General features: G+C 69.4%; 109 protein-coding genes and 2 pseudogenes (1 of these 111 running past the window's edge). 50 read left to right on the forward strand and 61 right to left on the reverse strand.

The window, feature by feature from the left end; genetic code table 11:
* Window positions 1-77: 77 nt before the first annotated feature.
* Window positions 78-947, reverse strand: coding sequence for a flagellar motor stator protein MotA (gene motA / locus ACQ66R_RS15455; protein ID WP_430423445.1), 870 nt, complete (start codon window positions 945-947; stop codon window positions 78-80).
* A 107-nt stretch (window positions 948-1054) separates the two neighbouring features.
* Here motA and ACQ66R_RS15460 point away from each other — a divergent pair, with 107 nt between their 5' ends.
* Window positions 1055-2356 carry an MFS transporter gene (locus tag ACQ66R_RS15460; protein WP_430423447.1) on the forward strand — a complete coding sequence of 434 codons (1302 nt, stop codon included), beginning with the start codon at window positions 1055-1057 and terminating at the stop codon, window positions 2354-2356.
* Between the two features lie 13 nt (window positions 2357-2369).
* On the opposite strand, the gene ACQ66R_RS15465 is transcribed toward ACQ66R_RS15460, so the two are convergent.
* Entirely contained in the window at window positions 2370-3665 is a 1296-nt protein-coding gene (locus ACQ66R_RS15465; RefSeq protein WP_430423449.1) for a lytic murein transglycosylase, read from the reverse strand.
* A gap of 183 nt (window positions 3666-3848) precedes the next feature.
* On the opposite strand from ACQ66R_RS15465, the gene ykgO reads away from it, so the two are divergent.
* From ykgO to ACQ66R_RS15500, 7 genes are all read left to right on the forward strand, one after another.
* On the forward strand, window positions 3849-3974 hold the full coding sequence (gene ykgO, locus ACQ66R_RS15470; protein WP_111513452.1) for a type B 50S ribosomal protein L36: 126 nt from the start codon (window positions 3849-3851) through the stop codon (window positions 3972-3974).
* Window positions 3975-3990: 16 nt separating this feature from the next.
* Entirely contained in the window at window positions 3991-4593 is a 603-nt protein-coding gene (locus tag ACQ66R_RS15475) for an HAD family hydrolase (protein ID WP_430423451.1), read from the forward strand.
* A gap of 174 nt (window positions 4594-4767) precedes the next feature.
* Window positions 4768-5424 carry a PEPxxWA-CTERM sorting domain-containing protein gene (locus ACQ66R_RS15480; protein ID WP_430423453.1) on the forward strand — a complete coding sequence of 219 codons (657 nt, stop codon included), beginning with the start codon at window positions 4768-4770 and terminating at the stop codon, window positions 5422-5424.
* Window positions 5425-5600: 176 nt separating this feature from the next.
* Window positions 5601-5870, forward strand: coding sequence for a DUF2312 domain-containing protein (locus ACQ66R_RS15485; protein ID WP_430423454.1), 270 nt, complete (start codon window positions 5601-5603; stop codon window positions 5868-5870).
* On the forward strand, window positions 5867-6187 hold the full coding sequence (locus tag ACQ66R_RS15490) for a hypothetical protein (RefSeq protein WP_430423456.1): 321 nt from the start codon (window positions 5867-5869) through the stop codon (window positions 6185-6187). The genes ACQ66R_RS15485 and ACQ66R_RS15490 overlap by 4 nt, the downstream gene beginning before the upstream one ends.
* Window positions 6188-6253: 66 nt before the next feature.
* A complete protein-coding gene (locus tag ACQ66R_RS15495) occupies window positions 6254-7063 on the forward strand; it encodes a hypothetical protein (RefSeq protein WP_430423458.1) in 810 nt (269 codons plus the stop codon).
* A 57-nt stretch (window positions 7064-7120) separates the two neighbouring features.
* Window positions 7121-8809: an amidohydrolase gene (locus tag ACQ66R_RS15500; protein ID WP_430423460.1), complete on the forward strand. Its 1689-nt coding sequence runs from the start codon at window positions 7121-7123 to the stop codon at window positions 8807-8809.
* Here ACQ66R_RS15500 and ACQ66R_RS15505 read toward each other — a convergent pair.
* Both ACQ66R_RS15505 and ACQ66R_RS15510 read right to left on the reverse strand, forming a co-directional pair.
* Window positions 8806-10293, reverse strand: a complete 1488-nt coding sequence (locus ACQ66R_RS15505) for a sigma-54-dependent transcriptional regulator (protein ID WP_430423461.1) — start codon at window positions 10291-10293, stop codon at window positions 8806-8808. The two genes, ACQ66R_RS15500 and ACQ66R_RS15505, sit on opposite strands and share 4 nt — an antisense overlap.
* Before the next feature lie 105 nt (window positions 10294-10398).
* Entirely contained in the window at window positions 10399-10953 is a 555-nt protein-coding gene (locus ACQ66R_RS15510) for a YczE/YyaS/YitT family protein (protein WP_430423463.1), read from the reverse strand.
* A 119-nt stretch (window positions 10954-11072) separates the two neighbouring features.
* Here ACQ66R_RS15510 and ACQ66R_RS15515 point away from each other — a divergent pair, with 119 nt between their 5' ends.
* A complete protein-coding gene (locus tag ACQ66R_RS15515) occupies window positions 11073-12515 on the forward strand; it encodes a PLP-dependent aminotransferase family protein (RefSeq protein ID WP_430423465.1) in 1443 nt (480 codons plus the stop codon).
* Between the two features lie 124 nt (window positions 12516-12639).
* Window positions 12640-14748: a PQQ-dependent dehydrogenase, methanol/ethanol family gene (locus tag ACQ66R_RS15520; RefSeq protein WP_430423467.1), complete on the forward strand. Its 2109-nt coding sequence runs from the start codon at window positions 12640-12642 to the stop codon at window positions 14746-14748.
* Between the two features lie 15 nt (window positions 14749-14763).
* On the opposite strand, the gene rocD is transcribed toward ACQ66R_RS15520, so the two are convergent.
* Window positions 14764-15984: an ornithine--oxo-acid transaminase gene (rocD, locus tag ACQ66R_RS15525; protein WP_430423469.1), complete on the reverse strand. Its 1221-nt coding sequence runs from the start codon at window positions 15982-15984 to the stop codon at window positions 14764-14766.
* Window positions 15985-15995: 11 nt separating this feature from the next.
* Window positions 15996-16865, reverse strand: coding sequence for a dimethylarginine dimethylaminohydrolase family protein (locus ACQ66R_RS15530; protein WP_430423471.1), 870 nt, complete (start codon window positions 16863-16865; stop codon window positions 15996-15998).
* 114 nt (window positions 16866-16979) lie between these two features.
* Between ACQ66R_RS15530 and ACQ66R_RS15535 the strand changes: the two genes are divergently transcribed.
* Both ACQ66R_RS15535 and ACQ66R_RS15540 read left to right on the forward strand, forming a co-directional pair.
* Entirely contained in the window at window positions 16980-17402 is a 423-nt protein-coding gene (locus ACQ66R_RS15535) for an Lrp/AsnC family transcriptional regulator (RefSeq protein ID WP_430423473.1), read from the forward strand.
* 193 nt (window positions 17403-17595) lie between these two features.
* A complete protein-coding gene (locus tag ACQ66R_RS15540; protein WP_430423475.1) occupies window positions 17596-19386 on the forward strand; it encodes a M3 family oligoendopeptidase in 1791 nt (596 codons plus the stop codon).
* 30 nt (window positions 19387-19416) lie between these two features.
* Here ACQ66R_RS15540 and ACQ66R_RS15545 read toward each other — a convergent pair whose 3' ends face one another.
* From ACQ66R_RS15545 to ACQ66R_RS15570, 6 genes are all read right to left on the reverse strand, one after another.
* Window positions 19417-21003 (reverse strand): sensor domain-containing phosphodiesterase, encoded by a 1587-nt coding sequence (locus ACQ66R_RS15545; RefSeq protein WP_430423477.1) that lies wholly within the window; start codon window positions 21001-21003, stop codon window positions 19417-19419.
* Window positions 21004-21221: 218 nt separating this feature from the next.
* Window positions 21222-21701, reverse strand: coding sequence for a GFA family protein (locus tag ACQ66R_RS15550; protein ID WP_430423479.1), 480 nt, complete (start codon window positions 21699-21701; stop codon window positions 21222-21224).
* Window positions 21701-22774 (reverse strand): hypothetical protein, encoded by a 1074-nt coding sequence (locus ACQ66R_RS15555; protein WP_430423481.1) that lies wholly within the window; start codon window positions 22772-22774, stop codon window positions 21701-21703. The genes ACQ66R_RS15550 and ACQ66R_RS15555 overlap by 1 nt, the downstream gene beginning before the upstream one ends.
* 4 nt (window positions 22775-22778) lie before the next feature.
* On the reverse strand, window positions 22779-23213 hold the full coding sequence (locus tag ACQ66R_RS15560; protein ID WP_430423483.1) for an ion channel: 435 nt from the start codon (window positions 23211-23213) through the stop codon (window positions 22779-22781).
* Between the two features lie 47 nt (window positions 23214-23260).
* Window positions 23261-23989 (reverse strand): HpcH/HpaI aldolase family protein, encoded by a 729-nt coding sequence (locus ACQ66R_RS15565; RefSeq protein WP_430423485.1) that lies wholly within the window; start codon window positions 23987-23989, stop codon window positions 23261-23263.
* A gap of 49 nt (window positions 23990-24038) precedes the next feature.
* A complete protein-coding gene (locus tag ACQ66R_RS15570; protein WP_430423487.1) occupies window positions 24039-24740 on the reverse strand; it encodes a winged helix-turn-helix transcriptional regulator in 702 nt (233 codons plus the stop codon).
* 108 nt (window positions 24741-24848) lie between these two features.
* Between ACQ66R_RS15570 and ACQ66R_RS15575 the strand changes: the two genes are divergently transcribed.
* The 6 genes from ACQ66R_RS15575 to ACQ66R_RS15600 all read left to right on the forward strand — a co-directional run bounded on the left by ACQ66R_RS15575 (window position 24849) and on the right by ACQ66R_RS15600 (window position 30489).
* Window positions 24849-25976 (forward strand): acyl-CoA dehydrogenase family protein, encoded by a 1128-nt coding sequence (locus tag ACQ66R_RS15575; protein ID WP_430423489.1) that lies wholly within the window; start codon window positions 24849-24851, stop codon window positions 25974-25976.
* A gap of 71 nt (window positions 25977-26047) precedes the next feature.
* Window positions 26048-27100, forward strand: a complete 1053-nt coding sequence (locus tag ACQ66R_RS15580; protein ID WP_430423490.1) for an alpha/beta fold hydrolase — start codon at window positions 26048-26050, stop codon at window positions 27098-27100.
* Window positions 27101-27164: 64 nt separating this feature from the next.
* The gene (locus tag ACQ66R_RS15585; protein WP_430423492.1) at window positions 27165-27401 is read left to right on the forward strand and encodes an aa3-type cytochrome c oxidase subunit IV; all 237 of its coding nucleotides are present in this window, start codon (window positions 27165-27167) and stop codon (window positions 27399-27401) included.
* Between the two features lie 197 nt (window positions 27402-27598).
* A complete protein-coding gene (locus tag ACQ66R_RS15590; protein ID WP_430423494.1) occupies window positions 27599-28732 on the forward strand; it encodes a Re/Si-specific NAD(P)(+) transhydrogenase subunit alpha in 1134 nt (377 codons plus the stop codon).
* A 7-nt stretch (window positions 28733-28739) separates the two neighbouring features.
* Window positions 28740-29054 carry a proton-translocating transhydrogenase family protein gene (locus tag ACQ66R_RS15595; protein ID WP_421936607.1) on the forward strand — a complete coding sequence of 105 codons (315 nt, stop codon included), beginning with the start codon at window positions 28740-28742 and terminating at the stop codon, window positions 29052-29054.
* A 25-nt stretch (window positions 29055-29079) separates the two neighbouring features.
* Window positions 29080-30489 (forward strand): NAD(P)(+) transhydrogenase (Re/Si-specific) subunit beta, encoded by a 1410-nt coding sequence (locus ACQ66R_RS15600; RefSeq protein WP_430423496.1) that lies wholly within the window; start codon window positions 29080-29082, stop codon window positions 30487-30489.
* Window positions 30490-30670: 181 nt separating this feature from the next.
* Here the strand turns inward: ACQ66R_RS15600 and ACQ66R_RS15605 are convergent, their stop codons facing one another.
* Both ACQ66R_RS15605 and ACQ66R_RS15610 read right to left on the reverse strand, forming a co-directional pair.
* Window positions 30671-31963: a hypothetical protein gene (locus ACQ66R_RS15605; protein WP_430423498.1), complete on the reverse strand. Its 1293-nt coding sequence runs from the start codon at window positions 31961-31963 to the stop codon at window positions 30671-30673.
* A gap of 34 nt (window positions 31964-31997) precedes the next feature.
* Window positions 31998-32333, reverse strand: coding sequence for a helix-turn-helix domain-containing protein (locus ACQ66R_RS15610; protein WP_430423500.1), 336 nt, complete (start codon window positions 32331-32333; stop codon window positions 31998-32000).
* Window positions 32334-32466: 133 nt separating this feature from the next.
* Between ACQ66R_RS15610 and ACQ66R_RS15615 the strand changes: the two genes are divergently transcribed.
* The 3 genes from ACQ66R_RS15615 to ACQ66R_RS15625 all read left to right on the forward strand — a co-directional run bounded on the left by ACQ66R_RS15615 (window position 32467) and on the right by ACQ66R_RS15625 (window position 37471).
* Window positions 32467-35451 carry an autotransporter domain-containing protein gene (locus ACQ66R_RS15615; protein ID WP_430423502.1) on the forward strand — a complete coding sequence of 995 codons (2985 nt, stop codon included), beginning with the start codon at window positions 32467-32469 and terminating at the stop codon, window positions 35449-35451.
* Between the two features lie 264 nt (window positions 35452-35715).
* A complete protein-coding gene (locus tag ACQ66R_RS15620; protein WP_430423504.1) occupies window positions 35716-36606 on the forward strand; it encodes a M23 family metallopeptidase in 891 nt (296 codons plus the stop codon).
* A gap of 1 nt (window position 36607) precedes the next feature.
* The gene (locus ACQ66R_RS15625; protein WP_430423506.1) at window positions 36608-37471 is read left to right on the forward strand and encodes an alpha/beta fold hydrolase; all 864 of its coding nucleotides are present in this window, start codon (window positions 36608-36610) and stop codon (window positions 37469-37471) included.
* On the opposite strand, the gene tilS is transcribed toward ACQ66R_RS15625, so the two are convergent.
* The 10 genes from tilS to ruvA all read right to left on the reverse strand — a co-directional run bounded on the left by tilS (window position 37453) and on the right by ruvA (window position 45852).
* Window positions 37453-38700 (reverse strand): tRNA lysidine(34) synthetase TilS, encoded by a 1248-nt coding sequence (gene tilS / locus ACQ66R_RS15630; protein WP_430423508.1) that lies wholly within the window; start codon window positions 38698-38700, stop codon window positions 37453-37455. The genes ACQ66R_RS15625 and tilS overlap by 19 nt on opposite strands.
* The gene (gene ybgF / locus ACQ66R_RS15635; RefSeq protein ID WP_430423510.1) at window positions 38688-39542 is read right to left on the reverse strand and encodes a tol-pal system protein YbgF; all 855 of its coding nucleotides are present in this window, start codon (window positions 39540-39542) and stop codon (window positions 38688-38690) included. Before ybgF ends, tilS begins: the two co-directional genes overlap by 13 nt.
* A 9-nt stretch (window positions 39543-39551) precedes the next feature.
* Window positions 39552-40118, reverse strand: a complete 567-nt coding sequence (pal, locus tag ACQ66R_RS15640; RefSeq protein WP_430423512.1) for a peptidoglycan-associated lipoprotein Pal — start codon at window positions 40116-40118, stop codon at window positions 39552-39554.
* 69 nt (window positions 40119-40187) lie between these two features.
* Window positions 40188-41507 carry a Tol-Pal system beta propeller repeat protein TolB gene (gene tolB / locus ACQ66R_RS15645; protein WP_430423514.1) on the reverse strand — a complete coding sequence of 440 codons (1320 nt, stop codon included), beginning with the start codon at window positions 41505-41507 and terminating at the stop codon, window positions 40188-40190.
* On the reverse strand, window positions 41507-42343 hold the full coding sequence (locus tag ACQ66R_RS15650; RefSeq protein ID WP_430423516.1) for an energy transducer TonB: 837 nt from the start codon (window positions 42341-42343) through the stop codon (window positions 41507-41509). The genes tolB and ACQ66R_RS15650 overlap by 1 nt, the downstream gene beginning before the upstream one ends.
* A complete protein-coding gene (locus ACQ66R_RS15655) occupies window positions 42340-42843 on the reverse strand; it encodes an ExbD/TolR family protein (protein WP_430423518.1) in 504 nt (167 codons plus the stop codon). The genes ACQ66R_RS15650 and ACQ66R_RS15655 overlap by 4 nt, the downstream gene beginning before the upstream one ends.
* Window positions 42844-42846: 3 nt before the next feature.
* The gene (gene tolQ, locus ACQ66R_RS15660) at window positions 42847-43548 is read right to left on the reverse strand and encodes a protein TolQ (protein ID WP_430423520.1); all 702 of its coding nucleotides are present in this window, start codon (window positions 43546-43548) and stop codon (window positions 42847-42849) included.
* 54 nt (window positions 43549-43602) lie between these two features.
* Window positions 43603-44046, reverse strand: coding sequence for a YbgC/FadM family acyl-CoA thioesterase (locus ACQ66R_RS15665; protein ID WP_293362280.1), 444 nt, complete (start codon window positions 44044-44046; stop codon window positions 43603-43605).
* A complete protein-coding gene (ruvB, locus tag ACQ66R_RS15670; protein WP_430423522.1) occupies window positions 44043-45074 on the reverse strand; it encodes a Holliday junction branch migration DNA helicase RuvB in 1032 nt (343 codons plus the stop codon). Before ruvB ends, ACQ66R_RS15665 begins: the two co-directional genes overlap by 4 nt.
* A 163-nt stretch (window positions 45075-45237) precedes the next feature.
* Entirely contained in the window at window positions 45238-45852 is a 615-nt protein-coding gene (gene ruvA, locus ACQ66R_RS15675) for a Holliday junction branch migration protein RuvA (RefSeq protein WP_430423524.1), read from the reverse strand.
* A gap of 99 nt (window positions 45853-45951) precedes the next feature.
* On the opposite strand from ruvA, the gene ACQ66R_RS15680 reads away from it, so the two are divergent.
* From ACQ66R_RS15680 to ACQ66R_RS15690, 3 genes are all read left to right on the forward strand, one after another.
* Window positions 45952-46869, forward strand: a complete 918-nt coding sequence (locus ACQ66R_RS15680; RefSeq protein ID WP_430423526.1) for a sulfurtransferase — start codon at window positions 45952-45954, stop codon at window positions 46867-46869.
* Between the two features lie 120 nt (window positions 46870-46989).
* Entirely contained in the window at window positions 46990-48465 is a 1476-nt protein-coding gene (locus ACQ66R_RS15685) for a sensor histidine kinase (protein ID WP_430423528.1), read from the forward strand.
* Window positions 48462-49157 (forward strand): response regulator, encoded by a 696-nt coding sequence (locus tag ACQ66R_RS15690; RefSeq protein WP_430423530.1) that lies wholly within the window; start codon window positions 48462-48464, stop codon window positions 49155-49157. The genes ACQ66R_RS15685 and ACQ66R_RS15690 overlap by 4 nt, the downstream gene beginning before the upstream one ends.
* Here the strand turns inward: ACQ66R_RS15690 and ACQ66R_RS15695 are convergent.
* Together ACQ66R_RS15695 and ACQ66R_RS15700 are read right to left on the reverse strand one after the other, a co-directional pair.
* Window positions 49154-50212: a 2OG-Fe(II) oxygenase gene (locus ACQ66R_RS15695; RefSeq protein ID WP_430423532.1), complete on the reverse strand. Its 1059-nt coding sequence runs from the start codon at window positions 50210-50212 to the stop codon at window positions 49154-49156. The two genes, ACQ66R_RS15690 and ACQ66R_RS15695, sit on opposite strands and share 4 nt — an antisense overlap.
* 8 nt (window positions 50213-50220) lie before the next feature.
* Complete coding sequence (locus tag ACQ66R_RS15700; RefSeq protein ID WP_430423534.1) at window positions 50221-51033, reverse strand: hypothetical protein; 813 nt, start codon at window positions 51031-51033, stop codon at window positions 50221-50223.
* 263 nt (window positions 51034-51296) lie between these two features.
* Between ACQ66R_RS15700 and ACQ66R_RS15705 the strand changes: the two genes are divergently transcribed.
* The 3 genes from ACQ66R_RS15705 to xth all read left to right on the forward strand — a co-directional run bounded on the left by ACQ66R_RS15705 (window position 51297) and on the right by xth (window position 53647).
* Window positions 51297-52427: a helix-turn-helix domain-containing protein gene (locus ACQ66R_RS15705; protein WP_430423536.1), complete on the forward strand. Its 1131-nt coding sequence runs from the start codon at window positions 51297-51299 to the stop codon at window positions 52425-52427.
* A 70-nt stretch (window positions 52428-52497) separates the two neighbouring features.
* On the forward strand, window positions 52498-52797 hold the full coding sequence (locus ACQ66R_RS15710; RefSeq protein ID WP_430423538.1) for a hypothetical protein: 300 nt from the start codon (window positions 52498-52500) through the stop codon (window positions 52795-52797).
* A 46-nt stretch (window positions 52798-52843) separates the two neighbouring features.
* Window positions 52844-53647: an exodeoxyribonuclease III gene (gene xth / locus ACQ66R_RS15715; protein WP_430423540.1), complete on the forward strand. Its 804-nt coding sequence runs from the start codon at window positions 52844-52846 to the stop codon at window positions 53645-53647.
* A gap of 37 nt (window positions 53648-53684) precedes the next feature.
* Here xth and ACQ66R_RS15720 read toward each other — a convergent pair whose 3' ends face one another.
* Both ACQ66R_RS15720 and ACQ66R_RS15725 read right to left on the reverse strand, forming a co-directional pair.
* Window positions 53685-56519 (reverse strand): filamentous hemagglutinin N-terminal domain-containing protein, encoded by a 2835-nt coding sequence (locus ACQ66R_RS15720; RefSeq protein WP_430423542.1) that lies wholly within the window; start codon window positions 56517-56519, stop codon window positions 53685-53687.
* Between the two features lie 97 nt (window positions 56520-56616).
* Window positions 56617-57975, reverse strand: coding sequence for a M24 family metallopeptidase (locus tag ACQ66R_RS15725; RefSeq protein WP_430423544.1), 1359 nt, complete (start codon window positions 57973-57975; stop codon window positions 56617-56619).
* 212 nt (window positions 57976-58187) lie between these two features.
* Between ACQ66R_RS15725 and ACQ66R_RS15730 the strand changes: the two genes are divergently transcribed.
* Window positions 58188-58346 (forward strand): rhodanese-like domain-containing protein, encoded by a 159-nt coding sequence (locus ACQ66R_RS15730; protein WP_430423546.1) that lies wholly within the window; start codon window positions 58188-58190, stop codon window positions 58344-58346.
* A 17-nt stretch (window positions 58347-58363) separates the two neighbouring features.
* Here ACQ66R_RS15730 and ACQ66R_RS15735 read toward each other — a convergent pair whose 3' ends face one another.
* The 4 genes from ACQ66R_RS15735 to ACQ66R_RS15750 form a co-directional block, all read right to left on the reverse strand.
* On the reverse strand, window positions 58364-59545 hold the full coding sequence (locus tag ACQ66R_RS15735) for a hypothetical protein (protein WP_430423548.1): 1182 nt from the start codon (window positions 59543-59545) through the stop codon (window positions 58364-58366).
* Window positions 59546-59611: 66 nt separating this feature from the next.
* A complete protein-coding gene (gene ruvC / locus ACQ66R_RS15740; protein WP_430423550.1) occupies window positions 59612-60115 on the reverse strand; it encodes a crossover junction endodeoxyribonuclease RuvC in 504 nt (167 codons plus the stop codon).
* Window positions 60116-60194: 79 nt separating this feature from the next.
* The gene (locus ACQ66R_RS15745) at window positions 60195-60884 is read right to left on the reverse strand and encodes an SHOCT domain-containing protein (RefSeq protein ID WP_430423552.1); all 690 of its coding nucleotides are present in this window, start codon (window positions 60882-60884) and stop codon (window positions 60195-60197) included.
* Window positions 60885-60920: 36 nt separating this feature from the next.
* Window positions 60921-61691, reverse strand: a complete 771-nt coding sequence (locus tag ACQ66R_RS15750) for a site-2 protease family protein (protein ID WP_430423554.1) — start codon at window positions 61689-61691, stop codon at window positions 60921-60923.
* Window positions 61692-61759: 68 nt separating this feature from the next.
* Here ACQ66R_RS15750 and ACQ66R_RS15755 point away from each other — a divergent pair, with 68 nt between their 5' ends.
* On the forward strand, window positions 61760-62383 hold the full coding sequence (locus ACQ66R_RS15755) for an adenylate/guanylate cyclase domain-containing protein (protein WP_430423556.1): 624 nt from the start codon (window positions 61760-61762) through the stop codon (window positions 62381-62383).
* A gap of 159 nt (window positions 62384-62542) precedes the next feature.
* Here ACQ66R_RS15755 and ACQ66R_RS15760 read toward each other — a convergent pair whose 3' ends face one another.
* The 4 genes from ACQ66R_RS15760 to ACQ66R_RS15775 all read right to left on the reverse strand — a co-directional run bounded on the left by ACQ66R_RS15760 (window position 62543) and on the right by ACQ66R_RS15775 (window position 65039).
* Window positions 62543-63202 carry a hypothetical protein gene (locus ACQ66R_RS15760; RefSeq protein WP_430423558.1) on the reverse strand — a complete coding sequence of 220 codons (660 nt, stop codon included), beginning with the start codon at window positions 63200-63202 and terminating at the stop codon, window positions 62543-62545.
* Between the two features lie 337 nt (window positions 63203-63539).
* On the reverse strand, window positions 63540-64016 hold the full coding sequence (locus ACQ66R_RS15765; protein WP_430423560.1) for a cupin domain-containing protein: 477 nt from the start codon (window positions 64014-64016) through the stop codon (window positions 63540-63542).
* 10 nt (window positions 64017-64026) lie between these two features.
* The gene (locus tag ACQ66R_RS15770) at window positions 64027-64623 is read right to left on the reverse strand and encodes a TetR/AcrR family transcriptional regulator (RefSeq protein ID WP_430423561.1); all 597 of its coding nucleotides are present in this window, start codon (window positions 64621-64623) and stop codon (window positions 64027-64029) included.
* Window positions 64620-65039: an ester cyclase gene (locus ACQ66R_RS15775; RefSeq protein WP_430423563.1), complete on the reverse strand. Its 420-nt coding sequence runs from the start codon at window positions 65037-65039 to the stop codon at window positions 64620-64622. The genes ACQ66R_RS15770 and ACQ66R_RS15775 overlap by 4 nt, the downstream gene beginning before the upstream one ends.
* Window positions 65040-65229: 190 nt before the next feature.
* On the opposite strand from ACQ66R_RS15775, the gene ACQ66R_RS15780 reads away from it, so the two are divergent.
* On the forward strand, window positions 65230-65925 hold the full coding sequence (locus ACQ66R_RS15780; protein WP_430423565.1) for a PEPxxWA-CTERM sorting domain-containing protein: 696 nt from the start codon (window positions 65230-65232) through the stop codon (window positions 65923-65925).
* Window positions 65926-65975: 50 nt separating this feature from the next.
* Here the strand turns inward: ACQ66R_RS15780 and ACQ66R_RS15785 are convergent, their stop codons facing one another.
* From ACQ66R_RS15785 to ACQ66R_RS15805, 5 genes are read right to left on the reverse strand one after another with little or no spacing between them, the layout of a single operon-like run.
* Window positions 65976-66683, reverse strand: coding sequence for a peptidylprolyl isomerase (locus ACQ66R_RS15785; RefSeq protein WP_430423567.1), 708 nt, complete (start codon window positions 66681-66683; stop codon window positions 65976-65978).
* 9 nt (window positions 66684-66692) lie between these two features.
* Window positions 66693-67289 carry a hypothetical protein gene (locus tag ACQ66R_RS15790; RefSeq protein ID WP_430423568.1) on the reverse strand — a complete coding sequence of 199 codons (597 nt, stop codon included), beginning with the start codon at window positions 67287-67289 and terminating at the stop codon, window positions 66693-66695.
* Complete coding sequence (locus ACQ66R_RS15795; RefSeq protein WP_430423570.1) at window positions 67277-67747, reverse strand: nuclear transport factor 2 family protein; 471 nt, start codon at window positions 67745-67747, stop codon at window positions 67277-67279. Before ACQ66R_RS15795 ends, ACQ66R_RS15790 begins: the two co-directional genes overlap by 13 nt.
* The gene (locus ACQ66R_RS15800; RefSeq protein ID WP_430423572.1) at window positions 67747-68475 is read right to left on the reverse strand and encodes an EcsC family protein; all 729 of its coding nucleotides are present in this window, start codon (window positions 68473-68475) and stop codon (window positions 67747-67749) included. The genes ACQ66R_RS15795 and ACQ66R_RS15800 overlap by 1 nt, the downstream gene beginning before the upstream one ends.
* Window positions 68476-68498: 23 nt before the next feature.
* Window positions 68499-68648, reverse strand: a complete 150-nt coding sequence (locus ACQ66R_RS15805) for a hypothetical protein (RefSeq protein WP_430423574.1) — start codon at window positions 68646-68648, stop codon at window positions 68499-68501.
* A gap of 114 nt (window positions 68649-68762) precedes the next feature.
* On the opposite strand from ACQ66R_RS15805, the gene ACQ66R_RS15810 reads away from it, so the two are divergent.
* Complete coding sequence (locus tag ACQ66R_RS15810; RefSeq protein ID WP_430423576.1) at window positions 68763-68972, forward strand: hypothetical protein; 210 nt, start codon at window positions 68763-68765, stop codon at window positions 68970-68972.
* 52 nt (window positions 68973-69024) lie between these two features.
* Here the strand turns inward: ACQ66R_RS15810 and ACQ66R_RS15815 are convergent, their stop codons facing one another.
* The 8 genes from ACQ66R_RS15815 to ACQ66R_RS15850 all read right to left on the reverse strand — a co-directional run bounded on the left by ACQ66R_RS15815 (window position 69025) and on the right by ACQ66R_RS15850 (window position 75544).
* On the reverse strand, window positions 69025-69507 hold the full coding sequence (locus ACQ66R_RS15815) for an SRPBCC family protein (protein WP_430423578.1): 483 nt from the start codon (window positions 69505-69507) through the stop codon (window positions 69025-69027).
* A gap of 82 nt (window positions 69508-69589) precedes the next feature.
* Window positions 69590-69814: a hypothetical protein gene (locus ACQ66R_RS15820; RefSeq protein WP_430423580.1), complete on the reverse strand. Its 225-nt coding sequence runs from the start codon at window positions 69812-69814 to the stop codon at window positions 69590-69592.
* Window positions 69814-70560 carry a YebC/PmpR family DNA-binding transcriptional regulator gene (locus tag ACQ66R_RS15825; protein ID WP_430423582.1) on the reverse strand — a complete coding sequence of 249 codons (747 nt, stop codon included), beginning with the start codon at window positions 70558-70560 and terminating at the stop codon, window positions 69814-69816. Before ACQ66R_RS15825 ends, ACQ66R_RS15820 begins: the two co-directional genes overlap by 1 nt.
* A gap of 81 nt (window positions 70561-70641) precedes the next feature.
* The gene (locus tag ACQ66R_RS15830; protein WP_430423584.1) at window positions 70642-71784 is read right to left on the reverse strand and encodes a collagen-binding domain-containing protein; all 1143 of its coding nucleotides are present in this window, start codon (window positions 71782-71784) and stop codon (window positions 70642-70644) included.
* A gap of 140 nt (window positions 71785-71924) precedes the next feature.
* The gene (locus ACQ66R_RS15835) at window positions 71925-72515 is read right to left on the reverse strand and encodes a histidine phosphatase family protein (RefSeq protein WP_430423585.1); all 591 of its coding nucleotides are present in this window, start codon (window positions 72513-72515) and stop codon (window positions 71925-71927) included.
* A gap of 10 nt (window positions 72516-72525) precedes the next feature.
* The gene (locus tag ACQ66R_RS15840; RefSeq protein WP_430423587.1) at window positions 72526-73311 is read right to left on the reverse strand and encodes an SDR family NAD(P)-dependent oxidoreductase; all 786 of its coding nucleotides are present in this window, start codon (window positions 73309-73311) and stop codon (window positions 72526-72528) included.
* Between the two features lie 173 nt (window positions 73312-73484).
* The gene (locus ACQ66R_RS15845) at window positions 73485-74324 is read right to left on the reverse strand and encodes an alpha/beta fold hydrolase (RefSeq protein WP_430423589.1); all 840 of its coding nucleotides are present in this window, start codon (window positions 74322-74324) and stop codon (window positions 73485-73487) included.
* Between the two features lie 254 nt (window positions 74325-74578).
* A complete protein-coding gene (locus ACQ66R_RS15850; RefSeq protein WP_430423591.1) occupies window positions 74579-75544 on the reverse strand; it encodes a quinone oxidoreductase family protein in 966 nt (321 codons plus the stop codon).
* Between the two features lie 41 nt (window positions 75545-75585).
* On the opposite strand from ACQ66R_RS15850, the gene ACQ66R_RS15855 reads away from it, so the two are divergent.
* From ACQ66R_RS15855 to ACQ66R_RS15865, 3 genes are all read left to right on the forward strand, one after another.
* Window positions 75586-76296 (forward strand): VOC family protein, encoded by a 711-nt coding sequence (locus ACQ66R_RS15855; protein WP_430423593.1) that lies wholly within the window; start codon window positions 75586-75588, stop codon window positions 76294-76296.
* A 128-nt stretch (window positions 76297-76424) separates the two neighbouring features.
* Window positions 76425-78044: an alpha/beta fold hydrolase gene (locus ACQ66R_RS15860; RefSeq protein WP_430423595.1), complete on the forward strand. Its 1620-nt coding sequence runs from the start codon at window positions 76425-76427 to the stop codon at window positions 78042-78044.
* A gap of 93 nt (window positions 78045-78137) precedes the next feature.
* On the forward strand, window positions 78138-78866 hold the full coding sequence (locus tag ACQ66R_RS15865; protein ID WP_430423597.1) for a PEPxxWA-CTERM sorting domain-containing protein: 729 nt from the start codon (window positions 78138-78140) through the stop codon (window positions 78864-78866).
* On the opposite strand, the gene ACQ66R_RS15870 is transcribed toward ACQ66R_RS15865, so the two are convergent.
* From ACQ66R_RS15870 to ACQ66R_RS15880, 3 genes are all read right to left on the reverse strand, one after another.
* Window positions 78863-80023, reverse strand: a complete 1161-nt coding sequence (locus tag ACQ66R_RS15870) for a DegT/DnrJ/EryC1/StrS family aminotransferase (RefSeq protein WP_430423599.1) — start codon at window positions 80021-80023, stop codon at window positions 78863-78865. The genes ACQ66R_RS15865 and ACQ66R_RS15870 overlap by 4 nt on opposite strands.
* A 310-nt stretch (window positions 80024-80333) precedes the next feature.
* A complete protein-coding gene (locus ACQ66R_RS15875) occupies window positions 80334-81623 on the reverse strand; it encodes an amidohydrolase family protein (protein WP_430423601.1) in 1290 nt (429 codons plus the stop codon).
* A gap of 127 nt (window positions 81624-81750) precedes the next feature.
* Window positions 81751-83334, reverse strand: coding sequence for an AMP-binding protein (locus ACQ66R_RS15880; protein ID WP_430423603.1), 1584 nt, complete (start codon window positions 83332-83334; stop codon window positions 81751-81753).
* Window positions 83335-83476: 142 nt separating this feature from the next.
* On the opposite strand from ACQ66R_RS15880, the gene ACQ66R_RS15885 reads away from it, so the two are divergent.
* A complete protein-coding gene (locus tag ACQ66R_RS15885; RefSeq protein WP_430423605.1) occupies window positions 83477-84301 on the forward strand; it encodes an FkbM family methyltransferase in 825 nt (274 codons plus the stop codon).
* Here ACQ66R_RS15885 and ACQ66R_RS15890 read toward each other — a convergent pair.
* From ACQ66R_RS15890 to ACQ66R_RS15900, 3 genes are read right to left on the reverse strand one after another with little or no spacing between them, the layout of a single operon-like run.
* Window positions 84289-84699: a DUF2177 family protein gene (locus ACQ66R_RS15890; RefSeq protein WP_430423607.1), complete on the reverse strand. Its 411-nt coding sequence runs from the start codon at window positions 84697-84699 to the stop codon at window positions 84289-84291. The genes ACQ66R_RS15885 and ACQ66R_RS15890 overlap by 13 nt on opposite strands.
* A 20-nt stretch (window positions 84700-84719) precedes the next feature.
* Window positions 84720-85745: an SAM-dependent methyltransferase gene (locus ACQ66R_RS15895; RefSeq protein ID WP_430423609.1), complete on the reverse strand. Its 1026-nt coding sequence runs from the start codon at window positions 85743-85745 to the stop codon at window positions 84720-84722.
* Window positions 85746-85751: 6 nt separating this feature from the next.
* Complete coding sequence (locus tag ACQ66R_RS15900) at window positions 85752-86546, reverse strand: DUF1295 domain-containing protein (protein WP_430423610.1); 795 nt, start codon at window positions 86544-86546, stop codon at window positions 85752-85754.
* A 139-nt stretch (window positions 86547-86685) separates the two neighbouring features.
* On the opposite strand from ACQ66R_RS15900, the gene ACQ66R_RS15905 reads away from it, so the two are divergent.
* Together ACQ66R_RS15905 and ACQ66R_RS15910 are read left to right on the forward strand one after the other, a co-directional pair.
* Entirely contained in the window at window positions 86686-88020 is a 1335-nt protein-coding gene (locus tag ACQ66R_RS15905) for an NAD(P)/FAD-dependent oxidoreductase (RefSeq protein ID WP_430423612.1), read from the forward strand.
* 1 nt (window position 88021) lies between these two features.
* Window positions 88022-88801 carry a DUF1365 domain-containing protein gene (locus ACQ66R_RS15910; RefSeq protein ID WP_430423614.1) on the forward strand — a complete coding sequence of 260 codons (780 nt, stop codon included), beginning with the start codon at window positions 88022-88024 and terminating at the stop codon, window positions 88799-88801.
* On the opposite strand, the gene ACQ66R_RS15915 is transcribed toward ACQ66R_RS15910, so the two are convergent.
* Both ACQ66R_RS15915 and ACQ66R_RS15920 read right to left on the reverse strand, forming a co-directional pair.
* Window positions 88716-89570 (reverse strand): hypothetical protein, encoded by an 855-nt coding sequence (locus tag ACQ66R_RS15915; RefSeq protein WP_430423616.1) that lies wholly within the window; start codon window positions 89568-89570, stop codon window positions 88716-88718. The two genes, ACQ66R_RS15910 and ACQ66R_RS15915, sit on opposite strands and share 86 nt — an antisense overlap.
* Before the next feature lie 52 nt (window positions 89571-89622).
* On the reverse strand, window positions 89623-90384 hold the full coding sequence (locus ACQ66R_RS15920) for a class I SAM-dependent methyltransferase (RefSeq protein ID WP_430423618.1): 762 nt from the start codon (window positions 90382-90384) through the stop codon (window positions 89623-89625).
* Between the two features lie 86 nt (window positions 90385-90470).
* On the opposite strand from ACQ66R_RS15920, the pseudogene ACQ66R_RS15925 reads away from it, so the two are divergent.
* The 12 genes and pseudogenes from ACQ66R_RS15925 to ACQ66R_RS15980 form a co-directional block, all read left to right on the forward strand.
* A pseudogene (locus ACQ66R_RS15925) lies at window positions 90471-91091 on the forward strand (LemA family protein); the annotation flags it as partial.
* Between the two features lie 96 nt (window positions 91092-91187).
* On the forward strand, window positions 91188-92096 hold the full coding sequence (locus tag ACQ66R_RS15930; RefSeq protein ID WP_430426323.1) for a TPM domain-containing protein: 909 nt from the start codon (window positions 91188-91190) through the stop codon (window positions 92094-92096).
* A complete protein-coding gene (locus ACQ66R_RS15935; protein ID WP_430423620.1) occupies window positions 92096-92809 on the forward strand; it encodes a TPM domain-containing protein in 714 nt (237 codons plus the stop codon). The genes ACQ66R_RS15930 and ACQ66R_RS15935 overlap by 1 nt, the downstream gene beginning before the upstream one ends.
* Window positions 92810-92928: 119 nt before the next feature.
* Window positions 92929-93924, forward strand: a complete 996-nt coding sequence (locus ACQ66R_RS15940; protein ID WP_430423622.1) for a sensor histidine kinase — start codon at window positions 92929-92931, stop codon at window positions 93922-93924.
* A gap of 107 nt (window positions 93925-94031) precedes the next feature.
* Window positions 94032-94496, forward strand: coding sequence for a (2Fe-2S)-binding protein (locus tag ACQ66R_RS15945; RefSeq protein ID WP_430423624.1), 465 nt, complete (start codon window positions 94032-94034; stop codon window positions 94494-94496).
* A gap of 5 nt (window positions 94497-94501) precedes the next feature.
* Window positions 94502-96706, forward strand: coding sequence for a molybdopterin cofactor-binding domain-containing protein (locus ACQ66R_RS15950; protein WP_430423626.1), 2205 nt, complete (start codon window positions 94502-94504; stop codon window positions 96704-96706).
* A gap of 201 nt (window positions 96707-96907) precedes the next feature.
* Window positions 96908-98143: pseudogene (locus ACQ66R_RS15955) on the forward strand (biotin carboxylase N-terminal domain-containing protein); the annotation flags it as partial.
* Between the two features lie 271 nt (window positions 98144-98414).
* Window positions 98415-100142: a carboxyl transferase domain-containing protein gene (locus tag ACQ66R_RS15960; protein WP_430423628.1), complete on the forward strand. Its 1728-nt coding sequence runs from the start codon at window positions 98415-98417 to the stop codon at window positions 100140-100142.
* Between the two features lie 16 nt (window positions 100143-100158).
* The gene (locus ACQ66R_RS15965; protein ID WP_430423631.1) at window positions 100159-101175 is read left to right on the forward strand and encodes an NADP-dependent oxidoreductase; all 1017 of its coding nucleotides are present in this window, start codon (window positions 100159-100161) and stop codon (window positions 101173-101175) included.
* A gap of 94 nt (window positions 101176-101269) precedes the next feature.
* Window positions 101270-102745 (forward strand): MFS transporter, encoded by a 1476-nt coding sequence (locus tag ACQ66R_RS15970; RefSeq protein WP_430423633.1) that lies wholly within the window; start codon window positions 101270-101272, stop codon window positions 102743-102745.
* Window positions 102746-102757: 12 nt separating this feature from the next.
* A complete protein-coding gene (locus ACQ66R_RS15975) occupies window positions 102758-104248 on the forward strand; it encodes an MFS transporter (RefSeq protein ID WP_430423635.1) in 1491 nt (496 codons plus the stop codon).
* A 186-nt stretch (window positions 104249-104434) separates the two neighbouring features.
* Complete coding sequence (locus ACQ66R_RS15980) at window positions 104435-104962, forward strand: FxDxF family PEP-CTERM protein (RefSeq protein ID WP_430423637.1); 528 nt, start codon at window positions 104435-104437, stop codon at window positions 104960-104962.
* A 45-nt stretch (window positions 104963-105007) separates the two neighbouring features.
* Here the strand turns inward: ACQ66R_RS15980 and ACQ66R_RS15985 are convergent, their stop codons facing one another.
* The gene (locus tag ACQ66R_RS15985) at window positions 105008-106363 is read right to left on the reverse strand and encodes a vWA domain-containing protein (RefSeq protein ID WP_430423639.1); all 1356 of its coding nucleotides are present in this window, start codon (window positions 106361-106363) and stop codon (window positions 105008-105010) included.
* 4 nt (window positions 106364-106367) lie between these two features.
* Window positions 106368-107321: an AAA family ATPase gene (locus ACQ66R_RS15990; protein ID WP_430423640.1), complete on the reverse strand. Its 954-nt coding sequence runs from the start codon at window positions 107319-107321 to the stop codon at window positions 106368-106370.
* Window positions 107322-107567: 246 nt separating this feature from the next.
* Here ACQ66R_RS15990 and ACQ66R_RS15995 point away from each other — a divergent pair, with 246 nt between their 5' ends.
* Window positions 107568-109901 carry a putative bifunctional diguanylate cyclase/phosphodiesterase gene (locus ACQ66R_RS15995; RefSeq protein ID WP_430423642.1) on the forward strand — a complete coding sequence of 778 codons (2334 nt, stop codon included), beginning with the start codon at window positions 107568-107570 and terminating at the stop codon, window positions 109899-109901.
* A gap of 32 nt (window positions 109902-109933) precedes the next feature.
* On the opposite strand, the gene ACQ66R_RS16000 is transcribed toward ACQ66R_RS15995, so the two are convergent.
* On the reverse strand, window positions 109934-110296 hold the full coding sequence (locus ACQ66R_RS16000; protein ID WP_430423643.1) for a metallopeptidase family protein: 363 nt from the start codon (window positions 110294-110296) through the stop codon (window positions 109934-109936).
* A 52-nt stretch (window positions 110297-110348) separates the two neighbouring features.
* A protein-coding gene (locus ACQ66R_RS16005; protein ID WP_430423645.1) for a hypothetical protein crosses the window boundary here: on the reverse strand, window positions 110349-110379 show its end. It continues 545 nt past the right edge of the window; the window shows 31 of its 576 coding nt (coding positions 546-576); its start codon lies beyond the right edge, outside the window; it ends in the stop codon at window positions 110349-110351.

Genomic DNA, 110379 nt, shown 5'->3' on the forward strand with positions numbered 1-110379 from the left:
CTGGGGGTGCGCAAGTGCGGCGCCCGCGGCGTGCAGGTCGAAGGGCGGTTCTGTGCAGACGCGGCTCAGGCCTGTGCTTACGCTTCGGCCGGAATGTTAGACAGCGCCTCTTCCAGCTCCAGGAAGCTGGGCTGGGCGCCGGAGGGGACGTTGCCACGGCCGATCTCCACCGAAATCTGGGCGGCGTTGCCGTGCAGGTGGGCAACGAGAACGGCCTGGATAATCTTGTAGAAGGCGCTCTCTTCGTCGACGACCTCCTTCATGCGGGCCGCCATCGGACCCACCATGCCGTAGGCCAGGAACACGCCCAGGAACGTGCCGACGAGCGCGCCGCCGATCATGCCGCCGAGAACTTCCGGCGGTTCGGTGATGGCGCCCATGGTCTTGATGACCCCCAGCACGGCGGCGACGATGCCCAGGGCGGGCAGGGCGTCGGCCATGTTCTGCATGGCGTGGCTGGGCGCCAGAGCCTCGTGGTGGTGCTTCTCGAGCTGCTTCTCCATCGCGTCCTCGACCTGGTGGGGATCCTCCAGGTTCATGGTCATCATCCGAAGGGTGTCGCAGATGAAGTCGATGGCGAAGTGGTCCTTCGTGATCTTCGGGAAACGCGTGAAGATTGAAGATTCGCCGGGGTTCTCGATGTGGCTTTCGAGCGCGATCACGCCCTTGGACTTCATGGTCTTGGTCAGCAGGAACAGGAGCGACAGCAGATCGCGGTAGTCCGCCGCCTTCCACTTCGGTCCGCCGAACACCTTGCCGAAGCCAGGGCCAACCCCCTTGATCGTGGGCAGCGAGTTGGAGATCAGGAAGGCCGCCACGGCCGAGCCGCCGATGGCCATCATCTCGTGCGGGAGCGCGTGCAGGATCACGCCCATGTTGCCGCCAGCCATGATGTAGCTGCCGAACACCATGCCGAAGAGCAGCACGAGACCGATGATCTGGAACATGGAAACCCCCGGAGAGTCTCGGGAACATGCCGGTTAATGCTTAATGCCCAGTGATCGGGAGCCTTTGGGGTAGGCGACGCGCCCTCGAACGCTTAAGCGAGGGGCCGATGTCCAGTGTGGCGCCCGCCCTTCCTCGCCGGTCGTTCGCGATCATCTTCGCCGTCTCGGCCGCGACGGCCATGGGCAATACCGGGCTGATCTCGGTGCTGCCGGCGATCGGCCGCTCCATCGGCATCGCCGACTGGATGGTCTCGGGCATCTTCTCGCTGTCGGCGCTCCTCTGGGCGGGGTCGTCACCCTATTGGGCGCGCTCATCCGACCGGCATGGCCGCAAGCCGCTGATGATGCTGGGGCTGTCGGGCTTCATGGTCTCGATGGCGCTCTGCGGCGGGGTGGTGAGCGCGGGCCTGCACCATCTGGCGCCGCCGCTCGTCATCTTCGGGCTGTTTCTGCTGGCGCGGGCGCTGTTCGGCCTGTTCGGCGCCGCGTCGAACCCGGCCACCCAGGCGTATGTGGCCGAGCGGACGCCGCCCGAGGGGCGCACCCAGGCGATGGCCAGCCTGGCCGGCGCGTTCGGCCTGGGCACCGTGATCGGGCCCTTCCTGGCGCCGCTGTTCGTCTTTCCCGTGGTCGGGCTGGCGGGACCGCTGTTCAGTTTCTCGCTGATCGCGCTGGTCATGCTGTTCATCGTCTGGCGCTACCTGCCCGACCAGAAAGTCCCGCTCGAGGCGCAACGCCCGCGCCGGCCTGTCGTGGGCGGGCCCAAGGCGCGCGGCATGTGGCGCGATCCGCGCATCCAGCCCTTCCTGATCTACGGCTTCATCGTCGCCACCTGCCAGACGGCTCAGGCCCAGACGCTGGGCTTCCTGATCATCGACAAGCTGCACATGTCGCCGGCCCAGGCGCAGTATTTCATCGCCATCGCCATGATGTTCGGCGCGGTGGCGGGGCTGCTGGCCCAGTGGGGTCTGATCCGGATGTTCGAGATGACGCCGCGCCAGCTGTTGCGCTGGGGCGTGGGCATCGCCGCACTTGGCAACCTGATCGTGGCGCTTTCGCCCGGCTACTATGGCGCGGTGGCGGGCTACGCGATCTCCAGCCTGGGCTTCGGCTTCGCCCGGCCGGGCTTCACCGCGGGATCGTCGATCGCCGTCGACATGGACGAGCAGGCTCGCGTCGCGGGTCTGATCGCTGCGGTGAACGGCATCAATGTGATCTTCGCGCCGGCGTTCGTGTTCGCCTACCAGCACTATGGTCCGGCGCCCTTCATCCTCAACACGGCGCTGATGGCGGCGATGCTGGTCTACGCCTTCCGCAATACAGCCCTCAAGAACGCCGATCCCCAGCCCGCGACCCGGGACGCGGCCTCGGTGGCGACGATCGAGAAGGCCGACGAGGGCGCCGTCTGACCGGGCCGAACGATCAGCCAGCCGGGGCGGCGGTCGCGGCAGAGCCTTCTTCGCGCAGGCGCCGGACCATGTCGGCCGAGAGATAGCCGTCGGCGGTCAGGCCCCGGGCCTTCTGCCATTCGCGCAGAGCCTTGCGGGTGCCCATGCCGACCACGCCGTCGGGCTGGCCGGCGTCGAAGCCGAGCGCCGTCAGCGCGCGCTGGGCGGTCATCCGGTCGACGAGGCTCAGCGGGGTTTCCTGCGGCCACGGGCGGATCGGCGGTCCCTCACCCGCAAACCGATCGGCCAGAAGGCCCACCCCAAGCGCATAGCTCAGGCTGTTGTTGTACTGGCGCAGGGCGAAGTGGTTGGGGAACAGCAGGAACAGCGGCCCGCTCGCCCCGGCCGGCGCCACCAGCTGGGCCTTGGCCTCGGCGTCGCCTGGGGACCAGGGCAGGCCGTCGGCCCGCTTCACGCCCTTGTCGGCCCACCAGGCCGGCGTCTCTCGCGGGCCCTCGGTCAGGCTGAAGTCGAAGCCCGGAGGGACCGAAACCTCCCGCGCCCAGCTTTGCCCGCGCACCCAGCCGGCCTTGGCCAGCAGGTTGGCGGCCGAGGCCAGCGCATCGGCGCGGCTGGCCCAGATGTCGCGGCGGCCGTCCCCGTCCTGGTCGACGGCTGTGGCCAGGAACGTCGACGGGATGAACTGGGTCTGGCCCATGGCGCCGGCCCAGCTCCCGCGCAGGCGCGCGCGCGGGTGCTCTCCAGACTGGATGATCTTCAGCGTGGCGATGATCTCGCCCTCGGCCCAGCCTCGACGGCGGCCCTGGGCGGCCAGGGTGGCGAGCGCGCGCAGGGTGTCGTTGTCGCCCTGGATCGACCCGAAGCCGCTTTCCAGAGCCCAGACGCCCAGCAGCACGTCGCGCGGCACGCCGTACTTCGCCTCGATGGCGGGGAACTCGGTCACGTCGGCATGGCGGCGCTGGCCGATGGCCACGCGGTCGGCGGTGACGACGCCTCGCAGGTAGTCGCCGATGGGCTTGGAGAACTCGGGCTGGCGGGAATCCAGCGCGCCGACCCGCGGGTCGGGGGTCAGCCCGGCCATTTCCCGCCGGAACACGGCCGGCTCGATCCCGGCCGCGATGGCGCGCGCCTCGAACTCGGACGCCCACTGGTCGAACACCAGGTCGCCCGAGGCCACAGGCGGGGCGATGGTGGCCTGGGCGTGCTGGGCCGCGGCCCCGGCGTGGGCCGCCATGGGCGTCGAGGCGGGGGGCGCGGCGGGCGAAGCGCAGCCGGCGAGCAGAAGGAAGAAGGAGAGACGTCGACGCATCCCCCGAATCTAGGGTGTGTTGGCCAGCGACCCAATCAAATCGGCGTCAGGCGGGGCAAATCGGGCTCGGCGGAATGGCGACGGGTCGCAGGCGCTCAGGTTGACTCGGCTACAGGCGACCCGTATATGCGCGCGCTCTTGTTCGCCAACCGGCCCCTCGGGGCCCGATTGAAGATTAGGTCCATGAAGGTCAGAAGCTCGCTCAAGTCGCTGAAGACGCGTCACCGCGACTGCAAGCTCGTGCGCCGCAAGGGCCGGGTCTACATCATCAACAAGACCGACCCGCGCTTCAAAGCCAAGCAAGGCTGAGCCGAAAGGCCCGCGTGTGCCGAAGGCTCTCCTCTGGGACTTCGGCAATGTCATCGTGCGCTGGAACCCGCGCACGCTCTACGAAAAGGTCATTCCTGATCCGGTCGCCCGCGACCGGTTCCTGAACGACGTGTGCACCCTGGCGTGGCATGCGCCGACCGACTGCGGCGTCACCTTCGCCGAGAACTGCGCGGCCCTGGCCGCCAAACATCCCGAGCACGAAGCCGAGATCTGGGCCTGGCATCATCGCTGGGACGAGATGTTCTCGGGCGCGATTCCCGAGACCGAGGCCGCGATCGAGGCTCTCCACGCCCGCGGCGTGCCGCAGTTCGGCCTTTCCAACATCAGTCATGAGACGCTGGAGAGCACCCTGGCCATGAGCCCGGCGTTCGGGCGGCTGTCGGGCGTGGTGGCCTCGGGGCTGGAGGGCGTGATGAAGCCCGACCCGGCGATCTTCCGGCTTTGCTGCGAGCGTTTCGAACTGGCGCCGTCCGACTTCCTGTTCGTGGACGACAGCGCCAGGAACATCGCGGCCGCCCACGCCCTGGGCTTTGACACCCATCACTTCACGGACTCGGCGGACCTTCAGCCCGCCCTGGAGCGCCGCGGACTGATCTGACGCGCCGCCGCCTCGCGAGGCCGGGTATTGCGTCTTTCTTTAGAGCTTCGCCGTACGGTCGGGGACAGCTGTGGCACGTCCTCTGCAGGACTGTGCCGCAAGTAGAAGCGTTTTGTTTCAAACCGGCACGGCATCCGATCAGGGGGCCGTCACCCAGATCACGGACGACCCCCGATGCGTATCCGCACCCTCCTGATGGCCGCCGCTGCGGCCGCCGCCTTCGCCGCCCCCGCCTCGGCCGCGATCACCATTTCGCTCACCTCGCAGAATGCGCCGCTGGCGCTGCAGCCGGGCGAGCAACTGGTCGCCGACTTCAACAACGCCGCGACGCCCGAAGCCGTGCTGCTCCCGGGCTTCGATCTCGACCTCGTCGGCGCCACGGTCGGCGTCTGCGAAGGCTGCAGCGGCTATTCCGGCACGCTGCCGGGCAACAACACCCACTACCTGACGATCCCGGGCAATGCCTCGGCCAAGCTGACCTCGCTGGCGGGGCTGAAGACCTTCAGCTTCTACATGGGCTCGGCCGACACCTACAATTCGATCCGCTTCAAGGGCGCGAACGGCTTCGACGTGACCCTGAACGGCGGCCAATTCACGCAAGGCTACGTGGGCCAGAGCTGGTCCTGGGGCAAGCGCGTCAACTTCGACTTCGGCAACGACCGCGTCACCGAGGTCATCCTGAGCTCGTCGGGCAACTCGTTCGAAGTCGACTCCTTCGCGGTGACCGCCGTGCCGGAGCCGGCCACCTGGGCGATGATGATCATGGGCTTCGGCGTCGCCGGCGCCCTGCTGCGCCGCCGCCAGTCGGCCCTGGCCATGGCCCGCATCTAGAGTTTGCCGCGAGCGCCCAGCTCTCTCCCTGGGCCTCGCTCGTAAGAACCCCCCGCCACAGCCCGGCGGGGGGTTTTCTTTTTGGGGATGGGTCACCGCCGCGGGTGACACGGCGGGGTCCGATGAGTAGGTTCCGCGCCTTTCCGACCCCTCGCATCTAGCTTAAAGGCTTGGCCATGGCCGACGACGCTTCCGCCCACTCCGACGTCCTCAACGCGACCGCGCAGGGCCAGCTCAAGAGCATCATCGAGCGTATCGAGCGCCTCGAGCAGGAGAAGTCCGAGATCGCCGAGCAGATCAAGGAAGTGAAGGCCGAGGCCAAGGGCAATGGCTTCGACGTCAAGATCATCAATAAGGTGATCCGCATCCGGAAGCAGGACCGCGCCAAGCGCCAGGAAGAGGAAGCCATCCTCGACCTCTATCTCTCGGCGATCGGAGAGATTTGAGGACCAAGCCTCCAGCCTCGCCCCTGGAGGCCCGAAAGGCGGCGACCAAGCGCGCCGCCCTCAACGCCTTGAAGCGCGCCCGCCGCGCCGCCGACAAGGCGGGCGTCCAGCTCTCCGACTGGGAGGGCGAGTTCCTCACCGAGGTGGGCGAGCGGGTGAAGACCTACGGCCGCGCCTTCGGCGATCCCGAGAAGGGCGCCATGGGCGAGGCGCTCTCGGTCCTGCAGACGGTGAAGCTCAAGGAGATCACCGCCAAGGCCAAGGGCGAGAAGAAGGACCTCAAGCGCCGGCCGTTCCGCCGCAAGACGCGGGGGTAGCCGGCAAGGGTCCGTTCACCTTGCCTCTTCACCGGCTCTTCGCCGCCCGCTGGCAAGCTCAGCGGCATGTCTCGCATCGGGCGATCCCTGGCCAAGGCCGCGCTGCTCGCCGCGGCGCTGGGCGCGCTGGCGTCTCCCGCGGCAGGGCAGGAGATGACGCAGGCTCGCTTCGGCGCCGTCATGGACCGGGTCTTCGGTCCCGGGACATGGCGAATGACCGGGGGCTATCGCACGCCCGAGCGAGAGAACCAGCTGCGGGCGCAGGGCGCCATGACCGTTCGCCCCGGCGGGATCTCCCGACACTCCTTGGGTCATCCCGGCGCGCCGGGCGCGTTCGACCTGGTGGTCAACGGCATGAGCCCTTTCGCCGCCGCCCAGCGCCTGCGCGAGGCCGGGGCGCCCTTCGCCCGCTATCAGCCCAAGGGCGCGCATGGGACGCAGGGCCCGCACCTGCATCTCGAACCGTTCGGCTTCGGACCGGTGGGCCAGCCGCGCTTCCAGGTGGCATCGGTCGCCAAGCCCGAGGTGACCGAGGGCCGGACCCGCTCGGTCACCCTGATCATGCCGCAGCCCAGCGCCGGCAGCGCCTCGGCGTTGCGCCAGGAACTGGCACGTCTGCAGGCCGACGCCCGCGAACAGGACCCTGAAGCCCAGCTTGAGCTGGGGCGCATCTACACCCTGGGCTATCTGGCGCCGCGCGACTTCGAGGCTGCTCGCAAATGGCTGGAGGCCGCGGCGCGCAATCCGCTGGCCGACGACGACACCAGGGCCTCTGCCGCGGCCGGCGTGGCGGAAGTCACCAGCCTCATCGAGGCCGAGCGGGCCCAGCGGCCGATGCAAGCGGCCTACCTGCGGACGGGCGCCGCCGACCGCTAGGGGTGACACGCCGCCTCAAGGGTCTAGTCTTTCCCATCTGATGGGGGAGGCAAGGGCATGGGGCAGGCGAGCCGGCGGGCATTCCTGGGGACAGTCGGCGCGGCTTGGTCGGGCGCGGCCTGGGCCGCCATGGCCCCGGATGAGCCGGACCTCGTGGTCCTGAACGCCAACGTCATCACCGTCGATCCCGGCCGCCCCAAGGCCCAGGCCTTCGCTGTGAAGAGCGGGCGGTTCGTGGCCGTGGGCGCCAGCGACGATATCCGCAGCCTGATCGGCAAGCGGACCCAGGTCTTCGACGCCAAGGGGATGACGATCACGCCAGGCTTCATCGACACCCACAACCATCCCGTGGGCGACGTGCTGCTCTACGAGGTGCTGGTCGGCAATCCGTTCGAGGTGGAGTTCGTCACGATCGACTCGATCATCGACAAGCTCGCCGCCAAGGCCCGCACCCTGCCGCCCGACACTTGGGTCGCGGGCCACTTCCACGACGACACCAAGCTGAAGGACAAGCGCCAGCTGACGATGGCCGACCTCGACAGGGTGTCGAAGGAGCATCCTGTGGTGGTGAACCACCGCGGCGGCCACACAGCCTTCTACAACGCTCGCGCCTTCGCTCTCGCCGGCGTGACCAAGGCCACGCCCAACCCGCCGGGCGGCACCTTCGACCGCGACGCCTCCGGCGAGCTGACCGGGCGGGTCACCGACACCGCGATGGACGTGTTCGACAACGTCGGGAAACGGCCCGCGTTCTCGCCGGAAGAGACCGCGCGGCGCGCCCGCGACGGCCTAGCCCATATCTCGAAACAGTTCGCGCGCTACGGCCTCACCACCGTCCACCACCAGGGCGGCGACCTGGGCGCCCTGCAGGACGTGCGCGCCCGCGGCGACCTCAAGCACCGGGTCAGCTACGAGCCCATCGGCCCTGTGCTGGAGGCGATGATCAAGGCGGGGCTCAAGACCGGCTTCGGGGACGACTGGATCCGGCTGGGCGCCACCTTCGAGCACCTGGTCGACGGCTCGTTCTCGGAGCGGACCCTGGCCTGGAGCAAGCCGTTCCCGGGCCGCTCACCGCCCTACTACGGCAACCTGGTGGAGGATCAGCCGACCCTGGACGCGTGGGTCGAGCGGGTGCACCGGGCCGGGATCGACGTGAACTGCCACGCCAACGGCGACCGGGCCATCGCCAGCGTGATGACCGCCTATGAGCGAGCCCAGAAGCTGTTCCCCCGGCCCGAGGCGCGCTTCAAGATCACCCACTGCACGTTGGTGAACCCGGACCTGGTGCGACGCATCAAGGCGCTGGACGTGACGCCCGCCTGCTTCACCACCTACGCCTACTACAACACCGACAAGTTCGGCTTCTACGGCAAGGACTTCATGGAGAACGCCATGGCCTTCCGCAGTTTCCTGGACGCCGGCGTGAACGTGGCGGCGGGGTCGGACTTCTATCCCGGACCGTTCGCGGCGCTGATGGGCATCCAGGGCATGGTCACCCGCACCGGATGGAACGGCGAGACCTGGGGCGCGAACCAGCGGATCACCCCGGCCGAGGCCCTGCGCATCAACACCTACAACGGCGCCTACGCCGCCCGCGAAGAGCGCCTCAAGGGCTCGATCACGCCCGGCAAACTGGCCGACTTTGTCGTGATGGCCGACGACCTGACGACCATCGCGCCCGAGAAGATCAAGGACATCCAGATCGTCCGCACCGTGACCGGCGGAGAGGTGATGTACCAGGCCTAGGCGGCCGCGACGTCCGCGTCCGCATCGGCTTCGCCGCCCTTGACCAGGCCTTCGAGACCCTGCTCGCGGACCTTGCGGTAGAGGGTCGAGCGGCCGATGCCGAGGCGGCGGGCCACCTCGCTCATATGGCCGGCATAGATCTCGATCGCGAGCTGGATCAGGTCGCGCTCGATCTCTTCCAGCGTCCGCAGATGCCCGCGGGCGTCGAGAATGCGAACCGGCTGATCCACCGGGGGCGCGTCCGATCCCGCAGGACCGACCGCGCTGGGCGCCGGGGCGGGCTGGGGGACGTACTCCGGCGGCGGGGCGGCTACGCCCGATATGGCCGGGAAGTCGTGCGGCTGCAGGTAGGGCGCGTCGGCGAGCACGATGGCGCGGTAGACGGCGTTCTCCAGTTGGCGAACGTTGCCCGGCCAGTCGAAGGCCGTCAGGCAGGCCAGGGTCTCGGCGCTGGCGCCGACCACCGACTTGCCCTCTTCCACATTGAAGCGGCGCACGAAGCAGTCGACCAGCGCGGGCACGTCCTCCTTGCGCTCACGCAGCGCCGGGGCCTCCACCGGGAAGACGTTCAGGCGGTAGAACAGGTCCTCGCGGAACCGGCCCTCCTTCACGGCCTGGGAGAGGTCGCGGTTGGTGGCCGAAACGATGCGGACGTCCACCTTGATCGAGCGCTTGGCGCCGATCGGGTCGATCTCGCTCTCCTGCAGCGCGCGCAGCAGCTTGACCTGGATGTCGAGGGGCAGTTCGCCCACCTCGTCCAGGAACAGGGTGCCGCCGTTGGCCTCCTGGAACTTGCCGAGGTGCTTGTCGCTGGCGCCGGTGAAGCTGCCCTTCTCGTGGCCGAACAGGATCGACTCCACGAGATTCTCGGGTATGGCGCCGCAGTTCACCGCGATGAACGGCTTGCCGGCGCGGTCGGACGAGCCGTGCACCGCGCGCGCGATCACTTCCTTGCCGACCCCGCTCTCGCCGGTGATGAGGATGGGAATCGACGACTTGGCCGCCCGTTCTCCCAGCCGCTTGACCATCAGCATGGCGGGGGACGTCCCGATCAGGTCGTCGAAAGTCGTGCGCCCGGAGGCGTGCTTCTTGAGGCGGGCCACCTCGCTCTTGAGGGACCCCATCGAAAGGGCGTTGCGGATCGAGACGGTGATCCGCTCGGGGCTGGCCGGCTTCACGAAGAAGTCGCAGGCGCCCGCCTGCATAGCCGAGACCACGGTGTCGATCCCGCCGGTGGCGGTCAGCACGATCACCGGCTGGTTGAAGCCGCGCGCGCGCATTTCGACCAGAGTGTCCTGGCCCGAGATGCCGGGCATGATCAGGTCCAGCAGGACCACGTCCACGCCGGCGCCGGAGTTCAGGTGCTGGATGGCCTCATCGCCATTTTGCGCATGCGAAACGGCAAACCCGTCGCGTTCCAGGACGGCCTGGATCAGACGGCGCTGAGTTGGATCGTCGTCTACGACAAGGACCGTTTTGGCCATGCGAAAACACCCACCAGATCGACGCTCCTCCCTTCTGGAAGAGGTCTTGTTCTTGTCCCCTTCTGATACAGGCCAAGGGTAAAGGGGGCGTTTCGCAACCCTGAGTCAGGCGTTAACGGGCGCGCTTTTCCGCGGCGACCTGTCGCGGATTGTGAAGATGGGCAGGAAGGCCTGCACGATTGGGCCGATGGCGACAGCATAGACGACAGTGCCTACGCCCACCGTGCCGCCCAGCAGCCAGCCCACGGCCAGGACCGTGAACTCGATGCCCGTGCGCACCACGCGGATCGACCAGCCGGTCCGTTTGCACAGCCCGGTCATGAGGCCGTCGCGGGGGCCGGGGCCCAGGCCGGCGCCGATATACATGGCGCCGGCTACGCCGTTCAGGACCACGCCGGCGATCAGGGCCGCGATGCGCAGCGGCAGGCCCTCGATCTCGGGCAGGACCATCAGCGTCAGGTCCACCGCCGTGCCGATCGTGAAGACGTTGGCGATGGTGCCGATCCCCGGCTTCTGGCGCAGCGGGATCCACAGCAGCAGCACCACGGCCCCCACCACATTGACCAGCATGCCGAACGACAGGCCGACGTGGGTCGACAGGCCCTGGTGGAACACGTCCCAGGGATCGAGCCCCAGAACGGCGCGCAGCATCAGGGCCATGGACGCCCATAGAGGGTCAGGCCGGCGAACAGTTGGATCAGGCGACGTGGCATCATAGTCGGGCCAAGTGGCCGCAACTGGACCTTGAAAACAGGTCCAGTTCTGAGAGTGTGGCGTCCATGACCCATCGCCGCATCGGTCCGGCCTCGCTCGTGCGCCTGCTCGGCGCCTGGCGGGGCGAGAAGACGGGCCCCGCCTATCGCCAGCTGGCCGACGCGCTCCGGCTGCTCATCCTCGACGGCCGGCTGCCGCTGGACGTGGTGTTGCCGGGCGAGCGCGAGCTGGCCCAGGCGCTGGAAGTGTCGCGCACGACCGTGACCGCAGCGCTGGCGCGATTGCGCGACGACGGCTTCCTGGACCGCCGCCAGGGCGCTGGCGCCAAGACCCGGCTGCCGGCCGGGCCGGGCGACCGGGGCTCGACGCCGCTGATGCTGGGCCCGATGTCCGAGGGGATCCTCGACATGGCCGCCGCGGCGCCGCCGGCCTCGGATGTGGTGCATCAGGCCTTTGCCGCGGCGCTGTCCGCGCTGCCGGCGCACCTGCCCAATCACGGTTACCTGCCCGTGGGCCTGCCGGTGCTGCGCGAGGTGATCGCCCAGCGGTACACGCGCCGCGGGCTGCCGACGTCGCCGGAGCAGATCCTGGTGACCAACGGCGCCCAGCACGCGCTGGCGCTGATGCTGCGGGTGGCCTGCGGCCCGGGCGATCGGGTGGTGATCGACCATCCGACCTATCCGCACGCCATCGACGCCATCCAGCGCGCATCGTGTCGTCCCGCCCCGGTCGGCCTGCCGGGCGAGGGCTGGGACGTCGAGGGCGTGGCCGCTGCGCTGCGCCAGAGCGCGCCGCGGCTGGCCTACTTCATCGGCGACTTCCACAACCCCACGGGCCGCTTCATGAGCCTGGAGGCGCGCGCGACGATCGTGGCGGCCGCTCAGGCGGCGCGGACCACCGTGATCTTCGACGAGACGATGATGGACCTGTCGCTGGACGGGCCCGTCACGCACTACGGCTTCGACGAGCCCGACGAGGGGCTCGTGCGGCTGGGGTCGATGGGCAAGAGCTTCTGGGGCGGCCTGCGTCTGGGCTGGATTCGCGCCGACGTGGCCACCATCCAGGCGATCGCGGTGCGCCGCGTCTCGCTCGACCTGGGCACGCCGGTGCTGGAGCAACTGGCCTGCGCCCACCTGCTGGCCGACGACGAACCGGCGCTGGCCGCCCGCCGCGTGCTGCTGCGCGAACGCCGCGACGTGCTCTACGGCCTCGTGCGCGAGAAGCTGCCCGACTGGAAGGTCAGTCTGCCGCCGGGCGGCCTGTCCCTCTGGGCCGAGCTGCCGGCGCCCGTCTCGAACACCCTGGCGGCGACCTCTGAGCGGTTCGGCGTGCGCCTCGCCGCCGGTCCTCGCTTCGGCGTGGACGGCGCATTCGAACGCTTCATGCGCCTGCCGTTCACGATGGCGCCGGACGATCTCGCCGAGGTCGTTGACCGGCTGGCGATGGCCTACGCGCGGCTGCGGCCGGGGGCTGTTTCCTCACGCGGCGCGCTGGGGGCGATGGTCTGACTTCCCTCCCATGATGGGGAGGGAGTATTCCCCAGCGGCACGCTTGCCCGGCGCGCGGTCCGGGGCATAGTGCGCTCACTGAACGCCGATCACGCTGCAAAGAATCGGCTGCTGGGAGGGCGCTATGAAGATCACCCGTCTGGGCTTGGCCCTGGCATTCGCGGCTGCCCTGGTGGCCTGCCAGAAGTCGCCGGGCAATGTCGATCAGAAGCGCCTGGAGGCCGCCGCGACCAACGGCGAGTGGCTGTCGTACGGCAAGGACTACAACGAGCAGCGCTTCAGTCCGCTGGACAGGGTCAACGCCGGCAACGTCGGCACGCTGGGCCTGGCCTGGTACGCCGAGTTCGACACCGACCGTGGCCAGGAGGCGACGCCCCTGATGATCGACGGGGTGCTCTACACCTCGACGGCCTGGTCCAAGGTGTTCGCCTTCGACGCCAAGACCGGCAAGCAGCTCTGGAAGTATGACCCCAAGGTCGAGGGCGCGAAGGGCTTCGACGCCTGCTGCGACGTCGTGAACCGCGGCGTCGCCGTCTGGAAGGGCAAGGTCTTCGTCGGCACCATCGACGGCCGCCTGGTGGCGCTGGACGCCAAGACGGGCGCGGTGAAGTGGGAAGTCCAGACTACCGACAAGTCCAAGCCCTACACCATCACCGGCGCCCCGCGGGTGGTGAAGGACAAGGTGATGATCGGCAACGGCGGCGCCGAGTACGGCGTGCGCGGCTACATCACCGCCTATGACACCGAGACCGGCAAGCAGGTCTGGCGCTTCTACACCACGCCCAATCCCACCGGCGCGCCCGACAACGCGGCCTCCGACAAGGTGATGGCCGAGAAGGGCAACGCCACCTGGAGCGACGGCGAGTGGAAACAGACGGGCGGCGGCGGCACGGCCTGGGATTCGATGGCCTACGACCCGCAGCTCGACATCATGTACTTCGGCATCGGCAACGGCACGCCCTGGAACCACCAGAAGCGCTCGGGCGGCAAGGGCGACAACCTGTTCCTGAGCTCGATCCTGGCGCTGAAGCCCGATACCGGCGAGTACGTCTGGCACTACCAGACCACGCCGGCCGAGAGCTGGGACTACACCGCCACGCAGCACATTATGCTGGCCGACCTGAACATCGGCGGAAAGCCCACCAAGGTGCTGATGCAGGCGCCGAAGAACGGCTTCTTCTACGTGATCGACCGGGCGACGGGTAAGCTGATCTCGGCCAAGCCCTACACCAACATCACCTGGGCCACGGGCGTCGACATGGCCACCGGCCGGCCGATCGAGACCGCTGGCTCGCGCTACCAGACCTCGATGGTCATGCAGGTGCCGGGCCCCCTGGGCGCGCACAACTGGCAGCCGATGGCGTTCAATCCGAAGCAGGGGCTGGTCTACATCCCGCTGAACGTCACGCCGTTCGCCTACGCCGACGACAAGGGCGGGTCGTACAAGGCCGGCGCCTGGAACGTGGGCGTCGACTTCGTGATCAACTCGCTGCCCACAGACGCGGCGCAGCTGAAGGCGCTGACCTCGATGATCAAGGGCCAGCTGGTGGCCTGGGATCCGGTCCAGCAGAAAGCGGTCTGGACCGTCGATCACCCCTACTTCTGGAACGCCGGCGTGCTGTCGACGGCGGGCGGCCTGGTCTTCCAGGGCGCGGCGCACGGCCAGTTCTCGGCCTACGACGCCGCCAACGGCAAGAAGCTGTGGTCCACCGAGGTCGGCAACGGCGTGATCGCCGCGCCGATGAGCTACGAGCTGGACGGCGAGCAGTATGTGGCGGTGATGGTGGGCGTGGGCGGCGGCGGCCAGATTTCGGCGCCGGGTTCGATGCCCACCCGGCCGCGACTGCCGGGGCGGCTGATGGTCTACAAGCTGGGCGGCAAGGCGACGGCCCCCGCCTTCCCGCAGCCGGCCGCGGCCAAGATCGACCTGACCAGCGTGGCCTCGACAGGCAACGTCCAGCACGGCTTCGAGCTGTTCCACAAGAACTGCCAGGTCTGCCACGGGCCCAACGCATCGGGCGCCTGGCTGCCGGACCTCAAGGCCTCGCCGATGCTGACCACTGCCGAGAACTGGAAGGGCGTTGTGATCGACGGGGCTTCGGCCAGCCGCGGCATGGCCAGCTTCTCCCGCTTCCTCAGCCCGCAGGACGCCGAGGACATCCGCGCCTACGTCATCACCGAGGCGAAGAAGCCGCCGACGGCTGCCGCTCCGACGCCGGCAGGGATGAACTAGCCATTTCCCTCCCCATCAAGGGAGGGAAGCGGCGAACTGGTCGACGATCCAATCGGCCTGGGGGTCGGTGAGGATCAGCGGCGGGGCGATGCGGATCGTATGGTCGTGGGTCTCCTTGGCCAGGAGCCCGCGCGCCTGCAACGCCTCGCAGACCCGGCGCGCGCCGCCGGCGTCGGCGTGGAGTTCGACGGCGATCATCAGGCCGCGACCGCGGACCTCCTTCACGCGGGGCGTGGCGACCGCGGCGAGTCCGGCCTTGAGGCGCTCACCCACCCGGGCGGCGTTCTCGATCATGCCTTCTTCGGTGAGCACCTTCAACGCCGCGCGGGCGACCGCGCAGGCCAGCGGGTTGCCGCCGAACGTCGAGCCATGCTCTCCCGGGTGCAGCACGCTCATGACCTCGGAGTTCGAGAGCACGGCCGAGACCGGATAGAAGCCGCCCGAGAGCGCCTTGCCGATCAGGGTGAGGTCGGCCTCGACGCCCTCATGCTCTTCGGCCAGCAGCTTGCCGGTGCGGCCCAGGCCCGTCTGGATTTCGTCCAGGATCAGGATGACGTTGTGCTTCGTGCACAGCTCGCGGGCGCGCTTGAGGTAGCCGGCCGGCGGGATGATCACGCCCGCCTCGCCCTGGATCGGCTCGACCAGGAAGGCCACCGTGTTCGCCCCGATGGCGGCCTCCAGCGCGTCGGCGTCGCCGAACGGGACCATCTTGAAGCCCGGCGCGAAGGGGCCGAAGCCGCCGCGCGATTGCGGGTCGCTCGAGAAGCCCACGATGGCCACCGTGCGACCGTGGAAATTGTCGGCGGCCACGATGATCTCGGCCTGGCCTTCGGGCACGCCCTTGACTTCGTAGCCCCACTTGCGGGCCACCTTCAGCGCCGTCTCGACCGCCTCGGCGCCCGAGTTCATCGGCAGCACCTTGTGGCTGTTGGTCAGCGCGCAGAGCTCTTCGTAGAAGGGAGCCAGCTGATCGTTGCGGAACGCGCGCGAGGTCAGCGTCAGCTTGCCCGCCTGCTCCATCATCGCGGCCAGGATCTTCGGATGGCAGTGACCCTGGTTCACGGCGGAATAGGCCGAGAGGCAGTCGAGGTAGCGGTTGCCGTCCACGTCCCAGACGTAGGCGCCCTCGCCACGGGTCAGGACAACGTCGAGCGGCTTGTAGTTCTTGGCGCCGTACCGGGCCTCGGTCTCGATGAACTGGGCGGTCAGGCTGCGCTGGAAGGCGATGTCGTTCATCAGGGGCGCTCCTATTCGGCGGCGTGCAGTTGGGCGGCGGGGAGGGACGTGCGGTCGAGGCGCAGGGTCATGCAGTACGAGGCGCCGCCCGAGCGGATGAACGGCGACAGGTCCACCTCGGTCAGGCTGTAGCCGCGGCTCTTCAGGGTGCGGCGCAGGCTTTCCGGCGCCTTGGCCATGACGATACGGGCGTCGAGGTTCACCGCGTTGACGCAGAAGGCGGCGGCCTCCTCGTCGCTGGCCTCGATGCGCTGGCTCTCGGGGATATGCGCCCGTATCGTCGCCAGCGCCTCGGGCGTGAAGGCTGGCGGGTAGTAGAGCACCTTGCCGCCGGCCAGCGGGCAGAAGCACGTGTCGAGGTGGTAGAACCGATCGGTGGCCAGTTCGAGGGCCACGGTCTCGTGCCCGAACGTCTTGCGGATCACCGGGATGGCCGAACGGCTCGATCGCGGGCCATAGCCGCACCAGAACAGCTTGCGGTCAGCGTCCCAGATCGCGTCGCCGGCCCCCTCGTGGAACACGCCTTCGGGGAAGTCGACGATGTCGTCGACGAGGCCGCGGCTCTTCAGCTTCTGGAAGACGGCGCGGAATACCGGCTCCTCGCCTTGGCGTTCGGGGTGGCGGAAGCGGGCCATCAGCACCCGGCCGTCCAGCACGACGGCGGCGTTGGCCGGGAACACAAGGTCAGGCAGGCCTTTGACGGCGCCGATGATCTCCACGTGGGCGCCGGTGGCTTCGAGCGCGGCGCGCAGGGCGGCCGAGCCTTCGCGGGCGGCCGCGGCGTCGGCGGTGCTCCAGGCCTTGGGGTCCATCCACGGGTTGATCCGGTAGCTCACGTCGAAGCAGGCCGGGTCGGTCATCAGATAGGTGGGGCGGTCCATGCGGGCTCCTGAAGTGATCGCCTCCAGGGTCGCGCTGTCGAGTGCTAGCGAATAGCGAGCAACGTGCTACAAAACGTCGATCAGTTTGGCGTAATGTCACAAGCGGCTGGCAAAATGATCGATGATCTGGACCGAGAACTGATCGGCCTTTTGCGCGTCGACTCGCGCAAGCCCGCCGCCACCCTGGCCAAGGCGCTGGGTGTGTCGCGGGGCACGGTGCAGAACCGGATCGAGCGGCTGGTCCGCGACGGGACCATCCAGGGCTTTACGATCAAGACCCGCCCCGACGCCTCGAACCGGGTGCGCGCCGTGATGACCATCGCCATCGAGGGCGAGCGATCCGGGGCCGTGGTGCGATCGCTGCGAGGCTTTCCCGAGGTCTCGGCCGTCCACACCACGAACGGCCGCTGGGACCTGGTCGCCGAGATCGACGTCGAGACACTCACGGCGTTCAGCGCCGCTCTTGACCGCATCCGCCAGATCGAGGGCATCGCATCTACCGAGACCTCGATCCTGCTGGCGACGCAGAAGATGTAGTCAGCGCCCCCCCCACCGCTTCGCGGTCCCCCTCCCCCGCAAGCGGGTGAGGAACTGGGGCGATCAATCAGCTTCAGTTCATCCCCCATCTCGATGGGGGAGGGGGACCACGAAGTGGTGGAGGGGGCGCTGGCGCCAAGAACGGCGATCCGCCATTGGCCGGAGGAACTCAGCGGCGCTAAGGTCCCGCCCCATGAACGCCCCCTTCAAGACCGACGCGTTGCCGACCTGGCGGCTGGATGACCTCTATGCGGGGCGCGAAGACCCGCGGATCGAGGCCGACCTCAAGGAGGCCGAGCGCCTGAACGGCGAGCTGGCCAAGCTGGAGGGCCGCATGATCGCCACGCGGTCGCGGCCGGCCGAGCTGGGCGGGATCATCGACCGGGGCATCGAGCTGTACGAGCAGGCCACCAACGCCATGTGGGGCGTGGGGGCGTTCGCCTCGCTGTCGGCGTCGACGGCCCGGGACGATTCGGCGTGGTCCAAGTTCGAGGCCGACCTGCGCCAGCGGTCGTCGCAGATCGCGGCCATGAGCCTGTTCTTCACGCTGGAGATCAACCAGCTGGAGGACGACGAGCTGGAACTGGCGCTGAAGGCCCACAAGCCGGCCCAGCGCTGGCGGCCCTGGCTGCGCCGGGTGCGGGCCGGCCGACCGCACGAACTCTCCGCCGACCTGGAGCGCCTGCTGATCGACAAGGCGCCCGCGACGGCCAACTGGGGCCGGCTGTCGGACGAGACCCTGGCCAAGCTGTCGGCCAAGGTGGGCGGCCAGACGCTGACCCTGTCCGAGCTGCTGAGCCTGTCGGCCGGTCCCGACGCCAAGAAACGCAAGGCCGCCGCCCAGGCCCTGGCCAAGGCGTTGGGCGAACGGGCCGGCACGCTGGCGCTCAGCCTGAACACCCTGGCGTTCGAGAAACAGGTCGAGGATCGCTGGCGGAAGTATCCCACGGCGGCCTCGGCCCGGCACCTCGCCAACGAGGTCGACGCCGAGGCGGTGGACGCCCTGGAGGCCGCGGTGGTCGACAGCTACGCCAGCGTCAGCCACCGCTACTATCGCCTGAAGGCCAAGGTGATGGGCCGCACGCACCTGGACCACTGGGACCGCAACTGTCCGCTGGATTCAGCGGCGCCGCGCACGTTCAGCTGGGACGAGGCCAAGTCGATCGTCCTGGAGAGCTACCGGGCCCTGTCTCCCGGTTTCGCCGACACCGCCCAGACGTTCTTCAGCCAGCCCTGGATCGACGCCAAGCCGCGCCCCGGCAAGCAGATGGGGGCCTATTCCCACTCGGTGACGGCCACGCGCCACCCGTACGTGTTCATGAACTACATGGGTGAGCGGCGCGACGTGCTGACCCTGGCGCACGAGCTGGGCCACGCGGTGCATCAGACCATGTGCAAGCCGCTGGGCACCCTGCTGGCCGACACGCCCCTGACGCTTGCCGAGACGGCGTCGATCTTCGGCGAGGGGCTGGTGTTCGAGAAGCTGCTGGCCGAGACGTCGAAGGCCGACCGCCGCGGGCTGCTCGCCGGCAAGATCGAGGACGGCATCAACACGGTGGTGCGCCAGATCGCTTTCCACCGCTTCGAGACCCGCTTCCACGCCGCCCGTCTGGAGGGCGAGCTGTCGGCCGACGAGATCGGCTCGCTGTGGATGGAGATCATGACTGAAAGCCTCGGGCCGGCCGTGCGGCTGGACAAGGGCTATCGGAACTACTGGGCCTACATCAGCCACTTCATCCACGCGCCGTTCTACGTCTACGCCTATGCGTTCGGCGACCTTCTGGTGCGGGCCCTGATGGAAAAGCGCCGCGAGGACCCGGCGAAGTTCACCCCGCTGTACGAGACGCTGCTCGCGGCCGGTGGCACCAGGACCTACGTCGAGGCGTTGGCGCCGTTCGGCCTGGACCCACGGCAGAAGGCGTTCTGGGCCGCCGGGATGAAGCAGATGGAGCGCCTGGTCGACGAGTTCGAAGCGCTGGTCTGAAGGCGGTCGTGCGAACGACGGCGATCGCCGCTAGCCCCAGGTCTCGACTTCGCCCCTGCGGCGGGCCGCGACCGGGGCCGGCGCGCGCTTCATGCCCTCGGGCTTGGCGACCGGCTTGCCGAACAGCCACCCCTGGCCCAACCCGACGCCCAGCGATGCGACGGTCTTGGCCGTCTCCTCTTTCTCGATCATCTCGGCGACGGTGGAGATGCCCAGTTCCGTACAGAGCTCGGCCAGCCGCCGCAGGATCAGGGCGTCACGTGGCCGCCCCTTCAGGCCCTGGACGAAGCGGCCGTCGAACTTCACGACGTCGGCCTCGATCTGGCGCAGATAGTCCATCGACGCGGCGCCGGCGCCGAAGTCGTCGAGGCAGACAATGTGACCGGCGCGCCGCAGCTGCTGGATCACCTGATTGACGGCCGCCAAGTCGGTGATCTTGTGACTCTCGGTCAGCTCCAGCATCAGCCGGGGCCGGATCTTCGGGGTGATGGCGGTGATCTTCAGCATCTCCTCGACGAAGCCCGCGGACTGGATCGAGAAGGCGCTGATGTTGGCGGCGATGGAGACGCTGTCGGGCGCGTCGCACAGGGCCTGGAACACGGTGCGCACGATGGAGAGGTCGAACTCGAGGACCAGGCCCAACTCCTCGGCCAGCTTGATCGTGGCCGCGGGCTCATCGCCGCCCTCGAAGCGGGCCAGCGCTTCATAGTGGTGCAGCTGGCGGGTCTTCAGATCGACGACCGGCTGGTAGACCACCTCGAAGCGGCCGTCCTTCAGCAGTTCCTTGAATCGCGACGACTCGGTGACCGTATGGTGCAGCGCCGCCTCGAAGCTCTTGGCCGCCTGCGACGGCCCGTCCTCGATGCAGCGGTCGATGGCGTAGCGGATCGCGCGCAGGCTCTCGGTCGGAGACGCGCCGTCCAGCTCCAGCTCGCCGGTCCAGAGCTGGATGCGAGGCCCGGCCATATCGCGCACGGCCTGGCCGATCGCCTCAACGGTCGGGCGGCCGGAACGCAGCAGGGCGAAGCGGTCGGGGCCGATGGCCGCCGCAGGGAGGCCGCCGTAAGACGCCGCGCGCAGCATGGCGGCCAGCTTGCGCCGGACGTTCATGGCCTCGGCGCTCGTCATGTTCGCCAGGGCGCCGTTCAGGCCGGCGAATTCCAGCAGGTCGACGTGCAGCGACGCGCCATCGGCCTCGGCCTGCTTCAGCAGGCTGGCGGCGGCGCTTTCGAACTCGTCGCGGCTGGTGAGGCCGGCCTCGTCGATCTTGACCGACTGCACGCCCGGCGTGCGCAGACTCATGGCCATGGCGACGAAGGCGTCGCGCTGCGGCATCTGGAAGAAGGTCAGCGACACGGGCTGCGGGCCGCGCTGGGTGGCCAGCTCGACCGAATAGGGCCCACGACGCTCGCCCGGCTGAACGTCGCGCAGGGCGGCTTCAACCATCTCGGCGTCGTTAGGTTCGAAGAGCTCGCGCCAGGGCTTGCCCAGCGTCGAGTCCGCGCTGCGGCTCAGCAGTCGCATGGCCGCGCCGGTGGCGAAGGTGACGAAGTGCTTGTCCTCGATCTCGAGGACCATGTCGGCGCTTGCGAAAACGAACCCCAGCAGCTGGCCCATGGTAGGCGCGCCCTGCGACCTTTTGGGCGCTGGCTGAGCCGCTGCGACTGCGGCGTTTGTGGACGCCATCTGTGGTTCGCTCCTCGCCGCGGACCCGCGGAGGCGGACGTGGCGCCGGGCACTGTTGCCACATGACTCCTTGATGGCTGGTTTATCGACGGCCCGCCGCCTTGGGTTCTGTCGCCGCGAGCCTGCCGTTCCCGCACCGCCCGCGCCCGTCAGAACATCGGCTCGGGCGGCTTCTTCCTGCGCCGGGGCTTCTCCCACATCACGCCCGGGTAGCCCTTCAACGGCGCCAGCGGCTCGCCCAGGTAGGTCCAGTCGGCCTGCTCGGACAGGTGCATGTGGTAGCGGGGCTCGCGGCCGGTGCGGGTGGTGAAGAGGGCGCGGGGCACGTTCACCATCTGGGGCGAGCGACGGCGCTCGTAGAAGAGCGGCGTGCCGCATCGGCCGCAGAAGCTTCGGGCCGTGCCGGCGGTCTCGTCCTCGTAGCGGGTGACGTGCGCTTCACCCTCGACGATGCGGAAGCGGCTGCGCCAGCTCCCGACATAGGTGGCGTAGGCGCAGCCCTGAGCCACGCGGATGGCCTGCGAGTGGTCGTGCCAGGCCCAGCGGGCCGGGACGCCGATCTCCACCTCGACCGCACCGCAGGCGCAGCGGCCGAGTGCGACGCCGCGCGGCGCCTTGAGCGTCGCCATCAGGACGTCGCCTTCAGCCACTCGAGGGCCGGGCCGTTCAGCTCGCGCGGGTAGGTGTGGCTGAGGTCGTCCAGCTCGCGATAGGTCACGTCGGCGCCGGCGCGGGCCAGGGCATCGGCGGCCTCGCGGGCCATGTCGACGGGGAACATCCAGTCACGGACGCCGTGGGCGATGTGGATCGGCAGGCCGGCGATCCGCGCCTTGTCGGCATAGGCGGCCATCATCGGGTGAAAGGCGGCCGCCGCCGGCGCCAGGTGGGTGAACGGCGACCCTGGCTCGAGACCCGACACGTAGGAAAAGGTGCCGCCGTCGCTCATGCCCGAAAGCAGCAGCCGCCGCGCGTCGACCTGCCACTGCTCGCGCACGGCGCCCAGCATGCGCGCGAGGTTCGGGCTGTCGGCGTCCTGCCCCTGGATGGCCCAGGTGCGGCCCACGGCGGTGGGGGCGACCACAATCGCGCCGAAGGTGCGGGCCTCGCGCACCCAGCTCCACAGAAACCCGCGACCGTTCCCCGACCCGCCGTGCAAGGCGAACACCACCGGCAGCGGCTCGGCCGGGTCGTAGTACTCCGGCACATAGACCGAGAAGCCGCCGCGCGAGCCGGGCTGGTCGAAATGCAGGACGCCGGTGTCGGCGCGCGCGGGCGCGCGGGCCAGGCGCTGGACCAGCGCCTCGTCGCCGCGGTGCGCTGGATCGAGGAAGAAGCGGCTGACGGGCGGCAGTCCCTCAGCCAGTGGGTAGATCGCCTCCAGCGCCTTCGGCAGCTCGCGCAGCGCCCGGAAGGACGCCATCAGCCCATCCTCGGCCTGCGGCGCGGCGCGCAGGGCCTCGAAGGCCGAGATGGCCGCGTCGCTGGCGGTGGCCAGCGCGGTCTGCACGTCGGCCATCTCCGCCGGCCAATCATCCAGACGGTGACGTTCGGCGGCCAGCGCGACCTCAGGCTCGCCTACCGCGTCCATCACGCGGTCGAACTGGGCCGGGTCGAGGTATCGCGATATGAACCCCAGGCGATCCAGCGCCTGCAGCAGCGGCGGCAGCACGGCCACCACGTCGTCGAGGGTCTTGTCGTCCATGCGCTCAGGTCCCCCGCTGCCGCGACACCACACTGACGAAGAAGCCGGTCGTCCAGCCCAGCAGCAGGATGCCCGTGATGCCCTCGACGGCGACAAGCAGGCGCCACGCCTCGGGGATCAGGTCTTCGTCGTAGCCGATGGTCGCGTAGACGAAACCGGACGCATAGACCGCGGTGCGAAGGTCAGGGATCGCGCCGACGGTTACATAGACCAGCGCCCAGCCCCAGATCTCCAGGCCGTGCAGCACGAACAGGCCCAGGACGATGGCGGTCAGGTCGAACACGGCGCGCGGCGAGTCCAGGCCCACGTGGCGGCGAGTCTCCTCGGCGCCCACAAGCCGCAATGCGCGCGACAGCCAGAACAGCCCCGCGCCGTGGACCAGCACGCTGGCCACGACCATGACGACGGCGACGACGACTTCGGTGAGTTCCACGAGCATGCCGGGGCCACGATAGCGTGGGTCGCGGGCTTCGCCAGCCGGAGCGGCTATCTGCGATCCCGGATGGGCTCACGCATCGCCGTCGCCTCGGCGCGACCGCCCATCAGCCAGCGCAGGTCAGCGCCCACCGTGACCAGATCGAACCCCATCGCGATCATCTGCCGGGAGTAGGCGACGCTCGTGGTGTGGACGCCGACGCGCTTCTCCGCCGCCTTGCAGGCCGCCAGGATGCGCCCGAACGCGGCCAGCAGCACGGGGTCCTGGCTGTCCTGGCGCGGCTCGCCGCCCAGCGAGAGCGAGAGGTCGGAGGGGCCGATGTAGATGCCGTCGAGGCCCGGCGTCGCGACGATGGCTTCCACGTTCGCCAGACCTTCGGCGGTCTCGATCATCGCCAGCGCCAGGACATCGTCGTTGGCGTATCGGGCATAGTCCGCGCCGGCGACCAGGGCCGCCCGGGTCGGTCCATAGCTGCGATAGCCCTGGGGCGGATAGCGGCAGGCGCCCACGAAGGCGGCGGCCTCTTCCGGGGTGCTGATCATCGGGCAGATCACCCCGGCGGCGCCCGCGTCCAGCGCCCGCATGATCTCGCCCGGCGCATTCCACGATACGCGGACCAGGGGCGTGACGTCGCCCGCGGTGGTCGCCTGCAGCATGGCCACCATCTCGCTGTAGCCGATCACCCCGTGCTGGGTGTCGATGGTGATCGCGTCCCATCCCTGGGTGGCGATCGCCTCGGCGACAATGGCGCTGCCGAGACTGCACCAGGCGTTCAGCACTGGGCGTCCTTCGGACCAGATCCAACGCAGGTGGTTCTGGCGCATCGGCTCAGGCCGCCGGACGGAAGTAGAAGGTCTTGAGCGCCGCCTCGTCCGCGATGCGCAGGGCGCGCTTGAACTCGGCGATCCGCGCCTTGTCGCCCGAGAGCGTGATATCGCCCTTCGCCAAGGCATCCTCCAGGCCGCGATGGCCCATCCAGACGCGCACGAAGGCCTCGAGGTCGGAGGCCAGCACCACGTCCACGTCCCGGCCCGGGTCCTTCAGGCACACTTCCACATCGTCGGGCCGCAGGATCATCCACCAGTAGCGCCGCGCGGCATGTGCCTTGGGAATGCCGCGGAACTCGAAGCGCAGCACAACGTCATGGTCGGGAAGCTCGTCCAGATCGACCTGGCGTTTCATCCCCCACATCAGGAGCGTCGGGTCCAGCTCTTCGTGGGCGATGCGGCCCTGGCCGTGGCGCTGGCCCCATTCCGACATCAGGCAGATCAATTCGCTCATCTGCGCTCCGGCGGGGGTGAGACTATAGAGCTTGCCCTGCGCCAGCGGCTGGGTCGCGATGACGCCCGCCTCTTCCAGCTCGGACAGCCGCTGAACGAGTAGCGCCCTCGACATCAGCGGCACGCCCGTGTGGATTTCGTTGAACCGCCGCGGCCCGAAGCAGAGCTCGCGGATGACCAGCGGGGTCCATCGCTGGGCGAAGATCTCGGCCGTTTTGGCGACCGGGCAGAACTGGCCATAACCCTTCATGCGCTGAGGGTCCTCCCGCGACCGTCCTTCCACAAGTTCATTCTTCGAACTGGAGAGGCGGCGGTATCGGGCGCAAGACCCAGCCTCGATGGACACCGAGGTTGCGCGATGACGATCAATGTAAAGGCCGAGCCCATGGACTGGACCGCCAGGGCGCATGAGTTGGGCCCGCAGATCGCGGCGCGCGCAGAGGCCGCGGATGCGAACGACGCCTTCGTCTCCGAGAGCATGAAGCTGCTGAAGGACGCCGGCTTCCACGCCGCCGCCGTGCCGGCCGAACTGGGCGGCGGCGGGGCCACGCCCGCCGAGCTGTCGCGGATGCTGCGAGCGCTGGCCGGCTATTGCGGCTCGACGGCGCTGGCCTTCGCCATGCACACCCATGCCGTGGCGCTCCCGGCCTGGCGCTGGCATCGGACGCCGGAGCCCGTCGAGGGCCTGCTCAAGCGCGTGGCGGCCGAGAAGCTGACCCTGGTCTCGTCGGGCGGCTCGGACTGGCTGGACGGCTCGTGCGACGCCGTCCCGGTCGAGGGCGGCTTCCGGGTCCGCGGGCGCAAGATCTTCGCCAGCGGCAGCCCGCTTGGCGACCTCCTGGTCACCATGGCCGTGCAGCAGACGCCGGAGGGGCCGACCGTGCTCCACCTGGCGATCCCGTTGAAGGCGCCGGGCGTGACGATCCTCGACACCTGGCGGACGCTGGGCATGCGTGGCACAGGGTCGCACGACATCGAACTCGCCGACGTGTTCGTGCCGGACGCCGCCGTGACTGTGCGCCGGCCGTCGGGTAAATGGCATCCCCTGATGCACATGGTGACGATGATCGCCTTCCCGCTGATCTACAGCGTCTACGTCGGCCTGGCCGAGACGGCGCGGGACAAGGCGGTGGCGATGGCGGCCCGCAAGACCTCCGACGACCTGACCCAGATCGTGGGCGAGATGGACACCGAACTGGCCGCCGCCCGGATGGCGCTGGCCGACATGCTGGCGGTGATCGAGGCCGGCGCGCCGGGCGAAGCCGCCAGCAACCGCGTCATGATGGGCCGGACCCTGGTGGCGCGATCCGCGATCCGCACTGTGGAAAAGGCCATAGAGGCGGCCGGCGGCGGGGCGTTCTATCGCAAGGCGGGCCTGGAGCGGATCTGGCGCGACGTCCAGGCCGCTCGCTACCACCCGCTGCAGGAAAAGTCCCAGGCGCGCCTGGCCGGCCGTGTGGCGCTGGGACTGCCGGTCGACGGCTGACTGCCTCGGGCGCCATCCGAAGGGCAGGTACGGCTTGCCATTTTTCAAACGGTCGTTAGACCGATGGCGCGATGGCAGATGACGTAACGAAAGCGCCGGAACCGGCGAAGACCGAGACCTATGACGACCGGCCGTTCCACTCGGACGACCTGCCGCCCGAGGTCCGGGCGCCGCTGGCCCCGTTCAAGGGCGAGGAGCCGCCGGCGCCGGCGTGGTTCAAGTGGGCGATCGCCCATGAGGCCGAGCAGCAGTTCGTCGAGTCCATGGGAACCCGGCTCGAGACCCTGTCCTGGGGCGAGCGCGGCAAGCCCGGCCTGCTGCTGGTGCACGGCAATAGCGCGCATGCCGAATGGTGGAGCCCGCTGGCGCCCTATCTGGCCAAGGACTACCGCGTGACGTCGATGTCGCTGGCCGGCATGGGCAACTCCGACTGGCGCGAGACCTACAAGTTCGGGGACTTCGCCGCTGACGCCGAAGCGGTGTCGCGGGCCACGGGTCTGTACGAGGGCGGGCGCAAGCCGATCTACATCGGCCACTCGTTCGGCGGCGGACAGGTGTTCTTCGCCGCCGCGCGCTATCCCCAGAACATGCACGCCGCGGTGCTGGTCGACACGGGCTTCGGCGGGCCGCCGCCCGAGGTGCTGGCCGAGCGGGCGAAGCGGGCCGAGGTGCTGGCCAACAACCCCAGCCCGGACCGGCCGACGCGGGTCTATCCTTCGCTGGAAAAGGCGCTGGAGCGGTTCCGGCTGATGCCGCCGCAGCCCGCCGAGAACTACTACATCCTCGACTTCATCGCGCGCCGCTCTCTGAAGCAGACCCCGATGCCCGACGGCTCGGGGCAAGGCTGGGCCTGGAAGTTCGATCCCAACATGTGGGAAAAGCTGGACCGCAGCGACGGGATCATGTCCGGAACGGGCGACTTCCCCGACCTGAAGGTTCCGGTGATCCACCTGTACGGCGACAAGAGCCGGATCATCGACCGCCGCAAGGCCGGCGAGCGCGGGTTCCTGGACGGCCACATCCCCGAGATCGAGATCCCGGACTCGCATCACCACGTGATGATCGACCAGCCCCTGGCCCTGGTTGCGGCGCTTCGCACCCTTCTGGGCGCCTGGCCGCATTGAACCGGCTCGGCGGTTCGTGTATCGCCACCACCAATTCCCACCCACCGAAGAGCGAAGACCCCCGATGGCCGGAGACTACCACCGCGGCGAAATGGACATCGCCGAGCAGAACGCGACCTTCCACCTGGTGATGGGCCTGACGAAGTGGGGTTCGCTGGTGATCGCCGCCGGCGTGCTGTTCTTCTCGCTCCTGTTCTGCACGCAGACGGGCTTCCTCGGCTCGGCCGCCTACACGGTCGGCCTGCTGGTGGTCGGTTTCCTGCTGCTGCGCGACAAGCCCGCGGGCGCTGACGCGCACTAGCGCTCTTCGAACTTCGAGTCTGACGGGCCTCCGCCGCAAGCGGAGGCTTTGTCGTGTTTGGACCGCGGGTCCCGGGCTCAACACAGAAAGACTTCAAACGCGCGTTTGAAAACTGCGGGACGTCTGCTGGACAAGCTGTCACGACCCCCCCTATGGTCCGGCCGCTGGCGCGCGCATTTTGGGGGATCCCGCGGACCATGGCTGTCATTGCCGTCACCAAAGAGCGCAAATCCGGCGAGACCCGGGTCGCGGCGACGCCCGAGACGGTGAAGAAGCTGGTCGCGGCCGGGTTCGAACTGGTCATCGAGACCGGCGCCGGCCTGGGCGCCTCGATCGCCGACGCCGACTACGAGGCCGCCGGGGCCAAGATCGCCAAGACCGCCAAGGACGCGATCAGCAAGGCCGACGTGCTGTTCAAGGTGCGCGCGCCCGAGGCCGAAGAGGTGGGGGCGCTTAAGTCCGGCGCATACGTCGTGGCTCTGCTGAACGCCTTCAACGAGAAGGCCACCGTTGAGGCCCTGGCCAAACAGGGCGCCACCGCCTTCGCCATGGAATTCGTGCCGCGGATCACCCGCGCGCAGGTGATGGACGCCCTGTCGTCCCAGGCCAACCTCGCCGGCTATCGCGCCGTCATCGAGGGCGCCGAGGCCTACGGCAAGGCGCTGCCGATGATGATGACCGCGGCGGGCACCGTGGCGCCCGCCAAGGTCTTCATCATGGGCGTGGGCGTCGCGGGCCTGCAGGCGATCGCGACCGCGCGCCGCCTGGGGGCCGTCGTCACCGCCACCGACGTGCGGCCGGCGACCAAGGAACAGGTCGAGAGCCTGGGCGCCAAGTTCATCGCGGTCGAGGACGAGGAATTCGCCAACGCCCAGACCGAGGGCGGCTACGCGAAAGAGATGTCCAAGGAATACCAGGCCAAGCAGGCCGAGCTCGTCTCGGGCCACATCGCCAAGCAGGACATCGTCATCACCACGGCCCTGATCCCCGGCCGCCCGGCGCCCAAGCTGGTCAGCGCCGCCCAGGTGGCGTCGATGAAGTCGGGCTCGGTGCTGGTCGACCTGGCCATCGAGCAGGGCGGCAACGTCGAGGGCGCCAAGCTGGGCGAGGTGGCGGTCACCGCGAACGGCGTGAAGATCCTAGGCGTGCCCAATCTTCCCGCGCGCATTTCGGCGGACTCGTCGGCGCTCTACGCCCGCAACCTCCTGGCCTTCGCCGAACTGTTCAAGACCAAGGACGGCGCCTTCGCCCCGGATCTCGAGGACGAGATCCTGAAGGCCAGCCTCGTCACCCACGGCGGCGCCGTGGTCCACCCCTCGCTCAAGGCCTGAGGTCATCATGGACGTCGATCCCACCGTCTTCCGCCTGGCGATCTTCGTGCTGGCGATTTTCGTCGGCTACTACGTGGTCTGGAGCGTCACGCCGGCGCTGCACACCCCGCTGATGGCCGTCACCAACGCCATCTCCTCAGTGATCATCGTGGGCGCCCTCCTGGCCGCCGCGGCCAGCGGCTCGGACGGCCAGCTGACCGGCAACATCCTGATCTCAAAGGGCGCCGGCGCGGTCGCCGCGGCCCTGGCGGCGGTGAACATCTTCGGCGGCTTCCTCGTCACCCAGAGGATGCTGGCGATGTACAAGAAGAAGTCGAAGTAGGCCGGATCGGCGGGGGCATCTCACTATGAACGCCAATATCGCGGCCATCCTGTATCTCGTGTCCGGGGTGCTCTTCATTCTGGCGCTCAGGGGCCTGAGCTCGCCGACGACCAGCCAGGCGGGCAACCGCAACGGCATGATCGGGATGGCCATCGCCATCGGCACCACGCTGTGGCTGCTGGGGCCGAAGCTGGATGCGCTGACCATCGGCCTGATCCTGGGCGGCGTGGTGATCGGCGGCGGCATCGGCGCGGTGATCGCCCGGCGCGTGGCCATGACCTCGATGCCCCAGCTGGTGGCCGCCTTCCACAGCCTGGTCGGCATGGCCGCCTGCCTTGTGGCGGTGGCGGCGATCTACACGCCCGACGCCTACGGCATCCTGGGCGAGGACGGTCGTGTCCATCTGGTCTCGCTGATCGAACTGTCGGTGGGCTTGGCGATCGGCGCGGTTACCTTCTCGGGCTCGGTGATCGCCTTCGCCAAGCTGAACGGCAACATGAGCGGCGCGCCGATCCTGCTGCCGGCCCGCCACATCCTGAACATCGCCATTGGCCTCGCCATCGTGGCGCTCGTGGCGATCCTGGTGATGAGCGGCGGATCGGCCCTCTGGGCCTTCTGGGCGATCTTCGCCCTGGCGCTGCTGATCGGGGTCACCCTGATCATCCCGATCGGCGGGGCCGACATGCCCGTCGTGGTGTCGATGCTGAACAGCTACTCGGGCTGGGCGGCGGCGGCGCTGGGCTTCACGCTGGAGAACATCACCCTGGTGATCACCGGCGCCCTCGTCGGCAGCTCGGGCGCGATCCTCAGCTACATCATGTGCAAGGGCATGAACCGCAGCTTCGTCTCGGTCATCCTGGGCGGCTTCGGCGCCGATGAGAGCGCGGCGGCCGGCGGCAAGGTCGAGACCCGGCCGGTGAAGCAGGGCTCGGCGGACGATGCGGCCTTCATCATGAAGAACGCCTCCAAGGTGATCATCGTGCCCGGTTACGGCATGGCGGTGGCCCAGGCTCAGCACGCGCTGCGCGAAATGGCCGACAAGCTGAAGGAGGAGGGCGTCGAGGTGAAGTACGCCATCCACCCCGTGGCGGGCCGGATGCCCGGGCACATGAACGTGCTGCTGGCCGAGGCCAACGTGCCCTACGACGAGGTGTTCGAGCTGGAGGACATCAACTCCGAGTTCGCGACCGCCGATGTGGCCTTCGTGATCGGGGCCAACGACGTCACCAACCCGGCCGCCAAGACCGACCCCACCAGCGCCATCTACGGCATGCCGATCCTGGACGTGGAGAAGGCGCGCACCGTGCTGTTCGTGAAGCGCGGGATGGCCGCGGGCTACGCCGGCGTCGAGAACGAGCTCTTCTTCCGCGACAACACCATGATGCTGTTCGCCGACGCGAAGAAGATGGTCGAAGGCATCGTGAAGGGGCTCTAGCCGGACGGCCCGGCGCAACGCGCGCCGCAGGCGCTGTCAGTTGGAACCACGAACCACACGAACCACACGAACGGAGCCTGCGGCTCACATGGCCAGCGAACTCGTGGCGAGTTCGTGTGGTTCGTGTGGTTCGTGGTCAATCTAGTGGCGCTCACGCGCCATGGCGGCTGGCGGGCTCGCGCTAGATGATCGGGTCGGAGGGGCCGAGGCTGGCGCCGACAGTGGTGATGACGGGGCGGACGCCCACCAGAATGTAGCCATCGACCACGCCGTCGCCGTCCAGGTCGACCTCCACCCGCGTGAGCGGCGGGCCGCCGACGACGGTCGTGGTGAAGTCGCCGCCTCCGGTGGGAGGCGCCAGGGTGTCGGGTCCCGGGTGCGGCGGGACCAGCGTCGTCGTGAAGCCGCCCTCGCCGTCGGTGGGCGGGCCCTTGTGATCTCCGTCGGTCGTCGGTGGCGGCCGGAAGCGCACCGCCTCGCCGGCGATGTTGAAGATCCGGTCGCCTTCGAGGCCGCTGAAGTCGAGGATGACGCCCAGCAGGCGCTCGGGCCCAGCCTGGACCGGGGCTGCGAGGACAAAGGTGTCTGCGCCCTCGCCGCCCACGGCGGTCACCTGGCCCGTCACCTCGATGACGTCGTCGCCGGCCCCGCCTTCGAGGAGGTCGTTGCCGCCCCCGCCGCGCAGAGTGTCGTTGCCGTCACCGCCCAGGATGTGTTCGTCGGCGCTCGTCCCGACCAGCAGGTCGTCGCTGGCCGTGCCCTGTATGACGATGCGCGCGTCGTCGGCCGGCGGCGCGGCGATGGCTTCGGACTTCGCAGCGGGCGCGGGCGGCTGGGCTTCGATCGCAGGCGGCGGCGCCGGCGGATCAGGCGCGGCGACGGCCGTCGCCGCGGGCGTCGGCGCCAGTTGCGGCGTCGGCGGCGTCGCGGCGGGCTGCAACGCCACGCCCTGCGTCGCCTCACGCTCCTGGGCGGGGGCGCCGGCGTCCGGCGGCGGGTCGTCGTCGGGCGGAGGCAGGGCCTGGATCTTCTCTCCGGCCTCGGCCGTGTCGCCGATCGCGGCGGTCTCGTAGAAGAAGGTGGCGGCGGCCAGCAGCGCGAGGAACGTCTGGCCCTGACGGGCGGTCAGGCCGAACGGCAGGATGGTCGCCGACTGCGGGGCCATCGCCTCCTCGGTCGCTTCCAGCCGCTCCCGCAGCGCGGTGTGCAGGTCGGCGCTCTCGTTGACCGCGTCGTCTACCGCGGAGTGCACGACGAACTTGCCGTCGATGCGGGCCACGTGGATCAACACGTCGCCGTCGGCGTCGGTGACGACGCACCAGGGATCGCCCTCATCGGTCGCGCCGAAGATCACCTCGACGCGCACGCCGCTGGCGGCCAGGCGCTCGGCCAGCTCTTCCAGGCGCGCGCGCTCGGCGGCGGACCAATCGCCGCTGTCGCGCACACGGGCGATGAATGGAACGACCTGACCCATCGTCTCTAGGAAAGCATCTCCTGGGGCCTTGGCTTCAGCCGACGGCCCGATCCTGGCCCGCGGCCGCAGCCTCGGCGCCGAACAGCAGCCTATATAGTTCTGGTTCGTAGTAGCGCAGCAGGGTCTTGGCGAAATCGCCGGGCTCGAGGCCCAGCGCCTGGGCCCAGGCGCCCTGCGTCTCGATCGGCAGGCGGCCCAACCCGCTCTCCACCTGCGAGACGAACGTGTAGTAGCGCAGGCCAACCTTTTCGGCGAGCTCGGCCTGAGTCAGCCCCGCTTGCTCACGCGCCGTCTTCAGCCAGCGCCCGGCCTGCTGACGCAGGACCTTGATGTGCGCGGCCTTGGCAGGATCGGTCGCAGGTCTCGGCATCAGGGGCTCCAGGCTGACAGTCCGCCCTTGCGGGCCGCACATTCGCCGTCTACTACAGTTTTTGCGCAACAATTAGTTATGCGACGCGTAGTCACTCGTCTGGCGTACCACGTCACCTCGCCCCGGGAAAGCAATGAAGCGTCTCCTCGTCTCCGCCGCCGTCCTTCCGTTGCTCACCTCGGTGAACGCTTACGCCGAGACCAAGATATCCACGGCCACGACCGCGCCGCTGCGGACATCGACGGTGGCGAACGGCCAGGCCGACCACATCACCATCGAGACGGCGGGCTCCATCGCACCCACCACCGCCGGCGCGGCCGTGACCGTCGACAGCTCGAACGCCGTCGTGAACAACGGCGCCATCACCTACACGGGGGTCAGCGGCGCCACGGGCGTCCAGATCAATCCCGGCGTCTTCATGGCCGTGACCAACAACGGCACGATCTCGCTGCAGGAGGACTACACCGCCACCGATACCGACAGTGACGGCGACCTGGACGGCCCGTTCGCGCAAGGCTCGGCCCGGTTCGGGATCCGCGCTCTGGCCGGCGGCCCGGTGAACGGCAACATCAGCAGCGCCGGCGCGATCAGCATCGAGGGCAACGACTCGGGCGGCGTCTCGGTCGAGTCCCGCCTCGTCGGCAACCTCACGATCTCAGGCGCGGTGTCGGTCACCGGTGATCGCAGCGTGGGCGTGCGCGCCGACTCGGTCTCGGGCGATATGAAGATCCTGGGCTCGGTGGGGGTTGTCGGAGAGGGCAGCGTCGGCGTTCAGGTGGGCCAGGTGGATGGCGCGCTAGTCATCCAGAACGCCGTCACCGTCACGGGCTACCGCTCGGCTAGCCGGCTGTCCGACGCCGCTCGCGCCAAGCTGGACGCCGACGACCTGAAGCAGGGCGGCTCTGCCGTGCGGATCACCGGCAACGTGGGACGTGGCCTGCTGCTGGACCGGCCGCCGCTGGACACCAGCACCACCGATACCGACGAGGACAAGGACGGCATTACCGACAGCCTGGAGTCGACCGCGTCGGTGGCGGCGTTCGGGGCCGCCCCGGCCATCGACGTCGGCGGCGCTTCGCCGATCATCCTGGGCGCGGTGGGGACCGGCGACTACGGCTTCGGCGTCGTCAACCGGGGCAGCATCACCGCCAGCGGCGTGAACGACGGCATCACCGCGACGGCGATCCGGATCGGCTCCGGCGTCACCGTCCAGGGCGGCATCCACAATTGGGGCGGCGGCGCCATCGTAGCGCGCGCCTTCTCGGCCCAGTCGACCTCGGTGCTGCTGACCGCGGGCGCGGACGTGCCCTACCTGCGCAACGGCGGGACGATCGGGGCCGAGCAGACGGGCGGCCTGCACGACGCGCGCGCCATCGTGGACCTGTCGGGCAAGCTGGCGCTGGTCGAGAACTCCGGCGTCATCAAGTCGGTGATCTCGACACCCACGGGCGTCACCCAGACGGGCAAGACCATCGCGATCGATCTGTCGGCCAACACCACGGGCGCGACGGTGCGGCAGCGAAAGTTCGACACGGCCGATGCGCCGCAGATCGGCGGCGACGTGCTGTTCGGCAGCGGCGATGACCGGCTGGAGCTGACCGCCGGCACGCTGACCGGAACCATGAGCTTCGGCGCCGGCGCCGATACGCTCTCGATCACGGGCGGCGCCACGGCCACCGGACGGATCGTGGATGCGGACGGCCGCCTGGCCATCGACGTGGCGGACGGCCGCCTTGCGGTCAGCAACGCCGAGGTCGTCAGGCTCACGTCGCTGAGCCTGGGAACCAAGGGGGTGCTGGCGGTCAGCATCGACCCCTCGGTCACCTCGGCGCGCTTCAGCGTGGCCGGTGCGGCCACGATCGCCACCGGCGCCCAGATCGACCTGACGCTGACCGGCATCTCGCGCGGGACCAAGTCGTACCAGATCGTCCAGGCCCAGAGCCTGACCGTGGGCCAGGCCGGCGCCACGTTGGCCGGCGCGCCCTATCTGTATCAGGCCAGCCTGCGCGCCGACGCCGCGGCTAACGGGCTGTTCGTCGACGTTCGGCCCAAGACGGCCAGCGAACTGGGCCTCAATCGCTCGGGCGCTCAGGCCTTCGACGCCGTCTTCGCCTCGCTCGACAAGGACGATGCGATCGAACAGGCCTTTCTGGCCCAGAAGACCGAGGCGGGCTTCGACGGGCTCTACGACCAGATGCTGCCCGACCATTCGGGCGGAGTGCTGATGTCGGCCGCGGCGATCTCGTCGGCCGTCTCGTCGGCGGTGACCCAGCCGATGCGGATCGACGCCAACTCGGCGAACGGCGCCTGGGCCCAGGAGGTGGTGTTCAACATCCGCCAGGACCGCAGCGACGCCATGGGCTTCAAAAGCCAGGGGTTCGGCTTCGCCGCCGGCTACGACATGCAAGGCGAGAACAACGCCCTCGGCGCCAATGTCAGCTTCGTCACCACCGACGTGAAGGACCGGGGCTCCGCGGCGGGCGAGGAGATCTCGATGAGTCTCTTCGGCGCCGGGCTGTACTGGCGTCTCGACGGCGGCCCGCTGCAGGCGGCCGTGCGCGGCGGCGTGGGCTATGCATTCTTCGACGGCGACCGGCGTCTGGTCTCCCAGACCCTGAACCTGCGGGCCGACTCCAAGTGGAACGCCTGGATGGTCGACGCCTACGCGGGGGCTTCGTACGAGGTCTCGCTGGGCTCGCTCTACGTTCGGCCCGAAGGGTCGCTCAGCTACCTGCGCCTGGCTGAAGACGGCTACAGGGAGAAGGGCGGTGGCTCGGGCTTCAACCTCATCGTCGACAAGCGGACCGGCGACCTGCTCACCGGCGAGGCGTTGCTGGCGGTGGGCTGGAAGTTCGGCGACGACGTCTTCTTCGCCCCCGAGATCAAGGGCGGCTACCGTGCCAAGCTGGCCGGCGGCCCGGCCCGCACGACGGCGCATTTCGAGGGCGGACAGGACTTCACGCTGGATCCCGAGACCGTCTTCAAGAGCGGCTACGTGGCGCGTGCGGGCTTCCGCGGCGGCTCGGCCCGGGTGCTCTACACGGTGAACGGCGGTCTGACGAAGGACGCCGACTACGAAGAGTACGACGTCCGCGCGACCGTGCGCTTCCAGTTCTAATGATCCGTCGAGCTTAGCGCCCCCTCCACCGCTGCGCGGTCCCTCTCCCCGCAGGCGGGGGAGGAGCACGGGCGTCCGGCTGGCTCAAGTTCCTCCCCCATGAAAATGGGGGAGGGGGACCACGAAGTGGTGGAGGGGGCGCTATCCGACTCGCGCCTCGGGGGCGCTGGTTTGCCCGCGGCCTGCTTTTTGCCTAGAACGCCGGGCATTCTGTCGCGGGTCTCGTCTGGGGACGGGCCGCGGCGTGATGGAGTTCTCAGGACCTTGCAGGGACGGAAGCCGATCCTGACGCGTCGTATGCTGGCCGAGGCCGGTATCGTGACGGCGGCTGGCCTCAGCGCCGTGGCCGTGGCGCATGCATCGCTGTTGACCCCTGTCCTGTCGCGGACGCCGTCTGAAACCGTGCGCCTGACCAACGCCGTGCCCAAGCCGGTCGCCCAGCCGGCCGCCGAAGACGTGCTGATCGCCTTCGAGGAGCCGGTCCCGGGCCGCGCGATCGTCTCGCCGTTCGGCCTGCGCCAGCTGCCCTGGGAGGGCAACGGCCGCCTGCATGAGGGCGTCGACATCTCGGCGGACGCGGGCGTGCCGGTCGTCGCGGTGGCGGACGGCGTCGTCGTCGAGGCCGGGACCAAGGGCGGCTATGGACGTTTTGTGGCCGTGCGCCATGCCGAGCGCCTGACCACCTACTACGCGCACCTGGGCTCCATCGGCGCCGACGTGAAGCCTGGCATGGCGGTGAAGGGCGGCGATCAGATCGGCCGTATCGGCTCGACCGGCACGTCCACCGGCCCACACCTGCACTTCGAGATCCGCGACGCCCAGAAGCGGCCGCTGGACCCGGCGATGTTCCTGGGCAAGGCCTTCGCCGAAGCCGGTGACCTGCCGCTGGACAAGGCCAAGCGCTACTCCGGCCGGGTGCGGATGGCCTATGTGTCGTTCATCCCCGAGAGCAAGCGGGCGCTGATGGACGCGAAGAACAATCCGTCCGTCGTGATCATCAAGCGGACCACCACCGACGCCCAGGATCTGGCCGAGGCGGAGCGGAACCTGAAGGGCGCCCAGGCGCGCGCCGCGGCCCAGGCGCCGAAAGTCGATGGCCTGCGCGAGCTTTCCATCGGCCCCGACGGGCGTCCCCGCGCGCAGCTGGCGCTCTAGCTTGCCCAAACTCAACTTCCGCGGCGAACAGGTGGACATCGGCGGCCGCAGCCTCCGTGTGGTCCGCGCCGGTCCGAAGGACAGCGTCCATCCCCTGGTGGTGTGCGAGCACGGCGCGTTCGGCTGCGCCTCGGACTGGGCGATCGTGCAGGACAAACTGTCGGCCAAGGGCCTGCGCAGCCTGGCCTATGACCGCGCGGGCCTTGGCCATTCCGACGTCGGCCCCGCGCCCCGGGACGGGCGGGCGATCAACGACGACCTCGAGGCCTTGCTGGGCAAGCTGGGCGAGACGGGGCCGATCCTGCTGGCCGGCCATTCGATGGGCGGCCTGATGGTGCGGCTGTACGCGCTGGAGCGCGAATGGCCGATCGTGGGCCTTGTGCTGGTGGACGCGGTGACGCCGGACGTCTTCAGCCTTCCGGGCGGACCCACGGCGATCAAGGGCTTCGGGCGGCTGCTGCAACTGGCCAGCGCCGGCGCCAAGGTCGGGATGATGGTCCCGGTCTCGTTCATCAGCGGCAACCTGATCGGTCTGACCGGCGACGCGGGGCGCGAGAAGCGGCGCATCCACGCCTCGGCGCCGCATGCCCATGGCGCGGCGGCGGAAGTCATGGCCTGGCCCGACACCTCGCGGATGGCGGGGGCGATCGAGCTGCCGGTGACGATGCCGGTGGCCGTGGTCACCGCCGGTCCGCACCAGGCGCGCGGCCCGATCAAGCAGATCCAGGAAACGCCGGCCAGGCTGTCTCAGTACGGCTACATCGAGCACGTGACGGCGGCCACCCACGCCAACCTGCTGGGCCCGCGCTACGCCGACGCCGTCGTGCGCGGCGTCGACCACGTGCTTCAGGCCGGCTCGCGCTGAACCAGGCCCGCGGCGGCTTCGAGCCGGGCGCGCACCAGCGATCTCACCGTCACGGCGGCATCTGGCCGGTCGCATAGCGCGAGGCGCGCGTCGCCGCCGGGTTGGATGATGGCCGGCAGGCCGCCGCGCCGCCGGGCAGATATGGGGGGCGCGCCGCGGTCGTCATCGGACAGGGTGTTGGCGACGTCCACGGCGGGCCGAACCGAGAGGCCGGTCGCGTGCGCGGTCAAGGCATAGCGGCCATCCCACACCACCTCCTCACCAACGGGCAGGTTCAGTGGCGGCGAGCCGCGCCGATGGAACTCGCCGGCCTCACGGAAGATCTCGACGCCGTGCTCGCCAGCCTCGACGCGGGCGCCGGCCAGGGTGGCGACGAAGTCGCCGTCGCTGTTCCGCAAGGCGTCGGCGAGCCGTCGCAGGCGGTCGGTCGCGGGACGTCGCTCGCCGCCGCCCGCGCAGACGCAGGCCAGGCTCACAAACCGCAGCACCGCATCGCCGCCTGCAGCCCGCAGAGTCCTGCGGGGGATTGTGATCGCGCCGCCGACATCGTCGGCCAGTCGGCAGAGCTCGGAGGTGGGCGACGCCTGGGCTGCAGCGATCGCCGGCGCAGGCCCGGCGGCGCGGGCGCGGCTGCGGGCGAAGCGGGGATCGTCGTTGGCCGGATCGTCGATCCAGGCCTCGGCCCGGGTCTTCAGCCAGGCGCGGAGGTCCGCGCGTCGTTGCCCGAGCATCGGCCGAAGCAGGAAGACGCCGCGTCCTTCCGGCCAGACAGGGGAGGGCGCCCATTCGCGCGGTTCGGGCGTCGTCGACCCTTCCGCCCGCATGGCGTGGGCTTCGGCGATATCGTCGGCGGTGTGGCCCATGAGGATCACTCGCGCGCCGGCTTCGCGGGCGGCGTTGGCCAGCAGGCGGTGGCGTGCGCCCCGGGCGGCCGCCGGGAGGCCGGTCATGGGCTTGCCGCCTTCCCAGGGCAGCGCGCGAAACGGGCGGCCGAGGCGCGCGGCGATCTCACCGCAGCGGGTCGTCCAGGCCGCGCTCTCGGTGCGCAGGCCGTGGTCGACGGTGAGGATCACGAGGCCGCGGCCATGGTCGCGGGCCCAGGCGTCGACCAGCAGGGTCAGGGCCAGCGAGTCTCCGCCGCCGGACAGTGCGACCGCGATCGGGCGCGGGCTCGCAGGCAGCAGGCGACGGTCGAGAACCTCGCGGACAGCGGCCTCTAGGCCGCGCACTTGGCCTGGGTGCGGGCGGCGGCGGCGCGGGCGGCGACGGGGGGCGAGGCCTTGGGGTAGCGGCGCGCGAACTCGGCCAGGGTCTGGCAGGCGTCGGAGGGCTTCTTCAGCGCGATCAGCGAGCGCGAGAGCTCGACGACCGCGTCGGGCGCCCAGGACGTCTGCGGCCAGCCGCGGATGGCCCCGATGTAGGCCTGGGCGGCGTCGGCATGCGCCCCTCGGACGCTGAGTGTCTTGCCCAGCCAATAGCTGGCCTCGGGCGTCTTCGCGGCGTCGGGATAGGCCTCGACGAAATCGGCGAAGGCGTTCTCGGCGGCGTCGTAGTCGCCGGCCAGCATCAACTGCCGGGCGTCAGCGAAGGCCTTGTTGGGATCTCCGGCGGGCGGCGCCGTCGGCGCGGTCGCCGGTGCGGCTTCGGCGGCCGCGACGGTGGACGCCGTCAGCTTCTGCTCGACGGCCGCCAGGCGCTCGCTCAGGCCGTCCAGCTGTGCTTTGAGCGCCGCGTTCTCGCGCTTCGCGGCGTCCAGGTCGCGGGTGGCGTTGTCGATCGTGCTGTTGAGCGAGCGGAGCGTCTGTTCCAGATCGCCCAGCTTTTCGCTCATCTCGGCCATGCGCGCGTCGGTGTCGGCGGGCTGCACGACCACCGGCTTGTCCGACTTCTGCAGCTGGAAGACGATGGCCCGTAGCTCGCGGACCACCTTCTCCATCCGCTCCACCCGCTTGGCGTCACGCGAGTCCAGCGGATCGACCGCGGGCTCCGGCAAGGGGGTCTGCGACGCCGCAGGCGCCGCCGTCGCGAGAACGGCCAGCGCCATCAGCGTCAGAGGAATACGCGCACGCACCAGGATGACCTACCGCGCGCCCGAGACGATGGCGGTGCGGCCGTTGCGGTTCTTCTGCCAGGCTTCCTCGCCGCTGCCGGGATCCACCGGCTGCTCCTTGCCGAACGAGATGGTGGAGATGCGGTCCGAGGTGATCCCCTGGGCCACCAGGAAGTCGCGCACCGCATTGGCGCGCCGCGCGCCCAGGGCCAGGTTGTACTCGCGCGTGCCGCGTTCGTCGGCGTTGCCCTCGATCCGCACGCGGACCGACGGATAGCGCTTCAGCCAGCCCGCCTGGCCGCTGAGGATCGGCTCGGCGTCGGCGCGGACGTCGTGGCTGTCGGTGTCGAAGTAGACGCGGTCGCCGACGTTGACGACGAAGTCCTGCGCCGAGCCCGGGACCGGCGCCGTCGACTGCGTGCCGATGGGGCCGTTGTTCTGCGGCATCGGGGCATCCGGCTGCCGCGGCGCGGCAGTCGGGGGGGCTTGGGTGTCGTACTTGGGCTTGGATTTGGTCGTACAAGCGGCCAACGACGCTGCCGCCATGGCGACCAGGGCCAGGCGCACCGCCGTGCTACCGCTGAAGCTGCTCACCATGTGTGTCTCCTGTCGTCGAGAAGTTGCGAATCACTATCGGCATCTATCTGGCGGGATTGGGGCGCAAGACTAGTTAAGCAAAGGCGACCAGGCCGGATCCGAGCCTGACCCCGGATAAGGCATCGGCTGAAGGATTCGCCCGGTCACGTCCACGCTCCATAACTTGGGCGCCCCGCCTGGGGTTTCACGGGAAAACATCAGAACCCGGCCATTGGGCGCCCAGGTCGGGCCTTCGTCCAGGTAGCTGGAGGTCAAAAGTCGCTCGTCCGTGCCGTCGGGCTTCATGACGCCGATGTGGAACTGACCCCCCTCCTGCTTGGTGAAGGCGATGTACTCGCCCGTGGGGCTCCAGACCGGCGTGGTGTAGCGGCCGCCGCCGTTGGAGATCCGCCGCGGGGCCGAGCCGTCGGCGCCCATCACGTAGATGTGCGGACTGCCCGAGCGGTCGGAGTTGAAGGCGATCTTCGTGCCGTCCGGCGAGAACGAGCCCGAGGTGTCGATCCCGGGGTCCGACGTGAGGCGCGAGGACGACCGGCTGGACAGGTTCATCACGAACAGGTCGCTGTTGCCGGCCCGCTCCACTGAGAAGATCACCCGGCCGCCGTCGGGCGAGAACCGCGGGGCGAAGGCCATGCCGGGGAAGGTGCCCAGGCTCTCTCGCCGGCCGCTCTGGAGGTTGAAGAGAAAGACGGTGGCGCTGTCGGGCTTCAGCGCCATGTAGGTGATCTCCTGGCTGGTCGGCGAGAAGCGGGGCGTCATCACGATCGAGTCGCCGCCGGTCAGGTAGCTGGGGTTGGCGCCGTCCTGGTCCATGATCGCCAGGCGCTTGGTGACCGCGCCGCGCGCGCCGCTTTCGGCCACGAACACCACGCGGGTGTCGAAATAGCCCTTCTCGCCGGTCAGCCGCTCATAGACCGCGTCTGAGATCTTGTGCGCCACGCGCCGCCAGTTCTCGGGGCTGGACGTGAACTGCAGGCCCAGAAGCTGCTGCTCCTGGAAGGTGTCCCAGAGGCGGAAGTCCACGCGGATGCGGCCGCCCTCGATGGTCACCTGGCCGTTGACCAGCGCCTGGGCGTTGATGGTCTTCCAATCGGCGAAGCGGGGCTGGACCGCGGCGTTCAGGTCCTTCTCGATGAAGCTGGCCGGGTCCAGCGGCAGGAACAGGCCCGAGCGCTGCAGGTTGGCCTGGACCACCTGGGCGATCTCGGCGCCCTGCTGGCCGCCGAAGGCCGGGATCGCGATCGGCAGCGGCTTCAGGTCGGCCCGGTTGATGTTCACCTGGATGTCCGCACGTGCGGGGTTCGCGACCATCAGGGCGGTGGCGACGCACATGCAGGCCAGCAGCAGCGCGGCGAGGCGCGATCGGGTGGCGACGGCGGTCTTGGTCATCAGGCGCAGGCCTCTCGGGCGTTGAAGTTCACGACGATACGCTGGCCGTAGAGTTCACGGGGCAGGCCGCGGAACGGGGCGGCGGCATGCACCGCCGCGGCGGCGCGGTCGGCCGCCGACTGGACGATGCATTCGCGGGTGTTGGCGTTGGTGCATTCCATCTGGCCGCGCCGGACGGTCTGGTCCTGCACCTGGGTCAGAACCTCGCCCATAACGTTGCCGCCGATACCCAGCTGGAAGGTGGTCTTCACGACGACGTTGCGGGCCGACAGGCTGCAGTTCGGATTCCAGCGGCGCTGCAGGTCCTCGGCCAGGCCTTCCAGCGCCGCGCCGGTCGACAGGCCCGTCCCCGCCGTCTGGCGCGCGATCGGCGCCGTCTCGGCGCGGGTCGGGCCCTTGGGGGCGGCTGACGGGCGCTGCGGGGCGTTGCGGGCGGGGCGGGTGAGGCTGGCCGACAGCGCGTCGAGGTCGAAGCTCTTCTCGGCCGGCTTGGTCGCGGATTTGGTCGGCGGCGCGGCTTTCTCGGCCGGCTTGGCGACCTTGGGTGTCGGGGTCGGCGTCGGAGGCGCGGGGGTCGGCGGGGGCGGCGCAGGTTCCGGCGGGGCCTCCGGGGCAGGCTCCTCGGTCGCGGCCTCGACGGTCTCGGGGCCCTGGATCGCCGGGCGCACGTCGGTGGACGGCGCAGTCGAGACGATGGTGACCGGCGTCACCGAGCCCACCTTCAGGTCGTGGGCGCCCCAGCTCACCATGAAGGCGGCGGCCACGGCCACGTGCAGGCCGATCGAGCCCAGGGCCGCCGGCGAAACCTCGATGCGCCGGGAGGCGGCCCGACTCACGGCTGGGCCTCCTCCTGGACCGGGGCGGCCTCGTCGCCGCCGGAAGAGGGACCGCCCGTGTCGGTGATCAGGTTGATGGCGGTGAAGCCCGAGGTGGACAGCGACGCCATCACGCGCGCTACCACCTCATAGCTGGCCTTGCCATCGGCGCGGACATAGATCGGCCGCGTGGTGTCGGCTGCCATGGCCTTGAGGCGCGGCGACAGGTTGGCGAAGGGCGTGGCCGTCTCGCCGATGTAGATCGAGCCGTCCGAGCGGATCGAAATCGTGATCGGGTCGGGCACGTCCTGCATGGCGCCGGCCTCGGTCTTCGGCAGCTCCACAGGGACGCCCGCCGTCAGCAGCGGCGCCGAGATCATGAAGATGATCAGCAGCACCAGCATCACGTCGACCAGCGGCGTGACGTTGATCTCAGAGAGCACGCCGCGGCGACCTCGACCGTACCGCCGCCGCCGCTTGGCGCCCCCGGTCGCGAAGGCGTCGTTGGCCGACAACGCCATGGCTCAGCCCCGCTCCGCCAGCCGGCGCTGGATGGCCGTCGACAGGTCGTCAGCGAAGCCCTCCAGGCGCGCCGAGTACTTCCCCGCCGCCGTCGAGAAACTGTTGAAGAATACATACGCCGGGATCGCCGCGACGAGGCCTATGGCGGTGGCGAAGAGGGCTTCGGCGATCGAGGGGGCGACGATGGCCAGGGAGGTGTTCTTCTGGATGGCGATGGCCTGGAAGGATCGCATGATGCCCCAGACCGTGCCGAACAGGCCGACGAACGGCGAGGCGGTGGCGACGATGGCCAGGATGCCCAGGCCGCTTTCCACGCGGGCGCTCTCGCGGGCGATGATGGTGTCCATCTGGCGGTCGATGCGCTGGATCAGGAAGGCGACCTGGCCCTCGCTGACGGCGCCCTTGGCGCGAGTGTCGCGCCATTCCTTCATAGCGCCCTGCAGCATGCGGGGCAGAGGGTGGGTCGGACGTTCGCCGGCCTCGGCGGCTACGTCTTCCAGGCTGCGGCCCGACGCGACGGCGTCCTCGAACTTGTCGGCCTCGCGGTTGAGGCCGTGGAAGCGGAACAGCTTGTCCAGGATGATCGTCCACGACCACAGCGAGGACGCCGCCAGGCCGATCATCACCAGCTTCACGACCCAGTCGGAGTTCAGGAAGATCGAGAGAAGGTCGAAGCTCTGCGGCGTGATGGCGGCCGGGTCCATCTTGTCTCCTGAAGGCGCGTGTCGTGGCGGTGGTGCGGGGTCTCGGTGGCGATCTTATGGCGTCTCAAAATAGGGGCGCAGAAGCTCGACCATTTCCCTGGGCGGTTTCTTGGCCCGGCCGCGCAGGTCGATGCAGACGGCCTGAACGTGCGCCTCGGCGATCAGCTCCTCGCCGCGGGTGATGCGTTGGCTGACCATCAGCCGGGGCCCCTTGATGGTGTCGTAGGTGGTGTGGACCAGCAGCGCGTCGTCGACCCGGGCGGCCCGCCGGTAGTCGATCTCGACCCGTACGAGGGTGAAGGCGGTCGGCTCGGCCAGCTTCAGCAGCTCGGTATGGCTGATGCCCGCGATCCGGAAGAAGTCGCTCCGCCCGCGCTCGAAGTAGCGCAGGTAGTTGGCGTGGTAGACCATGCCGGTGAAGTCGGTGTCCTCGTAGTAGATTCGGACCGGCAGCAGATGCTCGCGGCCCTCGATCCACCCGGCGGAAGGCTCGCTCATTCGAACAGGTCCCCGCTCGTGGGCGCGTGCCCCACGCCCTTCGGCGCTGTCAGGCCCAGGTGGCTGTAGGCCTTCGCGCAGGCCATGCGGCCGCGGGGCGTGCGCTGGATGAAGCCCTGTTGCAGCAGGAACGGCTCGATCACGTCCTCGACGGCGTCGCGGGCCTCGGCGATCGCATAGGCCAGGGTCTCCACGCCCGCGGGGCCGCCGGCGTAGTTCTCGATCAGAGCGCGCAGGTAGCGGCGGTCCAGGGAGTCCAGGCCGTGCTCGTCGACGTCCAGGCGGGCCAGCGCCGAGGCGGCGGCCTTGCGGTCGATGACCGGGGCCCCGTCGGCGGCGGCGAAGTCGCGGACCCGGCGCAGCAGGCGGCCGGCCACGCGCGGCGTGCCGCGGGCGCGGGTGGCGATCTCCAGGGCGCCGTCGGGCGAGAGCGCCGCGCCCATCTTCGCCGCGGCGCCCAGTAGCACCTTCTGCAGCTCCTCGTGGGTGTAGAATTCCAGCCGGATCGGGATGCCGAAGCGGTCGCGCAGCGGCGTGGCCAGCAGGCCCGCGCGCGTGGTCGCCGCCACCAGGGTGAAGGGCGCGAGGTCGATGCGGATCGAGCGCGCCGACGGCCCCTCTCCGATCATCAGGTCCAGGACGTGGTCCTCCATCGCCGGATAGAGGATCTCCTCCACATTGGCCGGCAGGCGGTGGATCTCGTCGATGAACAGGACGTCGCGCGGCTCGAGGTTGGTGAGGATGGCGGCCAGGTCCCCGGCCTTGGCCAGCACGGGCCCGGACGTGGCGCGGAAGTTCACGCCCAGCTCGCGGGCGACGATCTGGGCCAGGGTGGTCTTGCCCAGGCCCGGCGGGCCGAACAGCAGGACGTGGTCCAGGGCCTCCTCGCGGGCCTTGGCCGCCTCGATGAAGACGCTGAGGTTCCCCTTGGCCTGCTGCTGGCCCACGAACTCGGCCAGCGTCTGCGGCCGCAGCGCCTTGTCCGCCGTCTCGAACGGCTGAGCCTCGCCGGAGATGACGCGGGTCATGGGCGCGCCCCGAGTGGGGGAACCACGAAATACACGAAATACACGAAAGTGTGGGCGGCTCTCCACGGCCGCGCAGCGGCCAACCAGCTTGATGGCCTGACCCGCTCCGCGGGTCGGAACGAGCCCGCCGCTTTCGTGTATTTCGTGTATTTCGTGGTTCCCCTCAACGCCCCAGCTCCTGCAGGGCGGCCTTGATGAGGGCCGGGGGTTCGGCGTCTTCGCCCAGGCGGATGGCGGCGGATTCGACGACGCGGCGGGCGGCGGGTTCGGCGACGCCCAGGCCCATGAGGGCCGCGACGGCTTCGCCCGAGGCCGAGGGTTTCACCGGCGCGGCGCTGGGGATCGCGCTGTGGAAGGCGGCGACCGGGCCGTCGTGGATCGGCTTGCCCTTGAGTTCGGTGACGATGCGCAGCGCCAGCTTGGGCCCGACGCCGTTGGCCCGCGCCACGGCGGCCTTGTCGTCGCGCGCCACCGCGCCCGCCAGCTCGGCGGGGGGCAGCACGTCCAGCACCGCCAGCGCCGCCCTGGGCCCGACGCCCTGGATCGTGCGCAGCAGCACGAAGGCCTGGCGGTCGTCGCGGCTGAGGAAGCCGTAGAGGGTGAGGCCCGTCTGCTCGCCCCAGTGGCTCTCGACGTGCAGCAGCGCTTCGCCGCCCACCTCGGGCAGGCGCGAGAGGGTGCGGCTGCCGCAGCGCACGACATAGCCTACGCCCATCACGTCGATCAGGGCGTCTTCCTCCCCGACCTCGGCGACGGCGCCCCTGAGACGTCCGATCATCTGCGAATCACGTTCGGCATGTGTTCTGGAGGAGTACCGCAGCGGGGACTCGCAGGGAACAATGCGGGCGTTATGCTGGCGCGAAACGAGGAGACGACGATGCGAGCTGTCCTGGCGGCGGTCCTGTTCCTGGCGCTTGCGACGCCGGCGCCCGGCTTCGCCGCGCCGAAGCCGGCCGCGGCGCGCGAGAAGCTGCTGGTGTCCACCGACTGGCTGGCCGGGCGGTTGAAGGACAAGAACCTCGTCATCCTGCACGTGGGCGACAAGGCCGGCTACGAGGCGGGCCATGTGCCCGGCGCCCGGCTGGTGACCCTGGGCGACATCTCCGCCCCGCCGGCGGCGAAGGACCCGCTGATCCTGGAGATGCCCGACCCCGAGGCCCTGCGCGCGAAGCTGCAGGCGCTGGGCGTGTCGGATCGCTCGCGGATCGTGGTCTACCCGACGCGCGACATCCAGTCGGCGACGCGAGTGGTGTTCGTGCTGGACGCCGCCGGCCTGGGCGCCCGCACGTCACTGCTCAACGGCGGGCTGGCGGCCTGGACCAAGGAGGGCCGGGCCCTGGAGACCACCGCCGCCGCGCCCGCGCCGGGCCGTCTGTCGCCGCTGAAGATGCGCCCGATCGTCGTCGACGCCGACTTCGTGAAGACCCACGCCCGCGCCAAGGGCTATGCCCTGGTCGATGCCCGCACCCCGGACTTCTACGCGGGCGAGCGCGCCGGCGGACCCGCCGCCAAGCCCCACAAGACCGGCCACATCGCCGGCGCCAAAAGCGTGCCGCTCACCACGGTCACCACCCCGGACGCGCGCCTCGCCTCGCCCGAGGAGATCGCCGCCCGGTTCAAGGCCGCGGGCGTGAAGCCGGGCGACAAGGTGATCGCCTACTGCCACGTCGGCCAGCAGGCTACCGCCACGATCTTCGCCGCCCGGACGCTGGGGCTGGACGTGCTGCTGTACGACGGCTCGTTCGAGGACTGGTCGCGACGGGACGGGGCGGTGGAGACGGGGCCGGGACAGTAAACCTGACGGGCCCATGCGACCCGCCGCGCGCCAAGTCGCCTGCCTAGGGATGGCGCCCCGTCACGGCGTCATAAGGCCGGCATAATTGACCCGGCGCGCGACGTGGTGAAGTTGAAGCAGATGTGGTGGGTTTGGGCCGAGCCGATAGAGGGCGGCCGCCTGAGGTCGACGGTGGGCGAGGCCCTGCGCTACGCCGCGGTGCTGCCGATCGTGGCGCTCACCACGACCGTCGCCGAAGTTTTCTATCGCCTGACCGGCAGCGATCGGCTCTCAAGCATTTTCCTCGCCGGCGTGTTGCTGGCGGCGTTCTTGCTGGGCTCAGGGCCGGCCTATGCCGCGGCGACGGCCCTATTCGCCGCCTACATGTTCCTGGTCGACCCGCGCTACCAGTTCACGTTCGGCGGGGTCGACGACTTCAACGTCCTGATGGTGTTTCTGGCGGTGGCGGCCCTGACCGGCCTGCTGGCCGGTCGGATGCGTGACGAAGCCCGTGCGGCGCAGGCTCGCCAACGCGTGAACGGCGCACTGCTGGACGCGACCCAGGCGTTCTCGGCCAGCTCGGACGAACGCCTGATCTGCGAGGAACTGGGTAGCCATTTGGCGCGGGCGGCGCGGGGCTTTGCGGTGGTGCGGGTGGGCGAGGCGACGAGCGGCGCTGATGTGCTCGCCGGCGAGCCGGCGCTGGCCCAGGCCATGACGAGCCTGCAGACCGCGGTCGGGCAGGCCGGCGCGTGGCGTCTGCGTTGTCTGGGAACGGGCGATGAGGCTCTGGGCGTCGCGGCCTGGCGGCCGGCGGGAGAACCCCTCAGTGACGAGGAGGCGACGCTGATCGAGATCCTGGCCGATACTGGCGCGGCGGCGCTGTCGCGCGCCCGGCTGGCGGCGGCCAAGTCCGAGGCCGAAGCGCGGGCCAGGACCGAGGACCTACGCAATGCGCTGCTGTCGTCGATCAGCCACGACCTTCGCACGCCGCTCGCGGCCATCCTGGCTTCGGCCACCAGCCTGGAGACGTTCGGACCCCAGTTCGATGCGGCGACGCGCGAGGACCTCGCCGCCACCATCCGCGAAGAGGCCGAGCGGCTGGACGGCGTCGTCGAGAACCTGCTGAACATGAGCCGCCTGGAGGCGGGCGCCCTGAACCTGAGCCTGGTCGCCTTCGACCTCGCCGAGAGCGTCCAACGCACCGTGGAGCGCCGCCGGCCCATCACGTTCCGAACCGTCTCGGTGATGGCCTCGCCCAAGCTGCCTGACGCGATGGGCGACCCGGTGCTGTTCGAGCAGGCGCTGGGCAATGTGCTGGACAACGCGTTGCGCTACTCGCCGCCAGAGACGCCGGTCGGCGTGGTATTGCGGGCCGAGGCGCGCGGACTGGTGGTCGAGGTCTGGGACGAGGGCGGCGGTGTCCCGGAGGCGGATCTCGGGCGTGTGTTCGAGAAATTCTACCGTGCGCCGGCCGTGGCCCGTACGCCCGGGACAGGGCTGGGCCTCGCGATCGTCCGGGGCCTGCTGGAGGCGATGGGCGGCCAGGCCGACGCGTCGAACCGGTGCGACGGCGTCGCGGGGCTGGTGGTCCGGTTGCGGCTGGCGGCGGTATGAACGCGCCCAACCTCCTGCTTGTGGACGATGAGCCGCAGATCCTGCGCGCGCTCACGCCGGCGCTGCAGGCCGCCGGCTATGCTGCGGAAGTCGCCGCCACGGGCGAGCAGGCGCTGTCCCGGGTGGCTTCGGCCCCATGCGACGTGGTGGTGCTGGACCTGGGACTGCCCGACCTCGACGGCAAGGAGGTGATCCGGCGCATGCGGGCGTGGTCCGACGCGCCGATCATCGTGCTGTCCGCCCGCGATCTGGAAAGCGAGAAAATCGCCGCCCTGGACGCCGGCGCCGACGACTACGTCAACAAGCCCATCGGCATCGGCGAACTGCTGGCGCGCATCCGCGCCGCGCTGCGCGGTCGCGATCGGCGATTCGCCGCCCAAGCGGTGTTCCGGTCGGCCGAGCTCAGTATCGACTTCGCGCTTCGGCGCGTGGCCCTGGAGGACCAGGATGTTCGCCTGACGCCCCGCGAGTACGACCTGCTGAGCGTGCTGGCGCGGCATGCCGGACGTGTCGTGACGCACCGGCAGGTGATAGCCGCCGTCTGGGGACCGGACGCCCAGGTCGACGCTCAGTTCGTCCGTGTCCTGGTGGGTCAGCTACGCCAGAAGATCGAGGCCGAGCCGTCGCAGCCCCGCCTGCTGGTCACCGAGCCGGGGCTGGGGTACCGCCTGATGACCGAAAACAGCGACTAGCCCGCCGCGGCCGTCTGGCCCGGCTCAAGGGTGTGCAGGTTGGCGGCGCGGATCTCGGCGCCCGCCTGATCGTAGAGGAACGGCAGGAAGGCGTAGCGCGCGCCACGCGTGACCTTGGTCGCCTCGTGCAGCAACGAGCACGAGAACACGACCGCCCCGCCGATGGGCGGACGGTAGGTGCGGTCGCCGAATTCGGGGAAGCGCAGGTCCCCGCCCTCGAAGTCGTCGCTGAGGTTGATCGAGACGGCGAACTTGCGGTGCGCGGTGCCCGGGGTGGTGTTGTCGCGGTGCGGCTGGAACCAGCCGCCTTCCTCGGCGTCGTAGCGGGCGACAATGTAGCGTTCGATGTAGGTCGGCGTGAACTGGAACGCCTTTTGGATCTCGGGACAGAGGCGTCGGTGCAGCCGGTCGCGACAGGTGGCGATCAGGCCGTCGTCACGCACTGCGGCGTCCCGGCGGCTCTTGAAGTCGTTCAGGACGCCGACCGTCTTGCCGTCGCGCAGGATCATCGTGCCCGACGCGGCCCCGCCGACGCTTTCATAGTGCTCGACCAGGGCGCAGCAGAGCTGACGTTCAAACACCCGGGGCACGATCAGGACAGGGGCATGGAGCGGCGCGCCCGCGTGGTCCCGGGGCGCGCCCATGGCCTTCAGGTCGGCGACGAGATCGGCGCCCTGCGCCAGCGGCCGCCAGCCCAGCACGCGCAGAGACGGGTCGATCAGCACCCACATGGGCGAAAGGTCGTCGTCGGCCGACGTGGCGTAGAGACGGCGCAGGCCGCCGTCACTGCCGTCGAACCAGCGCAGGGGCGGCGTATTCTTCGCCGCCGCGAACGAGGCGGCGTCCGGAAGGACACCGAAGAACAGCGCGCGATGATCTCGGAAGACGTCGGCGTTGCATCGCACCAGGGCGACGGCGGCGTCACGGGCTGGCCCAGGCGGCGGCAGGAAGGCCAGGACGATATAGCGCCCGCCCACGCTGCTGAACGCGAACCGTGGGTTGATCGGCGACGGCGCGTCGAACATTGGCGCCGGCGCGCCCGGGAACAGCGGCATCGAAGGGCTCAGAACGCGAGGTCGTCGAACAGAGTGCGCATTGCGGCGATCTCGGCGTCGGAGGCGGGCGTGAGGACGACGTGACCATCGACTTCCGAGACCACCAGCGGCCGGGCGTACTCCCACGCGGGCGGATCGGCGGCGGGCACGGGCACGGTCTCGGTTTCGGGCGTCGGCGGGTTGTCGACGCCGACATGTCCTTCCGGCGGCGCCTCCGAGCCCGTCGGCGGCTCAGGCGGGGCGGACTCTTCAGGCGCGGCCGGCGCGTCGCTGCTCGGGACATAGCCTTCCAGCTTCCCGTGGGCGCGATACCAGTAGTCAGCATAGTCCTCGACCGTCGCGCCGCCCACGCGCTCGACCCAGGCGCTGGAATGGCGGTCGTTGCCAGCGCCGTAGTACTCGGTGAAGAATGCCTGGAAAACGTCGGGGCGATCGGCGAGGATCTTCGCGATCGGAACGCCATCGAACGTCGTACGCCCGGCGTAGGCGGCGGGCAGGTCGCCCTGCGCCGCGGCGGGGCGCGCGTCCTGGACGTAGCCTTCGTTGCGGCCATGGGTGTCGTACCAGTAGCGCGCATAGTCCTCGGGCGTTGTCCCGCCGACGCGGTCGATCCAGGCGTGCGAGTTCCGATCGTTCAGCGGCCCGAAGTATTCGGAATAGTAGGCCGCCAGCACATCGGGCCGATCCACGAGAATCCGCGCGGCGTCGATGACGCCGGCCTCTTCGGCGGCGGCCTGGAAATCGAACCCGTCGTCATCGAAGGCCGCCAGTAGCCGGGACGCTGTCGGCTCGTCGTCGGCGATCATCCCGAAGTCGCGCAAGGGGTCCTCCAACGCAGGTGTCACTGCGCAGGGTCATCGCCGCGGCCTCCAAGCTTCGCAATTCTGGGAAACTTATAAGGGGCGTCTCGTCGGCCGTGGGGAAGCCCCTCCGTCTCGTCGCCCCCGGCGGCGAGCCACCTCCCCGGTGGGGAGGCATTGGACGCGTGTCCTGCCCGGATAGAGAGGTGACAGACCAGCCCGGATAGAGGGGTAACAGTTCTCGCTTTGGGGGCTGTGCGATGCCGTGGCTTGAGGCGTTCGCGATGGATCAGCGTCTTCGGTTTGTGGGTGAGTGTCTGGCGGGCGAGGCTTCGATGACGGAGCTTTGCGAGGCGTACGGGATTAGCCGGCGCGTGGGCTACAAGTGGCTGGGTCGGTATGCGGCGGAGGGTCCGGCGGGGCTGGCGGATCGCTCGCATGCGCCGTTGAGGCATGGCCGCTCGACGTCGCCGGAGTTGGCTGAGAAGATCGTGGAGTTGCGGCGGGCGCGGCCGCACTGGGGGCCGCGCAAGATCGTGGCGCGGCTGGAAGCGCTGCATCCGGACCTGGCGTGGCCTTCGCACTCGACGGCCGACGAGATCCTGCGCAAGGCGGGGCTGGTGAAGGGCCGGCGGCTTCGGCGGCGGGCGCCGGTGCGGGCTGGAGCGCTGGTGACGCCGGAGCGGCCCAATCAGGTGTGGGCGGTGGATCACAAGGGTTGGGTGCGACTGGGCGACGGGTCGCGCTGCGAGCCGCTGACGCTGGCGGACGCCTACAGCCGCTTCCTGCTGACGGTCTCGGCCGGCGGCGGGACGTCGGCGGCCGAGGCGCGGCCGGTGATGGAGCGGGCCTTCCGCACCTATGGTCTGCCGCAGGTGATCCGCTCCGACAACGGCCCGCCCTTCGCCACCGCCAGCCCCACGGGCCTCTCGGCGCTGTCGGTCTGGTGGATCAAGCTGGGCATCCAGCCCGAGCGCATCCTTCCTGGCCGGCCGCAGGAGAACGGTCGCCTGGAGCGCCTGCATCTCACCCTGCTCGAGACGCTCTCGCCGCCGACCGCCGATCGAAAGGCTCAGGCCCGGCGCTTCGCCGCCTTCCGCGCGGAGTACAATCACGACCGGCCTCATCAGGCGCTCGACCAGCTCACCCCCGCCCGGTTCTACAGCCCCTCGCCCCGGCCCATGCCCCGCCGCCTTCCGGAGCCCGAGTACGGATCAGACCTCGCGGTCCGCAAGGTGCGCACCACCGGCGAGATCAAGTGGCGCGGCGAACTCGTCCAGATCAGCCACGCCCTCGCCGGCGAGGGCGTGGCTATCGAGGAGATCGACCACGGCTGGCGCGTCTGGTTCTACCGCCAACCCATCGGCCTCATCGATCCACACGGCCGCAAACTGTTACCTATCCAACCGGGCTAAACTGTTACCCATCATGCCGCTAGACACGCTTGCGTCCGGATTTGAGGGGTGGGGTGGTTAGGGTCGTCTGATGACCCATTCCGCCACTCTGCGGCCGCAGGCCGTTCGTACGCTCGCCCGCCAGCCGGCGCCGCCGGGGATCTATGCGTCGAAGTACACGGCGGAGCTGGCCGCCATGATCTGCCAGCGGGTCGCGGCGGGGGAGAGCCTGCGGTCGATCTGTCGGGCGGACCCGTCGGCGCCGTGGCTGGAGACGGAGGCGCGGTCGATGCGCGAACTGCGGCGGATCGTGCGCGCGGCGCACCGGCGATGCGCCCAGATCGCGCCCAAGGCGTTCGCGGACGGCGTCTGTGGTCCGGAGGACCGCTGAGCCGGCGCGGCTTTCCGAAGCGGCGGCGGCGCCCCAGTGTCGCGGCATGCGGATCGCGACCTTCAATGTGAACGGCGTCACCTCGCGGCTCGCGAACCTGCTGGCGTGGCTGGAGGAGACCCGGCCTGACGTGGCCTGCCTGCAGGAGCTGAAGACCGAGAGCTTTCCGGCCCGCGAGATCGAGCGCGCCGGCTATGGCGCCGTCTGGCAGGGCCAGAAGAGCTGGAACGGGGTGGCGATCCTGGCGCGGGGCGCCGCGCCGATCGAGACCATGCGCGGCCTGCCGGGCGATCCGGCCGACACCCAGGCCCGCTACATCGAGGCGGCGGTGAAGGGGGTGTTGGTGGGGTGCCTCTATGCGCCGAACGGCAACCCGGTGGGCGGGCCGAAGTATGCGTTCAAGCAGGCGTGGTACGCGCGGTTTGTGGAACACGCGGCGTGGCTGCTGGCGACCGGGCAGCCGATCGTGCTGGCCGGCGACTACAACATCATCCCGACCGACGCCGACGTGTACGCGCCCGACCGCTGGCGCGACGACGCGCTGTTCCAGCCCGAGCTGAAGGCGCTGTACGCGGGGCTGACCGAGGCGGGCTGGACCGACGCGATCCGCAGCCTCCATCCGGACGCGCCGGTCTACACGTTCTGGAAGTACTGGCGGAACGCGTTCCAGCGCGACGCCGGCCTGCGGATCGACCACCTGCTGCTGAGCCCCGCGGCGGCGGAGCGGCTGACGGACGGCGGCGTCGATCGCGAGCATCGCGGCTGCGAGCATGCCAGCGACCACGGGCCGGTCTGGATCGAGCTGGCCGACCGCAAGGTCAGGCGCCCCGCGCGTCGGGCCCGGTCCTGAGGCCTGGGCGCCGGAGCGGCCAGCAAAACCGCGCCGATCAGCGTTCGCGCCAGATCTCCTCGTTGCCCGAGCCGATGATCACCGGGTCGGTCTCGCGCTCGTCGTCGAGGGGGCTGGGCGGGACCAGCACGGGCGGGTCGATCGCGGCTCTGCGGGCCGCGGGCCGGAACTGATCCAGGCGGAACTGGCTGGCCGGCGTCGAGACCGCGCAGCCAAGCCCGAGGGGACAACCGTTGACGCGGACCGTGCGCGACAGGCCGTCGCTGTCGGCGGCGATGCGCGGCGAGACGCTGGCCAGACGTCCGGACACCACGCCGCGCTCGTCCTCGAGGGCGACGAAGATGTCGGTGGCGGCGCCGCCGCCGACCCTGAGCACCGGCTCGCCGGCGCTGACGCCCGCGCCGCTGAGGAAGACGCCGCCCTCGACGCCCGGCGCGCCGGTGTTCTGCTGCAGGATGCGCTCGCCGGCGGACAGGCGTGCGCCGCCGGCGACCAGGAACAGTCGGCCCAGCTCATCGCCCTGCGGCGCGACGCCGTCGGGCAGGCCGTGGCCGATGTCGATGGTCTCCGCCGCGGCGTCCTCAACCAGATCGATGAACCGCGACGAGCCGATCAGGATGTCGCGCCCGGCGTTCAGGCTCACCGACTGGAAGCCGCGGACGTTCGTGAAGCCGGCGATCGCGTCGCCGTCGGCGCGGCCCAGCGCGCCGCTCAGCACGATCCGGTCGGGCCTCCAGGCTTCGTTCGCCGGGTCGCCCACCTGCAGGCGGCCGCCCAGGCCGACGACGTCGACGACGCCGCTGATCATCACCTGGCGACCGGAATGGGCGAACAGGTTGAGGCGCGGAATGCGGGTGGCGTCGACCGTCGCGTCCAGCACCTCGAAGTCGCCGTAGACGGGGTTGGGGTTGCCGGTCGTGGGCGCGGTCTGGCCGGCGTAGAGGTTGAGCGCGCCAGTCACGCTGATCCGCTGCAGCTCGGCGTTGGTCAGCCCCAGCGGCCCGTCGCCGCCCAGCCGGAAGGCGCCGCTCGTGCCCTCTATGCTGAGGTTGCCGGCGGTGAAGCTGGTGGTCAGGTCGATCTGCGGCGTGCGGACCAGGGCGTCGCCCGACACGTTCGCCGTGCCCAGCCGGACCAGTGGGGCGTTGGCGGTGAAGGTCGGCGCGGTGAACGACCCGAGGTCGACGCTGGTGTTGGAGCCGACGGCGAACGACGTCGTCGCCGTTGTCGAGGCGATCCTCAGCGCGCCGATCGACCCAGCGCTCACGGTCGTCCCGCTGAGGGTCGTGGCGTTGATCGCGCCGGCCGTGCTCAGCGATACGGTCCCGCCGGTCAAGGCCCCGTACGTCTGCGAGCCGGTGGACCCGATGGTCACCGAGGTCGCGCCGGTGAGGTTCGCGATGTTGACCGCGCCGCCGGTGGAAAAGGTCAGGGCCCCGCCGCTGGAGACGTTGGCCACGTTGATCATGCCGGCGGCCGACTGGAGCGAGAGGCTTCCCGAGCTCGACAGCAGATTGCCGGAGATCGTCTGGTTGTTCCGGATGGACACGTCGCCGCCGCTGGTGACCCGGTCAAACGTCGTCGTCGAGGCCCGGCTGCCGAAGAAGAGGTCGCCGGCGACGGTGATCGTGGGGATGCTGAGTTGCAGGCCGGCCACTAGGTGGGCGCTGCGGGCGTTCACCCCGGCGTCGCCGGCGCTGACGCCGCCCGGGATGCTGACGATGGACCCGCCGATGACCAGCCCCTGGCCGGCGCGGACCTTCGTCGCGGTGAGGTTGCCCTGGGGCGCCTGGTCGTAGTTCACCCCGGTCAGGATGATGTTCACGTTGCCGTCGGCGTTGACCTCGCCGATCCGGGCGTGGCCGACGGTGAGGCCGGGGACGAGGTTGGCGACCGGCGCGTTGTCGCCCGGGCCCGGCTGGCCCAGGATGACGTTGCGCCCGGTGGTGATGGTGACCTGGCCGTACTCCGCGAAGGAGGATCGGGCCGTCAGCAGGCCCGGCGCGTTGATCAGCTCGCTGGCCAGCGCCGCGCGGCTGTAGGCGGCCAGGTAGATCGTGCCCGACGTCGTCTGTCCCGCCAGGCTCAGCGCCTGGGGATTGGCGGTGCCCGCGGCGCGGTTGGGGATGATGAAGGTGAAGAGCGACAGGTCGTCGTTGAAGCTGGGGAAGTACTGCAGCTCGAAGCTGTCGGCGCCGAGGTAGAGGGCCGAGCCGTAGTCCGAGACGGTGACGGTCGAGCCGGCGGCGGTGCTCACCCTGGGCGCGGCGAACGTGACGGTGGCGGTCGCGTTGAACCGGGCGCCGCCGGCCGCCGTGACCGGCCCGCCCGAGCCCGAACCGGTGAAGGTGATGTTGCGGTTGCCAGGCGTCAGGAACTGGGCCGTGTTGGGCGCCGAGCTGGTGGCCAGGAGCCCGCCGACGTCGACGCTGGCGTTCGCCCCGAAGGCCACGCCCTGCGGTGAGTAGAACCAGACGTTGCCGCCCGGGTTGGCCGGCAGAGGACTGTTCAGGTTGGCGGCCTGTCCGGCGAACACCTGGCCGTTGATGCTGATCGCCGAGCCGGTCACGCGGTTCAGGACGAAGTTGCTCCGCTGGTCGAACAGGAACTCGGCCCGCTCGCCGGCCGCGAGGTTGAAGCTGGACCAGTCGATGATGGTGCGCGGCGCGTTGAGGTCCACCCGCACCGCCCCTCCGCCCGTGGCGATGATCGGCTGCCCGCCGCCGGCGCTGACCTGAGGCGGAGCGGTCCCCAGCACGGGCAGGGCCGCGGCAGGGCCGCCCAGCGCAAGCGTCAGGCTCGCGGCTCCGAGGATCAGCGGGCCGAGCGGTCGGCGGGCGGGCGACGAGGGCATGGCCAGGACCTTGGACAACGGGAGTCTCACGGACTAAGGCGCCGGCCGCCGCCGCCGCGGGTCATCCGAGCGTCATTTTCCAAAGCCAGGCTTCGACCACAAGGGCCGCGTCGGCCTACTTGCTGGGGATCAGGGTCAGCGAGGTCTGGCGGCCGTCGAGGTAGCGGACGGTCTTGCCGTCGTAGAAGGCGTCTTCCTCGGTGCGGAACTGGACCTCCTGGCCGCCCCACTCGGGCACGGGCGCGAAGGCCGACAGCTCGATGGACCAGACCGTGCCGGGGTTCACGCGGCCGTCGCCGCGCGGGTCGGGGTTCTGGTTGTCCCAGAAGCCGATGGCGGGGCCGGCGCCGTGGCCGTGGTAGCCGAGCGGGTGCGAGTAGATCGACGGCTTCAGACCCTGGTCGATGGCCTTCTTGCGGGCGGCGGCCAGGATGTCGTTGCCGCTGATCCCGACCTGGAACGAGCCCGTCACGGCGTCCTGGATGCGGTTGGCGGCCGCGAGGCCGGCCTTGAGGCCTGCGGGCGCGTCGGTCTCGCCGGGCTTCAGCACATAGGCCAGGTGCTGGGTGTCGGTGTTGAGGCGCAGGTAGGTGATGCCGAAGTCGGTCCAGATCAGGTCGCCGGGTTGGATCACGGTGTCGCCGCTCAGCAGCTCCTTCACCCCCTGGCGGTGAACGCCGACCGAGGGATGGAACCAGGTCTCGACGCCCAGCTCGGACAGGCGCGCGCGGTAGAACCAGGCGACGTCGTCGGTGGTGGTGACGCCCGGCTTGACGACCTTGGCCGAGTGGCCCTCGCCAAGGACCGCGTGCGCCAGCCGCAGAATGCCGGGATAGAGCTGCATCTCCATCGGCGTGCGGGTCTCGAGCCAGCTGATCGAGGGGCCCTCGCCTGACACGATGCGCTCGCGGAACTGGGGGGCGAGGGCGGCGACCAGCTCGTCGTGCTGGCTCTTGGTCAGGCCGTCGCCGAAGGCCGACTTGGACGAGACGTTCAGCGCGATCTTCTGTGGATTGCGCGCGGCGATCAGCTGGGCCAGCGCCTTCCACTGGTCGGGCTCGACATCGGGGTTCCAGGCCGGCTGGAACAGGCCGCCCAACCCGTAGCGGCTGACGGTCAGTCGCTCGACCGGCTTGCCGCCGCCGGGATTGTAGAAGACCAGGATCGTACGCCGCCGCGCCCGCAGGCTCTTGGCGTCGAGCATGGTGGCGACCACCGGGTCTTCCAGGTACTCGCGCGCCACCAGCACCCACATGTCGATCTGGTGGGTCTGCATGACCTGCGGGATCACCCGGTCCAGCCGGTCGGCCAGGATGGCGTCCACCACCTTGGCCCGGTCGCGGGGCGAGAGGATCGGCAGCAGCGCGGGGTGCGCCACTTCGGTCTCGGCCATCGGCAGCTTGGGCGGCTCGGCCGCATGCGCCGCGGTCGTGAACGTGAGGGCGAAGGCGAGACCGAGGGCGGCTTTCAGCATGGGATCTCCTGTCGCCGCCCTTGCTGCCCCAATTCGTGGCGTCGGCCCAGGGGGCACCCAAGCCTACTGTGCGACGCTAGCATGCCTGGCGACCTGGGAGGCACGATGGTTCGGACCGTGCTTGCGATGCTGCAGGTCGGCGATAAGGCCCCTACGACAAGGGTCAGTGACGACCGCCGACCTGCAGCTGGCCTCGGCCCAAGGCCGCGGGCGTGAAGCTGGACGACCGGGTCATCGCCTATTGCTACGTGGGCCAGCAGGCCACGGCGACGGCGTTCGCGGCTCGCACCCTGGGCCTTGAGGTGCTGCTCTACGACGGCCCGTTCGAGGAGTGGTCGCGGATCGACGGCGAGGTCGAGACCGGGAAATAGCGCCCGCTCAGGCCCGGTTAGTCGGCCTTTTCGGCCCCCTTCGGCTTCGGCAGTTCGTCGTACCAGCCCAGACCGTCCGTCCGGGGGCGGAAAGCGACCGTGACGCCCTTGCCGTCCCTGGTCATGACCAGGTCGCGATCCCAGAACGGCAAGATCGCGCGGCCGTCGGCGTCGAAGTCGCGCGCGCCGCTCCAGACGTCGACGGTCTTCCCCTCGTACGTCAGCACCGCCCAGAGGCTGATTTCTCTCTTCGTGACCCAGCCTGCCTTCAGTTCGACGTCGAAGACCGGGCTTGTCTCAGGCGGCATAAGTTCGAGGTCCAGTGGCGTGCGCATGTCGAGCCGAACCTGACTGTAGTCGGGGTCAGGCGCCGCGAAGAAGGCGGGCCCCGTCGCCATGGCTATCCGCTGTCCTGTGAAATGTGAGGTCACGCAGATCAGCTTCCGGCCCTTCGGCATTTCCACGGGTCCGCACCACATCGTGCGGTCTTCCTCTGCGGCGCCGGGCGGCCCGGAATAGTTGATCTGGTGGAAGACCGCGCCCGCCTGCGCAGTGCCCCTTGCCCGGAGGATCGTCGGTGGCAGGACGCCCACATCGGCCGCCGCTCTCACACTAGCCGTCGCTCGCCGGGTGGCGCGGGCCGTGACCAGAGCGCTACCATAGCCGAGGGTGCCTTCGCCCAGCTTCAGGCTGTCTGAGTGCAGGCGGACCGGCCCGACCATGAATGGCGCATGGTCACCGGCGGGAAGCGGCGGATGGACCGGCCGGAGCGCTTCGCTGACACGCGCTTCAGGGATCGCGGCCAAGAAGGCATCCAGCCACGCGTCGCGCGCCGCGCCCTCGGCCTGTTTGGAGTAGGTTGCGTCCTCGTCAGGGGTCAGGGGGAGGTAGGCGAAACCCTTCTTGCGCATGCAGATTATCATGCCGCGGTCCCGCGCAGAGGCGGTACGCAGAGCGCCGACGATCATGGTGGCGATCGCTGCGCCCGCGGCGCCCTCCATGGAATAGTCGCCTGCCGGAGCCTGAAGGTACTCGTAGGACGAAATCTCCTTTACTGGCCCTTTGCAGGCCGCGATCTCCGTCGTGACCTGGGCGGCCGTCGCGCCCTGCTTTGCATAGACCATCGCGGGGGCGGCCCACGCCGGCTGTCCTGCAACCAACACTGCCAGTGCGGTCGCACCGGCAACAAATCTTCTCACCACTCTCTTGAATCCCCGAACTGCGACCCAAGGATAGGAGGCGACGTCGCTGAGCGTCCAGCCCGATCAGGCCACCCGCCGCGCCGTCCGGGCGTGGGCGTGGGCGATGGCGACGGCGAGGGCATCGGCGGAGTCGGATGCCGTCTTGCCGGCGGTGGGCAGCAGGCGGGCGATCATCCAGCCCACCTGGGCCTTGTCGGCGCCGCCCGTGCCGACCACGGCCTTTTTCACCACGGTGGCGGCGTACTCGGCCACCGGCAGGCCGGCGCGGGCAGGGACCACCAGCGCCATGGCTCGGGCATGGCCCAGCTTCAGGGCCGACTGGGCGTTGGTGTTCATGAAGGTCTCTTCGACAGCGGCTTCGTCGGGCGCGTGGGCCGCGATGACCGCCTCGATCTCGACGAACAGCGTCCGCAGCCGCTCGGCGAAGGCCAGGGTATCCCTGGGCGCGATGACGCCGTGGGCCACGTGGGTCAGCCGCGCGCCCTCGCACGAGATCACGCCCCAGCCGGTGCGGCGAAGCCCCGGGTCGAGGCCAAGGATGCGAATGGGGCGAATCGGCGCGTTCATCGTCTGTTCCGCTGAAGATGCCGGAACCACGGAGCGGTGGGAATGGTGAAGCGAGGGTTAACCCGAACGACTTGGGGGTTCAGACCCGGCCCAGGATCTTGGCCTTCATCTCCTGGAACTCGGTGTCGCTGATGGCGCCGGCGTCCAGCAGTTCCTTGGCCTTGCGGATTTCCTCGACCATGCGGTCGCTGCCCCCGCCGCCGGCCCCGTCGGCGGAGCCGATCGTGACGCCGCCGGATGCGGCGCGGGTCTCTTCCAGACCGCGGACCCGGCGCTTCTCTTCCCAGGCCTGCTCTTCGTACTGGGCCTTGGCGTACATGGCGGTGGCCGCCTCGCAGGGGACGCCGTCGATGACGAAGCCCGGGTGGCCCAGCAGCAGGCTGTCGAACGCCAGGTTCGAGCCGCACAGCGCGTCCAGGATGTTCTGCTCGAGGCGGACGTCCTTGAGGTCTTTCCACTGCATGTCGGCCATCTTGAAGCCGCCCAGCAGGCCGCGCTGCACCGTCAGGATGCGGCTGGACGTGATGGCGATGACGATGCGGCGGCGAAACAGGGCGAAGACGCGGTGCTGCACGGCCTCGGCCACGATCTGTTCGCCGGTCATCAGGGTGGACTTCAGCGTGGCGCGGGCCTTCTGGGCGCGTTCCTCGGCGCCCAGGAAGACGAGCGCGGCCCAGATCGCCAGGGGGATCAGCCCCACGCCCAGGCTCAGCACCGAGACCAGCAGCCAGAGGCCGGCGGCCTTCAGGAGTTCGACAACGCCCTTCATCGGCAGCTCCACATCTCGATGCCGGACGCTAGCGGTTCACGTCCAGAAGCGGAAGGCGTCCCATCCGGCCTGGGCCGCCTCGAGCGGCACGCCCGCCAGATGCGCGATGATCGCGCCGCCGCCGAACAGGAACCGGCTGAAGCCGGGGATGGACGAGAAGGCGATGAACACGCCCACGAAGACCAGACCCTCGATCTTGCGCAGACCGACCTCCCACGCCTCCGGGAGGTAGGGACGGAGGGCGTTGAAGCCGTCCAGGCCCGGCAGCGGGAGGAGGTTGAGGAGTAGCGCCGTGGCCTGCAGGAAGGCCAGCATGGCGATGGCGTCGAACAGCCCGTTCGGCAGGCCTTCTCGTCCCAGGGTGATGAGCACGACGGCCAGCACCAGCAGGACGCCGTAGGTGGCGGCGGGGCCTGCGAGCGAGGCGGCGGTGCGCCAGAGCTTGCTGCGCATCAGGTCGTTGCGCAGATAGACCGCCCCGCCCGGGAAGCCGATGCCGCCCAGGGCCAGGAAGACCAGCGGGATGACCAGGCTGACCCCCAGGTCGGCATAGCGGCGCGGGTCGAAGGCCAGGTAGCCCTTGTCGCGAACCGTGTGGTCGCCGGCGAGGAACGCCACGGCGGCATGGCTGAACTCGTGCGCCATCACCGCCAGCACCCAGCCGAACAGCACGAAGGCGAAGGTGAGCGGGGTCTTGCCCGGCGGAAGGACGGCCAGCGCCCAGCCCAGCGCCAGGAAGGTCGCCAGCAGGCCCAGGCCGATCAGGTTGTTGGGCGGCGCCTGGGGCGTCGCCGACGTCGAGGTCATACGGCAGAGATAGATTGACTCGGCGGTTTTCGAAGGCTCGCATCGCGCGGCCAACCAGGGGGTGCAGGATGCCGGATGTGGATCGCGACGACGACGGCCCGCTGAACACGCACGCGCGGCTGGACGCCCTGTTGTCGCGGATCATCCAGGAGCCCGAGAAGCGCCAGGCGATCTCGGAGGAGATCGAGCGCGACTTCACGCGGCGCAGCGCCGTCATGGTCCTGGACATGAGCGGCTTCACGCGCACCACCCAGCGTCACGGGATCGTCGAGTTCCTGCTGATGGTGCACCAGATGCGGCTGCTGGCCGTGCCGACCATCCAGGGGCTGGGCGGCAAGCTGGTGAAGGCCGAGGCCGACAATCTCTACTGCCTGTTCGAGACGGTCGAGGCGGCGGTCCGCGCCGCGCGCGAGATCGTGACCCGGCTGAGCACCGTCAATGTCCTGCTGCCGGTGGACCGCAGGCTCTACGCCTCCATCGGCATCGGCTTCGGCGACATCCTCGTGCTGGACGAGGAGGACCTGTTCGGCGACGAGGTGAACCTGACCTCCAAGCTGGGCGAGGACGTCGCCCAGGGCGGCCAGATCCTGCTGACCGAAGCCGCCCGCGCCGAACTGGACCCCGGCGTCGAGACCACCGTCGAACGCGTCAGCATCTCGGGCCTGCTGCTGGTCTACCACGTGGTCGGTTGAGGCCCTGCGCGCCGCAGGCGCTGTCATGGTCTGAACCACGAAATACACGAAATACACGAAAGGGCATGAGGCGGCCTGCGGGCGGCGGGAGCCGGCTCGCTTTCGTGTATTTCGCGTCTTTCGTGGTTTGGATTTAGGGCGCTTCGCGCGGGCAGCGGGTCAGCCGGAGGGGCGCCAGTGGGGGCGTCGGGGGCTGGTCCCTCGAGGCGCGGGGTCCGGGGCCATGGGCCGCAGGCCGGCGGTGAAGGCGCGGGCGGCGGCGTTGGCGGCGGCGATGTCTTCGGGTGTGGCGGGCTCGGGGTCGGGGAAGAAGGTGGGGTCCGGCAGATCCCGCCAGCGTTGAGCGTAGTCGTCGGGGAGGCCCAGGGCCTTGCAGACGCGGCGGATGACGGCGTCGACGTCGTCCACGATCCAGTCGGGCTTCTCGGTCCAGTCGTCGACCTCGCGGTCGAAGCGGTGGCACCAGTCGGTGTGGAGCGCCTCGTCGCCCTCGGCGGCGGCGGAGATCACCCGCTCGACGGCGTCCTGCACCTGGGCGGTGCGCTCATCGACGGCCTGATCCTGGAGGTCTCGTGCGGAACGGCGCGGCGCCTCGCGTTCGGCCTTGGCGCGCTCGGCCCTCAGCTTGCTGAGGAGCGCCAGGGTCTGGCGGAGCGACCGGGTCAGGCGGGTGTAGGCGCGGGCCAGGTCGGAGAGTTCGGCGGTGTCCTCGGTGGCGAGCGCCTTGGTGTGGAGGCGCTCGGCGAAGGTGAAGTCCATGCGGGCCGCGCGGGCCAGCAGCTGGTCTTCCTCGAAGATGTCGGGCGCGGGCTCGGACATGATCGCGAGTGGAACACGCCCCTACGACAAAAACGGTCGTAGGTGGGTTTTTCGTTCGTACTTTTTGGAACGTCATGGCCGGGCTTGTCCCGGCCACCCAGAAGCGCCGCCGTTTCCGGAGAGGGCGCGGGCGGGGAGTACGGTGCGCCTTGCGGCCAGCGCCTCGTATCTGGGTAGCCGGGACAGGCCCGGCCATGACGTTCTTGGGGTTGGTGATGGAGCGCAGGCGGGGAGTACGGTGCGCCCTCCTGCCAGCGCCTCGTATCTGGGTTGCCGGGACGGGCCCCGCCATGACGTTCTGGGGGGAGGGGGAAAGGAGCGCAGTGCGCCGAAAGCCTCAGGCTTTGTGGATCGGGTCGACCCAGGCGACGCCTTCGGGTATTTCGACGGGGTCGATGTCGAGGTTGACCACCACGGCTTCGGAGTCGGAGCGGACGAGGACGCAGGAGAGGGGCTCGTCGGTGGAGGCGTTGATCTCCTGGTGCGGGACAAACGGGGGCACGTAGATGAAGTCGCCCGGTCCGGCCTCTGCGGTGAATTCCAGGTGCTCGCCCCAGCGCATGCGGGCGTGGCCCGACACGATGTAGATGACGCTCTCCAGCGGGCCGTGGTGGTGGGCGCCGGTCTTGGCGTTGGCGTGGATGTGGACGGTGCCGGCCCAGAGCTTCTGGGCGCCCATGCGGGCCCGGTCGATAGCCACGGCGCGGTCCATCCCGGGGGTGGTGGCGCTGACCGGACCCAGCTGGTCGCCGGGCACGACGCGGACGCCGGAGTGCTTCCAGCCGTCCTCGGGAATCTGCACGTCTTCGCTCATGACGGCGACGCTAGCGGCTACGCGCCGCCTCGACCAGCGCCCGAATCATCCAGCGGCGGATGCGGGCGGCCTCTGCCGCATCGACGCGCATCACGTCCTTGAAAGCCACCTCGGCCTCGATGCCCAGCAGCAGGACCAGCGCCTTGCTGAGGGTGTCGAACTCGGCGGCGCCGAACTGGCCGCGGGCCGGCGCCAGGGCCTCGGCGATCAGGCCGCGGCGGCGGTTCTGGCGCACCGGGACGGCCGGATCGTGGTCGGGATCGACGCTGCGCTGGAGCGAACGGGCCAGGAGCATCCGCATGGGAGCTTCGTTCTCGGCGATCATGCGGAAGAGGGCGGCTTCCAGCCGTTCGAGACGCACCACGGGATCGGTGGTCGTGTCGCCTTCGAAGAAGGCCTCGGGCGTCGGCATCGCCACGTCGAGGCCGGCCTCGAACATCAGCGCCTCGAGGCCGGGGAAGTAGCGGTAGGCGGTGGCGCGCGAGACCAGGGCGGCCTCGGCGACCTCCTCGAACGTGGGCCGCTTGCCCTCGCGCATCAGGCGGTTGGCGGCCTCCAGCAGGTCCTTGCGGGTGCGCAGGCGCTGATTGGCGCGCCCTTGGCTCATTGCGGGAGCTGTTGCTGGATCGCCGCCAGGTCGATCCACACCTGCTCGGCCTTCATCTTTCCGTCGTCTGCGTACTCGACCACGTGCAGCAGGCGGAACTCCAGCGGCCGGTCGCGGCCTTCCAGGCCGAAGGGGCGGCCGGGCGCCCTGCCGCGCCACAGGCTTTCGTCGACCAGGAAGTTCTCGCCGTAGAGACGGCGAATCGTCTCGACCCGGCCGTCGGACAGGTCGGCGAAAAGCGTCTCGTAAAATGGCCGCGCGCCCTCCACCCCGCGGGTCGGGCCGCCCGGCCAGCCCACGATGTCGTGGTTCACATCGGGCGTAAGCGTGGCCAGCACGCCCTCGACGTTGTCGGCCTGCTCGAAGCCGAAGTGCTCGTCGATCTGGGCGTCCATCTGGGCGGGGGTCAGGGGCATGGCGAAGCCTCGCGGTTGATGGACTCCTTGATAATGAGACAAATATCTCATGTAAAGATTATAGTCGCGAAACGCCGGATAGTTCCGATTGGCACGACTTTTAGTTTTGTTTCGCTCGGCCAAAGGTTGTGCTTCAAAACCCGCGCAAGTCAGGTTGGGGGCCTTCCAGAATGACACGGAGTACGGGGCCATGAGGCTTCTATGCATAGCGGCGCTCGCTGCTGGGACGGCGTTCGCCGGGCAGGCGTCGGCAGCGGTCAACCTGCTGGCCAATGGCAGTTTCGAGACCGGCGACTTCACCGGATGGAGCTATGCCGGCGTCACGCCGACCGGCTTCCCGGCGGCGGTGCTCAACTACAACTCGGCGTCGGGCTATCCCACCGGCGCGTTCGGCGAGGCGATTCCGCCGGACGACACCTCCTCGCCCAGCCCTGACGCGGTGGGTGACCACGCCGCCTACTTCGTGGCCGACGGCGCCACGGAAACGCTGTCGCAGTCGGTGTTCCTGACGGCGGGCCAGTACACGATCGGCTTCTCGGTCTATGTGCCGCTCAACGGCTTCGGCAATCCGGGCAATGCGACCTTCACGGGGTCGGTGGCGGGCGTGAACCTGGCCAACTTCACCGTCGACGCCTCGACGCCGCAGCAGTGGATGCATTTCGCGGGCGTGGCCAACATCGCGGCGGACGGCTTCTACGACACGTCGTTCCTCTACAATTCCGCCCCGGGCGCGGCGGGCGACTTCGTCGTCGACCGGGCCTACATCGTGGCGGGCGACGTGACGGGCGGAATTCCGGAGCCCGGCACGTGGGCCCTCATGATCCTGGGCTTCGGCGGCGCGGGCGCGATGCTGCGCATGAGCCGGCGCAGGACGGCGTGGGCCTGACCTGACAGGTATCGGGCGATCAGCCAGTCGCCGGTCGCCCGATGCTGAAGTCAGCCCGTGACGCGGCTGACCTTGTTGATCCGCACCGGCTTCACCAGGATCTCGCCCTTCATCGCGCCGTCGCCCTTGTTGGGGTCGGTGGGCATGACGATGATCTTCCTGATGACTTCCAGGCCTTCGACCACCTGACCGAACGCGGCGAAGCCGGGGTTGGCGGCGGGGTTCTTCTTGTCGGCGTCGAGATAGCTCATGTCGCCCAGCATGATGGACCAGTCGGCCTGGGCGGTGCCGGGCGCGAAGCGGCCCATGGAGATGACGCCGTCCTTGCCGTGAGTCAGGCCGGTCTTGATCGTCGACTCGTGGGCGATCGGCGGCAGCTTCTTGGCCGGATCCTTCTGGCCGCACTGGACCAGGCCGTAGTCATTGCCGGCGTAGTCCTTGGGCTTGCTGGCGCGGAAGCAGGCGGCGCCGACGAACAGGCCGCGGTCGACGTACTTGAGGTAGTTGGCCACCGTGATCGGGGCCTTGTCGGGATAGAGCTCGACGACGAAGGCGCCCTCGGTCGTCTCGACCTTCACCTTCGGATACGGCTTGGGCGCGGGCGTGGTGGGCGTCGCAGGCGCGGCCGGGGCCGCCGGAACGGGTGTCGTCGCGGGTGCGGGTGTCGCTGCGGCGGGCGCCGGCGTCGCGGCCGGCTGCTGGGCGGCGGCGGGAAGGGCGGTCAGCGCGACGAGCGCGATCAGCGTGGTGCGGAGCATGCGCCTAGATTAGCCCGGCGGCAGGCTGGCCCGCCAGTCGGGGTCCCGGGTGTTGGTGATGCCCACCAGCTGCATGAAGCCGACCGCGGCGATGGGCTTGTTGGTCACCTGCTGGCGGCCTTCCACATAGAGGGGCGCCACCGTCCAAACGGGCGGAAAGGCCTTGAGGTCCTTCTCGGGCAGGGCGCGCAGGGGCGGACAGTGCTGCAGCGAGACGTGCGCGCACTGGAAGTGCATGGGCGCAATGGTCCCGCAGTCCAGAACCACCCGATCATCATCCAGGTCGTCCGGCAGGAGCTTGCCGAAGCCGCGCGCCCGCACGACGCCGGCGGCGTAGAAGCGGCCGGTCAGGGTCCAGCGGTCGCCTTCCGGCGCGTGTTTCCCACACATGGGGCAGAGCAGCGCGCGCACCGAGTCCCGTTGCCGGCGCAGATGCTGCCGCGCGAAGAGCGGCTCGCCCTGCCCGGGCTTCCACATCTGCAGGGCCGCCATCTCGCCGTCGACGGTGGGGCAGGGCCCGATCCCGCCTGGCTTCTCCTGACTCCAGCTGGAGACCCAGGGGACATCGACGCCGATCTGAAGTCGGGAAGGAATCACTGGCTGCATTTGACGAACGTATCTGTCTGGCCGGTCGCACGCATCCCGGCGGCCGACACAACAAGCGTCTGGACGCGCGAGGCGCACAGGCGGCGCGGTTTGCCGGAGGTCTGGACCACGGAGCCGACGCGCGAGGTGACGATGGCCGAGCGGCCGTCGGGGGCGATCTGGATGCGACGGATCTCGCCGCGCTCGCGGGACTGGCCGCGGGTGCGTCGGGCCTGTTCGCGGGCCTGCGCCGTCGTGGACGTCCCATAAGGGACCGGCGGCTTGTCGCCGACGTAGGCCTGATCGGTGAAGCGGGCGTTCGGCGTGAAGCCCGCGAAATAGCGGTCGATGTCTCCCGCGTTCCAGGCCTGCTCCTGGCGGGCCGCGAACGCGCGGACGTCGGCGTCAGTGATCCGTGCGGGCTGGGCGAGGGCCGGGCCGGCGACGAGGGCGAGGAAAAGGAGGGCGAAGGGGCGCATCACGACTCCGAACGCGCGAGCCAGCGCATTCGGTACCCGTTCACCGCCGTGTCGCCCAGGCGTTCCAGCAGCCGCCAGTTCACGAAGGCGCCGATCGGGGCGCCCACGACGGGGATGAGCTGGGCCATCTTGGCCAGGTCGATGAAGTCGCGGTACTCGCGCTGGAAGGCCCGCCAGTCAAAGTGCTCGAAGTCGGCGGGGTGCTCGCGGGTGTCCCAGCCCTCCAGGCCGTGGAACACCTGGGCCCGGTGCTCGGCGCCCGAGAAGGCCAGCTGGAACAGCGCCAGGATGTAGAGCCGCTCGGCGAACACCTCGGCCTCGTGGCCGTAAATCGCCGACAGGTCGAACAACAGCTTGATCTTGAGCACCAGCAGCGCGGGAAAGTCGGCGAGCGCCAGGACGAAGCCGCCGGCGCCCGCGACGCCGCCCTCGACCGCGGCGGTCGCCCGATAGCCGTCGACGGCGGCCAGGGCCCTGCGGTCACGCTCGGCCAGCGGGGCGTCGATCAGCGGCCGGGCGGTGGTGAGGTCGGCGCCGGTCAGGATCGTGCGGGTCATGCCCTCGATCACCGTGGTGACGGCGGCGTGCACCTTTTCCGGAATGATCTGGTTGATGCGGCCCTGGACGCCGCGGGCGGCGCGGTCCAGCGCCGAGGGCGGCCTGAGCACCTGGGCCCGCCAGTGGGCCACTTCGCCCTGCGCCCAGCTCTCGTAGGCGGGCTCGGCCACGCCGAAGGGGGGCGAGCTGCGGGCTATCGGAACATGACCATCTGCAGGATCCACGCCCCGATGGCGGTGACCACGCTGCCCACGAGCGCGCCGCGCACGAAGGCGCCGTTGCGTTCCCACCAGATTCGCCGGGCCCGCATCCGTTGGGCGCGATCGACCTTCCGTCGTTGCATGTCGGTTCCGTTCCCCCGAACTCGGCGGCTGTTCTAGCCTGCCCGGGGACGCGGCGGAACCACGACTGGGCCGAGGCATTGCGTCGCCTGTCGAAACCCGAGGAACGCGAGGCCATGCGCACGCTGGTTGTGACGACGATGCTGCTGCTGTCGGCCTGTGCGTCCCGGGGGCCGGGGCCTGAAATCAACGCCGTGGTTCAGGACGAGAGCGCCCGGCAGGCCGCCGCCTCCAGCGCGCAGGCCGGCGACGGCAGCAAGACGGCGCTCGAGGTCGGCGCGGAGGCCGCCGCGCGCGAGAAGGACGTGAGCGAGCCGCCGGTCTGACGGCCCAGCATCGGTCTGCCCTTCCCGCTGCGGGGGAAGGGCAGGGGCGCGCCTACTTCGCTTCGGCTTGCGCCTTGATGGTGGCGAGGAGGCCGGTGAACTGCTTCGTGCGGTTCGCGATGTCGGCGTCCTTCTTCGACGGGTCCGGCAGGGCGGCGGCGTCGTAGACCAGGGTGTACAGCAGCTTCGACGTCTTCTTGTCGATCGGCTGGATTTCCAGCGTGCCGTGGTAGTCGATCGGCGATTTCGGCTGCGAGTAGGTGTAGGACCAGGCGGTGCTGGCCACGAGCAGCTCGGTGATCCGGCCGGCGATGACGCGCACGGCGCCGACCTCGCCATCCTTGCCCGACGTGATCTCGCAGGTGGTCTTGAACCACGCGCCGATGTTGCAGTAGCCGGAGACCTTCTTCCAGGCCAGGTCGGCGGGCGCGTTGACCGTGGTCTCCAACGGAATGCGGACGAAGTCGGCGGCGCTGGCGGCCCCGGCGGCGCCCAGAGCGGCCGCGGCGGCGGCGAGAGCGGCGATAGTCTTCATGGTGTTTCCCCTCTGTTGACCGTGACCATACCGGTCTTTCCGTGGGGGCGCCTATTGCTCAAGTGACGATGATTGGATCGGCTTAGAGCCGCGCGACCAGCGACCACAGCAGCGGCCCCAGCCACAGGATCACGGCCAGGATCCCCACGATCGCCAGGATGAGCCCCGCGCGGGGGTTCGAGCCGAGGAACGACTGGCCCGGGGCCTTCGGCCGGGGCGGCGGCTTGCGCTTCTCGGCTTCGGCCTTGGCCTTGGCCTTGCGGTACCGCTCGAGGTCGGTGACCTCGGGTTCGTGCTTGGGCGCCATCAGCCGGCCAGCTTCTCCAGGTCCTCGGCCGCGATGTCGGCGTTGGAGTAGACGTTCTGGATGTCGTCGTCGTCTTCCAGGGTTTCGATCAGCTTCATCAGCGTGCCGACCGCGTCGCCGGAGAGCGGGGTGAGCGCCTTCGGCTTCCAGGCGTGCTGGGTCGACTTCGCGGCGCCGAGGGCCGCTTCCAGGGCCGCGGCCACTTCGGAGAGGGTCTCGAAGGCCGTGTAGATGGTGTGGCCGTCCTCGTCGGATTCCACGTCGTCGGCGCCGGCCTCGATGGCGGCTTCCATGACCTTGTCCTCGGACCCGGCCTCGGGGCCGTAGACGATCTGGCCCACGCGATCCCACATGAACGACACCGAGCCGGTCTCGCCGAGGTTGCCGCCGCATTTGGTGAAGGTGGAGCGCACGGTGGAGGCCGAGCGGTTGCGGTTGTCGGTCAGCGCCTCGACGATGATGCCCACGCCGCCGGGGCCGAAGCCCTCGTAGCGGATCTCGTCATAGCTCTCGGCGTCGTTGCCCGAGGCCTTCTTGATGGCGCGTTCGATGACGTCCTTGGGCAGCGACTCGGCCTTGGCGTTGTTCACGGCCAGGCGCAGGCGCGCATTCATCGCCGGGTCGGGCAGGCCCATCTTGGCCGCGACCGTGATCTCGCGGGAGAGCTTGGAGAACAGCTTGGACCGGGCGCTGTCGGCGCGGCCCTTGCGGTGCATGATGTTCTTGAACTTTGAGTGTCCGGCCATGGTCCTGAAAGCGACGGTCGTGTGAATGCGGTCGGAGCTTCTACCGCACCCGGCCCGTCGGGAGGAACCCCCGGCGGTTCGCTAGGCCAGCGCGGCCCGGCGGCGGCGGATGACCGCGCCGATCGCGCCGAAGCCGAGGATCATCATCGCCCAGGTGGCCGGTTCCGGCACGCCGCCGGCGAATTCGGCGACGGTGACCGAGGACCGGTAGTTGTCCATCTTGATCGCGCCGTTCTGGACCAGGCTTCGGGCGACGACCGAGCCCTGGATGAAGTTGCCGATCTTCAGGTCGGCCTTGGGCGCGAGCACCGAGCCGTACCAGCTCTTGGAGCCCAGATCGATGCTGGTGGCCTCGAAGAAGTTCCAGATCACCTTCTGGCCCAGGTTGGCCGAGCTGTTGAAGTTGATGCTGCTGGGCAGGCTGACCTTCGCGCCGGCCACGTTGATGACGATCAGGTCGTAGCTCTCAGGCGCCTCGACGATCAGCTGGCTCTTGCCGGTCAGCTGGCCCTTCAGGTCGCTGATCGAGAAGATCGCCGCGCCCGAGCCGAGGCCGGGGTTGAAGATCGCCTGCTGGCTGGTGGTCGTCATGATGCTGGTGGCGTCAAGCTCGGCCAGGTAGTTGGACGTGGCCTGCAGCTCCTGCTCGTAGATGGCGGCCTGTTCCTCGATCGCCGCCTGGAGACCGTCGGCGCTCTTGTCGCCCGCGTGCTTCGTCCCGTTCGAGGTCTTGATCGAGCCGCCGTAGTAGATGTCCTTGGCGTTCGTGCCTTCGACGTTGCCGCCGGCATAGACCGAGGCGCCGTTGGCGTTGACCTTCTTGACGTTGCCGTCGACCGTCACCGAGCCGCCGCCGTTCATGTTGGCGCCGGAGTCGAGGTTGCCGCCCACCTTGAGGCTGCCGCCGTTGTTGATGTTCTTCGCGCCGCCCGTGACGTTACCGCCGACCGTGAGCGCCACGCCGCCTGTCCCCTGCGCGCCCGGCGAGGTCAGGTAGTTCGACGAAGATCCGCCCTTCAGATTGCCGCCCACGAACGTCCGGCCCTGGACCTCCGAGGTCGACTGCAGATCCTTCAGGACGATGAGGTTGAAGTCGCGCATCGCCTGGAAGCCGCCATTGATCTGATCGGCGCCGACGGCGCTGGGCAGAGGGGCGGCCATGGCGGCGCCGGCCAGCGCCAGGCTGGCGGTTGCGGCTGCGAAGAGGGGGCGGACCGGGTGCATCGACGCTACTACGCCTTGAAAAGGTTAAAGGACGCACCCACCGCGCCCCGAATTCGGCGGTTGCGGGCGTCAAATACCCATCTTGAGTGTGCGATGCAGCATGGCCTGGTGTCGCAGCCGCCGGCCTGGGCGCCCGCCGATCAGTCCAGCGGCTCGCAGTCGAAGCGGTCGATCTGGCCGTTGTACAGGCGGTAGACGGCGTCCTGCGGGACGTCCTGGTCGAGGGTCGCCTGCCGGTCGAGCCCGGCGTAGGCGCCGCGCAGCAGGCGGCCCCAGACGCCGTGGCTGACGGCGATGATGCGGCGCTCAGGTTCGGGCGGAAGCGTTCCCAGCCAGTCCGAGGCGCGGGCGGTGACGTCCTCGAAGGTCTCGCCGCCGGGCGCGCCGAAGAACCACTCGCGGGTCGCGAAGGCGTCCGGGTGGATGTGGGCGATCTCGGCGCGCAACCGGCCCTCCCACGCCCCGCAACAGATCTCGGCCAACCTTGCGTCCGTTTCGATCGGCAATCCCGTGGCCTCGGCCACGAAGCCGGCGGTGCGCTGGGCCCGACCGATGGGGCTGCAGACCAGCCGCCAGCCGTGGGGACCCTCGGCGCCGACCAGGTCGGCCGCCAGCGCGGCCATCGCCGCGGCCTGACGCTCGCCCAGCGGCGTCAGGTCGCTCTCGGTGCGGCCCTGGATGCGCCCTTCGCGGTTCCAGAACGTCTCGCCATGCCGGACGAGGATTATCACTGGGGGACGGTCATCGCTTGCGGCGGACCACCGGGTGCGAGGTGGACAGGCCGCCGTCCACCGCCAGGGTCTGGCCGTTGACGTAGCTGGCGTCGTCCGAGGCCAGGAACAGGCCGGCGCGGGCGATCTCCTCCGGCTCGCCGTAGCGGGTCGTGGGGTTCAGCTGGCCGATCTTGTCCTCGTTGCCGCGGGCCCGGGCGCCGTCGAAGATGGGCTTGGTCATGCCCGTCTCGATCAGGCCGGGCGCCACCGCGTTGACCCGGATCCCGGTGCCGTAGAGCTCGTTGGCGGCGGTCTGCACCAAGTTGATCACGCCGGCCTTGGACGCCGAATAGGCGGGGCCGCCCGCGCCGGAGCGGATGCCCGCCACCGAGGCCGTGCAGATGATCGCGCCGCGGCCCCGGGGGATCATCGCCGCGCTGGCGTACTTCACGGCCAGGAACGGGCCGATCAGGTTCACCCGCAGGATGTTGGCCCAGTAGTCGGCGGTCTGCTCATGGAGCGGCGCAAAGCCGCCCGAGATGCCGGCGTTGGCCCAGAAGACGTCGAGGCCGCCGAAGTCCGCCTCGGCTCGGTCGACCAGCGACTTCACGAAGGCGTCGTCGCCCGCGTCGCCCTGGATGGCGATGGCCTTGCCGCCGGCCTCGTTGATGGTGGCCGCCGTGGCCGACACGGCGTCGGTGATGTCGGCGCAGATGACGGCGGCGCCTTCGGCCGCGAAGAGCTTGGCCGCCGCCCGGCCGATGCCGCTGCCTGCGCCGGTGATGACGGCCGTGCGGCCGGAAAGACGTCCCATGGTGGTCCTCACAAAGGCGAATATCGGTGCGAGCCCAGTGCCCCCTCCACCGCTTCGCGGTCCCCCTCCCCCGCAAGCGGGTGAGGAACTGGGGCGATCAATCAGCTCTAGTTCCTCCCCCATGCCAATGGGGGAGGGGGACCGCGAAGCGGTGGAGGGGCGCTAGGACCGCGTCATACGGTGGTCTTGGCGCGGGTCGCCGCCGCGAGGATCGCGTCGACGAAGATGTCGTAGAGGCCCGGCGGCAGGTCGTGGCCCATGCCGGGGATGATCCGAAGTTCGGCGCCGGGGATGGCGTTGGCGGTGTCGATGCCGCCCACGGGCTGGACCAGCGGGTCGTCGGCGCCGTGGAGGACGACCGTCGGCACGTTCAGCGTCTTCAGTTCCGCGGTCCGGTCGCCGTCGGCGCCGATGGCCTGACGCTGGCGGCCCACGCCGGCCGGATTGAAGGCGCGCGCATGCTCGGCGACCACACGGTCCCGCAGTTCCTCGTCGGTCCAGGGATAGCCGGGGCTGCCAATGGTGCGGGCGTTCTTCATGCCGTGGGCGATGAAGGCCTCGTAGTCGGCGGCCGGATCGGGCGGCGGGTTGCTGATCACCGCCATCGCCTCGGGCGTCGCCACCACATCGCCGCTGGGCGCCGACATGATCGACGTGAGCGACAGCACGCGCGCCGGATAGTCGATGGCGATGCGCTGGACGATCATCCCGCCCATCGAGACGCCGGCGATGTGCGCCTTCGGCGCGCCCACGGCGTCCAGAACCGCCATCGCGTCGGCGGCCATGTCCTTCAGGGTGTAGCGCTGGCCCGACTGGAACCAGGTCGAGAGGCCGGTGTCGCGGTTGTCCATGCGGATCGCGCGGTAGCCCTTGGCCACGAGTTTGGCGCAGAACGCCTCGGGCCAGCGGGTCATCTGCGACCCCAGGCCGTTGATCAGCAGAATGGTCTCGGGACCGTCGCCGAACACCTCGTATTCGATCTCGACGGCGTCGCCGCTACGGGCTTTCGGCATCGGCTTTTCCTCCTGACTTGACCCCTGAGGGTTGTGCGATGTGGGCCGCACACACCCGTACGCGTGAAGTCGCTGGTCTTCGGCGCCCGAGTGCGCCAATCATTGACGAAAGAGTCGCCCGGGGGGAGGGGCGGACCCGAAGCATGCGCGTGATCGTTCCCTTGCTGTTGTCCCTGGCGATGTGGGCGTTCATCCTGCTTGGCCTTGCCGGACTCTGGCTGAAGGTGTTCGCCCACTAAGCCGGCCATGGCGGCCTACGGGATCAACAGCACCCGCCCCACGGCGGCCCGGCTCTCGATGTAGGCGTGCGCGGCGGCGGCCTCGGATAGCGGGAACTCGCGGTCGATCAGCACCTTCAACTCGCCTTTCGCCACGCGGTCGATCAGGCTGGTGATGCTCTTCTGCACGCGGTCGGTGTTGATCTCCGCGCCCAGGAAGACGCCCGAGATGGTGCGGTTGCCGCCCATCAGGGTGGAAAGGTCCATCTTCTGGCGATCGCGCCCAGCCTGGCCGACAGTCGAGACCCGCCCGCGATAGGCCAAGCTGTTGATCGAGCTCTGCAGCACGGCGCCGCCGACGGAGTCGACGACGACGTCTGCGCCCTTCTTGTCGGTGATCCGCATCACCTCTTCGACCACGTCATGGGTGGAGTAGTTGATGCCGTGGGTCATCCCCAGGGCCTTGAGGCGGTCCAGCCGCGCGTCGGAGGAGGCGGTGGCGATGACCATCGAGGCGCCGGCCTTGGCGGCCAGCTGGATCGCGGCGACGCCCACGCCCGAGGCGCCGGCCTGGATCAACGCCACCTCGCCGGCCTTCAGGCGGCCGAACTCGAACAGGCAGTCGTCGGCGGTGCCGAAGGTGACCGGGATCACGGCGGCTTCCTTGGTCGACAGGCCGTCGGGCACCTTCCAGGCGGTCTTGGCCGAGACCGCGCGCAGCTCGGCGTGGCTGCCCCAGCCGCCCGTCGTGCAGACCTTGTCGCCGACCTTGTGGTTGGTAACTTCGCTGCCGACCTCGATGACCTCGCCGGCGGCCTGGTAGCCGACCACGTGCGGGTTGGTCATCAGCGGGCCGCCGAACCGGTTGAGCGTGTCGCCGCCCTCGATCGCCACGGCCTCGACGCGGATCACGATGCCCTTGGGATGGCACTGCGGATCGGGGACGTCCTCGTACTTCAGGACGCTGGGAGGACCGTTCTCGTAATAGACGGCGGCTTTCATGGGGGATCCTCCTCAAACGCTTGTTTGACGGCAGACATTCCATGACCATGGTGCTGACGCAAGGGGAGGACGGCATGCAACTGGCCAAGCCACGGATCGACATCGGCCTCGCCACCAACGCCCTCGAACCCATGCTGGCGTTCTGGCAGGGCGAAGTGGGCGCGCCCCTGGACCACGTGCTGCCCATCCGCCGGGGGCAGGATCAGCACCGCCACGACGTGCTGGGGAGCGTGTTGAAGATCAACCATCACGCGGCCCCGCTGCCGTCTAACCCGCCCAGCGGCTATCTCGAGCTGGTCATCTCGCGTGAGGGGCTGACGGCGCCGCGGATGTTGGCCGATCCGGAAGGCAATCGGGTGAGCCTTATGCCGCCCGGTCATGAGGGTGTCGGCCAGATCGGCGTGCGGCTCGGGGTTCGCGATCTGGAGGCCCACCGGCGCTTCTACGGCGAGGCGCTGGGGCTGCCCGAGGAACGGCCGGGCGTGTTCCGCGCCGGCGAGAGCCTGATTCTGCTGGAGGCCGACCCCTCGGCGCCGGCCGACGCCCAGATGCAGGGGCCGGGCTGGCGCTACATCACCTTCCAGGTCTTCAAGGTCGACGACGAGCACGCCGCCGTCCTGGCCAAGGGCGGCCGCGAGGCGCTGGCCCCGGTCACGCTGGGAACCACCGCGCGGATCTCGATGGTGCGCGACCCCGACGGCAACTGGATCGAACTCAGCCAGCGGGCGTCGATCGTGGGCGACCTTACCTAGGCGAGCGGGTCTGCAAGCCTGGATGGCGTGAGTCTTGCTCTGGCTGGCCGCGCGTAACCCTTCGACACGATTCCATGACCCCGAACAATTCGGACGATCCGACGCTCATCGTGGAAGCGCTCTAACAGGTGGCGGCCGACCCCCACCGTTGGGTGAGCCTTGTCGAAGCGCTGGAGCTGCAGCCTTCCCGCGACGAGGCGCCGACCATCGCGCTGCGCGGCATCGAGCATAGCCAGGAGGTCGCCAGGATCGTCGCCGGCAGTGCAGCGCCGGAAATCCGTCTCTTCAGTCACGCCCTGGGTTGGGTGGCCCTCAGCGCCTCAGGCCGGGTGGCCGCCGTCAATGCGCGCGGCTCCAGCGTGCTCCAGGACATCGCACATGTAGAGCCGGGCTCAAGACTTCGGTTCCATGCGCCTGACAACGATGAGGCTTTTGCGCACGCCCTGGAACAGGCGCGGGCCAGCGGCAGCCAGGCGGTGGTCAGATTTGAGCGTGGACGGGACGAGCTTCCCTGCTTCGGCTTCATGGCTCCCGTCCGTAGCCTGGCCGACGTGGCCTATCTCAGCGGCCTTGAGTTGGATGGGGTCGAAGGGGGGCTGGCCCTGCTGTTCCCCGCCGTCGAGGAGACGGGACAGCTCTGGCGTTCGATCCACCGCAATTTCGGCCTCACTGGGGCGGAGATGCGCCTGGCCGAGCGGCTGCGCGATGGGCAGACACTGAAGGAGGCGGCTGACGACCTCGGGCTCTCGATCAACACGGTTCGCAACCAGCTTCGCGCCGTGTTCGACAAGATGGGGCTGAAACGGCAAGGCGAACTCATCCGCGCGCTGACGGAACTTGGTCAGGTGGCGGGCGTCATGGATGGGGTGTCGTCCGCGCCCACCCCGATGCCTGCGCCGCCCGTTCTGTCACTTCGCCTCAAGGACGGGCGACGCCTCGCGTACAGAGACTATGGCGAGCGTTCCGGGCGAACGATCCTCTTCTTCCATGAGGGGCTCGGCTCCAGCCTGCTGCCTCCGGGGATGCAGAGGTTGGCGACAGGATTGGGTATTCGCGTGGTTGCCGTCGAACGGCCCGGGTTCGGGCAGTCCGATCCCCGCGAAGACTACAGCTTCGAAGGCGTCGCGGACGACATGGTCGAGCTCTGTGACGCCCTGGCGCTCGAGGACATCCATCTCTCGGCGGTGCTGTCCGGCGCGCCATCCGCAATCTGCACGGCGGCGCGACTGGGGGATCGGGCCCGCCGCGTTCTTCTCTGTTCCGGGCGACCTCCGCGAGCCGCCAGGCGCAACGACTCCATCATCGCGCGCTTCCGCGCCCGAATGGAGCAGAACCCGTGGGTCGTCGAAGCGCTGTACGGCATCCTGCAGACGCGAATATCGCCAGCGTTCATCGAGCGGATGATCGCCGCCGGCTCGGCCTACTCGCCCGGCGACCGCGCCTTCGTCGAGGCCAACCCGTGGGTCGCGACATTCGTCGCCGCCGCAAACGCCGAATGCGTCGCGTTGGGACGGAAGGGCGTCGCCGCCGAAATGGGCGCCTTCCGACGATCCGCCAATACGACCCCGATCGGCGTGACCTGCCCCATCACGGTCTGGCACGGCGAGGACGACAAGTTCGCGCCGCTTTCCGACCTTCTCGAGTACCTGGGCACGTGGGCCAGCGATGTGCATGTCTTCCCTGGCATGGGTCATCTCATCGGCCTCCAGAAATGGGCCGACGTCGTGCGGTACCTGGCCCGGGCCTGAGTTCCGCTTAGTCCGTTTGCGTCATGCGACCGCGGCGACACCATGCTTCCTGTTCGCCGACGGCGGCTCGGCCGCATTTGCAAGGCAAACAGAATGACGTCTCGACTTTCAGTGATCGCCGCGTGCGTGGCGCTGTCGTTCGCCGCGGCCGGCACGGCTACCTCGGCCACGGTGACAGTGGTGAGCAGCGCCGCCGAGCTCGGTGTGGTCAACTCCAGCATCACGTTCGACGGCGCGAACGACGCCAGCTTCGCGGCGATCCAGTCGAACTTCGGTGTGACGTTCAGCTCGGCGACGGCGGGCGCGAGTCCCTTCATCACCGCTCCTGGAAACTACTCGGGGATCGGCGTCCTATCGAGCCGCGCCCTCGGCAATACCTTCAACGGACTGATCTCGGACATCAGCCAGGCGCCAGTCTACTCCGCCAGCGCCATGCGCGCCTTCGATATCAACTTCGCCGACCCGGTGGCGGCCTTTGGTCTGACGGTTCAGGGATGGGGGCATGCCCTCATTGCGCACAGCTTCACGCTGTATGGCGCGGGTGGACAGGAACTGGGCAGCTTCACCTTTGCGCAAGCGGGACTGTCCGCTGGCGACTTTTCACCAAACGGCTTCGCCGGGTTCAAGGTCAGCGGTGGTGAGATCGGCAGGGTACGCGTCGCGGCCGCCGCCGGCATCGATGACTTCGTCGCGTTCGACAACATCACCTTCGTCGGCGGCGTTGGAAACGCCGTACCCGAACCCGCGGTCTGGGCCCTGCTGGTGATGGGCTTCGCCGGTGTGGGCGGAGCCTTGCGCAGTCGTCGGCGTGTGCTGACCTAGCCGTTGCGCTTCACATAGTTGCGGATGGCCGCGACGATCGCGTCCTGGGTCTCGGGCGCGAGGTAGGCGTGCATGGGCAGGGCCAGGACCTTGCCGGCCGCCGCCTCGGTGACCGGCAGGCCGCCGGGCTGGGGATAGTGGCGGTAGGGCGCCTGGATGTGCAGCGGGACCGGATAGTAGACCGCCGTCGGCACGCCCTCGCCGCGCAGGTGGGCGGCCAGGCCGTCGCGGTCGTCGGTCTCGATGACGTACTGGGCCCACACCGAGGTCCCGCCCGCGATGACGGGCGGCGCGCGCACCACGTCGCCGAGACCCTCGCCATAGCGGGCGGCCACCTTGTTCCGGGCCGCGATCTCGTCGGCGAAGATGGTCAGCTTCTGAAGCAGGACGGCGGCCTGGATCGTGTCCATCCGGCTGTTCATGCCGACGCGCATGTTCAGGTACTTGGGATCGTGATCGAAGGTGCGGCCGTCGAGGTCGCTCTTCACCGCCTGGCCGTGGACCCGCAGGCTCACCAGCAGGTCGTGCAGGCGCGCGTCCTTGCAGAGCACCGCCCCGCCGTCGCCGTAGCAGCCCAGCGGCTTGGCCGGGAAGAACGAGGTGGTGGTGACGTCCGCCCAATGGATCGGGTGCTGGCCGTTCAGCGTGCAACCGAAGCCCTGCGCGGAGTCGGCGATCAGCTTCAGGTCGTACCGGTCCGTAACAGCCTTGATCGCGGGATAGTCGGCGGGCTGTCCGAACAGGTCGACGGCGATGACGGCGCGGGGCGTCAGCTGGCCCTCGGCCTTCACCGCGGCGATCGCGGCGTCCAGCTTCACCGGATCGATGTTGTAGGTGTCGGGCAGCACGTCGACGAACACCGGCGAGGCGCCCACCAGGGGCATGACCTCGGCGGTCGCGGCGAAGGTGAACGAGGGGCAGAAGACGGCGTCGCCGGGCCCGATTTCCCAGGCCATCAGCGGCAGCACCAGCGCCTCGGTTCCCGAGCCGCAAGAGAGCGCGTGCGGCGCCTGGCCGAAGGCGCAAAGCTCGGCTTCCAGCTGGGCGATCTCGGGGCCCATGATGTAGGCGCCCGAGCGAACCACCTTGAGGATCGCGTCCTCCAGCGGCTGGCCCAGGCGGGCGCGTTGGGCCTGAAGATCGATGAACGGAATCATGGGCGCGGCTTATGCCCTGCGCCGCCATGCGCGGCCAAACACGGTTGGTTTCGCGACGTTTCCCGCAAACCCCCTCTCGCTTCGCGAGCTCCCCCAGAGGGCAGGGCTATCGCATATGGCCGGCGCTTGAGGCGGGGCCCTCTCCCCCTTGCGGGGAGAGGGTTGGGAGTGGGGGTGTCAGCTCAGAGCCTGGAGTTTCGCACCCCCACCCCCGACCCCTCCCCGCAAGGGGGAGGGGAGCATCCCTATCAACCCACCGTCATATGCGATTGCCCTGGGGGAGGTCCCGAGCGCAGCGAGGGGGCGGGGGCTACGGCTTATGAACAACGCCGTCCTTCATCACGAAGCGCACCTTGGTCAGCACCGTCACGTCCTTCAGCGGGTCGCCGTCGACGGCGACGATGTCGGCCGCGTGGCCGGGGGTGAGCGCGCCGGCCACCGACGAGAGCTGCAGGTGGTCGGCGGCATTGACGGTGGCGGCCTGGATCGCCTCCAGCGGCGTGAGCCCCGCCTTGACCAGCAGGGCGAATTCGCCGGCGTTGTCGCCGTGGGCCGAGACGCCGGTGTCGGTGCCGAAGGCGATCTTGACGCCGCCCGCGTGCGCGCGACGCGCCATGTCGAGCATGCGGGGGCCGGCTTCCAGGGCCTTGGCCGACTGGGCGGGCGTGAGGAAATTGTTCGGGCCCGAGGCCACCCGGTAGACGAAGTCGCCGGCCATCAGGGTGGGCACCAGGTAGGCGCCGTTCTTCTTCATCAGCGCGATGCCCTCGGCGTCGAGGAAGGTGCCGTGCTCGATCGAGTCGCCGCCGGCCTTCAGGAAGCTGTTGATGCCGTCGCCGCCATGGGCGTGGGCGGTGACGCGGCGGCCCATACGGTGGGCCGACTCGACGATGGCCTTCAGCTCGTCCTCGGAGAACTGCTGGGCCAGGCCCGCGGCGGTGTTGGAGAGCACGCCGCCGGTGGCGGTGATCTTGATGACGTCGGCGCCCTTCCAGACCTGTTCGCGCACCGCGCGCGAGCAGTCGGCGGCGCCCGAGCAGACCGAGCCGGGCCGCAGCACGTGCATCACGTCCTCCCGGAAGCCGTTGACGTCGCCGTGGCCGCCGTGGATCGAGATCGCGCTGCCCGAGGCGACGATCCGCGGGCCGGGTACGTCGCCGAGCGAGATGGCCTTGCGCAGCGCGAAGATGGCGTCGTCGTCGGCGCCCAGGTCGGCCACGGTGGTGAAGCCGGCCAAGAGGGTCTTCTTCGCATAGCGGGCGGCCACCATGGCCTGTTCGGCCGACGACTGGGTCACCTCCTCGAGACGGGAGTTCGGGTTTTGCTCGCCCGTCAGGTGGACGTGGCTGTCGATGAAGCCCGGCAGGACGAAGGCGGACTTCAGATCCACCACCTTGCCGCCCGGCTCGGTGAGGAAGCCGTCGGCGATGCGCACCACCTTGCCGTTCTGGACGACCAGGGTCTTCTGGGTTTCGACCTTGCCGGTGGCGGGATCGACCAGCACGCGGCCGGCGTGGACGAACGTGGTCGGATTGGTCTGCGCCGCGGCCGGCGCAACGAGGAGAGCGGCGGCGAGCGCGCCGGCGAGAAGCTGTTTCACTGAGAGGCCCCTGAAAGATCTGTGCGGGACCTTAAGCGGTTTCCGGACGCGGAAAACCCTCAGAACAGGATCAGCGGCAGGACGCGTGACCGCCCCGGTCAGAACGGCCTGCCGCCGCGGCGAACACCTAAATCTGCCGCGCGCGGCCTTCCCAGTAGGGGGCGCGCACCTTGCCGCGCTGGATCTTGCCGGCTTCGGAGCGCGGCAGGCTGGTGACGAAGTCGAGGCTGCGGGGGACCTTGAAGCTGGGCAGGCTGTCGCGGGCGAAGGCCAGGATTTCCTGGGCCAGCAGGTCCGAGGGCTCGTAGCCGGGCTTCAGCAGGATGACCGCCTTGACCTGCTCGCCCCACTCGTCGTGCGGCACGCCCACGGTGGAACTGTCGGCGACGGCTTCGTGCTTGATCAGCTCGTTGTCGATCTCCTGCGGGTAGATGTTGACCCCGCCCGAGATGATCGTCTCGGCGCTGCGGCCGGTGAGGAACAGGTACCCGTCGTCGTCGAAGTATCCCATGTCGCCCATGGTGAAGTAGTCGCCGACGCGGCTGGCCTGGGTCTTCTTCTCGTCCTTGTAGTAGGTGAAGCCGCCGCCCGGCGGCAGCTGGTGGTAGATCGTGCCCGAGACGTTGGGCGGGCATTCATTGCCCTGGTCGTCCAGGATCTTCGAGCCCAGCAGCTCGGGCTTCTTACCCACCGAGCCGGGCTTCCGCAGCCACTCCTCGGAGTTGATCATGAAGCCCGCGCCGCCTTCCGAGCCGGCGTAGTACTCGCTGATCACCGGGCCGAACCAGGCGATCATGGCGTGCTTCACCTCGGGCGGGCACGGGGCCGCGCCGTGAATGATGTATTTGACCGACGAGATGTCGTAGCGGGCCTTCACCTCGTCGGGCAGCGCCAGCAGCCGCTGGAACATGATCGGCACCAGGTGCATGTGGGTCACCTTGCGATCCTGGATCGTGCGCAGGGTGTGCTCGCTGTCCCACTTGTCGAGGAACACCAGGGTGGCGCCCGCGCCCATCGCGGCGCGCACGTCGAACGCCAGCGGCGCGGCGTGATAGGCCGGTCCCGCGCACAGCTGCACCGAGTGGGCGTCGTAGCCGCGCAGCGCATACATCGCCTGCGGCGTCACCGCCGGAGCCGCGCGGAAGACGCCCTTCGGCCGGCCGGTCGTGCCGGAGGTGTAGAGCATCTGATTGCCCAACGAGGGGTCGGCGATGTCGGATCCGTCGAGGCCGGCCAGTGCGGCGTCATAGTCCTGGAAGCCGTCGATGGGCCCGCCCAGGCTGATCTTCAGCTTGAGGCCGGGGGCCTCGGCGGCGGCCGGCGCCGAAGCGGCGATGCGGGCCTCGGCGAACACCGCCTGGGCTTCGCAGTCGTTGAGGATGTAGGCGATCTCGTCCGTGGTCAGGTGCCAGTTGATCGGCGTGATGCGGAAGCCGCCGCGCAGGGTGGCGGCCTGGATCTCGATGAACTCGCCGCGATTGGACATCAGCACCGCGACCGCGTCGCCGGCCTTGAGGCCGGCGTTCCGCAGCAGGCGCACGATGCGGTTGGCGTTGCGGTTCACCTCGACGAACGAGCGGGTGCGGCCGTCGGGGTCGATCACCGCGGCCTTCTCGGGCTGGACATCGGCCCACACCGACGTCGTCATGCCCACCATAGCCGCCGCTTCCAGCCGCTGGTCCAGTCCGGCCCGTTCCAACACCGCGTCCATCCAGATCCTCCACTCGGCTTTACGCCGTATATTATGCCCAGCTTTCGAAAACCGATCATGGCATGGACGCCACGTCAGGGACAATCGCCACGGCGCGCCGTGGGTAGGTTCGCCGGGCGATGGGACGTGATAGAGGCCAGGCGTGATCGCCCAGACCGAAGCCTATGGACTGACCTTTCGCTATCCCGCCCACGATACGGCGGTGGGGGCCTGCCTCCGCGATTTCGGAGAGTTCGCCAAGCCGGAACAGGATTTCCTGCTGGATCACGCGCCGGGCCCGACCGGGACATTTGTCGACGTCGGCGCCCACATCGGCTCGGTTTCGATGCCGTTCGCCAAGGCGCGGCCGGGCTGGCGGGTCATCGCCATCGAAGCGGCCTTTCCCCTGGCCAACCTGATCCTCGAGGGCGCCGAGGCCAACGGTCTTTCCAACGTCGAGGTGCTGTCGGTGGCGGCCGGTGAGGCGGCCGGGATCGCCGAGTTCCCGGCGATCGAGCTGGGCTACACCGGCAACTTCGGTGCGGTGGGCTTTGCCCATCGGCTTCAGAAGCGACGCAAGGTGGGCGTCCGTCCCCTGGACGACATCGCGCCCGACGACACGAAGGTGGTCAAGGTGGATGTCGAGGGCTTCGAGGCCGCCGTGCTGCGCGGGGCCACGCGGCTGTTGCGCGACATCCGGCCGGTCTGGCTCCTGGAAGCGCATCGCGGCAAGACCGAGCAGACCCGCGAGGTGGCCGACCTGCTGACGGCGCAAGGCTACCGGCTGTTCTGGTTCTTCTCGCCGTTCGCGACGCCGCTGGCTCCGAAGGGCGCGCCGGCCGAGGTCGGGCGCGGCGACCTGGGCCTCGTGGCCGCGCCGACGGACCAGGCGTTACGCTGGGAACTCACGCCTGTGACCGACCTGGCCGCGCCGCCGACGGAAGACCGCGCGTTTCCGTACCTGGGCCGGTACGGCTACGCGCTCTGACCGCGGAGCCGTCGCAGCACCCAGCCGCCGACGGTGGCGCCGAACGCGGTGATGAACGTGCCCCACGCAATGTCGATGACGGTGATGTGCGTGGACCAGACCTTCAGCGTCGCCTGGTTGGTCAGGTCGTAGGTGGCGTAGCACATGGCGCCCAGCAGGCCGCCGTACAGCGTCGAGCGCAACAGCGGCTCGTTCTTCCGCGGATAGACCACCAGCGCCAGCACGCCCGCGATGTAGGCGAGGTAGAACACCACCGCCGGCGGCAGCCGCGCGGAGGGCAGGGCCACCGGGTCCAGCGTGGGGAAGTACACCTTGGGCCCGAACTGGGTGAGCCAGATGTAGTCCACGATCGCGAAGGCGATCCCGGTCGCCAGATAGACCCCGATCAGCCGTCCCATGGTCCGCCCCTCCTGCCGCGTTACGCGGGCTTCAGTCTGTAGTGGCTCACGCCCCATTCCGTCCCGCCACGGTGGCCGAAGAGGCCGGCGGTGGCGAGGAAGAACAAGCGCCAGCGACGATGCCACAGGGTGGCGTCCTTGCCATAGGTGGCCTCGAGCACCGGCCGGATCCTGGCGATGTTGCGGTCGTAGGCTTCGAGCCAGTGCAGCGCCGTCTTCTCGTAGTGCGTCCCGCTCCAGCGCCAGTCCTGCTCGACGGTGAACAGGTCGGGGAACTGGGCCATCAGGCCGTGGCTGGGCATCACGCCGCCCGAGAAGAAGTACTTGCCGATCCAGTCGGCCTCGTCGTCGAGGTCAAACCGGTAGGGCGTGGTCTTGTGCGTGAAGACGTGGATGAACAGGCGGCCGTCGGGCTTCAGCCAGGTCTTCACCCGGCCCAGCAGGGCGCGCCAGTTCGACATGTGCTCGAACATCTCGACCGAGACGACGCGGTCGAACGCGCCCGGCGCCTCGAAGTCGTTCATGTCGCAGGTGATCACCTCGAGGTTGCCCAGGCCGCGTTCCTGCGCCCGGGCCATGATGAAGGCCTTCTGGCTGGCCGAGTTCGAGACCGAGGTGATGCGCGCGTTCGGATAGGTCTTGGCCATCCACAGCGACAGCGAGCCCCAGCCGCAGCCCAGCTCCAGGATGCGCTGTCCGTCCTGCAGATCGGCGTGCTCGGCCGTCTCCTTCAGCGCGTGCTCCTCGGCCTCGGCGATGCCGTCGCCGGGGTTCTTGTAGAGGCAGGACGAGTACTTCAGCTGCGGGCCCAGGCAGTTCAGGAAGAAGTCGGCGGGCACTTCATAGTGCTGGGCGTTGGCCGCGTCGGTGTGGGCCGCGATGGGGTGCTCGGCCATATCGCGGGCGAAGGCGGCTTCGGTTCCGGGCCCGGCCTTGGAATGCTCGCGCCGCGCATTGGCCACCAGGAGGTGGATCGCGGTCTTGCGGACGACATCGGGCAGCGGCGCGCCTTCGAAGGTGTCGATGATGGCGGAGGTGAAGCTCATGCGGACTCAGGACTGCTGTTTGGGAGGAAGGGGGAAGAAGACGCTGACGCGCTTCTGATAGTCGCGGAACTTGTCGCCGCGGGACTTGAGCATGGCCTCCTCCAGCGGCGGGACGCCGGAGACATAGCGGAGCAGGCCGAACATGACAGCCGGCGCGACGAGGGTCAGCAGGGTGACCGGCCGCGACAAGTCCAACGCCATGACGGGATAGGCCATCCAGCCCAGCCACTGGAAGAAGTAGTTGGGATGCCGCGACCAGGCCCAGAGGCCGGTCTCGATGACCTGGCCCTTGTTGTCGGGATTGGCGCGGAACCGCTTCATCTGGGCGTCGGAAACGGTCTCACCGACGATGGCGATCAGGTAGACGATCAGCGCCAGGCCGTCGCGCAGATCGAGCTGCGGGACGGGTCGCTGGGCGGCGACGACCACGCTCAGGCCCAGCAGCGCGCTGGCCGGGGCCTGGGGCAGGCTGACCCACAGCATGGTCAGTGGATAGTTCTTCGCGGTCGCCCGGAAGGCGGCGTAGCGGGGATCCTCGGGATGGCCGGCGACCCGCGGCGCCAGATAGAGGCCCAGGCGCAGGCCCCAGACCAGCATGAAGGCCGCGATCATCAGGCGGCGCGCCTGACTGGTGTCGGTCCCCGTGGCGAGGAAGGCGGCGGCGGCCAGCACAAAGCCCGTGCCGAAACTCCAGAAGACGTCGGTCCAGCCGCCGTTCTTCACGGCCAGCCCGTAGGCCCAGGCCCCGACCATCACCACCAGCATGGCGGCGAGCACGAAAAGTTCGATCTGAAGCAGCATGCGAATGTCCCCGAGGCATACGACCACGTTCCGCGATCAGACGCATCCGCCCCTGTGATGGCGTCGTAGCATTTGCTAAGCACTCTGGCGGCGGGAACGCGCGCCAGGTCTGGCGCGTGCACGGAGGGTTGGAGACAGTATGAGCGGTGGTGAACGGCTGAGCGTGGCCGTGATCGGGGCCGGAATCGCGGGTCTTTCCGCGGCCTGGCTGCTCTCGGAGAAACACAACGTCACCCTGTTCGAGGCCGACCCCCGTCTGGGCGGCCACGCCAACACCGCCGAGGCGCCCGGCCACCAGGGGCCGGTTCCGGTCGACACCGGCTTCATCGTCTACAACGAGGGCAACTATCCCAACTTCACGGCGCTGCTGGAGCACCTGGGCGTGCCCAGCCTCTATGCCGACATGTCGCTGAGCGTCTCGCTGGACGACGGAGCCTTCGAATACTCCAGCTTCGGCCTGGGCGGCATCTTCGCCCAGAAGCGCAACCTGCTGTCGCTGCGGTTCTGGGGCCTGCTGCGCGACATCAATCGCTTCTTCCGAACCGCGCCGAAGGACCTCGCCGAGCTCGAGCGCAACGCCACCCCGCTGGGCGACTACCTGAAGGCCAAGGGCTATGGCGACGCCTTCCGCGACGACCACCTGCTGCCCCAGGCGGCGGCCATTTGGTCGACCCCGCTGGACCAGATCGGCGCCTATCCGGCCGCCTCGCTGATCCGGTTCTTCCTGAACCACGGGATGATGACGATCACCGGCCGGGGGCTATGGCGCACGGTCGAGGGCGGCAGCCGCGCCTATGTGGCGAAGCTGAGCGCAGCGTATCGCGGCGAGGTGCGCAAGGGCGTCCGCGTGGCCGGCGTGCGGCGCGACGCCAACGGCGCAGAAGTCCGCCTGGCGGGCGGGGCGCGCGAGCGCTTCGACCAGGTGGTGCTGGCCACCCATGGCGATACGGCGCTGTCGCTGCTGGACGATCCGAGCCCTGAGGAGCAACGCCTGCTGGGCTGCTTCCGTTACGCCCGCAACATGGTCGCGCTGCACACCGACACCGTGCTGATGCCCAAGCGCCGCCGGGCCTGGACCAGCTGGAACCACATCGGCATGCGCGACAAGCCGGGCGAGGGGGCGGTGACCTACTGGATGACCCGTCTGCAGAGCCTGAAGGACGCGCCCGAGCTGTTCGTCACGCTCAACCCCAATAAGGAGATCGCGGCGGACAAGCTGATCCGGACCGAAATCTACGAGCATCCCCTGTTCGACGCCGACGCCATCGCCGCCCAGCAGCAGATCTGGGACATCCAGGGCGCGCGGCGCACCTGGTTCTGCGGCAGCTACCTGGGTCACGGCTTCCACGAGGATGCGCTGCAGTCGGGCCTGGCGGTGGCCGAGCAGCTGGGGGGCGTGCGCCGGCCCTGGACGGTCGAGGGCGAAAGCAGCCGCATCCACGTGCGCGACCGGGCCCTGGACGAGGCGGCCTGAGGTGCTTGCGTCCGGGCTCTATCCCGGGGTGGTCAGCCACACCCGGCTGAAGCCCCGCCGGCACGGCCTGCGCTATCGCATCTTCATGCTTCTGCTGGACCTGGACGAGGTCGCGGCGCTGGACCGCGATCTGAAGCTGTTCTCGCTGAAGCGCTTCAATCTCACCGGCTTCGATCCCCGCAAGCATGGCGACGGCTCGGCGACCCCGCTCAAGGCGCAGGTGGAAGCCCAGCTTGCCGCCGCCGGGATCGCCCATGGCGGGCCGATCCGCCTGCTGGCGATGCCGCGCATCCTGGGCCTGGGGTTCAACCCGCTGACCGTCTACTTCTGCCACCGGCCCGACGGCGCGCTGTCGGCGATCCTCTACGAGGTGAACAACACCTTCGGCGAGCGGCACAGCTACCTGATCCCCGCCGAAGACACGCCGATCGTGAAGCAGGCCTGCGAGAAGGGCTTCTACGTCTCACCCTTCATGGACATGGACCTCAGCTATGCGTTCCGCGTCCGGCCGCCATCTGAGCAGGTCCAGGTGCTGGTCGATGTGGACGACGCCGAGGGCCGGGTACTGGCGACGGGCTTCGTGGCCGAGCGCCAGGAGATGACCGACCGCAACCTGGCCCGGGCGTGGCTCACGCATCCCTGGATGACCGTGGGCGTGGTGGGCGCCATCCACTGGGAGGCGCTGTTCATCTGGCTCAAGGGCGAGAAGATCCGCCAGCGGCCGGCGAAGCCGGCGTGGTCGGTGACGGTGGTGGGATCGCAACTGAAGGCGGTGGCGTAGCGGCGAACCCCGCGACGAGGTCGGCCAGCGGCTGCTGGCTGATGCGGATGGCGCCCTCCTGCGGGCGGTCCAGATCCAGGATCACCGTGATCGCCAGGGTCAGCAGCAGAAACAGCAGCGTGCTCATCCCGCGGCCCCGGCGGCCCGCCGCGTCCAGGGCCGAGCCCAGGACGCCGGCCGAGACCAGGGCGTAGACGGCCAGCACCGCCAGCACCATCGTGGGGATCCGCGACGCGTGGGTGGCTTCGCGGGTGACGCCGATGTCCAGCGCCTCGTTGACCGCCGGCGTGATCATGGCCGCCAGCGGCGTGGTCGCGATGGGCCGCAAGGCGGTGATCGTCTCGCTCTCGATCCGCGCGCGCAGGGCCTGAGAGGCCGCCCGCAGCGGCGGCTTGGCGGCCGCGCTGGCCTCGCCGTAGCGCAGGCGGGTGTCGGCGTAGGTGCGCAGCAGGCCGGCCAGCCGCGGGCCGTCCTGGCTGTCCAGCAGGCGCGCCCGCATTTCGGCCGTGCCGATGGCGTTGGCCTCGTCCACGACCAGCTCGCGTCGGGCGTCGTAGCGGTCGAGCGCCAGGCCGAAGGTGAAGGCGATCAGCAGCGCCAGCAGGCCCAGCACGCCGTTGAAGATGTAATCGTGCTCGGCCGCCTCGCCGTCGAGGTTGCGGGCCAGGCGCCGCCGCAGCCAGCGGCCGGCCTCCATCGCGGCCATCAGGCCCACGAACAGCACGACGGCCAGGATCCAGAGCGGCGTGCCGATGATCAGCGTGTCCATGCGCCCCCCCGCGTGTGACCCAGGGACTATGGCGCCCCGCCGCTGCGGTCCGCTAGGCCCGCCGGAACACCCAGATGTCGCCCACGTCGCCCAGGTTGATCGGGTCGCGATCCAGGACGAGGCCTGCCGTCGCGGCCAGCGGCGCGGGGTCGGACATGTAGAAGGTCAGCCGCTCGGGACTGCGCTGGACGATGCGGCCGCCGGGCTCGGCGACGGCGTATTCCAGCACCTGGTCGAGGCGGTTCACGCCCTCGCGGAAGGTGCGCTCCTTGACGAACATCAGCAGGCGGCGGCCATCGGGCAGCGGCTGGTCCATCACCGGCAGGTGCTTCTCGGCCGGCGCCGGCAACTTCATCACGTCGATGCGCGGCAGATGGCAGGCGGCCAGCGCGCCCTCGGCCATGTGTCGGGCCACGACGGCGAAGGTGTTCTTCCAGGCTGCGCCGGCCGGCACGTGGGCCAGGGTAAAGAACGGCAGGAACACCAGGTCGAACGTGCGCTTGAGATCCAGCGAGGTCATGTCGCCCCGCACCATCTGGATGCGGCTCCGGACCTCCTCGGGCAGGCCGGCCACCCGCGTCTGCGCCTGGGCCAGCATGGTGGGCGAGATGTCGACGCCGACGATGGGGTGGCCCCGTCCCGCGAGGCCCGCCGTCAACCGTCCCGTACCGGCGCCCAGCTCCAGCGCCGAGCCGCCTTCGGGAACCAGTCCGGCGTAGATGTCTTCATCGCCGCGGAGCCGGACATCGAGGCCGGTGATCATGTCATAGTGGGCGGCGCTGAGACTGCCCGGCGTGTAATACGGTTTGGCCATCGGGGCCTTGTGCCGCCGCCGTTGCGTTGGATCAATGCCGGGTCCAAGTATCGGCGACACGACGGGCCCGAGCCTGGGGAGAGACGATGACGTTTACCCGATGGATGGCGCGTCTCGCGCTGCTGATCGCGATGCCGCTGACGCTGGCGGCCTGCGGGATCAACACGATCCCCACCCAGGAAGAGCGCGCCAAGGCCCAGTGGGCCGAGGTGCAGAACCAGTACCAGCGCCGCGCCGACCTGATCCCCAACCTGGTGGCCACGGTGAAGGGCTATGCGGCCCAGGAATCAAACGTGCTGATCGGCGTGACCCAGGCGCGCGCCAACGCCCTGCAGGTGCGGTCCGACCCCGGCATCACCCAGGACCCGGCCGCCTTCCAGCGGTACGCGGCGGCGCAGAACAACCTGTCGCTGGCCCTGGCCCCGATGCGGGTGCTGCAGGAGGCCTATCCCGACCTGAAGTCGAACGAGAATTTCCTGGCGCTGCAGTCGCAGCTGGAAGGCACCGAGAACCGGATCACGGTGGCGCGGAAGGACTACAACGAGGCCGTCCGCGACTACAACACGACGCTCCGGACCTTCCCTCAGATCATCTGGGCCAAGACCGTGCATGGCGGGTCCAAGCCTATGGAGCTGTTCCAGGCCACGGCGACGGCTCAGTCCGCGCCGACGGTGGACTTCGGCGCCCCGGCCGCCGGGACGCCGCCGCCCGGCGCCGCCCCGGCTCGCCGCCGCCGAAATAGATGGGGGCGCGCGCGCAGGCCTTCTCCCCTGGGGGAGAAGGTGGCCGGCGCAGCCGGTCGGATGAGGGGTTTCGATGGCCTCTCCGTCTTCCCAGCGGCCGTCTCGCTCCTTGCGGCGGTGCGACCCCTCATCCGTCGGCCTGCGGCCGCCACCTTCTCCCGCAAGGGGAGAAGGGCGTCGTCCCTGTTGCTCGCGGCGCTTCTCTTCCTGCCGACGATCGCGCTGGCGGCGCCGAAGTTCCCGCCGCTGACCGGGCGGGTGGTCGATAACGCCGAGATCCTGTCGCCGACCGCCGAGGCCAAGCTGACCACCGAGCTGGCGGCGCTGGAGAAGCAGACCGGCCACCAGCTGGTGGTGGCTACCCTGCCGACGTTGCAGGGCTATGAGATAGAGGACTACGGCTACCAGCTGCTGCGGACCTGGGGCATCGGGCGCAAGGGCGAGGACGACGGGGTGATCCTGATCGTGGCCCCCAACGAGAAGAAGGTCCGCATCGAGGTGGGGTATGGCCTGGAGCCGGTGCTGACCGACGCGCTGTCCAGCCTGATCATCCACCGCGCCATCCTGCCGGCCTTCCGGGAGGGGCGTTATGAGGACGGCGTGGTGGCGGGCGCCGAGCAGATCGTGCGCCAGATCGGCCTGCCCGCCGACCAGGCCCAGGCGGCGGTGGCCGAGGCCGAGGCCCAGAAGGCCGCGGCGAACGACGGCGGCTCGGACGTCTCGTTCGTGCTGCCGATCATCGTCATCTTCATCGTGCTCTGGCTGCTGAGCGGCGTGCTGCGGATGTTCGGCGTGCGGCGCCGGTTTGGCGGAAGCGGCCTGTGGTGGCTGCTGCCCATGATCCTGGACGGCGTGAGCCGGCGCGGCGGTGGCGGCTGGAGTGGCGGAGGCGGTGGGTTCGGCGGCGGCGGGGGCTTCTCCGGCGGCGGCGGATCGGGCGGGGGCGGCGGCGCCTCGGGGAGCTGGTGATGAGCATAAGCCCCCTGACCCCGCAGGATCGGGCCGCCATCGAGGCCGCCGTGCGCGCGGCCGAGGCCCGCACGACCGGCGAGATCTATTGCGTGGTCGCCGAGGAGAGCGCCGACTATCACGCCACCCCGCTGGCCTGGGGCGCGGGCGTCGCCCTGCTGGCCCCGGCGATCCTGCTGCTGGCCGGCGTGGAAGTGACCGCGCCGGACATCGGCATGTTCGGCGGCTGGACAGCCGCACAGGTGGAGGAGGTGGGCGAGGCCACGGCCCAGGCCGCCCTGGTCGGGACCCTGATGCTGCAGGTCGTGCTCTTCGCGGTGACGTTGTTCCTGGTCGCCATCCCGCCGGTGCGCCGGGCGCTGACCCCGCGCGGCATGAAGCGGGACAGGGTGCGCCAGCGCGCCGAGGAGCAATTCCTGTCCAAGAACCTGCACGCGACCCGCGAGCGGACCGGGGTGCTGATCTATGTCTCGCTGGCCGAGCGGATGGCCGAGCTGATCGCGGACGAGACGATCCACGAGCAGGTGGCGGAGGGGACCTGGGACAAGCCGATGGCGGCCCTGGTCGAAGTTCTGCGACGCGGCGACGTCGCGACCGGGTTCGGCCGCGCGATCGGCCTCTGCGCCGACATCCTCGCTGAGCGCTTCCCCGCCCGCCCAGGCGACAACCCCAACGAACTGCCCGACGCCCTGGTTGTTCTACCGCGCGCATAGGTCGCAGGACATTGCAACCCAGAGCCATGCCTGTGTTGCAAGAACGCGATACGCCAACTAAGCGGCTTAAGCGCTCGTCGCTCAGTTGACGAAGCAGGAAGCTGGCGTGGGGGCTGGTTTTGAACGCCGACGAGCAGGACTCGATCGATAGTCTGCGTGAGCGGCTGCGCCGCCTGGAAGCCGCCGTGGAGGCCTCGGGGATCGGCATCTGGGAATGGGATGTCCCCACGGGGGTGCTCACCTGGAACGCCCGCAATCGCGAACTGCTGGGGGTGACACCCCACCAATCCCTGATGATCCAGGACTATCCGGGCCAGGTGCATCCGGAAGACCTGGAGGCGGTGCGCGCCGCCTACCGCGAGGCCGCCGACCGGCCCGATGGCGGCGAGCTCGTCTTCGAGTTCCGAACCCGGCCGGGACCGGACGGCGCGTCGCGCTGGTTGCAGCAGCGCGGGCGGGTGCAGAAGGACGCGCACGGGATCCGCCGCGTGGTGGGCGCCACCCTGGACATCACCGACCGCAAGACCATCGAGCAGCGCCGCAACTTGGTCTTCGGCGAGCTGGCGCATCGGGCCCGGAACGGCTTCACGATCCTCATGACCCTCGTGTCGCAGACGGCGCGTAGCGCCACCGACGTGAAGGCCTTCGCAGATCTTTTGATGGCGCGCCTGCAAGCGATGGTCGACAGCCAGGATCTGGTGACCGAGGTGGCCGACGGTTCGCTGCCGTTGGGCGACCTGCTGGGCCGCGCGTTGACCCCGTTCGACGCGAGCCGGTTCGATATCGGCCCCGGGGTGCGGGAGATCCACGTCGCCAATGACGCGGTTGTGGCCTTCGCCCTTCTGCTTCACGAGCTGTCCACGAACGCGGTGAAGTACGGGGCGCTGTCGTCGCCGACCGGACGGGTCCTGCTCAGCGTCCTGGGCGCGCCGGAAGGGGAGGTTCATCTGCGCTGGCAGGAGTTGGGAGGGCCCCCCGTCTCGACGCCTTCGAAGCGCGGATTCGGCACCCGTTTGCTGGACGTCTCGCTGCGCAACAACGGCGGTCGGGTCGCGGCGAATTTCGACCCGCAGGGCTTCCAGGCCGATATCCATTTTCCGATGGGCGAGCTCTAGCGGCGCTGATCGGCGCCGAGCTGCGCTTTCTGCGCGGAAATCAGCGTTCCGCGCCTTTGCCAGTCCCGATCTGCGCGGTACCATCGTTTCGAATGGGAGACGCTCGCATGGCCTATACGCTGAACGTGAACGGCAAGGCGCTCAGCGCCGACGTCGAGGGGGATACGCCCCTTCTGTGGGTCCTGCGCGATACGCTGGGCATGGTGGGCACCAAGTACGGCTGCGGCGTCGCGGCCTGCGGCGCCTGCACGGTGCACGTGGACGGCCAGGCGATGCGCTCGTGCCAGATCCCGGTGGAGAGCGTCGGCAAGGCCAAGATCTCGACCATCGAGGGCATGTCGAAGAACGCCGTCGGCAAGAAGGTCCAGGCGGCGTGGATGGAGCTGGACGTGGCCCAGTGCGGCTACTGCCAGGCCGGGCAGATCATGAGCGCCACCGCGCTGCTGACGAAGACGCCCAAGCCCACCGACGCCCAGATCGATGAGGCGATGAACGGCAACATCTGCCGTTGCGCCACGTACGTCCGCATCCGCGCCGCCATCAAGCGCGCCTCCGGCCAGAAGGAGGCGTGAGCGCCATGACCTATCACGATCTCAAAGCCAACCGCCGCCAGGTCCTGGTCAGCGTTTCGGCCGGCGGCCTCACCCTGGGCTTCTCGCTGGCGGGCAAGGCCCAGGCGCAGGATGACGCGGTCCGCCCGCTGAACGCCTACGTCAGCGTGGCGCCGAACGGCGTCGTCACCATCACCGCCAAGAACCCCGAGGTTGGCCAGGGCATCAAGACGATGCTGCCGATGCTGATCGCCGAGGAGCTGGACGTGGCGTGGGAGGTTGTCCGCATCGTCCAGGCCGACAACGATCCCAAGGCGTTCGGCCGGCAGTTCGCCGGCGGTTCGATGGCCACCCCGCTGCACTGGGACGAGCTGCGCCGCGTCGGCGCCGTGGCCCGCGCCATGCTGATCCAGGCCGCCGCGACCGCTTGGAACTGCGGCCCCGCCGACTGTGTCACCGCGCCGGGCGAGGTGATCCACAAGCCTTCGGGCAAGAAGCGCAGCTACGGCTCGCTGGCCCTGGCCTGCGCCAGCGTGACGCCGCCGGATCCCAAGTCGCTGACGCTGAAGGATCCCAAGACCTACCGCATCATCGGCAAGCCGATGGCCCAGTACGACGTCGAGAAGATCGTCACCGGCCAGCCGCTGTTCGGTATCGATCAGGTCCGCCCGGGCATGCTGTACGCCAGCATCGTCAAGGCGCCGGTGTTTGGGGCCAAGGTGGCCAGCGCCGACGTCGAGGCCGCCAAGGCGGTCAAGGGCGTGAAGAAGGTCATCGTCATCGACGGCGACCCGAACGGGCTGTTCCCGACCGGCAACATCGGCCAGGGCCTGCTGCCCTCGGTGGCCGTGGTCGCCGACAGCTGGTGGGCGGCCAAGAAGGGCCGCGACAGGCTGAACGTGAAGTGGGCCGACCATCCCACCCAGGCCCAGTCGACCAAGAGCTTCGCCGAGCAGGCGGCCGCGCTGAACGCCGGCGCGCCGCAGCGCAACGCCCGCAACGACGGCGACGTCGCCGCCGCGCTCAAGGCCTCGGCCAAGACGGTGGAGGCGGCCTACAGCTATCCCTTCCTCAGCCACGCCAACCTCGAGCCGCAGAACTGCACGGCCGAGTTCAAGGACGGCAAGCTCGAGATCTGGGCACCGACCCAGAACCCCGAGCCGGGCCGCCAGCTGACGGCCAAGACCCTAGGGATCAAGCCCGAGGACATCACGGTGCACATGGTCCGCGGCGGCGGCGGCTTCGGCCGGCGACTGGCTAACGACTACATGGTCGAGGCGGCCTGGGTGGCGCGCGAGGCCGGCGCGCCGGTCAAGCTGCTGTGGACCCGCGAAGACGACATGGCCCACGACCACTACCGGCCGGGCGGGTACCACTATCTGAAGGGCGGCGTGGATGCGCAGGGCAACCTGATCGCGCTGCAGGACCACTTCGTGACGTTCTCGCAGAACGGGGCAATTGCGGCCAGCGCGGGCATGCCGGGCTCGGAGTTCCCGGCGCGCTTCGTGCCCAACGTGAAGTACGACGTCTCGATGATCCCGATGGCGATCCCCACCGGGCCGCTCCGGGCGCCGGGCTCCAACGCCCTGGCCTTCGTCTTCCAGTCGTTCATCGACGAGATGGCCCACGCCGCCGGCGCCGACCCGCTGGCGTTCCAGATCAAGCTGCTGGGCGATCAGGCGGTGGTCGGCACGCCGCCGGCCGCTTTCGGCGCCGGGCGCATGCGCGGCGTGCTGAAGGCCGTGGGCGAGATGTCGGGCTGGGACACTCGGGGCAAGCTGCCCAAGGGCGAAGGCCTGGGCGTCGCCTGCTACTACAGCCACCAGGGCTATTTCGCCGAGGTGGCCCATGTGGCGGTGGCCGGGGACGGCTCGGTGAAGGTCAAGAAGGTGTGGGTGGCGGCCGACGTCGGCCACACCATCATCAACCCTCATGGCGCGCTGAACCAGGTCCAGGGTTCGGTCCTGGATGGCGTGTCCGAGGCGCTGCACCAGCAGATCACCATCGAGGGCGGCGCGACCCAGCAGTCCAACTTCACCGATTATCCGCTGATGCGGATCGCCGAGTCCTTCCCGGTCGAGGTGAAGTTCCTGAAGACCGAGTTCCCGCCGACCGGCCTGGGCGAACCGGCGCTGCCGCCGGCCCTGCCTGCGGTGACGAACGCGATCTTCGCCGCCACCGGCAAGCGCATCCGCAGCCTGCCGATCACGCCGGACATGCTGAAGGCGTAGCGACGGCGCCGACATCAAGATGCGAGGGCCTCCGCGAGAGCGGAGGCCCTTTGCGTTGAGGGCTCTCACGCGCACAAGCCGCCATGAATTCAACAAGCGGCCTTGGCGCGCGCGCGTCTGTGCGCATGATGGGTTCCAACAAGTGTTTGAGGGAACGCCCACGTGCAGAGGCTGCTGATCGCCAACCGAGGCGAGATCGCTGTGCGGATCGCCCGGACGGCGGCCGAGATGGGCCTCACGACCATCGCCGTCTTCTCGGAAGACGACGCCGCCTCACTGCACACGCGCAAGACCGATGAGGCGGTGGCCCTGAAGGGCTCGGGTCCCGCCGCCTATCTCGACATCGACCAGGTGGTGGCCGCGGCGAAGACCGCCGGCGCCGACGCGGTGCATCCGGGCTACGGGTTCCTGTCGGAGAATGCGGCCTTCGCCCGGGCCTGCGCGGCGGCAGGGCTAACCTTCGTGGGTCCCACACCCGAGACGCTGGAGCTGTTCGGGGACAAGGGCCGGGCGCGGGCGCTCGCGCAGCAGTGCGGCGTGCCGGTGCTGGCGGGCACGGACGGGCCCACGACGTTGGAACAGGCCAAGGCTTTCTTCGCCGCCAACGGGGCGGTGATGGTCAAGGCGGTGGCCGGCGGGGGCGGGCGCGGCATGCGGCCAGCCACGACGCTCGACGAGCTGAAAGAGGCCTTCGAGCGCTGCGCCTCGGAGGCCAAGGCCGCCTTCGGCAACGGCGACCTCTACCTCGAGCGGCTTCTGCCGCGGGCCCGGCACCTGGAGGTGCAGATCGTGGGCGACGGCGCGCACGTGATCCATCTCTGGGACCGCGAGTGCTCGCTGCAGCGGCAGCGGCAGAAGGTGATCGAGATCGCGCCCGCCGACACTCTGCCGATGGCCGTCCGCGAGCGCCTCTTCGGTTATGGCGTCGCGCTGGCCCAGGCCGCAGGTTACCGCGGCCTGGGCACCATGGAGTTCCTCGTGGACGGCGAGGACGTGGTTTTCATCGAGGGCAACGCGCGCCTGCAGGTGGAGCACACGGTCACCGAGGAGGTCACCGGCCTCGACCTCGTCCGCCTGCAGCTGCAGATCGCCGCGGGCCGCTCTCTGGCCGACCTTGGGCTGACCCAGGACCGAGTGCCCGCGCCGCGCGGTCATGCCGTGCAGGCGCGCGTGAACCTGGAGACCATGGGGCCCGACGGGTCGGCGCGACCGGCAGGCGGCGTGCTCAGTGTCTTCGAACCGCCCTCAGGCCCTGGCGTGCGCGTGGATGGCTTCGGCTACGCCGGCTACCGGACCAGCGCCCGCTTCGACAGCCTGCTGGCCAAGCTGATCGTGCACGCCGGAGACGGCGGCCTGAGCCGGGCGGTGGCGAAGGCCTATCGCGCGCTGTCGGAGTTCCGCATCGACGGCTCGGCCACCAACATCGCCTTCCTGCAGAATCTGTTGGCTCAGCCGGCCGTGGCGCAGGGCGACGTCCACACCCGCTTCATCGAAGAGCACATGGCCGAGCTGGCCGGCGAGCCCGAGGCCCACCCCCGGCTCTACTTCGAGGCCGCCGCCTCGGGCTCGGGAACGGCCGTCCAGTCCGAGCCGGAAGCGCCCGCGGGCGCGCAGGCCCTGCGGTCGCCTCTCCAGGGCACGGTCATCGGGCTCGCGGCCCAGGCGGGCAGTCATTGCCATCGGCCAGACGCTGGTCATCCTCGAGGCCATGAAGATGGAGCACGTCATCTCCGCCGACGTGGCGGGGATCGTTCGGGGCGTGGCCGTCGAGATGGGCGAGACCGTGTTCGAGGGCGGTCCCCTGGCCTTCATCGAGGCTGTCGAAGGCGCGGGCGCGGTCGACGAGGCGGAAGCGGCGATCGACCTGGACCACATCCGTCCCGACCTCGCCGAGGTGATCGAACGCCACCGCATCACGCTGGACAGCGCGCGTCCCGACGCGGTGGCGCGGCGCCGCAAGACCGGCCAGCGCACGGCGCGCGAGAACCTGGACGACCTGTTCGACCCCGGGAGCTTCAGCGAGTACGGCGCTATGGCGATCGCCGCCCAGCGGCGGCGGCGGGACCTGGCCGACCTGCAGGTCAACACGCCGGCCGACGGCATGGTCGCCGGCGTGGGCGAGGTGAACGCCGCGCTGTTCGGCGAGGATCGCGCGCGCTGCGTGGGGCTCGCCTACGACTACACGGTGCTGGCCGGCACCCAGGGCCACTTCAATCACAAGAAGACCGACCGGGTGCTGGAGTTCGCCGAGCACTGGAAGGCGCCGGTCATCTGGTACACCGAGGGCGGCGGCGGGCGGCCGGGCGACGTGGACGTGGGCCAGCTTTCAGCCTCGTCGCTGGACACCACCAGCTTCACGACCTTTGCGCGGCTGTCGGGTCTCGCGCCGCGCATCTCGATCAACTCAGGCCGCTGTTTCGCGGGCAACGCCATCTTCTTCGGCTGCGCCGACGTCACCATCGCCACGCGCAACTCCAACATCGGGCTGGGCGGTCCCGCGATGATCGAGGGCGGCGGGCTGGGCGTGTTCACGCCCGACCAGATCGGCCCTTCGGACGTGATGTTCGCCAACGGCTCGATCGACGTTCTGGCCGAGGCCGAGGCCGAGGCGACGGCCGCGGCCAAGCAAATCCTGGGCATGTTCCAGGGGCGGCTGCGCGACTGGACCTGCGACGACCAGCGGCGTCTCCGTCACCTGATCCCGGAGAACCGGGTCCGCGCGTACGATGTGCGCGAGGTCATCCGGACCCTCGCCGATACCGGCACGTGGATCGAGCTGCGCGGCGGCTATGGACGGGGCGTCATCACCGGGTTCCTGCGGGTGGAGGGGCGGCCCATGGGCCTCTTCGCGAACGACCCCAGGCATCTGGGCGGCGCCATCGACGCCGAGGGCGCCGAGAAGGCCGGCCGTTTCCTGCAGCTGTGCGACGCCTTCGATGTCCCGGTGCTGTCGCTGTGCGACACACCCGGCTTCATGGTGGGCCCGGCCAGCGAGGAGGCCGCCGCGGTCCGCCGCGGATCGCGGCTGATGGTGACGGCGACCAGTCTCACCGTGCCCCTGTTCACGGTGGTGTTGCGCAAGGGCTATGGCCTCGGCGCCCAGGCGATGGCGGGCGGCGACTTTTCGGCTCCGGCCATGACGATCGCCTGGCCGACCGCCGAATTCGGACCGATGGGGCTCGAAGGCGCCGTGCGCCTGGGCTATCGCAAGGAGCTGGACGGCCAGCCGGATCCGGCCGCCAAGCAGGCGCTGTTCGAGAAGCTGGTCGGCCGCATGTATGAGACGGGCAAGGCGCTGTCGGTGGCGTCCGTCCTGGAGATCGATGCCGTCATCGATCCGGCCGAGACACGCGCCTGGCTGGTACGCGGACTGAAAGCCTGTCCGATCCCGCCGGCGCGCGCGGGAAAGAAGCGTCCCTTTGTGGACACATGGTGAGAGCGAGGAAACGTCGATGGCCAACCTGAAGCGATGGGTGCTGCGGCGCCGGCCGACCGGCGAGATCCAGCCGGGCGACCTGGAGCTGGTCGAGGAACAGATCCGCGACCTGGCCGACGGCGAGGTGCTGGTGCGGACGCTGTACCTGTCGCTCGATCCCACCAACCGGATCTGGATGAGCGACCAGGACCAGTACATGCCGCCGGTGCAGATCGGCGACACGATGCGCGGCGGGTCGATCGGCGTGGTCGAACGCTCGCGGTCGGATCGCTTCAAGCAGGGTGACGTGGTCAACACAGGCCTGGGCGGCTGGACCAGTCATGTGATCGCGAATGGCGCGATGCTGATGCCCACGCCGCAACTGCCCGGCGTGCCGTTGACCGCCTACATGAGCGTGCTCGGCGCCACGGGCCTGACAGCCTGGTTCGGCATGTGCGACATCGGCAAGCCGCAGGCCGGCGAGACGGTGGTGGTCTCCGCCGCCGCGGGCGCGGTCGGTTCGATCGCCGGCCAGATCGCCAAGCTCAAGGGCGCCCGCGTCGTCGGCATCGCCGGCGGCAAGGCCAAGTGCGACTGGCTGACGGGCGAGCTCGGGTTCGACGGGGCCATCGATTACAAGAGCGAGGACGTCGGCGCCGCGCTGGACCGGCTCTGCCCGAACGGGATCGACGTCAACTTCGAGAACGTGGGCGGCGACATCATGGACGCCGTGTTCAACCGGATGAACAACTACAGCCGGATGCCCCTGTGCGGCATGATCTCGACGTACAACGACGACAGCCGGCCGTCGGGGCCCACCGATTTCTCCCGTACGCTGATGCACCGGATCACCATCCGCGGCTTCATCGTCACCGACTTCCTGCCCCGCGCCGGCGAGGCCATGGCCGAGCTGATCCCGTGGGTCACGTCGGGCCAGCTGAAGTGGAAGGTGCACGTGGATCAAGGCCTGGAGGGCGCCATGGAGTCCCTGCAGCGACTGTTCACCGGCGCCCACGACGGCAAGCTGCTGATCCAGGTTTCGCCCGAACCTTGAGGCGCCGCCGCGTCCCGTGACGTGGCGTCAGAGTTGCCAGGGGCCGCCAGGGGGATACCGTTCTTCCCAACAAGAACCGCTCGGGAGGAACCAGGTGGCGGTCGTGGAAGGTGCGGGCGTCCCTGCGACGCCTGATGTTGCTGCGCACGACGGTGAGCTGCGGCCGCCGGCGTCGGTGAAGTTCTTCTACAGCGTGGGCCAGGTCGTCGAGTCCGGCTACATCGCCGTGAACGGCTTCGTGTTCTTCTACTACACGGCCGTCCTGGGCATGTCGGGCAGCCTGGTGGGCGCCGCGGTGGCGATCAGCATGTGCCTGGACGCCGCCTTCGACCCCATCATCGGCTCGTGGTCGGACAGCGTGCGTTCGAAGTACGGCCGGCGCCTGCCGCTGATGCTGATCGGCGCACCACTGACCATGGTCAGCATGGGCCTGCTGTTCTCCCCTCCGTCGGCGCTGACGCCCTTCATGCTGTTTCTGTGGCTCACGATCACCAAGATGGCGGTGCGCGCCTTCGCCTCGGTGTTCAACATTCCGTTCTTCGCGCTGGGCGGCGAGATGGCCGATGGGTACGCCGAACGGTCCAGGATCGCGGGCTATCGCCTGCTGGGCGGCATCGTGGTGACGGTGGCGATCACGGCCGTGGCCTATTCCGTATTCTTCGCGGGCAAAGGCGGGCTGCAGCGGCCCGAGAACTATCCCGCGTTCGGCTGGACGATCGCGGTCGTGGTGCTGGTGTTCGGCCTGATCTCGTGCGCGGGCATCTGGCGCTACGCCGCCACGCTGCCCCAGCCGACGTCCCGGCCCGAGCCCATGGCGCGCCGATTGCTGGGCGAGATGGCCGAGATCTTCCGCAACCGCTCGTTCCGCATCCTCTTCCTGTCGATGGTGGTCTTCGCCAGCGCGGCGGGCGCCCACGCGGCGCTCAACAACCACAACTACGTCTTCGTCTGGAAGCTACGGCCCGAGATGATCCAGTTCATGACCTACGCGTCGCTGGTGGGCATAACGATCGGGGTGCCGGTGACGCCGATTCTGCTGCGTCGGCTGGAGAAGAAGACCGTGGTGGCGCTGGGGTTCGGCCTGCTGATCGTGGGCTGGACGCTGCTGCCGGTGGTGCGCGCGAGCGGGATATTCGCGCCGGCGGGCCTGGACGCCCTGCCGTGGCTGCTGGCCACCCAGCTCGTCGTCGGACTGGGCCTGGGGCTGGTCTACATCGCCTATCCCTCGATGATGGCCGACGCGGCCGAGGAGCATGAGTACCTGTTCGGGCATCGGCGGGAGGGGCTCTACTTCTCGGGCCTGGGTTTCGCCGGCAAGGCGGCCGCCGGGGTCGGCACCATGGTGGGCGGCTTCGCGCTCGACATCCTGCGCTTCCCCCACGAACTGGCGCGACAGCCTGACGCGGTGATCGACGAGAGCGTGCTCGCCGGGCTGGTCCTGGCCTGGGGGCCGTTCTGCTCGGCGCTCTGCGTCCTGGGCGCCCTCATCTTCGCCCCCTACGCCATCACCCGCGCCCGCCACGCCGAGATCATCACGGCGCTTCGCCGCACTCGCGCCACCGCGGCTTAAGGAGAACCTCCGTTGTCGGTTGCAGAAGGTCTGGGCGTTCCGGCGCAGGACGGCGTAGCGCATGAGGGCGAGCTGAAGCCGCCGGGTCGCGTCAAGTTCTTCTACAGCCTGGGCCAGGTGGTGGAGTCCGGCTACCTGGCCGTGAACGGCTTCGTGTTCTTCTACTACACGGCTGTCCTGGGTCTGTCGGGCACGATGGTGGGCGTCGCGCTGGCCATCAGCATGTGCCTTGACGCTGCCGCCGACCCGCTGATCGGCTCGTGGTCCGACAGCGTCCGGTCGCGGTTCGGGCGGCGGCTGCCGGTGATGCTGGTGGGCGCCCCCCTGACCTTCATCACCATGGGTCTGCTGTTCGCGCCGCCCTCCGCGCTGTCGCCCCTCCTGCTGTTCGTTTGGCTGACGATGACCAAGATGGGGGTCCGCGCGTTTGCCTCGATGTTCAACATCCCCTACTTCGCCCTCGGCGGGGAGATGGCCGACGGCTACGTCGAGCGCGCCCGGATCGTCGCCTACCGCCTTTTGGGCGGCATCGTCGCCACCGTCGTCATCACCGCGCTGGCCTATTCGCTGTTCTTCACCGGCCAGGCCGGTCTGCAGAGCCGGACCGCCTATCCCGCCTTCGGATGGTGGATTGCGGCCCTGATCCTGGTGTTTGCGCTGATCAGCTGCGCCGGCGTCTGGCGCTACGCGGCCAGCCTGCCCCAGCCCACCACGCCGGCGGCGCCGATGCTGCCCCGGCTTCCCGGCGAGCTGGCCGAGATCTTCCGCAATCCTTCGTTCCGCACCCTGTTCACCTCGATGCTGGTGTTCGCCAGCGCCGCCGGCGTGGGCGCCGCGCTCAACAACCACACCTATGTCTTCGTCTGGAAGCTGCGGCCCGAGACGATCCAGTTCATCGCCTACGCCCTGTTGCTCGGCATCACGGCGGGCATTCCGCTGACGCCGCCGCTCCTGCGGCGCATGGAGAAGAAGTCGGTGGTCCTATTGGGCTTCGCCCTGGTGATCGTCGCCTGGACCGTTCTGCCCGGGCTGCGCGCGGCGGGTGTCTTCAGCCCGGTAGCGGGCGAGGCTCTGAACTGGCTGATGGCTTCGACCTTGGTGGCCGGTGTCGGGACGGGCCTGATTTTCATCGCCTATCCGTCGATGATGGCCGACGCCGCAGAGGAGCATGAGCACCAGTTCGGCGTGCGGCGCGAAGGGCTCTACTTCGCAGGGCTGGGGTTCGCCGGAAAGGCCGCCGGGGGCATGGGAACCATGCTGGGCGGCTTCGCTCTGGACCTGATGCATTTCCCCGCCGAGGCCGGCCGGCAGGTGGGGGCGGTCGTTCCCGAGGAGGTGCTGCGCAGCCTCGTCCTGGCCTGGGGCCCGCTGCCGTCGGCCATGTGCATCCTGGGCGCTCTGCTGTTCATGCCCTACGCCATCACCCGCACGCGGCACGAAGCGATCATGACGGCCCTGAAGCTGAAGCGGGCCGCCGATGTCAGCGAGGGCCGGAGTTCCTGATCGCCCCCTCATCAGGCCGGACCGACTCGCCCATGACGGGCTGTGTCGAAATTCTACTCGCCTGAATGAAGAATTGCGGTCTTGTTTATTTGTGGCCGACAGCGGTCTCTGAATAATAAGCCGAACGTATTCTGGAACTAATCAGACAATTTCGTGTTCGTCCGCGGGGACATGTGACACGGAGTTATGAGTTTGAACCGCTTTGTACTTTCTCTCGCGGCGTCGGTCGCGGCGTTGACGATGGCTTCGGCCGCCAGCGCAGCGACCTACATCAACATGGGGCCGGTCGGCGAGGACGGAGGTTTCACCCTCACGTTCGGCAACACCGGCATCACCACCACCGCCATCGACGACCAGTTCGATTTCACCCTGCCCACCGGCACGGCCGATTTCGTCGTGACGTCGACGATGAGCACCAGCAGCCAGAACATCACCTGGTCCTCGGTGGCGTTCAACGGCATCGAGTTCACCCCGATGGTGGTCGGCCAGAATGAGTTCCGGCTGCTCAACGACGTCGGCGTGACCGCGGGCACGACCCAGACTCTGCGGCTGCAGGGTGTGGGCGGCGGCAACGCGTCCTACAGCGGCGTCGTGACCTTCGCGCCGTCGATGGCCGCGGTTCCGGAACCGGCCACCTGGGCTCTGATGATCTCGGGCTTCGCCGGCGCCGGCGCGATGCTGCGTCGTCGCCAGCGCACGCCTGTCATGGCCTGACGACACGACGAGGGCGTCCGGCTCAGGCGCCGGGCGCCCTCAGCTTCAGTGGGGAACGTAGCTTCGCAGCACGTCGTCGATGATGCGCTCGAGCTGCTCGATGGTGCCGCACTGCTTGGCCACGTGGCAGAACCGGGCGTAGCGGTGCATGACGCTGTCGCCCTGAGCCCAGTAGCTCTCGGGCTCCGGGTTCAGCCAGATCACCGCGCGGCTGCGGTCGTGGATTTCCTTCATCAGGTCGAGCCGCGGGTCGGCGAAGTTCGAGCGGCCGTCGCCCAGGATGATCACGGTGGTGCGGCGGTCCAGCTTGTCGAGATGCTGTTCCGAGAAGTCCTGCAGGGAGCGGCCGTAGTCGGTCTGCTGGAAGCCGATCTGCTGCAGCACCTGGAAGATCGCCTGCTCGACGCCGTGGTCGTCCAGGATCTCGTTCACGCTGATCATGCGGCCTGAGAACGCGAAGGCCTCCAGGCGATCGACCACCTCGTTCAGCGAGTAGAGGAAGGTCAGCAGGAACTGCGCGGCCGCGGCCACCGACTTGCTGACATCACAGATCGCCACGATCGACGGCTTGTCGACCTTCTTGACCTTGAACTGGATGTCGAACGGCACGCCGCCGTAGGCCAGGCTGCGGCGCAGCGTCTTGCGGACGTCCAGATGGCCCTTGTGGGCGATATGGCGGCGGCGCGAGTACTTGGCGGCCAGCCGCTTGGCCATCTTCTTCACCAGCGCGGCCATCAACTGGTAGTCGACCGGATCGACCCCGCCGTCGGCGTTCAGCTGCTTCCTGGCGAGCCGCTCCTCGCGCAGCTCCCTGGCCGAGCCAGCCGCATACAGGTCGTGCTGGCGCGCGACGTACGACTGCGCCTGGCCGAACAGGTTGCGACGGGCCTCGTCCAGGCGGTCGGCCAAGCCTTCCTGGCCGGGCATGCGGCGCGCGTTGGCGATGATCTTCTCGATCTCCTCCAGCCCCATCTCCTCCAGAAGCCGGCGGGTGAGGCGCGAGCGCTGGGTGGTCAGGCGGATGTCGGCGACGCCGGCTCTGCGGGCGGCCTCCTCCATCGACTGTTGGACCGCGGTGGCGTCGCCCTGCAACACCGCCTGGGCCAGCGGCGAGTCGGCCACGGCCTGCATGTCGCTCTCGCTGGGCTCGCCCTGCGGCGAACGCGACGGCGGCGGGACGGAGACCGAATCTCGGGCGAAGAACGTCTCGAACACCGAGTCGAAACGGTCGACCTCCTCGGCCGACTTGGCGAGCGTCGAGCATAGGGCGTCGCGGAACAGGGTCCGGTCCGCGTAGCCGACGACCGTGACCGCGCGCGAGGCGTCGATGGCCTCGGCGGGGGAGACCTTGACGTCGGCGGCCCTCAGGGCCCGGAAGAACAGCTCCAGCGTGTGCTGCATCGGGCTAGCGCTTGTGCAGCAGCTCGACGACCTGGGGCTCGATGGCGCCGATGTCCTGCTCGAACTTCAGGATGACGTTCAGCGTGTCGCGCACCACGTCGGCCGAGAGGCTGTCGGCGTGCAGCAGCACGAGCGCGCGCGCCCAGTCGACCGTCTCGGAGATCGAGGGCGACTTGCGCAGATCCATGGTCCGCAGCGCCTGGACAAAGGCCACCAGCTCGCGCGTCAGACGCGCCTCGATGCCGGGAACCCGGCTGGCGACGATCTTCTCCTCCAGCGACGCCTCGGGCAGTGGGATGTGCAGGTGCAGGCAACGGCGCTTGAGTGCGTCGCCCAGATCGCGGACGTTGTTCGAGGTCAGGAACACCAGCGGCGGCGTCTTCGCGGCGATCACGCCGAGCTCGGGCACCGAGACCTGGTAGGCCGACAACACTTCCAGCAGGAAGGCCTCGAAGGCCTCGTCCGACTTGTCGACCTCGTCGACCAGCAGGACGCAACCGTTGTCCTCGCGCAGAGCCTTCATCAGCGGCCTGGGTTCCAGGAAGGGCTCGGAAAAGAACAGATCGCCCATGCCGTGGAGGCGATCCATGGCCGCCTCCATGTTGGGCGCATCGGCGAGCTGCTCGCCCATCCGGTCCTTGAGGATCTGGGTGTAGAGCAGCTGCTTGCCGTACTTCCACTCGTACAGCGCCTTGGACTCGTCCAGGCCCTCGTAGCACTGCATCCGGATCAGCGGCAGGCCCAGCAGGTTGGCGGTGGAGAGCGCGAGTTCTGTCTTGCCGACGCCGGCCGAGCCTTCGACCAGGATCGGCTTCTGCAGTTTCACGGACATGAAGAGCGCCGTCGCGATGCGCCGCGAGGCGATGTATCCGACCGAACCCAGCCCCTCGATCAGGGATTCGACGCTGGCGAGCGGATCGGCCGCGGCCGAATTGGCCGCCGTTGGGGAAAGGGTCAATGGAACGACTTTCGAAAATGCACGTCTGAAAGCCCGATTGTGCCAAGGCCGCCGGGCGGAGGCAAACGGGCGTTTGAGTCTCAGCCAAAGTCCTGTGAATTCAGGCTTTACGCCGCTTTCACCTCCGGCGTGTACCCCTGCGTGTGATGTATTGCGCCGCGACCCCAGCGTTCGCCCTCGCCCGTCGTCGCCCGACCACGGCGCGCGGGCCTGCGAACCCGCGCGTCGTGCAAGGGGCGCACTGACATGTTCAGCCGCCTCTCCACCCGCCTGACCGTGCTCTACGCCGCCCTGTTCGGAGTGGTGCTGCTGGTTGTGTCGGTCGCCGTGTTCGGGGCGATCTCGGGCGCGGCCCAGCGACAGGTGCGGGCCGAGCTCGCCGCCACCGGCACGGTGTTCGACCGCGTCTGGTCCCTGCGCTCCGAGCGCTTGCGGGAAGGCGCCAGCCTGCTGTCGCGGGACTTCGGCTTCCGCGCGGCGGCGGCCACAGGCGATGCGCCCACCATCGAGTCGGCGCTGGAGAACCTGCGCAGCCGGATGGGCGTGGACCACGCGTTCATGGTCGACGCCGCAGGCCAGATCGTGGGCGCCAGCTTCGCGCCCGACGACCAGGCGCGGCTGGCCAAGGCCTTCGAGACCGCCGACGACCCGTCCGGCGTGTTCCGCCTGGCGGGCGAGCCCTACCAGCTGGTGAGCGCGCCGGTCCTGTCGCCCGAACTGATCGGCTGGGTCGTTTTCGCCGAGCGGCTGGACGAAACCGAGATGCAGGCCCTGGAGAAGCTGGCCGCCATTCCGCTGGACGCCATGGTGCTGAACCGCGCGGCCGGCGGCGCCTGGACCAACGCCCATGCCCCCGCTGAGCTGAACTCCGCCGCCGTGCGGCAGATGGTCGAGCGGTCGCTGAAAGGCGGCGCCGCGGCGCCCCAGGACCTGCGGCTGAAGAGCGGCCGCACCGTGGCCCTTGTGAAGCCGCTGCCCAGCCTGGAGCCCGGCGGCGGCGCGGTGCTGCTACTGCGCTATCCGCTGGCGTTGGCGCTGGCGCCCTACGAGCCGCTGCTGTTGATCGTGGGCCTGCTGGGGGCCGCCGGCCTGGCGGTGGTGAGCTGGGGCAGCTGGGCGCTGGCCCGGAGCGTCACCCGTCCGATCTCGGAGCTGGACGAGGCCGCCCACCGCCTCCAGCGCGGGGAGGACGCCCACGTCGAGGTCAACGGCGAGGACGAGATCGGCCGGCTGGCGTCGAGCTTCAACACGATGGCCGCCGAGATCCGCGAGCGCGAACGCAAGATCACCCACCAGGCGATGCACGACGACGACACCGGCCTGCCTAACCGCCACGCGCTGGAGCGGCTGGTGGGCGGCCTGACCGACGTCCCGCAGGGCCAGGTCTATGTGTGCGCCCTGGGCCTCGATCGCTTCCACCACATGCGCCATGCCCTGGGGCACAAGCTGTCGGCCCAGGCCGTCCGGATGGTGGGCAACCGCCTGGGCGGCCTGGCGCCCACCTGCGGCGTCGCCAGGATCGCCAGCGACATGCTGGGCTTCGTGCTGATCGCCGACGGCGAGGCGGCGGCGCTCGAGGATATGGCTCGCCTCCTGGTCTCTCTGGAACAGCCCGTGCGGGTTCAGGGCGAACCCATCGACGTGGCGCTTTCCCTCGGTCTGGCCCCTCTTGAGGGCGAGGACGTCGCCGCTTCGATCGAGCGCGCCAGCATCGCGGTCGACCAGGCCCGCGCCGCCCGCAGCAAGACCGCCGTGTTCGACGCCGAGGCCTATGGCGACCCGGCCGCCAATCTGTCGCTCATGTCGAACCTACTGACGGGAATCCTGCAGGAGCAGCTGGTCCTGTGGCACCAGCCCAAATTCGACATGCGCAAGAACGCCGTCACCGGGACTGAGGCGCTGGTGCGCTGGAACCACCCGGTGCGCGGCATGATCTTCCCGGACGTCTTCATCACAATGGCGGAGGAGACGGGCCACATCCGCGCCCTGACCGAATGGGTGGTGCGCCGCGCCATCGCCGAACAGCGCGTCATGGCCGAGGCCGGCTACGAACTGTCGGTGGCGGTGAACATCTCGGGCCGCGTGCTGGGCGAGCCCGACTTCATCGACTTCGCGCGCGATGCGCTGAAGGACGCGGTGGGCCGCATCTGCTTCGAGATCACCGAGACGGCGGTCATCGAGAACCCGGCCGTGGCGCTCGCCATGCTGGACGCCTTCGCCGACATGGGCGTGTCGATCTCGATCGACGACTATGGCTCGGGCCTGTCGTCGCTGGCCTATCTGAAGCAGATCCGCGGTCACGAACTGAAGCTGGACCGCTCCATCGTCGCCGACGTCACCGGCAGCCAGCGCGACGCGCTGATCGTGCGCTCCACCATCGACCTCGCCCACAGCCTGGGCCTGAAGGTGGTGGCCGAGGGAATCGAGACCGACGCCTGCTTCTCGGTGCTGGCCGGCATGGGTTGCGACATGGCCCAGGGCTACCTGATCGCGCGGCCCCAACCGATCGAGAAGCTGCTCGAGTTCCTGGCGGAGAGCCGCGAGCAGGCCCGCCCTCAGAGCCGCAAGCGCCGGGCGTAGTCTGCCTCGCCCACGGCGTGGGAAAGGAAAGCTCAGGCTCCCGCTTCGATCAGGTCGATGTCGCCGTCGGAAAGGCCGAAGTGGTGACCGATTTCGTGGACCAGAACGTGGGTGACCAGTTCCTCCAGCGTGACCTCGCCGTTCTCGGCCCACTCGTCCAGGATCGGGCGGCGGTAGAGGAACACGCGGCTGGGCTCGGGCGCGCCGCCGAACACCGAGCGGTCGGCCAGGCTGACGCCGGAGTAGAGGCCGGTCAGGCCGAACGGGTCCTCGATGTTCAGCTCATCCAGTACGTCGTCGGCCGGGAAGTCGTCGACGCGGAACACGACCTCGCCGGCCATCTTGCGGAACGGGGCCGGCAGGGCCGCGAATGCGCGCTCGGCGATCTCAGCCATTTCGTCCAGGGAAGGCGCGCGGCCCCAGGGCCCGCTCGTCAAGGGATCGCTGTCACTCATCCGGCATCACGATATGGGGCGCT

Source organism: Phenylobacterium sp., from assembly GCF_965284355.1.
Taxonomy (GTDB): Bacteria; Pseudomonadota; Alphaproteobacteria; order Caulobacterales; family Caulobacteraceae; genus Phenylobacterium.

Coding starts and splice junctions, on each gene's coding strand:
- ACQ66R_RS15615 (WP_430423502.1), top strand. CDS start 32,467: ATGAAGCGTCTCCTCGTCTCCGCCGCCGTCCTTCCGTTGCTCACCTCG.
- ACQ66R_RS15520 (WP_430423467.1), top strand. CDS start 12,640: ATGAAGATCACCCGTCTGGGCTTGGCCCTGGCATTCGCGGCTGCCCTG.
- ACQ66R_RS15935 (WP_430423620.1), top strand. CDS start 92,096: ATGAGCATAAGCCCCCTGACCCCGCAGGATCGGGCCGCCATCGAGGCC.
- ACQ66R_RS15840 (WP_430423587.1), bottom strand. CDS start 73,311: ATGGGACGTCTTTCCGGCCGCACGGCCGTCATCACCGGCGCAGGCAGC.
- ACQ66R_RS15600 (WP_430423496.1), top strand. CDS start 29,080: ATGAACGCCAATATCGCGGCCATCCTGTATCTCGTGTCCGGGGTGCTC.
- ACQ66R_RS15865 (WP_430423597.1), top strand. CDS start 78,138: ATGACGTCTCGACTTTCAGTGATCGCCGCGTGCGTGGCGCTGTCGTTC.
- ACQ66R_RS15540 (WP_430423475.1), top strand. CDS start 17,596: ATGAACGCCCCCTTCAAGACCGACGCGTTGCCGACCTGGCGGCTGGAT.
- ACQ66R_RS15760 (WP_430423558.1), bottom strand. CDS start 63,202: ATGTCCGAGCCCGCGCCCGACATCTTCGAGGAAGACCAGCTGCTGGCC.
- ACQ66R_RS15810 (WP_430423576.1), top strand. CDS start 68,763: ATGCGCACGCTGGTTGTGACGACGATGCTGCTGCTGTCGGCCTGTGCG.
- ACQ66R_RS15465 (WP_430423449.1), bottom strand. CDS start 3,665: ATGCGTCGACGTCTCTCCTTCTTCCTTCTGCTCGCCGGCTGCGCTTCG.
- ACQ66R_RS15765 (WP_430423560.1), bottom strand. CDS start 64,016: ATGAGCGAAGACGTGCAGATTCCCGAGGACGGCTGGAAGCACTCCGGC.
- ACQ66R_RS15530 (WP_430423471.1), bottom strand. CDS start 16,865: ATGGACCGCCCCACCTATCTGATGACCGACCCGGCCTGCTTCGACGTG.
- ACQ66R_RS15830 (WP_430423584.1), bottom strand. CDS start 71,784: ATGCACCCGGTCCGCCCCCTCTTCGCAGCCGCAACCGCCAGCCTGGCG.
- ACQ66R_RS15985 (WP_430423639.1), bottom strand. CDS start 106,363: ATGCAGCACACGCTGGAGCTGTTCTTCCGGGCCCTGAGGGCCGCCGAC.
- ACQ66R_RS15805 (WP_430423574.1), bottom strand. CDS start 68,648: ATGCAACGACGGAAGGTCGATCGCGCCCAACGGATGCGGGCCCGGCGA.
- ACQ66R_RS15995 (WP_430423642.1), top strand. CDS start 107,568: ATGTTCAGCCGCCTCTCCACCCGCCTGACCGTGCTCTACGCCGCCCTG.
- ACQ66R_RS15495 (WP_430423458.1), top strand. CDS start 6,254: ATGTCTCGCATCGGGCGATCCCTGGCCAAGGCCGCGCTGCTCGCCGCG.
- ACQ66R_RS15750 (WP_430423554.1), bottom strand. CDS start 61,691: ATGACCTCGACGTCGGCGACGCCCCAGGCGCCGCCCAACAACCTGATC.
- ruvB (WP_430423522.1), bottom strand. CDS start 45,074: ATGACCCGCGTCATCTCCGGCGAGGCTCAGCCGTTCGAGACGGCGGAC.
- ACQ66R_RS15705 (WP_430423536.1), top strand. CDS start 51,297: ATGGATCAGCGTCTTCGGTTTGTGGGTGAGTGTCTGGCGGGCGAGGCT.
- ACQ66R_RS15655 (WP_430423518.1), bottom strand. CDS start 42,843: ATGGCGTTGTCGGCCAACGACGCCTTCGCGACCGGGGGCGCCAAGCGG.
- ACQ66R_RS15745 (WP_430423552.1), bottom strand. CDS start 60,884: ATGAAGGGCGTTGTCGAACTCCTGAAGGCCGCCGGCCTCTGGCTGCTG.
- ACQ66R_RS15610 (WP_430423500.1), bottom strand. CDS start 32,333: ATGCCGAGACCTGCGACCGATCCTGCCAAGGCCGCGCACATCAAGGTC.
- ACQ66R_RS15560 (WP_430423483.1), bottom strand. CDS start 23,213: ATGCTCGTGGAACTCACCGAAGTCGTCGTCGCCGTCGTCATGGTCGTG.
- ACQ66R_RS15480 (WP_430423453.1), top strand. CDS start 4,768: ATGCGTATCCGCACCCTCCTGATGGCCGCCGCTGCGGCCGCCGCCTTC.
- ACQ66R_RS15590 (WP_430423494.1), top strand. CDS start 27,599: ATGGCTGTCATTGCCGTCACCAAAGAGCGCAAATCCGGCGAGACCCGG.
- ACQ66R_RS15890 (WP_430423607.1), bottom strand. CDS start 84,699: ATGGGACGGCTGATCGGGGTCTATCTGGCGACCGGGATCGCCTTCGCG.
- motA (WP_430423445.1), bottom strand. CDS start 947: ATGTTCCAGATCATCGGTCTCGTGCTGCTCTTCGGCATGGTGTTCGGC.
- ACQ66R_RS15775 (WP_430423563.1), bottom strand. CDS start 65,039: ATGCCCCTGACCCCCGCCCAGATGGACGCCCAGATCGACGAGCACTTC.
- ruvA (WP_430423524.1), bottom strand. CDS start 45,852: ATGATCGGACGTCTCAGGGGCGCCGTCGCCGAGGTCGGGGAGGAAGAC.
- ACQ66R_RS15485 (WP_430423454.1), top strand. CDS start 5,601: ATGGCCGACGACGCTTCCGCCCACTCCGACGTCCTCAACGCGACCGCG.
- pal (WP_430423512.1), bottom strand. CDS start 40,118: ATGGTGAGCAGCTTCAGCGGTAGCACGGCGGTGCGCCTGGCCCTGGTC.
- ACQ66R_RS15915 (WP_430423616.1), bottom strand. CDS start 89,570: ATGGACACGCTGATCATCGGCACGCCGCTCTGGATCCTGGCCGTCGTG.
- xth (WP_430423540.1), top strand. CDS start 52,844: ATGCGGATCGCGACCTTCAATGTGAACGGCGTCACCTCGCGGCTCGCG.
- ACQ66R_RS15685 (WP_430423528.1), top strand. CDS start 46,990: ATGTGGTGGGTTTGGGCCGAGCCGATAGAGGGCGGCCGCCTGAGGTCG.
- ACQ66R_RS15790 (WP_430423568.1), bottom strand. CDS start 67,289: ATGCAGCCAGTGATTCCTTCCCGACTTCAGATCGGCGTCGATGTCCCC.
- ACQ66R_RS15505 (WP_430423461.1), bottom strand. CDS start 10,293: ATGGCCAAAACGGTCCTTGTCGTAGACGACGATCCAACTCAGCGCCGT.
- ACQ66R_RS15770 (WP_430423561.1), bottom strand. CDS start 64,623: ATGAGCCAAGGGCGCGCCAATCAGCGCCTGCGCACCCGCAAGGACCTG.
- ACQ66R_RS15665 (WP_293362280.1), bottom strand. CDS start 44,046: ATGAGCGAGCCTTCCGCCGGGTGGATCGAGGGCCGCGAGCATCTGCTG.
- ACQ66R_RS15585 (WP_430423492.1), top strand. CDS start 27,165: ATGGCCGGAGACTACCACCGCGGCGAAATGGACATCGCCGAGCAGAAC.
- ACQ66R_RS15950 (WP_430423626.1), top strand. CDS start 94,502: ATGACCTATCACGATCTCAAAGCCAACCGCCGCCAGGTCCTGGTCAGC.
- ACQ66R_RS15785 (WP_430423567.1), bottom strand. CDS start 66,683: ATGCTCCGCACCACGCTGATCGCGCTCGTCGCGCTGACCGCCCTTCCC.
- ACQ66R_RS15960 (WP_430423628.1), top strand. CDS start 98,415: ATGAAGATGGAGCACGTCATCTCCGCCGACGTGGCGGGGATCGTTCGG.
- ACQ66R_RS15965 (WP_430423631.1), top strand. CDS start 100,159: ATGGCCAACCTGAAGCGATGGGTGCTGCGGCGCCGGCCGACCGGCGAG.
- rocD (WP_430423469.1), bottom strand. CDS start 15,984: ATGAACGACATCGCCTTCCAGCGCAGCCTGACCGCCCAGTTCATCGAG.
- ACQ66R_RS15900 (WP_430423610.1), bottom strand. CDS start 86,546: ATGCTGCTTCAGATCGAACTTTTCGTGCTCGCCGCCATGCTGGTGGTG.
- tolQ (WP_430423520.1), bottom strand. CDS start 43,548: ATGGACCCGGCCGCCATCACGCCGCAGAGCTTCGACCTTCTCTCGATC.
- ACQ66R_RS15545 (WP_430423477.1), bottom strand. CDS start 21,003: ATGGGCCAGCTGCTGGGGTTCGTTTTCGCAAGCGCCGACATGGTCCTC.
- ACQ66R_RS15920 (WP_430423618.1), bottom strand. CDS start 90,384: ATGGCCAAACCGTATTACACGCCGGGCAGTCTCAGCGCCGCCCACTAT.
- ACQ66R_RS15515 (WP_430423465.1), top strand. CDS start 11,073: ATGACCCATCGCCGCATCGGTCCGGCCTCGCTCGTGCGCCTGCTCGGC.
- ACQ66R_RS15535 (WP_430423473.1), top strand. CDS start 16,980: ATGATCGATGATCTGGACCGAGAACTGATCGGCCTTTTGCGCGTCGAC.
- ACQ66R_RS15855 (WP_430423593.1), top strand. CDS start 75,586: ATGACCATGGTGCTGACGCAAGGGGAGGACGGCATGCAACTGGCCAAG.
- ACQ66R_RS15905 (WP_430423612.1), top strand. CDS start 86,686: ATGAGCGGTGGTGAACGGCTGAGCGTGGCCGTGATCGGGGCCGGAATC.
- ACQ66R_RS16000 (WP_430423643.1), bottom strand. CDS start 110,296: ATGGCTGAGATCGCCGAGCGCGCATTCGCGGCCCTGCCGGCCCCGTTC.
- ACQ66R_RS15555 (WP_430423481.1), bottom strand. CDS start 22,774: ATGGACGACAAGACCCTCGACGACGTGGTGGCCGTGCTGCCGCCGCTG.
- ACQ66R_RS15550 (WP_430423479.1), bottom strand. CDS start 21,701: ATGGCGACGCTCAAGGCGCCGCGCGGCGTCGCACTCGGCCGCTGCGCC.
- ACQ66R_RS15820 (WP_430423580.1), bottom strand. CDS start 69,814: ATGGCGCCCAAGCACGAACCCGAGGTCACCGACCTCGAGCGGTACCGC.
- ACQ66R_RS15680 (WP_430423526.1), top strand. CDS start 45,952: ATGCGAGCTGTCCTGGCGGCGGTCCTGTTCCTGGCGCTTGCGACGCCG.
- ACQ66R_RS15725 (WP_430423544.1), bottom strand. CDS start 57,975: ATGCTGAAAGCCGCCCTCGGTCTCGCCTTCGCCCTCACGTTCACGACC.
- ACQ66R_RS15510 (WP_430423463.1), bottom strand. CDS start 10,953: ATGGCCCTGATGCTGCGCGCCGTTCTGGGGCTCGATCCCTGGGACGTG.
- ACQ66R_RS15945 (WP_430423624.1), top strand. CDS start 94,032: ATGGCCTATACGCTGAACGTGAACGGCAAGGCGCTCAGCGCCGACGTC.
- ACQ66R_RS15695 (WP_430423532.1), bottom strand. CDS start 50,212: ATGCCGCTGTTCCCGGGCGCGCCGGCGCCAATGTTCGACGCGCCGTCG.
- ACQ66R_RS15755 (WP_430423556.1), top strand. CDS start 61,760: ATGCCGGATGTGGATCGCGACGACGACGGCCCGCTGAACACGCACGCG.
- tolB (WP_430423514.1), bottom strand. CDS start 41,507: ATGACCAAGACCGCCGTCGCCACCCGATCGCGCCTCGCCGCGCTGCTG.
- ACQ66R_RS15825 (WP_430423582.1), bottom strand. CDS start 70,560: ATGGCCGGACACTCAAAGTTCAAGAACATCATGCACCGCAAGGGCCGC.
- ACQ66R_RS15980 (WP_430423637.1), top strand. CDS start 104,435: ATGAGTTTGAACCGCTTTGTACTTTCTCTCGCGGCGTCGGTCGCGGCG.
- ACQ66R_RS15895 (WP_430423609.1), bottom strand. CDS start 85,745: ATGAGCTTCACCTCCGCCATCATCGACACCTTCGAAGGCGCGCCGCTG.
- ACQ66R_RS15780 (WP_430423565.1), top strand. CDS start 65,230: ATGAGGCTTCTATGCATAGCGGCGCTCGCTGCTGGGACGGCGTTCGCC.
- ykgO (WP_111513452.1), top strand. CDS start 3,849: ATGAAGGTCAGAAGCTCGCTCAAGTCGCTGAAGACGCGTCACCGCGAC.
- ACQ66R_RS15460 (WP_430423447.1), top strand. CDS start 1,055: ATGTCCAGTGTGGCGCCCGCCCTTCCTCGCCGGTCGTTCGCGATCATC.
- ACQ66R_RS15870 (WP_430423599.1), bottom strand. CDS start 80,023: ATGATTCCGTTCATCGATCTTCAGGCCCAACGCGCCCGCCTGGGCCAG.
- ACQ66R_RS15500 (WP_430423460.1), top strand. CDS start 7,121: ATGGGGCAGGCGAGCCGGCGGGCATTCCTGGGGACAGTCGGCGCGGCT.
- ACQ66R_RS15850 (WP_430423591.1), bottom strand. CDS start 75,544: ATGAAAGCCGCCGTCTATTACGAGAACGGTCCTCCCAGCGTCCTGAAG.
- ACQ66R_RS15930 (WP_430426323.1), top strand. CDS start 91,188: ATGAGGGGTTTCGATGGCCTCTCCGTCTTCCCAGCGGCCGTCTCGCTC.
- ACQ66R_RS15710 (WP_430423538.1), top strand. CDS start 52,498: ATGACCCATTCCGCCACTCTGCGGCCGCAGGCCGTTCGTACGCTCGCC.
- ACQ66R_RS15690 (WP_430423530.1), top strand. CDS start 48,462: ATGAACGCGCCCAACCTCCTGCTTGTGGACGATGAGCCGCAGATCCTG.
- ACQ66R_RS15570 (WP_430423487.1), bottom strand. CDS start 24,740: ATGAAGGGTTATGGCCAGTTCTGCCCGGTCGCCAAAACGGCCGAGATC.
- ACQ66R_RS15575 (WP_430423489.1), top strand. CDS start 24,849: ATGACGATCAATGTAAAGGCCGAGCCCATGGACTGGACCGCCAGGGCG.
- ACQ66R_RS15815 (WP_430423578.1), bottom strand. CDS start 69,507: ATGAAGACTATCGCCGCTCTCGCCGCCGCCGCGGCCGCTCTGGGCGCC.
- ACQ66R_RS15845 (WP_430423589.1), bottom strand. CDS start 74,324: ATGCCGAAAGCCCGTAGCGGCGACGCCGTCGAGATCGAATACGAGGTG.
- ACQ66R_RS15605 (WP_430423498.1), bottom strand. CDS start 31,963: ATGGGTCAGGTCGTTCCATTCATCGCCCGTGTGCGCGACAGCGGCGAT.
- ACQ66R_RS15795 (WP_430423570.1), bottom strand. CDS start 67,747: ATGCGCCCCTTCGCCCTCCTTTTCCTCGCCCTCGTCGCCGGCCCGGCC.
- ruvC (WP_430423550.1), bottom strand. CDS start 60,115: ATGAACGCGCCGATTCGCCCCATTCGCATCCTTGGCCTCGACCCGGGG.
- ACQ66R_RS15595 (WP_421936607.1), top strand. CDS start 28,740: ATGGACGTCGATCCCACCGTCTTCCGCCTGGCGATCTTCGTGCTGGCG.
- ACQ66R_RS15580 (WP_430423490.1), top strand. CDS start 26,048: ATGGCAGATGACGTAACGAAAGCGCCGGAACCGGCGAAGACCGAGACC.
- ACQ66R_RS15880 (WP_430423603.1), bottom strand. CDS start 83,334: ATGGACGCGGTGTTGGAACGGGCCGGACTGGACCAGCGGCTGGAAGCG.